At 67.2% G+C, this 115343-nt stretch carries 102 protein-coding genes and 1 pseudogene (2 of these 103 running past the window's edge); 46 read left to right on the plus strand and 57 right to left on the minus strand.

Annotated features, from left to right (window positions below):
* Window positions 1–249, plus strand: the 3' portion of a protein-coding gene (locus VZC37_RS11455) for an NAD(P)/FAD-dependent oxidoreductase (RefSeq protein ID WP_330432628.1). The gene continues 1134 nt to the left of window position 1, outside the view; 249 of the gene's 1383 nt are visible here — the last part of the coding sequence; the start codon falls outside the window, past its left edge; the stop codon is at window positions 247–249.
* Window positions 250–309: 60 nt separating this feature from the next.
* Here VZC37_RS11455 and VZC37_RS11460 read toward each other — a convergent pair whose 3' ends face one another.
* From VZC37_RS11460 to VZC37_RS11485, 6 genes are all read right to left on the minus strand, one after another.
* Complete coding sequence (locus VZC37_RS11460) at window positions 310–1458, minus strand: LacI family DNA-binding transcriptional regulator (RefSeq protein ID WP_330432629.1); 1149 nt, start codon at window positions 1456–1458, stop codon at window positions 310–312.
* Window positions 1459–1601: 143 nt separating this feature from the next.
* Window positions 1602–2414, minus strand: coding sequence for an ATP-binding cassette domain-containing protein (locus VZC37_RS11465; RefSeq protein WP_330432630.1), 813 nt, complete (start codon window positions 2412–2414; stop codon window positions 1602–1604).
* A gap of 8 nt (window positions 2415–2422) precedes the next feature.
* On the minus strand, window positions 2423–3481 hold the full coding sequence (locus tag VZC37_RS11470) for an ABC transporter permease (protein WP_330432631.1): 1059 nt from the start codon (window positions 3479–3481) through the stop codon (window positions 2423–2425).
* 28 nt (window positions 3482–3509) lie between these two features.
* Window positions 3510–4535 carry a substrate-binding domain-containing protein gene (locus VZC37_RS11475; protein WP_330432632.1) on the minus strand — a complete coding sequence of 342 codons (1026 nt, stop codon included), beginning with the start codon at window positions 4533–4535 and terminating at the stop codon, window positions 3510–3512.
* 120 nt (window positions 4536–4655) lie between these two features.
* Window positions 4656–6086: an MFS transporter gene (locus VZC37_RS11480; protein WP_431309404.1), complete on the minus strand. Its 1431-nt coding sequence runs from the start codon at window positions 6084–6086 to the stop codon at window positions 4656–4658.
* Window positions 6086–7309 (minus strand): Gfo/Idh/MocA family protein, encoded by a 1224-nt coding sequence (locus VZC37_RS11485; RefSeq protein ID WP_330432634.1) that lies wholly within the window; start codon window positions 7307–7309, stop codon window positions 6086–6088. The genes VZC37_RS11480 and VZC37_RS11485 overlap by 1 nt, the downstream gene beginning before the upstream one ends.
* Window positions 7310–7501: 192 nt before the next feature.
* On the opposite strand from VZC37_RS11485, the gene iolC reads away from it, so the two are divergent.
* The 6 genes from iolC (at window position 7502) to VZC37_RS11515 (ending at window position 15185) form a co-directional block, all read left to right on the plus strand.
* Complete coding sequence (iolC, locus tag VZC37_RS11490; RefSeq protein ID WP_330432635.1) at window positions 7502–8488, plus strand: 5-dehydro-2-deoxygluconokinase; 987 nt, start codon at window positions 7502–7504, stop codon at window positions 8486–8488.
* Window positions 8481–9431, plus strand: coding sequence for a Cgl0159 family (beta/alpha)8-fold protein (locus VZC37_RS11495; RefSeq protein WP_330432636.1), 951 nt, complete (start codon window positions 8481–8483; stop codon window positions 9429–9431). The genes iolC and VZC37_RS11495 overlap by 8 nt, the downstream gene beginning before the upstream one ends.
* Before the next feature lie 12 nt (window positions 9432–9443).
* Complete coding sequence (gene iolB / locus VZC37_RS11500; protein WP_330432637.1) at window positions 9444–10316, plus strand: 5-deoxy-glucuronate isomerase; 873 nt, start codon at window positions 9444–9446, stop codon at window positions 10314–10316.
* A 27-nt stretch (window positions 10317–10343) separates the two neighbouring features.
* Window positions 10344–12365 carry a 3D-(3,5/4)-trihydroxycyclohexane-1,2-dione acylhydrolase (decyclizing) gene (iolD, locus tag VZC37_RS11505; RefSeq protein ID WP_330432638.1) on the plus strand — a complete coding sequence of 674 codons (2022 nt, stop codon included), beginning with the start codon at window positions 10344–10346 and terminating at the stop codon, window positions 12363–12365.
* Complete coding sequence (locus tag VZC37_RS11510; protein ID WP_330432639.1) at window positions 12362–13423, plus strand: Gfo/Idh/MocA family protein; 1062 nt, start codon at window positions 12362–12364, stop codon at window positions 13421–13423. The genes iolD and VZC37_RS11510 overlap by 4 nt, the downstream gene beginning before the upstream one ends.
* A 256-nt stretch (window positions 13424–13679) precedes the next feature.
* Window positions 13680–15185: a CoA-acylating methylmalonate-semialdehyde dehydrogenase gene (locus VZC37_RS11515; RefSeq protein WP_330432640.1), complete on the plus strand. Its 1506-nt coding sequence runs from the start codon at window positions 13680–13682 to the stop codon at window positions 15183–15185.
* Window positions 15186–15304: 119 nt separating this feature from the next.
* On the opposite strand, the gene VZC37_RS11520 is transcribed toward VZC37_RS11515, so the two are convergent.
* Window positions 15305–16321, minus strand: a complete 1017-nt coding sequence (locus VZC37_RS11520) for a Gfo/Idh/MocA family oxidoreductase (protein WP_330432641.1) — start codon at window positions 16319–16321, stop codon at window positions 15305–15307.
* A 187-nt stretch (window positions 16322–16508) separates the two neighbouring features.
* Between VZC37_RS11520 and VZC37_RS11525 the strand changes: the two genes are divergently transcribed.
* Window positions 16509–17981, plus strand: a complete 1473-nt coding sequence (locus VZC37_RS11525; protein ID WP_330432642.1) for a sugar porter family MFS transporter — start codon at window positions 16509–16511, stop codon at window positions 17979–17981.
* Between the two features lie 229 nt (window positions 17982–18210).
* On the opposite strand, the gene VZC37_RS11530 is transcribed toward VZC37_RS11525, so the two are convergent.
* The 10 genes from VZC37_RS11530 to hpf all read right to left on the minus strand — a co-directional run bounded on the left by VZC37_RS11530 (window position 18211) and on the right by hpf (window position 31741).
* Entirely contained in the window at window positions 18211–19458 is a 1248-nt protein-coding gene (locus VZC37_RS11530) for an HNH endonuclease (RefSeq protein ID WP_330432643.1), read from the minus strand.
* Window positions 19459–19857: 399 nt separating this feature from the next.
* Complete coding sequence (locus VZC37_RS11535) at window positions 19858–21057, minus strand: fatty acid desaturase family protein (protein WP_330432644.1); 1200 nt, start codon at window positions 21055–21057, stop codon at window positions 19858–19860.
* 68 nt (window positions 21058–21125) lie between these two features.
* Window positions 21126–22451: a fatty acid desaturase family protein gene (locus VZC37_RS11540; protein WP_330432645.1), complete on the minus strand. Its 1326-nt coding sequence runs from the start codon at window positions 22449–22451 to the stop codon at window positions 21126–21128.
* Window positions 22452–22631: 180 nt separating this feature from the next.
* Complete coding sequence (locus VZC37_RS11545; protein WP_330432646.1) at window positions 22632–23729, minus strand: GNAT family N-acetyltransferase; 1098 nt, start codon at window positions 23727–23729, stop codon at window positions 22632–22634.
* Between the two features lie 97 nt (window positions 23730–23826).
* A complete protein-coding gene (locus tag VZC37_RS11550) occupies window positions 23827–24951 on the minus strand; it encodes a ferredoxin reductase (RefSeq protein ID WP_330432647.1) in 1125 nt (374 codons plus the stop codon).
* A gap of 106 nt (window positions 24952–25057) precedes the next feature.
* A complete protein-coding gene (locus VZC37_RS11555; protein ID WP_330432648.1) occupies window positions 25058–25624 on the minus strand; it encodes a DUF6912 family protein in 567 nt (188 codons plus the stop codon).
* A gap of 73 nt (window positions 25625–25697) precedes the next feature.
* A complete protein-coding gene (locus VZC37_RS11560; protein ID WP_330432649.1) occupies window positions 25698–27176 on the minus strand; it encodes a wax ester/triacylglycerol synthase domain-containing protein in 1479 nt (492 codons plus the stop codon).
* 115 nt (window positions 27177–27291) lie between these two features.
* The gene (locus VZC37_RS11565; RefSeq protein WP_330432650.1) at window positions 27292–27891 is read right to left on the minus strand and encodes an Rv3235 family protein; all 600 of its coding nucleotides are present in this window, start codon (window positions 27889–27891) and stop codon (window positions 27292–27294) included.
* A gap of 73 nt (window positions 27892–27964) precedes the next feature.
* On the minus strand, window positions 27965–30826 hold the full coding sequence (gene secA / locus VZC37_RS11570; protein WP_330432651.1) for a preprotein translocase subunit SecA: 2862 nt from the start codon (window positions 30824–30826) through the stop codon (window positions 27965–27967).
* 111 nt (window positions 30827–30937) lie between these two features.
* Entirely contained in the window at window positions 30938–31741 is an 804-nt protein-coding gene (gene hpf, locus VZC37_RS11575) for a ribosome hibernation-promoting factor, HPF/YfiA family (RefSeq protein ID WP_330432652.1), read from the minus strand.
* A 526-nt stretch (window positions 31742–32267) separates the two neighbouring features.
* Between hpf and VZC37_RS11580 the strand changes: the two genes are divergently transcribed.
* Window positions 32268–32906, plus strand: a complete 639-nt coding sequence (locus VZC37_RS11580) for a ComF family protein (protein WP_330433129.1) — start codon at window positions 32268–32270, stop codon at window positions 32904–32906.
* An 18-nt stretch (window positions 32907–32924) separates the two neighbouring features.
* On the opposite strand, the gene lpqB is transcribed toward VZC37_RS11580, so the two are convergent.
* From lpqB to mtrA, 3 genes are read right to left on the minus strand one after another with little or no spacing between them, the layout of a single operon-like run.
* Window positions 32925–34670, minus strand: a complete 1746-nt coding sequence (gene lpqB / locus VZC37_RS11585; RefSeq protein ID WP_330432653.1) for an MtrAB system accessory lipoprotein LpqB — start codon at window positions 34668–34670, stop codon at window positions 32925–32927.
* Window positions 34671–34707: 37 nt separating this feature from the next.
* Window positions 34708–36447, minus strand: a complete 1740-nt coding sequence (mtrB, locus tag VZC37_RS11590) for an MtrAB system histidine kinase MtrB (protein ID WP_330432654.1) — start codon at window positions 36445–36447, stop codon at window positions 34708–34710.
* The gene (gene mtrA, locus VZC37_RS11595; RefSeq protein WP_004023513.1) at window positions 36444–37121 is read right to left on the minus strand and encodes an MtrAB system response regulator MtrA; all 678 of its coding nucleotides are present in this window, start codon (window positions 37119–37121) and stop codon (window positions 36444–36446) included. The genes mtrB and mtrA overlap by 4 nt, the downstream gene beginning before the upstream one ends.
* 118 nt (window positions 37122–37239) lie before the next feature.
* On the opposite strand from mtrA, the gene VZC37_RS11600 reads away from it, so the two are divergent.
* Entirely contained in the window at window positions 37240–37875 is a 636-nt protein-coding gene (locus VZC37_RS11600) for a dTMP kinase (protein ID WP_330432655.1), read from the plus strand.
* Window positions 37876–37943: 68 nt separating this feature from the next.
* Window positions 37944–38651 (plus strand): Rv0361 family membrane protein, encoded by a 708-nt coding sequence (locus VZC37_RS11605; protein ID WP_330432656.1) that lies wholly within the window; start codon window positions 37944–37946, stop codon window positions 38649–38651.
* Window positions 38652–38825: 174 nt separating this feature from the next.
* On the opposite strand, the gene ahcY is transcribed toward VZC37_RS11605, so the two are convergent.
* The 12 genes from ahcY to VZC37_RS11665 all read right to left on the minus strand — a co-directional run bounded on the left by ahcY (window position 38826) and on the right by VZC37_RS11665 (window position 47899).
* Complete coding sequence (ahcY, locus tag VZC37_RS11610) at window positions 38826–40298, minus strand: adenosylhomocysteinase (RefSeq protein ID WP_330432657.1); 1473 nt, start codon at window positions 40296–40298, stop codon at window positions 38826–38828.
* Between the two features lie 58 nt (window positions 40299–40356).
* Window positions 40357–40539 (minus strand): methionine/alanine import family NSS transporter small subunit, encoded by a 183-nt coding sequence (locus VZC37_RS11615; protein WP_330432658.1) that lies wholly within the window; start codon window positions 40537–40539, stop codon window positions 40357–40359.
* Complete coding sequence (locus VZC37_RS11620) at window positions 40536–42095, minus strand: sodium-dependent transporter (RefSeq protein ID WP_330432659.1); 1560 nt, start codon at window positions 42093–42095, stop codon at window positions 40536–40538. Before VZC37_RS11620 ends, VZC37_RS11615 begins: the two co-directional genes overlap by 4 nt.
* 192 nt (window positions 42096–42287) lie before the next feature.
* Entirely contained in the window at window positions 42288–42587 is a 300-nt protein-coding gene (locus tag VZC37_RS11625; RefSeq protein ID WP_330432660.1) for a WXG100 family type VII secretion target, read from the minus strand.
* A gap of 52 nt (window positions 42588–42639) precedes the next feature.
* Entirely contained in the window at window positions 42640–42963 is a 324-nt protein-coding gene (locus VZC37_RS11630; protein WP_330432661.1) for a WXG100 family type VII secretion target, read from the minus strand.
* 123 nt (window positions 42964–43086) lie between these two features.
* Window positions 43087–43917: an ESX secretion-associated protein EspG gene (locus tag VZC37_RS11635; RefSeq protein ID WP_330432662.1), complete on the minus strand. Its 831-nt coding sequence runs from the start codon at window positions 43915–43917 to the stop codon at window positions 43087–43089.
* A 1-nt stretch (window position 43918) separates the two neighbouring features.
* Entirely contained in the window at window positions 43919–44974 is a 1056-nt protein-coding gene (locus VZC37_RS11640; protein WP_330432663.1) for a PPE domain-containing protein, read from the minus strand.
* A 59-nt stretch (window positions 44975–45033) separates the two neighbouring features.
* Window positions 45034–45339, minus strand: a complete 306-nt coding sequence (locus tag VZC37_RS11645; RefSeq protein WP_330432664.1) for a PE family protein — start codon at window positions 45337–45339, stop codon at window positions 45034–45036.
* 62 nt (window positions 45340–45401) lie between these two features.
* Window positions 45402–46757, minus strand: coding sequence for a hypothetical protein (locus VZC37_RS11650; RefSeq protein ID WP_330432665.1), 1356 nt, complete (start codon window positions 46755–46757; stop codon window positions 45402–45404).
* Window positions 46758–46780: 23 nt separating this feature from the next.
* Window positions 46781–47089, minus strand: coding sequence for a type VII secretion target (locus VZC37_RS11655; RefSeq protein WP_330432666.1), 309 nt, complete (start codon window positions 47087–47089; stop codon window positions 46781–46783).
* A gap of 161 nt (window positions 47090–47250) precedes the next feature.
* A complete protein-coding gene (locus tag VZC37_RS11660; RefSeq protein ID WP_330432667.1) occupies window positions 47251–47577 on the minus strand; it encodes a YbaB/EbfC family nucleoid-associated protein in 327 nt (108 codons plus the stop codon).
* A gap of 10 nt (window positions 47578–47587) precedes the next feature.
* Window positions 47588–47899: a hypothetical protein gene (locus VZC37_RS11665; RefSeq protein WP_330432668.1), complete on the minus strand. Its 312-nt coding sequence runs from the start codon at window positions 47897–47899 to the stop codon at window positions 47588–47590.
* Between the two features lie 460 nt (window positions 47900–48359).
* Between VZC37_RS11665 and VZC37_RS11670 the strand changes: the two genes are divergently transcribed.
* Both VZC37_RS11670 and VZC37_RS11675 read left to right on the plus strand, forming a co-directional pair.
* The gene (locus VZC37_RS11670) at window positions 48360–49580 is read left to right on the plus strand and encodes a CaiB/BaiF CoA transferase family protein (protein WP_330433130.1); all 1221 of its coding nucleotides are present in this window, start codon (window positions 48360–48362) and stop codon (window positions 49578–49580) included.
* Between the two features lie 144 nt (window positions 49581–49724).
* The gene (locus VZC37_RS11675; protein WP_330432669.1) at window positions 49725–51368 is read left to right on the plus strand and encodes an AAA family ATPase; all 1644 of its coding nucleotides are present in this window, start codon (window positions 49725–49727) and stop codon (window positions 51366–51368) included.
* On the opposite strand, the gene VZC37_RS11680 is transcribed toward VZC37_RS11675, so the two are convergent.
* Window positions 51365–51991, minus strand: coding sequence for a DedA family protein (locus VZC37_RS11680; protein WP_330432670.1), 627 nt, complete (start codon window positions 51989–51991; stop codon window positions 51365–51367). The two genes, VZC37_RS11675 and VZC37_RS11680, sit on opposite strands and share 4 nt — an antisense overlap.
* Before the next feature lie 241 nt (window positions 51992–52232).
* On the opposite strand from VZC37_RS11680, the gene VZC37_RS11685 reads away from it, so the two are divergent.
* Window positions 52233–53333 carry an alpha/beta fold hydrolase gene (locus tag VZC37_RS11685; RefSeq protein WP_431309389.1) on the plus strand — a complete coding sequence of 367 codons (1101 nt, stop codon included), beginning with the start codon at window positions 52233–52235 and terminating at the stop codon, window positions 53331–53333.
* Window positions 53334–53357: 24 nt separating this feature from the next.
* On the opposite strand, the gene VZC37_RS11690 is transcribed toward VZC37_RS11685, so the two are convergent.
* Window positions 53358–55382, minus strand: coding sequence for a sugar phosphate isomerase/epimerase and 4-hydroxyphenylpyruvate domain-containing protein (locus VZC37_RS11690; protein ID WP_330432671.1), 2025 nt, complete (start codon window positions 55380–55382; stop codon window positions 53358–53360).
* A gap of 75 nt (window positions 55383–55457) precedes the next feature.
* A pseudogene (locus tag VZC37_RS11695) lies at window positions 55458–55721 on the minus strand (tRNA pseudouridine(38-40) synthase TruA); the annotation flags it as partial.
* 96 nt (window positions 55722–55817) lie between these two features.
* Here VZC37_RS11695 and VZC37_RS11700 point away from each other — a divergent pair.
* Window positions 55818–56660 carry a hypothetical protein gene (locus tag VZC37_RS11700; RefSeq protein ID WP_330432672.1) on the plus strand — a complete coding sequence of 281 codons (843 nt, stop codon included), beginning with the start codon at window positions 55818–55820 and terminating at the stop codon, window positions 56658–56660.
* Window positions 56661–56744: 84 nt separating this feature from the next.
* Here the strand turns inward: VZC37_RS11700 and truA are convergent, their stop codons facing one another.
* The 8 genes from truA to infA all read right to left on the minus strand — a co-directional run bounded on the left by truA (window position 56745) and on the right by infA (window position 61490).
* Complete coding sequence (truA, locus tag VZC37_RS11705) at window positions 56745–57620, minus strand: tRNA pseudouridine(38-40) synthase TruA (RefSeq protein WP_330432673.1); 876 nt, start codon at window positions 57618–57620, stop codon at window positions 56745–56747.
* An 18-nt stretch (window positions 57621–57638) separates the two neighbouring features.
* Window positions 57639–58274: a 50S ribosomal protein L17 gene (rplQ, locus tag VZC37_RS11710; protein ID WP_330432674.1), complete on the minus strand. Its 636-nt coding sequence runs from the start codon at window positions 58272–58274 to the stop codon at window positions 57639–57641.
* A 57-nt stretch (window positions 58275–58331) separates the two neighbouring features.
* The gene (locus VZC37_RS11715) at window positions 58332–59384 is read right to left on the minus strand and encodes a DNA-directed RNA polymerase subunit alpha (protein ID WP_330432675.1); all 1053 of its coding nucleotides are present in this window, start codon (window positions 59382–59384) and stop codon (window positions 58332–58334) included.
* Window positions 59385–59472: 88 nt separating this feature from the next.
* Window positions 59473–60078 (minus strand): 30S ribosomal protein S4, encoded by a 606-nt coding sequence (gene rpsD / locus VZC37_RS11720; protein WP_330432676.1) that lies wholly within the window; start codon window positions 60076–60078, stop codon window positions 59473–59475.
* Between the two features lie 25 nt (window positions 60079–60103).
* Window positions 60104–60511, minus strand: a complete 408-nt coding sequence (gene rpsK, locus VZC37_RS11725) for a 30S ribosomal protein S11 (protein ID WP_330432677.1) — start codon at window positions 60509–60511, stop codon at window positions 60104–60106.
* Entirely contained in the window at window positions 60511–60879 is a 369-nt protein-coding gene (gene rpsM / locus VZC37_RS11730; RefSeq protein WP_330432678.1) for a 30S ribosomal protein S13, read from the minus strand. Before rpsM ends, rpsK begins: the two co-directional genes overlap by 1 nt.
* A 200-nt stretch (window positions 60880–61079) precedes the next feature.
* The gene (rpmJ, locus tag VZC37_RS11735) at window positions 61080–61193 is read right to left on the minus strand and encodes a 50S ribosomal protein L36 (protein WP_040515091.1); all 114 of its coding nucleotides are present in this window, start codon (window positions 61191–61193) and stop codon (window positions 61080–61082) included.
* A gap of 75 nt (window positions 61194–61268) precedes the next feature.
* Window positions 61269–61490: a translation initiation factor IF-1 gene (gene infA / locus VZC37_RS11740; RefSeq protein WP_005170487.1), complete on the minus strand. Its 222-nt coding sequence runs from the start codon at window positions 61488–61490 to the stop codon at window positions 61269–61271.
* A gap of 478 nt (window positions 61491–61968) precedes the next feature.
* Here infA and VZC37_RS11745 point away from each other — a divergent pair, with 478 nt between their 5' ends.
* From VZC37_RS11745 to VZC37_RS11815, 15 genes are all read left to right on the plus strand, one after another.
* On the plus strand, window positions 61969–62826 hold the full coding sequence (locus tag VZC37_RS11745) for an MlaE family ABC transporter permease (protein WP_330432679.1): 858 nt from the start codon (window positions 61969–61971) through the stop codon (window positions 62824–62826).
* 4 nt (window positions 62827–62830) lie between these two features.
* On the plus strand, window positions 62831–63886 hold the full coding sequence (locus tag VZC37_RS11750; RefSeq protein ID WP_330432680.1) for an MlaD family protein: 1056 nt from the start codon (window positions 62831–62833) through the stop codon (window positions 63884–63886).
* Window positions 63883–64911, plus strand: a complete 1029-nt coding sequence (locus VZC37_RS11755; RefSeq protein ID WP_330432681.1) for an MlaD family protein — start codon at window positions 63883–63885, stop codon at window positions 64909–64911. The genes VZC37_RS11750 and VZC37_RS11755 overlap by 4 nt, the downstream gene beginning before the upstream one ends.
* Complete coding sequence (locus VZC37_RS11760; protein ID WP_330432682.1) at window positions 64899–66014, plus strand: MCE family protein; 1116 nt, start codon at window positions 64899–64901, stop codon at window positions 66012–66014. The genes VZC37_RS11755 and VZC37_RS11760 overlap by 13 nt, the downstream gene beginning before the upstream one ends.
* Complete coding sequence (locus tag VZC37_RS11765; protein WP_330432683.1) at window positions 66014–67129, plus strand: MlaD family protein; 1116 nt, start codon at window positions 66014–66016, stop codon at window positions 67127–67129. The genes VZC37_RS11760 and VZC37_RS11765 overlap by 1 nt, the downstream gene beginning before the upstream one ends.
* Window positions 67126–68175, plus strand: a complete 1050-nt coding sequence (locus tag VZC37_RS11770) for an MlaD family protein (protein WP_330432684.1) — start codon at window positions 67126–67128, stop codon at window positions 68173–68175. Before VZC37_RS11765 ends, VZC37_RS11770 begins: the two co-directional genes overlap by 4 nt.
* Window positions 68172–69140, plus strand: a complete 969-nt coding sequence (locus VZC37_RS11775) for an MlaD family protein (RefSeq protein WP_330432685.1) — start codon at window positions 68172–68174, stop codon at window positions 69138–69140. The genes VZC37_RS11770 and VZC37_RS11775 overlap by 4 nt, the downstream gene beginning before the upstream one ends.
* Before the next feature lie 38 nt (window positions 69141–69178).
* Window positions 69179–70066, plus strand: a complete 888-nt coding sequence (locus VZC37_RS11780; protein WP_330432686.1) for a hypothetical protein — start codon at window positions 69179–69181, stop codon at window positions 70064–70066.
* 3 nt (window positions 70067–70069) lie between these two features.
* Window positions 70070–70906: an MlaE family ABC transporter permease gene (locus VZC37_RS11785; RefSeq protein ID WP_330432687.1), complete on the plus strand. Its 837-nt coding sequence runs from the start codon at window positions 70070–70072 to the stop codon at window positions 70904–70906.
* A 36-nt stretch (window positions 70907–70942) separates the two neighbouring features.
* Window positions 70943–71329, plus strand: a complete 387-nt coding sequence (locus tag VZC37_RS11790) for a phage holin family protein (protein WP_330432688.1) — start codon at window positions 70943–70945, stop codon at window positions 71327–71329.
* A complete protein-coding gene (locus VZC37_RS11795; RefSeq protein WP_330432689.1) occupies window positions 71326–72042 on the plus strand; it encodes an SIMPL domain-containing protein in 717 nt (238 codons plus the stop codon). Before VZC37_RS11790 ends, VZC37_RS11795 begins: the two co-directional genes overlap by 4 nt.
* Window positions 72043–72065: 23 nt before the next feature.
* Window positions 72066–72536 carry a nuclear transport factor 2 family protein gene (locus VZC37_RS11800; RefSeq protein WP_330432690.1) on the plus strand — a complete coding sequence of 157 codons (471 nt, stop codon included), beginning with the start codon at window positions 72066–72068 and terminating at the stop codon, window positions 72534–72536.
* 119 nt (window positions 72537–72655) lie between these two features.
* On the plus strand, window positions 72656–73105 hold the full coding sequence (dtd, locus tag VZC37_RS11805) for a D-aminoacyl-tRNA deacylase (RefSeq protein ID WP_330432691.1): 450 nt from the start codon (window positions 72656–72658) through the stop codon (window positions 73103–73105).
* Between the two features lie 71 nt (window positions 73106–73176).
* Window positions 73177–74043 carry a formate dehydrogenase accessory sulfurtransferase FdhD gene (gene fdhD, locus VZC37_RS11810; protein WP_330432692.1) on the plus strand — a complete coding sequence of 289 codons (867 nt, stop codon included), beginning with the start codon at window positions 73177–73179 and terminating at the stop codon, window positions 74041–74043.
* A 4-nt stretch (window positions 74044–74047) separates the two neighbouring features.
* Window positions 74048–74767, plus strand: a complete 720-nt coding sequence (locus VZC37_RS11815) for a TIGR00266 family protein (RefSeq protein WP_330432693.1) — start codon at window positions 74048–74050, stop codon at window positions 74765–74767.
* A gap of 57 nt (window positions 74768–74824) precedes the next feature.
* Here VZC37_RS11815 and map read toward each other — a convergent pair whose 3' ends face one another.
* The 10 genes from map to VZC37_RS11865 all read right to left on the minus strand — a co-directional run bounded on the left by map (window position 74825) and on the right by VZC37_RS11865 (window position 81547).
* The gene (gene map / locus VZC37_RS11820) at window positions 74825–75619 is read right to left on the minus strand and encodes a type I methionyl aminopeptidase (protein ID WP_330432694.1); all 795 of its coding nucleotides are present in this window, start codon (window positions 75617–75619) and stop codon (window positions 74825–74827) included.
* Between the two features lie 31 nt (window positions 75620–75650).
* Entirely contained in the window at window positions 75651–76205 is a 555-nt protein-coding gene (locus tag VZC37_RS11825; protein ID WP_330432695.1) for an adenylate kinase, read from the minus strand.
* Entirely contained in the window at window positions 76202–77527 is a 1326-nt protein-coding gene (gene secY / locus VZC37_RS11830; protein ID WP_330432696.1) for a preprotein translocase subunit SecY, read from the minus strand. Before secY ends, VZC37_RS11825 begins: the two co-directional genes overlap by 4 nt.
* Before the next feature lie 252 nt (window positions 77528–77779).
* Complete coding sequence (rplO, locus tag VZC37_RS11835; RefSeq protein ID WP_330432697.1) at window positions 77780–78220, minus strand: 50S ribosomal protein L15; 441 nt, start codon at window positions 78218–78220, stop codon at window positions 77780–77782.
* Window positions 78220–78402 (minus strand): 50S ribosomal protein L30, encoded by a 183-nt coding sequence (rpmD, locus tag VZC37_RS11840; protein ID WP_330432698.1) that lies wholly within the window; start codon window positions 78400–78402, stop codon window positions 78220–78222. Before rpmD ends, rplO begins: the two co-directional genes overlap by 1 nt.
* Window positions 78403–78407: 5 nt before the next feature.
* Window positions 78408–79055: a 30S ribosomal protein S5 gene (rpsE, locus tag VZC37_RS11845; RefSeq protein WP_330432699.1), complete on the minus strand. Its 648-nt coding sequence runs from the start codon at window positions 79053–79055 to the stop codon at window positions 78408–78410.
* Window positions 79056–79101: 46 nt separating this feature from the next.
* Window positions 79102–79506 carry a 50S ribosomal protein L18 gene (rplR, locus tag VZC37_RS11850; protein ID WP_330432700.1) on the minus strand — a complete coding sequence of 135 codons (405 nt, stop codon included), beginning with the start codon at window positions 79504–79506 and terminating at the stop codon, window positions 79102–79104.
* Window positions 79507–79509: 3 nt separating this feature from the next.
* Window positions 79510–80046: a 50S ribosomal protein L6 gene (gene rplF, locus VZC37_RS11855; RefSeq protein WP_330432701.1), complete on the minus strand. Its 537-nt coding sequence runs from the start codon at window positions 80044–80046 to the stop codon at window positions 79510–79512.
* A gap of 11 nt (window positions 80047–80057) precedes the next feature.
* Window positions 80058–80456, minus strand: a complete 399-nt coding sequence (rpsH, locus tag VZC37_RS11860; protein WP_330432702.1) for a 30S ribosomal protein S8 — start codon at window positions 80454–80456, stop codon at window positions 80058–80060.
* A gap of 413 nt (window positions 80457–80869) precedes the next feature.
* The gene (locus VZC37_RS11865) at window positions 80870–81547 is read right to left on the minus strand and encodes a hypothetical protein (protein WP_330432703.1); all 678 of its coding nucleotides are present in this window, start codon (window positions 81545–81547) and stop codon (window positions 80870–80872) included.
* A gap of 159 nt (window positions 81548–81706) precedes the next feature.
* On the opposite strand from VZC37_RS11865, the gene VZC37_RS11870 reads away from it, so the two are divergent.
* The 12 genes from VZC37_RS11870 to VZC37_RS11925 all read left to right on the plus strand — a co-directional run bounded on the left by VZC37_RS11870 (window position 81707) and on the right by VZC37_RS11925 (window position 97942).
* Window positions 81707–82810 carry a PQQ-dependent sugar dehydrogenase gene (locus VZC37_RS11870; RefSeq protein ID WP_330433132.1) on the plus strand — a complete coding sequence of 368 codons (1104 nt, stop codon included), beginning with the start codon at window positions 81707–81709 and terminating at the stop codon, window positions 82808–82810.
* Window positions 82811–82886: 76 nt separating this feature from the next.
* Window positions 82887–83216, plus strand: coding sequence for a cupin domain-containing protein (locus VZC37_RS11875; protein ID WP_330432704.1), 330 nt, complete (start codon window positions 82887–82889; stop codon window positions 83214–83216).
* Between the two features lie 114 nt (window positions 83217–83330).
* Complete coding sequence (locus tag VZC37_RS11880) at window positions 83331–87056, plus strand: nitrate reductase subunit alpha (protein ID WP_330432705.1); 3726 nt, start codon at window positions 83331–83333, stop codon at window positions 87054–87056.
* Window positions 87056–88720, plus strand: coding sequence for a nitrate reductase subunit beta (narH, locus tag VZC37_RS11885; protein ID WP_330432706.1), 1665 nt, complete (start codon window positions 87056–87058; stop codon window positions 88718–88720). The genes VZC37_RS11880 and narH overlap by 1 nt, the downstream gene beginning before the upstream one ends.
* Entirely contained in the window at window positions 88717–89397 is a 681-nt protein-coding gene (gene narJ / locus VZC37_RS11890) for a nitrate reductase molybdenum cofactor assembly chaperone (RefSeq protein ID WP_330432707.1), read from the plus strand. Before narH ends, narJ begins: the two co-directional genes overlap by 4 nt.
* A gap of 5 nt (window positions 89398–89402) precedes the next feature.
* On the plus strand, window positions 89403–90146 hold the full coding sequence (gene narI, locus VZC37_RS11895) for a respiratory nitrate reductase subunit gamma (RefSeq protein ID WP_330432708.1): 744 nt from the start codon (window positions 89403–89405) through the stop codon (window positions 90144–90146).
* Between the two features lie 27 nt (window positions 90147–90173).
* Window positions 90174–91394, plus strand: coding sequence for a nitrate/nitrite transporter (locus tag VZC37_RS11900; RefSeq protein WP_330432709.1), 1221 nt, complete (start codon window positions 90174–90176; stop codon window positions 91392–91394).
* A 110-nt stretch (window positions 91395–91504) separates the two neighbouring features.
* Window positions 91505–92617, plus strand: a complete 1113-nt coding sequence (locus VZC37_RS11905) for an endonuclease domain-containing protein (protein ID WP_330432710.1) — start codon at window positions 91505–91507, stop codon at window positions 92615–92617.
* Entirely contained in the window at window positions 92614–93276 is a 663-nt protein-coding gene (locus tag VZC37_RS11910; protein WP_330432711.1) for a MarR family transcriptional regulator, read from the plus strand. The genes VZC37_RS11905 and VZC37_RS11910 overlap by 4 nt, the downstream gene beginning before the upstream one ends.
* Window positions 93276–96521: a helicase HerA domain-containing protein gene (locus VZC37_RS11915; RefSeq protein WP_330432712.1), complete on the plus strand. Its 3246-nt coding sequence runs from the start codon at window positions 93276–93278 to the stop codon at window positions 96519–96521. The genes VZC37_RS11910 and VZC37_RS11915 overlap by 1 nt, the downstream gene beginning before the upstream one ends.
* A gap of 105 nt (window positions 96522–96626) precedes the next feature.
* Window positions 96627–97229 carry a DUF4262 domain-containing protein gene (locus VZC37_RS11920; protein WP_330432713.1) on the plus strand — a complete coding sequence of 201 codons (603 nt, stop codon included), beginning with the start codon at window positions 96627–96629 and terminating at the stop codon, window positions 97227–97229.
* A 257-nt stretch (window positions 97230–97486) separates the two neighbouring features.
* Window positions 97487–97942 carry an SRPBCC family protein gene (locus VZC37_RS11925; RefSeq protein WP_330432714.1) on the plus strand — a complete coding sequence of 152 codons (456 nt, stop codon included), beginning with the start codon at window positions 97487–97489 and terminating at the stop codon, window positions 97940–97942.
* A 137-nt stretch (window positions 97943–98079) separates the two neighbouring features.
* On the opposite strand, the gene VZC37_RS11930 is transcribed toward VZC37_RS11925, so the two are convergent.
* From VZC37_RS11930 to rplN, 4 genes are read right to left on the minus strand one after another with little or no spacing between them, the layout of a single operon-like run.
* The gene (locus tag VZC37_RS11930) at window positions 98080–98265 is read right to left on the minus strand and encodes a type Z 30S ribosomal protein S14 (RefSeq protein WP_160900647.1); all 186 of its coding nucleotides are present in this window, start codon (window positions 98263–98265) and stop codon (window positions 98080–98082) included.
* Window positions 98265–98846, minus strand: coding sequence for a 50S ribosomal protein L5 (gene rplE, locus VZC37_RS11935; RefSeq protein ID WP_330432715.1), 582 nt, complete (start codon window positions 98844–98846; stop codon window positions 98265–98267). The genes VZC37_RS11930 and rplE overlap by 1 nt, the downstream gene beginning before the upstream one ends.
* Before the next feature lie 2 nt (window positions 98847–98848).
* The gene (rplX, locus tag VZC37_RS11940; protein ID WP_235724966.1) at window positions 98849–99166 is read right to left on the minus strand and encodes a 50S ribosomal protein L24; all 318 of its coding nucleotides are present in this window, start codon (window positions 99164–99166) and stop codon (window positions 98849–98851) included.
* Between the two features lies 1 nt (window position 99167).
* Window positions 99168–99536, minus strand: coding sequence for a 50S ribosomal protein L14 (gene rplN / locus VZC37_RS11945; RefSeq protein ID WP_330432716.1), 369 nt, complete (start codon window positions 99534–99536; stop codon window positions 99168–99170).
* Window positions 99537–99957: 421 nt separating this feature from the next.
* On the opposite strand from rplN, the gene VZC37_RS11950 reads away from it, so the two are divergent.
* The 4 genes in view from VZC37_RS11950 to VZC37_RS11965 are tightly spaced (at most 56 nt apart) and all read left to right on the plus strand, a layout consistent with a single transcriptional unit that may run on beyond the window.
* Window positions 99958–113775 carry a non-ribosomal peptide synthetase gene (locus tag VZC37_RS11950; RefSeq protein ID WP_330432717.1) on the plus strand — a complete coding sequence of 4606 codons (13818 nt, stop codon included), beginning with the start codon at window positions 99958–99960 and terminating at the stop codon, window positions 113773–113775.
* 56 nt (window positions 113776–113831) lie between these two features.
* Window positions 113832–114074, plus strand: a complete 243-nt coding sequence (locus VZC37_RS11955; protein WP_330432718.1) for an MbtH family protein — start codon at window positions 113832–113834, stop codon at window positions 114072–114074.
* Window positions 114052–115146 carry an ABC transporter ATP-binding protein gene (locus tag VZC37_RS11960; RefSeq protein ID WP_330432719.1) on the plus strand — a complete coding sequence of 365 codons (1095 nt, stop codon included), beginning with the start codon at window positions 114052–114054 and terminating at the stop codon, window positions 115144–115146. The genes VZC37_RS11955 and VZC37_RS11960 overlap by 23 nt, the downstream gene beginning before the upstream one ends.
* A protein-coding gene (locus tag VZC37_RS11965) for an ABC transporter permease (RefSeq protein ID WP_330432720.1) crosses the window boundary here: on the plus strand, window positions 115146–115343 show its 5' portion. Its footprint extends 582 nt past the window's final position; the window shows 198 of its 780 coding nt (coding positions 1–198); the start codon lies at window positions 115146–115148; its stop codon lies beyond the right edge, outside the window. Before VZC37_RS11960 ends, VZC37_RS11965 begins: the two co-directional genes overlap by 1 nt.

Consider the following 115343-nt stretch of genomic DNA (forward strand, 5'->3'; position numbering starts at 1 on the left):
GCCAAGATCCCCGTCCCGGGCACATCACGCCACATCGAGCTCGCGGGTTTCCTGGCCTGGATCGGATGGCTGGTGCTGCACCTGGTCTACCTCGTGGGCTTCCGCAACCGGTTCACCACACTCGTCGACTGGTTCTTCGCGTTCACCAGCCGCAGCCGCACACAGTTGGCGGTCACCGAACAGCAGGTGTTCGCGCGCAACGCGATCGAGGAGCTCGAGGAACGCACCCGGCTCGACGACGCCGCCTGAACGGCTCCCGGGCGCGTCGCACGGTTCTTCCCCCGGGTTTCGTTTCCTGGGGAGGAACCCTCAGCGGGAGTCGCGTGCCCGGACCAGCTTGCCGGCCTCACGAGCCTTGATCGTCCACGTGTCGCACTGGTCGCCGGGCAGCGCGATGAAGATGGCGTCGATCTCGGGATCGTCGATGAGGTCTTCGTAGATGCCGTAGCTGACCATGATGCCGAGCCGGTCGGCGATCTCCCACGCCACCGAGGTCGAGGCACTGGCCACCACTTCGATGGGTCCCGACAGCACACCGGGCGTGCCGAGTTCGTGCACCAGGTGATCGTCGCATTCGTCGGCGAGCAGGCCCCACCGCAGGCGGTCGGGTTGTGCCCCGTCGGGTAGCGCGCCGGCGGGCGGCGCAGTCGTTCCGCGCACCATCAATTCGGGGTCCAAGGACAGCGCCCCGTAGAAACCACACCCACCGGTGTCCGGCCCGGCCGGCGCATCGCCGACCACGGCCGAGACTGCGTCGATGGCCGCCGACGCGAGGCCGGGCACGTCCTGGCGGACGGTGGTGAGGTTGAGATGTCCGAGGACCGCGTGCGGTCCGTCGTCATAGCCGACGACCGACATGTCCTGCGGCACCCGGACACCGCTGTGGCGCATGACGTCGATGAATCCGATCGCCATCCGGTCGTTGGCCAGGAACACCGCCGTCGGCAGATTCCCTTCGGCGAGCAGCCGTTCGGCGGCGAGCGCACCCGCTTCCTCGGTGTAGTCACCGACGAGGGTTCGGCATTCGTCGCGGTACCCGGCCGCCGCCATCGCGCCGAGATAACCCCGAAGACGCTCCGAGGCGCACGGATGATCGCCGCCCTCGACATGGGCGATTGCGGTGTGGCCCAGATCGATCAGATGCTGCACGGCCAACTGCGCGCCGCGCCATTCGTCGGTGCCCACGGTGACCGCGGTGAGCGATGGCAAGCGCTCACCCACCACCACGAGCGGAACCTCCGCCTCGAACCGGTCGCCGAACTCGGCCCCCACCACGATCACGGCGTCACAGCCCTGCTCAGCGAGGTCGGCGACGGCGCGCTCGCGAGTCCGCGACGGTGTGTGCAGCCCCAGCGTCAGCCGATATCCGAATCCGTCGGCCGCGGCGTAAAGCCGGTCGACGAGATCGGCTTCGAACGGACTCGACGCACCGAACACCACACCGACCAAGCGCGTCATCGTCGTACCTCTTTCTTGTTGCCCTACAAACTGTGTCACGACGTATCCCTGTGCCACAAAGTAGCCCTGTGTCACAACGTATCCCACGCGTGACCCGCCCGGCGACGAATCGACCGGGCGGGCGTCGCGGCGGATTCAGCGGCTCAGCGCCGTAGCTCGTGGCTCAGCGTGTCGAGTTCGTCGCCGCCGGCCATCTGCTGGGTCAGTTCCTCGAGGGTGATCTCGTCGTAGGAGCAGTCCAGCTTCTGGCGTCCGCGGTTCAGCAGGACGAAGTGGTCGCCCACCATGTGTGCGTGGTGCGGGTTGTGCGTGATGAACACGACTCCGAAACCCTGGTCCCGGGCCGCGTTGATGTACCGCAGCACGGTCCCCGACTGCTTGACTCCCAGCGCGGCGGTCGGCTCGTCGAGGATCAGCACTCGGGCGCCGAAGTAGATGGCCCGGGAGATCGCGACGCACTGGCGCTGACCACCCGACAACGAGCCGATCGGCGCATCCACATCGGGTAGGTCGATGCCCATCTTGTACAGCTCTTCCTTGGTGGTCGCCCGCATCGCCTGGATGTCCAGCATCCGGAAGGGCCCCTTGCGTAGCTCCTGGCCGAGGAAGAAGTTGCGCCACACCGGCATCAACCCGACCACCGCGAGGTCCTGGTAGACCGTCGCGATGCCCTTGCCGAGCGCATGCTTCGGCGATTCGAGATGGGTTTGCTCACCGTCGATGAGCAGGTCGCCCTCGGTCTGCTGATGCAGCCCGGCCATGATCTTGATCAGGGTGGACTTGCCTGCGCCGTTGTCACCGAGCACACAGGTGACCTCGCCGGCGTGCACGCGCAGGTTGATGCCCTTGAGCGCGATGATCGCACCGTAGGACTTGCCGACCTCGCGGAACTCGATCAGCGGCACCTTGCCGCCGTCCGCGTCGGACTCCGAACGGGTCTCGATTGCTGAACTCATCGTCCTCGTCACCTCTTCGCCGCGTAGTTGCGGAAGCTGTTGTTGGCGATGACCGCGAACAGCAGCATCGCTCCCATGAAGAACTTGAACCAGTCGGGATTCCAACCGGCGTACACGATGCCCTGGTTGACCATGCCGAAGATGAAGGCGCCGATCGCGGCGCCGACCGCCGTGCCGTAGCCGCCGGTCAGCAGACACCCACCGACCACCGCGGCGATGATGTAGAAGAACTCGTTGCCGACGCCCTGACCGGACTGCACCGTGTCGAACGCGAACAGCAGATGCATGCCCACGAACCAGGCGCAGAAGCCGACGAACATGAACATGCCGATCTTGACCCGCGTCACCGGGACACCCACGGCGCGTGCGGAGTCCTGGTTACCGCCGACGGCGAACACCCAGTTCCCCACCCGGGTCCGCATCAGAACCCACGTCGCGACAAGGGTGAACAGAATCCACCAGACGACGGTGATGCGGACCGAGACACCGAAGAGGGTGAACGACGACGCGAACACCTGCTGCGCGGAATCGAAACCCTGCATGTCGGAAATGGACGGCGTCGCCACCTGGCCGGTCACCAATTTCGTGACGGCCAGGTTGATGCCGGTCAGCATGAGGAACGTCGACAACGTGATGAGGAACGACGGGATCTTCGTCTTCATCACGAGGAAACCGTTGAAGAATCCGACGCCCAGCGCCAGGATCAACGCCAGGAACGCACCCAACCACACGTTGAGATGCAGGTTGTAGGCGAGCATCGAGGCGGCCAGCGACGAGAAGGTCACGGCGACGCCCGTCGACAAGTCGAACTCACCGCCGATCATCAAGACCGCGACACCGCACGCCATGATGCCGATCGTCGAGCTCGCGTACAGGACGGTCGCGAGCGCCTCTGGTGTCCGGAACGGCGGCGCGACGATCAGGAAGAAGACGAAGATCGCGATCGCACCGAACAGCGCACCGATCTCCGGCCGGAGCAGTAAGCGCTGCAACGGCTTCTGCCGTTTGAGTCGTTCATCTGTGACGACCTTGTGCGTGGACAGGTCGAGATCCGCTTGTGTACTCATGGTTGTCCTTTTTCGATCGGCCGCGCGGTCAGCGGGTGCCGTTTCGGGCGTACTCGGCCACTGCTTCGATGTTCGACTCGTCGATGAACGCCGGACCCGTCAGCACCGCCTGCCCGCCGCCGATCGTGTTTCCGTTGGTGAGATACAGCCACAGCGAGTCGATGGCCTCGTAGCCCTGCACGTACGGCTGCTGATCGACCGCCCACTTCACCTCGCCGTTCTCGATCAGGTCGACGAGCGCGGCATTGGTGTCGAAGGTGACGATCTCGGCCTGCGAGCCGGCGTTGCCCTTGGACTGCACCGCGGTCTGGGCGATCGGCGCGCCGAGGGTCACCACCGTGTCGATCGACGGATCCTGCTGGAGCTTGGCCGTCATCGTCGCCTCCACCGACGGCATGTCCTTGCTGTTGACGTTGAGGATCTCGAATCCTCCGCCGGTGAAGCCCTGCCGGACACCGGCGCAACGGGATTCGAGCGCCACCTGCCCCTGCTCCTGGATGACGCACAGCACCTTCTTGCGTCCCTCCTCGGTGAGTCGCTCGCCTGCGGTGCGGCCGGCGAGGGTCTCATCCTGTCCGAAGTACTGCTGGACGCCCATCTGCTTCCAGTTGTCGTAACCGGAGTTGAAGGCCACCACCGGAATTCCGGCGTCGAGCGCACGTTGCACGGCCGGCGCCATCGCGTCCGGCTTGGCCAGGGTGAGAGCGATCCCGTCGACGTCGCTGTCGATCGCGGTCTGCACGAGGTTCGCCTGATTCGGTGCCTCCGGGTCCGCCGAGTACTGCAGGTTGACGTTGTCCTTCTGCGCCGCCATCTCTGCACCCTTGCGGATCAGGTCCCAGAACGAGTCACCCGGAACCTCGTGGGTGATCATCGCGATGGTCACCTCCGGCGTACCCGCATTGCCCGCTCCGCCGCCGTCGCCGCCGTCGTCGTCGGGGGCACCGCCGGTGCTGGAGCAACCGGCCACGATCAACACCGCGGAGGACACGGCAGCGGCGATGGCGATCAGCCGGCGTGTCCGTCCCGAGCGGCGACGTTCCGTGGAATGCATCGTTGTCTCTTCCTCTCGGTATGCAGAGTGTTCGAGGGAACACTCTCCTGGCGTTGATGTAATACCCGTCACACCCATGATGTCAAGACTTTGTCCAGACATTCTGATGTTCGGGCTCGATCACCCGGGCCCGACGGCCTGCGCACCTGCGGTCCGCGGGAGTCGCAACGCCCCGAGGACACACGTCGCCATCACCACACCGAGCACGAGATAGGTGGCCGAGTACGCCTCGGCGGGAAGCACGGTGATCGAGGCGAACAGCGACACCGCGACCGCACCGAGCGCGACGCCGAACGCCGAACCCAGTTCCTGAACGGCCGCATGCAACGCATTGGCGTCGCCGAGTTCGGCGGCGTCGACGTCGGCGAATGCCAGCGTGTTGTACGCGGAGAAACCGATCGACCGCAGTGCACCTGAGATCACGAGCACGACCGCGATCACCACACCGGCCGTGTTCGGGCCGAGCATCGCGAGTGCTCCGAACGCCATCACCGACGCGAGGAGATCGACCACCAGCACCGTGCGTATCCCCCATCGGCGCATCAACCCGGTGGTGAGTGGTTTGATCACGACGTTGCCCGCGAACAACGCCGTCACCATGGTTCCCGCAGCCACCGCAGACCACCCGAACTGCAGCTGGAACATCAACGGCAGCAGGAACGGAACGGCACTGATCGCCATCCGGTACACCGTTCCGTAGCCGACGACGGATGCGAAGGACGGCACCCGCAGCACCCCGAGATCGAGCAGCGGCTCCGGCGCCGACAGCAGCCGCCGTACCGCGATCACGCCCAGCACCGCAGCGGCGATCGCACCGCCGATCACCACCGGCCATCGCGGGTCGTCGGCGGCCACCTCCTGCGCGGCGAACATGGCCGCAGCCACCGCACTCGTCGTCCACACCACCCCGGCGACATCGAGCCGTCGACGCCCGACGGAGCTCGGCGCCGGTCGACACCACGCGACGGCCGCCGCCAGTCCGACGATCCCGATCGGGATGTTGATCGCGAAGATCACCCGCCAGTGCGCATGGGTCACGATGAGTCCGCCGATCACCGGCGCCACCACCGGCGCGATCAACGCCGGCCACGTCAGGTACGCGATCGCACGGACGAGCTGGGCCCGCTGCACGGTGCGCAAGACCCCGAGCCGACCGACCGGCACCATCATCGCGCCGCCGGCCGCCTGTATCACCCGCATCACGACGAGGGTCGTCAGGTCGGGCGCGAACGCGCAGCCGGCCGACGCGATCGTGAACACCAGGCCTGCGGTGAGAAACACCCGGCGAACGCCGAATCTGTCTGCCACCCAACCGGACAGCGGGATCAGCACGGCGAGGGTGATCAAGTAGGACGTCACCACCACCGAGGCCGCCAGCGGCGCCACGCCGAGGTCGTCGGCGATGGCGGGCAGGGCTGTCACGACGATCGTGGCGTCGAGGATCTCCATGAACATCGCACCGGCGCCCAGCAACGCCAGCGCGTACGGGAAGTCCGCGCCCTCCGATCGACGTGCGCGACCACCGACCGGGGTGAGGCGGCCGAGTCCGATCACCTCATCGACGCCGGCGCGACCCAGGTGCCCTCACGGACCGAGGTCGTCATCGCGTCGAGGACCTCCGCGCTGCGGACGGCGTCGTCGACGGTGGCACCGGCCCGACTCGGATCGCTGATGGATTCGCAGAAGCGCGCCGCCTCGATCACCTTCAGATCGTCGTAGCTCATCGGGTTGGCCGCACCCGGCTGGAAGTTCACGTAGTCCCCGCTACCCGGTCCCACATACCGCGTCGCCACCGACAGGTCCTGGTATGCATCGCCCGCGCCGATCTCGAGTTCGCCCATGCGCCGGTAATCCCACCGGACCACGCCGGCGGTGCCGTGGATCTCGAAACCGTACGAGTTCTGCGCGCCGACCGATACCCGACTGGCCTCGAGCACGCATCGCGCACCGCCGGCCAGACGCATCTGTGCCGACACATAGTCTTCGTTCTCGACCGGGCCGCGCTCGCCGCCCGAGGCGAGCTGGTGTCCCGCGGTGGCACCGGTGGGTCGCGGTCTGTTGGCGACGAAGATGGCGGTGTCGGCGACCAGACTCTCGATGTCACCCAAGAGGAACCACACCAGGTCCGCACCGTGCGAGGCGAGATCACCGAGCACGCCGTTGCCGCCGCGGTCACGCCGGAATCGCCAGCTCAACGCACCGTCGGGGTGAGCGGCGTAGTCGCTGAACAGGCGAAAGCGGGCATGGGTCACCTCGCCGATCTCACCCGCCGCGATCAGTTCCCGGGCCGCCGCGACGGCAGGCACGTTGCGATAGTTGAAGCCCACCGCGGTCTGCACGCCGGCTTCTCGGGCCGCACGCGCCACCGCACGGGCGTCGTCGGCGGACAGTCCGACCGGTTTCTCAATCCACAGGTGCTTGCCCGCCGCGGCGACGGCGCAACCGATCTCGCGGTGCAAGAAGTTCGGCGCGGTCACGCTGACCGCACCGATGGTCGGATCGGCGACCACTGCGTGCCAGTCGGCAACCGTGGAGGCGATGTCGAACTGGGCGGCCGCCTCGGCTGCGCGGTCGGTCACCTCGTCGGCGATGACGGACAGACGCGGCACCGGGGTGATGTGCGGATAGTGGTGCCGGATGCGGGCGTAGGCCTGCGCGTGCGCCCGGCCCATCCACCCGAACCCGATGATTCCCACCGGCAGGATGGCGGATGTACTACCCACCCGGTCCGTGTCGGCCGTGCTCACGGCCGACGTTGTCGTGTCTACGGTCATTGCCAGAAGTCCTTTCGACGGGGCCCGACGGACCCTGTGATCCCCGACACCCCACTATGCCAGGTAAGAATGTCAGGACAAAGTCTTGACTTTCGCCTGTGAACTGACGCACAGTGGATTCCAACGAAGACGACAGGGTCCACCGTTCGACCGCCGGGCCCACCTGTCCACCACACGAGCAGGGAGCTGTACGTGACCGCACAACCTGAGACGCCGACCTTCGATGTACTCGCCATCGGCCGAAGCGGCGTCGACATCTATCCACAGCAGATCGGTGTCGGTCTCGAAGAGGTGAGCAGCTTCGGCAAGTTCCTCGGCGGCAGCGCGGCGAACGTGAGCGTGGCCGCCGCACGGCTCGGACACAGCAGTGCGCTGATCTCCGGTGTCGGCGACGACCCGTTCGGTCGGTTCGTCAGCGCCGAACTCGCGCGCCTGGGCGTCGACAACCGCTACGTCGGCGTCGACGACGAGTACGCCACCCCGGTCACCTTCTGCGAGATCTTCCCGCCCGACGACTTCCCGCTGTACTTCTACCGCAAGCCGACCGCCCCGGACCTGCAGATCGAGGTCGCCGACATCGACGCCGACGCGGTCCACGATGCCCGGCTGTACTGGTCGACGGTGACCGGCCTGTCCGAGGAGCCCTCGCGCAGCGCACATTTCGCCGCGTGGGAGGCGCGCGGCCGCCAGTCGCTGACCGTTCTCGACCTCGACTACCGGCCGATGTTCTGGTCCACGCCTGCGGCCGCGACCGAGCAGGTGCGACGCGCACTGTCGCACGTGACGGTCGCCGTCGGCAATCGCGAGGAATGCGAGATCGCTGTCGGCGAGACCGACCCGCACGCTGCAGCCGACGCACTGCTCGACCTCGGCGTCGAGCTCGCCATCGTCAAGCAGGGCCCGCGCGGTGTCCTCGGCAAGACCCGATCGGAAACGGTCGAGGTCGCCCCGATTCCCGTCGACGTCGTCAACGGTCTCGGTGCCGGCGACAGCTTCGGCGGCAGCCTCTGCCACGGACTGCTCGAGGGCTGGCCGCTGGAGAAGATCCTGCGCCACGCCAATGCCGCGGGCTCCATCGTGGCCGGCCGCCTCGAATGCTCGACCGCCATGCCCACCGCCGACGAGGTCTCCGCGCTCGCCGAGTCCGCCACCAAAGCACAGGAGAAAGTCAATGTCTGAGGTCGCCACCACGACGGGCCCGCCCTCGCCCGCGACGACCCCGCGAACCAATGGTGTACCCCCGTCGACGTGTTCGACCTATGCCGAGGTGACCGCCATTCGCGCCACCCACCCGCAGGCCATCTCCGAGGCCTGGGCTCGACGCCGCCGGCGCCAGACGGTCAACGGCAGCAACGATCGTCTGATGATCGTCGCCGCCGACCACCCGGCGCGGGGTGCGCTGTCCGTCGGCGCGAATCCGACCGCGATGAACAGCCGTTCCGACCTGCTCGATCGGCTGCGCACGGCACTGGCGAACCCCGGCGTCGACGGCGTGCTCGCCACATCCGACATCCTCGAGGACCTCCTGCTACTCGGCGCACTGGAGGACAAGGTGGTGTTCTCGTCGATGAACCGCGGCGGTCTGGCCGGGGCGTCGTTCGAACTCGACGACCGGATGACCGCGGCGACCGCCACCTGGACCATCGATGCCGGCCTCAACGGCGCCAAGATGCTGTGCCGGGTCGATCTCGGCGATCCGGGCACCCTGAACATGATGACCGCCTGCGCGGCCGCGGTGGATGAACTGGCCGCCGGCCGATCGATCGCGATGCTCGAACCGTTCCTGTCGTCACGGATCGACGGCAAGGTCCGCAACGACCTGACCGCCGACGCGGTGATCAAGTCGATGCACATCATCCAGGGACTCGGGTCCACCTCGGCCTACACCTGGCTCAAGCTGCCGGTGGTCGACGAGATGGAACGCGTCATGGACGCCACCACGCTGCCCACCCTGCTGCTCGGCGGCGATCCGCAAACCGCGCCCGACGAGACCTTCGCGAGTTGGGAACGCGCACTGCGCATCCCGTCGGTCCGCGGCCTGATCGTGGGACGCACCCTGCTGTACCCGGCCGACGACGACGTGGCCACCGCGGTCGACACCGCAGTGAACCTGGTGAGCTGAGAGGAGACGCGCGTGAACTCGAAGTACTACATCCCGGCCGGCACCGGCACTGCGCCGCTGACCGTCGACATCACCCCGGAGTCGGCCGGCTGGACCGAGTCGTCGTTGTTCGTGGTCGAACTCGGTGCCGGTGAGTCGATCACCCGGCGCACCGGCGATGACGAGATCATCGTCGTGCCGCTCGCCGGGTCGGCGAGCGTGTCCTCGGGCGGCGTCACCTTCGACCTCGCCGGACGCGCGAGTGTGTTCGACGGGCCCAGCGACTTCGCCTATGTGGGGCGCGACTCCGAGTTCACCGTGACCAGTGCGGCGGGCGGACGGTTCGCGCTGTGCGGCGCCCGGGCGAAGGGCCGTCTGCCGTTCCGCTACGTACCGGCCGCCGACGTCCCCATCGAGTTGCGCGGCGCCGGCAACTGCAGCCGTCAGGTACACAACTTCGGCACCGCCGGCGTTTTCGAGGCCGAGTCGATCATCGCGTGCGAGGTCATCACACCGGGCGGCAACTGGTCGAGCTATCCGGCGCACAAGCACGACGAGAACTCCGAGAACGAGTCACAACTCGAGGAGATCTACTACTTCGAGATCGATCAGGGCGCCGACGGCTCACCGGGATTCGGCTATCACCGGGTCTACGGCACGCCCGAACGTCCGATCGAGGTGCTCGAGGAGGTCCGCAGCGGCGATGTCGTCCTGGTGCCGCACGGCTACCACGGACCGTCCATCGCGGCACCCGGCTACCACATGTACTACCTCAACGTGATGGCCGGACCGGGTGACGAGCGCGCCTGGAAGATCTGCGACGACCCGGCCCACACGTGGCTGCGCGGCAGCTGGGAACACCAGGATGTCGATCCCCGACTCCCCCTGCACAGCAACAACTCCTGACCACCCACCGACCAGAAAGAAGCCATCGTGGCACCGATCAACTCCGGACGCGCCGGCGGCGTCACCGGCCTCCGCACCCCCCACGGTGAATCAACCGTCCGCCTCACCGTCGCCCAGGCGACCGTGCGATTCCTCGCCAATCAGTACGTCGAGCGCGACGGCGAGCGGAGCAAGTTCTTCGCCGGGTGCTTCGGCATCTTCGGTCACGGCAACGTCGCCGGACTCGGTCAGGCGTTGCTGCAGAACGAGATCGACGACGTGAACAGTGGCCGGGAGCTGTCGCTGAAGTATGTCCTCGGACGCAACGAGCAGGCGATGGTGCACTCCGCCGTCGGCTATGCCCGCATGAAGGACCGACTGCAGGCGTGGGCGGTGACCGCGTCCGTCGGCCCCGGAGCCACCAACATGCTGACCGGCGCGGCACTGGCCACCATCAACCGGTTGCCGGTGCTGCTCTTGCCGGCCGACACCTTCGCGACCCGGGCCACCTCCCCGGTGCTGCAGGAACTCGAACTGCCCTCATCGGGTGACGTGACCGTCAACGACGCATTCAAACCGGTCTCGCGCTACTTCGACCGGGTGTGGCGGCCCGAACAGTTGGCGGGTGCCCTCCTCGGCGCCATGCGGGTGCTCACCGATCCGGTGGAGACCGGCGCCGCCACCGTCGCGATCCCGCAGGACGTCCAGGCCGAGGCCTTCGAGTTCCCGGAATCCCTGTTCGCCGAACGCACCTGGCACGTCGCCCGCCCGCTGCCGGAGCGCCACGTGATCGCCGAGGCCGCCGAGATCATCGCCTCGGCACAGCGCCCACTCATCGTTGCCGGCGGCGGTGTCATCTACAGCCACGCCACCGACGCCCTGGCCCGCTTCTGCGAACGGACCGGCATCCCCGTCGGGCAGAGTCAGGCCGGCAAGGGCTCGCTGCCCTACGATCACGCACAGTCCGTGGGCGCCATCGGCTCCACCGGCACCACCGCGGCCAATGCGCTGGCCGCCGACGCCGACGTGGTGATCGGTATCGGCACCCGCTACAGCGATTTCACCACCGCATCGCGCACCGCGTTCACCGGCGACGGTGTGCGTTTCGTGAACATCAATGTGGCGTCCCTGGATTCGGTCAAGCACAGTGGCTACAGCGTGGTCGCCGACGCCCGCGAATCCATCGAGGCTCTCGACGAGCTACTCTCCGAGTACGCAGTCGATCCCACCTATCGGGAGCGGGTCACGGCACTCGCACAGGAGTGGGACGACATCGTCGAGCAGGCCTACTCCCCGACCTCGGTCGGCACCAACGTCGCCACCGGCGACGAAGCGCTGACCCAGGGTGCCGTCATCGGGCTGGTGAACGAAACCTCCGATCCACGCGATGTCGTCGTCTGCGCGGCGGGCTCCATGCCCGGTGACCTGCACAAGCTCTGGCGCACCCGTGATGCCAAGGGCTACCACGTCGAATACGGGTACTCCTGCATGGGTTACGAGGTCGCCGGCGGCCTCGGCGTCAAGATGGCCTGCCCCGACCGCGACGTGTTCGTCATGGTCGGCGACGGCTCCTACCTGATGATGGCCACCGAGTTGGTGACCGCCGTGCAGGAAAACCTGAAGGTGATCGTGGTGCTCGTCCAGAACCACGGCTTCGCCTCCATCGGCTCCCTGTCGGAGTCGCTGGGCTCGCAACGGTTCGGCACCAACTACCGCTACCGCGGCGACAACGGCCGGCTCGAGGGCGCCACCCTGCCGGTGGACCTCGCCGCCAACGCCGCCTCGCTCGGTGCCGACGTCATCCGGGCCACCTCGGCCGCAGAGTTCACCGACGCGATCAAGGCCGCCAAGGCTGCGGACCGCACCACCGTCATTCATGTGGAGACCGATCCGCTGGTAGGCGCCCCGGACAGCGAATCCTGGTGGGACGTACCCGTGTCGGAGACCTCCACACTCGAGTCCACCCAGCAGGCCTACGACGTGTACGCGCAGTGGAAGGCCGTGCAGCGGCCATATCTGAACCCGACCGATCTGAACTCGACCGACCCGACCACGGGAGGAAATCAATGACCACCGACCTGCGCATCGCTGTCCTCGGCGTCGGCATGATGGGCGCCGACCACGTCGCCCGCATCACCGAGCGCACCAAGGGCGCCACCGTCACGGTGCTCAACGACTATCTCCCGGAGAAGGCCGAGGAACTGGCCGCCACCATCCCGGGCTGCCGAGCGATCAACGATCCGCTCGACGCCATCGCCGATCCGGAGGTCGACGCGGTCATCCTCGCCACTCCCGGTCCGACCCACGAGAAGCAGCTGCTCGCCTGCCTCGAGGCCGGCAAGCCGGTGATGTGTGAGAAGCCGCTCACCACCGATGTCACCACGTCGTTGGAGATCGTGAAGCGCGAAGCCGAGGTGGGCCGCAAGCTCATCCAGGTCGGTTTCATGCGCCGCTTCGATCACGAGTACGAGCAGCTCAAGGGACTCATCGACGACGGCACCTTCGGGCAGCCGCTGCTCGCGCACTTCGTGCACCGCAATCCCGCGGTGCCGCCGAGCTTCGACAGCTCGATGATCGTCAAGGACTCGCTGGTGCACGAGGTCGACGCCACCCGGTACTTCTTCGACGAGGAGATCACCTCGGTGCAGATCATCGCGCCGGGCGCCAACCCGAATGCGCCGGAGGGGCTGAAGGATCCGCAGATCGCGATCTTCACCACCGAGTCGGGCCGGCACGTCGACATCGAGTGCTTCGTCACCACCGGTGTCGCCTATGAGGTACGCACCGAGTTGGTGGGCGAGCTGGGTTCGGCGTTCATCGGCCTCGACCAAGGTCTGATCCGCAAGCAGCGCAACCCCGTTCAGTCCGACACCGGCGACGGCCGCAAGATCGCCGGCATCTCGACCGGCGACATCACCCCGTCGTTCGTCGAACGCTTCGGTGTCGCCTACGACGTCGAGATCCAGCGCTGGGTCAACGCGGTCCGCCGCGGCGACAACGTCGACGGCCCAGGCGCCTGGGACGGGTACGCCGCCGCCGCGGTGTGCGCGGCCGGCGTCAAGGCACTCGAGACCGGTGAGCCCCAGACTGTCGAGATGGTCTCGCGCGCATCCATTCCCGGCGCCTGACCGCGCAGGCACAGAGCCCAGCCCCGGTCCCTGAGAACGAGGCGCTAGCCGACCCCCCGGTCCCTGAGGAACGAGGCGCCAGCCGACCTCCGGCCCCTGAGGAACGAGGCGCTAGCCGAGTGTCACGAAGGGCCCTTCGTGACCCTTCGAGACCCTTCGAGACGCTCGCAAGCTCGCTCCTCAGGGACCACCAAACCGCTCGCAAGCTCGCTCCTCAGGGACCAGCAACGGACCACATCCATCCAGGAGAATCAACATGACCACCACCGTCACCCAGACCATCACCCATTGGGTCAACAACAAGGCCTACCCCGGCACGTCGAGCAACACGGCTCCGGTGACCAACCCCGCGACCGGCGCGGTCACCGGCGAAGTCGCGCTGGCCAATGTCGAGGACGCCCGCGCAGTTATCGACGCCGCCACCGCCGCCTTCCCGGCCTGGCGTGACACCAGCCTGGCCAAGCGCACCGCCATCCTGTTCCGCTTCCGCGAACTGCTCGAGGCCCGCAAACCCGAACTCGCCGCCATCATCACCGCCGAACACGGCAAGGTTCTCTCCGACGCACTCGGTGAGATCAGCCGCGGCCAGGAAGTCGCCGAGTTCGCCTGCGGTATCCCGCATCTACTCAAGGGCGGCTACACCGAGAACGCCTCGACCAAGGTCGACGTGCACTCGGTGCGTCAACCGCTGGGGCCCGTCGGCATCATCTCCCCGTTCAACTTCCCGGCCATGGTGCCGATGTGGTTCTTCCCGGTGGCCATCGCCGCCGGCAACACCGTCGTGCTCAAACCGTCCGAGAAGGACCCCACCGCCGCCATCTGGCTGGCCGAGCTCTGGAAAGAGGCGGGCCTGCCCGACGGCGTGTTCAACGTCCTCCAGGGTGACAAGACCGCGGTCGACGAGCTGCTCACCAACAAGGCCATCAAGTCCATCAGCTTCGTCGGGTCCACCCCGATCGCCGAGTACGTGTACGCCACCGGCACCGCTGCCGGCAAGCGCGTGCAGGCACTCGGCGGGGCCAAGAATCACGCCATCATCCTGCCCGACGCCGACCTCGACCTCGCCGCTGACGCCATGGTCAACGCCGGTTTCGGTTCGGCGGGAGAGCGCTGCATGGCCATCTCGGTCGCCGTGGCCGTCGGCGACGTCGCCGATGACCTCGTCGACAAGATCGCCGAACGCGCCAAGACCATCACCACCGGCGACGGCACGCGCAACGCCGACATGGGCCCGCTGGTCACGAAGGCACACCGCGACAAGGTCGCGTCCTACGTCGACGCCGGCGAGAAGGCCGGAGCCACTGTCGTCCTGGACGGCCGCACCGTTGAGCCTGCAGGCGAGGCCGATGGATTCTGGCTGGGGCCGACCCTGTTCGACAACGTCACCTCCGACATGAGCATCTACACCGACGAGATCTTCGGGCCCGTCCTGTCGGTGGTGCGCGTCGACTCCTACGACGAAGCCCTCGAACTGATCAATTCGAATCCCTACGGCAACGGCACCGCCATCTTCACCAACGACGGCGGCGCCGCCCGACGCTTCCAAAACGAGGTCGAGGTCGGCATGGTCGGCATCAACGTCCCCATCCCGGTTCCCATGGCCTACTACAGCTTCGGCGGCTGGAAGGCCTCGCTGTTCGGCGACACCCACGCCCACGGCACCGAAGGTATCCATTTCTTCACCCGCGCCAAGGCCATCACCACCCGCTGGCTCGACCCGAGCCATGGCGGACTCAACCTCGGCTTCCCCCAGAACGCCTGAGACACACCGGCTGAGGCACAGAACAGCTGCGGCACAGAACAGCTGCGACGACGCCGAGCCGATGTTGCCGTGTGACTCACCCCGGTGAGTCACACGGCAATTGTGCGTTGCACGACCTGTCAGAGACGGACGGTGTCACCCGTTTCGGAGCTGCGACGCGCGGCGTCGAGTACGTCGAGCACGGCTATCGCCTCGGCCGCCGGTACCGGCTGCGGACCCCTGCCCTCAACCGCAGCGGCGAACTGCCGGTAGTACTCGTCGTAACGTCCCTGTGCCGATGGAACAGCCGCCGTCCCCTTCGCCGTGGACAGCACTCCGAGGCGATCCGGCCTTTCGTAGCCCCATGATTCGAGACCGTCGGCAGGCCGGAGGCCTTGCTTGATCTGATCCGTCTGAACATCCGTGCCGTCGCTGATGTAGCTGCCCGCCGAGCCGTAGATGCGCCACTGGCGCGCCGCCACGTGATTGATCTTGCTCGCGCTCACGGTCGAGTGGACACCGTTCGAATGGTTCACCGAGACGACGAATCCGCAGTCGGTGCGGCCCTCTGTCTGATCCACGAAATCCAGATGCCCGTACACCGTGGCCGCCGGACCGAACAACGTCAGCATCTGGTCGACAAGGTGCGCTCCGAGGTCGCGGAGCAGCCCCCCGCTCGGGCCGGCGTCCAGGCTTCCGGGTTCATCGAGATCGAACCGCGACTCACAGCGCCAGACATCCCCCAGACTCGGCAGCATGTCGGCAATTGTGGCGATGTCAGCATCCCAGCGCCGGTTGTGGAAAACGCTCAGCAGTACGCCCGCCGACTCAGCTGCCGCCGCCAGCTCGCGCCCACCTGCGGCGTCTGGCGCGAAGGGTTTGTCCGCGATGACGTGCACTCCCCGGGCCAGCGCCTCGAGGACCAGATCGCGGCGGGTGTCCGGGGGCGTGGTGATGGTGACCGCGTCGACCCCGGCATCGAGCAACGCCGACAGCGAATCGAAGGTCGGAACTCCCGGTAGATCCCCGCGCACCTCGCGACGCCGCTCCGGGCTCCGCGTGACCACGCCGACCAGTTCGATCTCGGGCACGGCCGCGATGTACGGCGCGTGAAAGAGCCGTCCGCCGGCGCCGTAGCCGACCAAACCCAGCTTCATAGGAGTCTCCATAATGTTCGGACAAATTGCCGTGATCACGGTATCCACTTCGCTGTGCGGCAATCAACACCCAGTTCAAACGAAAAACTTTGACATTTTGTTAGGACATAGTTTGTTCTTCGGCTAGTATCGGCTGTGACCGCCATCACGAGCGCTGGTCGAATGTAACGCGATAGAGGAGTATCCGATGTCCACCACCGACAGTTCGGACCTGGTCAACGAACGAAAAGCTCTGCCACCGCTGGGCACCGGCGCCTTCCGCCGACGGCTGCACGCGGTGGCATTGATCGCGACCCTCGGTGGTCTGCTGTTCGGTTACGACACCGGTGTCATCAACGGTGCACTCGAGCCGATGAAGGAGGACCTCGGACTCACCGCCTTCACCGAGGGAGTCGTGACGAGTTCACTGCTCTTCGCGGCTGCGTTCGGGGCCATGATCGGTGGCCGCCTCTCGGATGCCTGGGGCCGCCGCAAGTCGATCATGCTGCTCGCGGTCTTGTTCCTGGTCGGCGCGCTCACCTGCGTCATCGCCCCGGGTTTCGGAGTGATGGTCTTCGGCCGTATCGTCCTGGGCCTCGCCGTCGGCGCAGCATCGACGGTGGTTCCGGTCTATCTCGCCGAACTCGCCCCCTACGAGATCCGCGGATCCCTGGCCGGCCGCAACGAGGTTATGATCGTCGTCGGTCAGCTCGCTGCATTCGTCGTGAATGCGATCATCGGCAACATCTGGGGTGAGCACGATGGTGTCTGGCGGATCATGCTCGCCGTCGCCGCATTACCCGCGATCTGCCTGATGGTCGGCATGACTCGAGTCCCGGAATCACCGCGCTGGCTCATCGCGCAGAATCGAAGCGACGAGGCGCTCGAAGTTCTCTCGACCATCCGGACGCAACAGCGGGCGCAGGCCGAGGTGGACATGATCACCGAGATCCACGACATGGAGAGGGACCGGGTCCGAGGCAGCTGGTCGTCCATCCGCGACAGCCGCTGGGTCCGCCGGATCATCCTGGTGGGCATCGGACTCGGTGTCGCACAGCAACTCACCGGCATCAACTCGATCATGTACTACGGCCAGTCGGTTCTGAAGGAAGCCGGCTTCGAGTCCAACGCGGCTCTCATCGCCAACATCGCGCCCGGGGTGATCGCGGTGATCGGCTCCATCACCGCGCTGTGGCTGGCCCAGCACATGAATCGCCGCACAACCTTGCTGATCGGCTACAGCCTCACGACGGTGTGCCACTTCCTCATCGGCATCGCCTCCATCGCTCTGCCGGTGGGCAATCCGCTGCGCCCCTATGTCATCTTGATTCTGGTCGTGTTGTTCGTCGGCTCGATGCAGACGTTCCTCAACGTGGCCACCTGGGTGCTGCTGTCGGAGATCTTTCCCTTGCAGATCCGAGGTCTCGCCATCGGCATATCGGTGTTCTGCCTGTGGATGGCCAACGCGTTCCTGGGCCTGTTCTTCCCGACCCTGGTAGAGGCCATCGGCATCACCGGAACGTTCTTCATGTTCGGCGTCGTCGGCATCTTCGCCATCCTCTTCGTCTACACCCAGGCGCCGGAAACCCGTGGGCGCACATTGGAAGAGGTGGAAGACGACGTCACCACCGGCGCAATCTACACCCACCACCTGCGGGCCAAGTCCACTCCGCAGCGCTGAGCCGAGCGAGCGTAGAACACCTGCACGCTGCCGGCGCACGGTGTCGCGTACCGCGCACCACAAGGCTTGAGGTTCAACCGTTGTGGCCGTCGGGTACGCGACACCGTTGTGATGGCGTCATTCACATCTATGGAGTTCTCAAGGGACTGATGCGATCCCGACCCGGAGGGTCGGGTGCGTGGGAAGTCTTGGCTGCGTGCCTATGCCGACTGAAAGTCGACCGAGGATCTCAAGCGGCAGACGGAAGGTCGTCCAGGTTCATCGTGCGTCTGTTGTAGGCAGGCAGCGGTCGACGTTTCGGGTCGACCGATACCGGCGGGATGAGCCAGGGATGTCGGTCGAGGCCCATGATGACATCCCATCCGTTGTGGTGGATGTCGGCGTGACAGGACGGGCACAACAGACATCCGTTGTCCAACACAGTGATTCCGCCATCTGCCCAGTGAATGATGTGATGCCCCTGGCAGCGGGTCGCACTCACTCCGCATTTGATGCAGCACTCGTCACGCTTGTGCAGCGCCTTCCGCAGATGCGCTGGGAACAGCCGCTTCTCGCGGCTGATCTCCATCGGCACCCGCTCTCCGTCCACGATCGTGGTGGTCACACCGGCGTCGCAGGTGAGGGTGCGTAACATTGCTTCGGAGAGCGACCCCATGAAGGGCAGGTCGGCCAAGTCGGGAGTGTCGGCCGGAACCGACACGAGTACCTGGGTTCGCGGCGCGGCCGCCACATCCCCACTGCGTGCAGCGATGTCCAACAACGCTTCGAGGGCGTCGGCATGACGACGCGCCGCGCTTCGTGCGTCCGGCGATCCGTCGGGTTCGGGCCGAGGCGCGGCGAGGTCCTCGATTGCCGCACTGAACTTCTCGCCGACCTCGGTGTTGAGGTCTGCACGCACCTGTAGGCGTCCGTCACCATCGATGATGTGGGTAAGTGCATTGAGGTTGCGGTCCTCGGCCGCGGGCACCCCACCGGTGTCATCGGCCTGTTGATTGCCCAGTCTGCGGGCATGTTTGCCGATCTCGGCAGGGGTGGCACCGGAGAAGAACTGGGCGAGAAGATCAGTCACGATATTTAGACGCGCCGCGTCGTCGATCGGTTCCGCCGACCTGCCGGCAACCTGGTCGACACCTTTACCCACTGCATCAGCGTGCTCAGCCGAGATCGCCCCATCGGCGGCATGCGCCGCCAGGGTCGGTAGCTTCTCGCGTGCGGCAGAAATGCGGATCAAACGTGAGGCGACTGTGGGCGCCAACCCCATCACGATCAGCAGTTCACTGAGTTTGCGACCGTGATCGCGGGCCACGCCGAGTCGGTCGAGATGACCGACCACAGTCGCGGCGTGATGCTCGATCAGATTTCGCAGCGTGACCAGTGTGGTCATCGCATCGAACGCGCCCCGCCCCGATATGTCGTCGGCAAAGCGCAGTTCACGAACTGAATCAGTGATGGTGGTGAGATCCCCCGAAGCTCCCATGAGTCCAGTATGTTCGAACATCAGTTCGAAGTCAAGGAGATTCTTGAGAACAGTGCAGAGAATTTTCGGGGCTCGTGCGGACGTCGACTTCGGTGCTCGGGATCGGCCCTGGCGCATGCGCAGCGGCGGGAGAGCTTGCGAGGGTGAGGGTTTGGTGATCGGGTTGCGGGGTTTCGATACGGTCTCGGCTAGCGCCTCGACCTACTCAACCAGCGACAAACGGCGGCGCCGCCGCCTCGACCTACTCAACCAGCGACAAACGGTGCCGGCGCCCCCGACCTACTCAACCCGCGACAAACGGTGCCATCAAACGTCGCCACCGGCCCGACCCACTCAACCAGCGATAGAACGGGGTCGCTGCGCCTCGACCTACTCAACCAGCGAGGTGCGCCATCGAGATCACTTCCGCGACAGCTTGTTCCGCTTCAGCTCGATGATGGCGGACTTGAGTCCGCGGGTGCTCGGCATACCGGCGAAGCGCCGTTCGGACGCCGTCTCCGGTGCGTCGTCGGCGGTGTCTCGCAGGAAGCGGTCCGGCAGAGCCAGCTTGTTGATGGTGCGCAGCGTCTTCATGTACTGCACGAACAGTGATCCGGTGGTGTACGGCAGGTCGTACTTGTCGCAGAGTGCGCGCACGCGCTCGGCGATCTCGGCGTAGCGGTTGCTCGGCAGGTCCGGATACAGGTGGTGCTCGATCTGATAGCAGAGGTTGCCGCTCATGAACGCCATCGCCGGCCCGGCGTTGAAGTTCGCGGTGCCGAGCATCTGACGCAGGTACCACTGCCCCGACGTCTCGTCCGTCAACGAGTCGGTGGTGAATTTCTCTGCACCATCAGGGAAGTGGCCGCAGAAGATGACCACATACGCCCACAGGTTGCGGATCACATTGGCCGTCAGGTTCGCGGTCAGCGTGTGCCGGTAGTTCGGCCCGGTCAACGCCGGGAACAGGACATAGTCCTTGGCCACCTGTCGACCGACCTTCCGGCCGAACTCCTTGATCTGCGGAATCGCCTCTTCCTTGGACTTCTTGCCCTGGGCGACGTCTTTCAGCGCGAGGTCGTGCAGCCCGATGCCCCATTCGAAGGTGAGCGCGAGCAGAACGTTGAACAGCGGCTGGAGGGCTCGCCGCGGTTCCCACGGTTCGTCGCGGGTCACCCGGAGGATCTTGTAGCCCACGTCGTCGTCCATCCCGACGACGTTCGTGAACTTGTGATGGATGTAGTTGTGCGAGTGCTTCCAATGCGGCGACGCGCACACCATGTCCCACTCCCAGGTGGTGGAGTGCACCTCGGGATCATTCATCCAATCCCATTGGCCGTGCATCACATTGTGGCCGAGCTCCATGTTCTCGATGATCTTCGAGGCGGCCAGCGAGCCGGTGCCGAGCCACCACAGCCCCCGTTTGTGACTACCCAGGAGCGCCAGTCGGCCGACGACCTCGAGCGCGCGGTGCGCGACGATCGTGCGTCGGAGGTAGCGGACATCGCGGAGCCCCCGATCGGCTTCGATCTCACGTCGAAGTGCGTCGAGTTCCGCGCCGAGCGCCTCCACATCTGCATCGGTCAGATGGGCGTACTCGTTGATGTCGGTGATGGCCATTGCGGTTCATTATGCCCGTGGGCGGCCACGGCCTGCAGCCGTGGCCCCACGCGGTCGGGCGGGTTGTCTCAGGCGGCCCGCCGCTGCGGCGCGTTCGTCGTCGCCGATCCGGACGCAGCCCGAGCTCCACGGCGAGCGCGCTTACCCAGACCCGCGATGGCCGTGCGCAGACCGCTGCGGCGCCCGGTGGCCGGGTCGAGGGTGCCCTGCAGCCGCGCTCCGTCGACGAGCTCCGCCTTGAACCGCCGCTCGGAGGCTGTCTCCGGCGCGTCGTCGGCCGTCGCCTTCAGGTATTTGTTCGGCAACGACAGCTTGGCGATCGTGCGCCACACCTTCGCGTACTGCACCGGCAACGAGCCGGTGGTGTAGGGCAGGTCGTACTTCTCGCACAGCGCCTGCACCCGCACCGAGATCTCCGGCAGCCGATTGCTGGGCAGGTCCGGGAAGATGTGGTGCTCGATCTGGTAGGACAGGTTGCCGCTCATGAAGCCCATCACCGGCCCCGCGCGGAAGTTCGCACTGCCCAGCATCTGGCGCAGATACCACTCCGGCTGGGTCTCGCTGTCGACGTCCTGCTTGGTGAACTTCTCCGCGCCGTCCGGGAAGTGACCGCAGAAGATCACGGCATTGGTCCAGAGGTTGCGGATCACGTTGGCCATCAGGTTGGCGGTGGCGGCCTTGCCGAATGCGCGGCCGTATCCGACGCGGCGGCCGGCGACGGCACTCACCAGCGTCGGGTGGATGACGTAGTCCTTGGCGACCTGCTTGCCGACCTTCTTGCCGACGTCGGCGAGATCGCGGCGGAACTGTTCCTTGGCCTCCGGGGTGCGGCGCTTTTTGCCCAGCTCCAGATGCTGAACGGCGACGCCCCATTCGAAGAGGAGTGCGAGCACCGTGTTGTAGGCGAGATTGCCGAGGTAGAACGGCCGCCACCGTTGGTCGCGGGTCACCCGCAGCAGGCCGTAGCCCACGTCGTCGTCCATGCCGAGCACGTTCGTGTACTTGTGATGGATGTAGTTGTGGGTGTGCTTCCAGTGCGCCGACGGGTCGGTGTTGTCCCACTCCCAGGTGGTCGAATGCACCTCGGGATCGTTCATCCAATCCCACTGCCCGTGCATCACGTTGTGGCCGAGCTCCATGTTCTCCACGATCTTCGCCACGCCCAGCGCACCGGCGCCGGCCCACCACATCGACCGCTTGGTCGAGCCGGCGATCAACGTGCGCCCAGCGAGTTCCATGCCGCGCTGGAATCGGATCGTGTTCCGGATGTAGCGCGCGTCCCGCTCGCCGCGGTCGGCCTCGATGTCGGCGCGGATCGCGTCGAGCTCCGCGCCGAGTGCCTCGAGATCGGCATCGGTCAGGTGCGCGTACTCGGGGATGTCGGTGATCGCCATACAGTCCTCCCGGGTGTCAGTCGGCTGGTGCGACGGTCAGGTCGGGCGCCGATCGGCGCGCCTACCTACCATTCCGTAACCTACGCAAGCGTAGGTTGCCGGGGGCGGCCATGTCCAGCGTTCGATGATCCGGGCTCATGAATGTGACCGAGCCCACTACGGGGCCGGCACGTGATCGGGTCAGGCGTCTTCGCGGAGGAGCTCGTATCCGACCAGGTCCTCGAGCACACCGCCCGAGCTGGCCGCCAGCGGTTGGGTCCCGAACTCGTGCATCCCGGCCCGCCGGGCCAGGGCCTTGCTGCCCTCGTTGGAGTCGGCGGCGAACATCGTCAGGCGGCGGATGTCGAGAGTCTCGAAGCAATGCCGGACCGCGGCCGGGAACGTCTCGCCGAGGACGCCACGTCCGCGCGCTTCCGGATGGGTGTAGAAACCGATCTCCGCGCCGACGACGGGGTCGATCTCGAAGATCGAGATGTCACCGAGGTACTCGTCGGTCTCCTTGTCCGCCACCGCCCAGGTGCAGGTCTCCCCTCGAGCCGCGGTCCACCATTTGCGGGTGCGTTCGGCTGCTGCGTGTTCGACCGTCAGCGGATCCGGGCGCCCGAACAGGTACTTGCGCGAGACCGGGTCGTCGAGGGTTTCCCGGATACGTTCGTCGTCGCCCTCCGCGAGCGGACGCAGGCGGAATCGATCGGTTTCGAATGTGGTTGCGCGCCAGGTCGTCTTGGGCTCGAAGTCGTCACCCGCGCGCCATTTCGCACACCAGGCGTCGACGACCTTGCTGTTCATCTCCAGCCAGTCGGGCATCTTGGCCAGCAAGGTGAAGCCGGCCGCATGGGCGGTACGCAGACTGACCAGGTTGCCCTCCTCGGCCTCCCACCGCACCACCTCGACGTTGCGATGCTCGACCGCGTACTCGATCGCGAGGACGATGGCACGGCGCGCCGTTCCGGCACCGCGCGCATCCGGGTGCAGGACGAATCCGATCTCGACCGCACGACCCGACCCTTTGAGTTCGACGCTGCCGACGAAACGATCGTCACGCTCGATCGCCCAGGTCATCGACTCACCCGTCACCCACCCGGCGTGGGCACCGGTGATGTACCGCTCGGCATCGTTGCGGCCGTACGGCGACGGCATCTTGGCCCAGCGCATCGTCAATGGGTCGGTTGCGTACTCCACGACGCGTTCCACGTCGGCGGGCGTGTGGGCCCGCAACGTCACGACCCCGTCGGACAGGACAGGAATTTCCAGTGTTTCGGGCAATTCAGCGCGCACGCGGATCACCTCCGTGGTCGACTACCGGCCGTTGGATTCGAGCCTAACGCGATCGTGCCCACTCGCGAACGGAACAGCGCAGCCGTGGTGCGGTGGATCACACGCCGAGGGTGCAGTCCCCGGCCGCGACGCTGATGCAGGTCTGAATCCGCTCGCCCTCGACGTGCTCGACGCCCGACCGGAGGTCGCGGACGCAGCCCTGCTCCAACATGACGACGCAGCTCTGGCAGATCCCCATCCGGCAGCCGAACGGCATCAGCACGCCGGCCGACTCGCCGGCCTCCAACAGGGTTGTCGCGCCGTCGACCTCCGCGGACTGCCCAGACCGTTGGAACGACACGGTGCCGCCTCGTGCACCGACGGCGCCCCGCTCGAGCGCGAAGCGTTCGATGTGCAGCGAGTCGCCGACACCCGACTCCGTGAACATGGCTTGCAGGGAGTCGAGAAAACCCGCCGGACCACATGCCCACGTCTGGCGGAGGCGCCAATCGGGCACGAGTTCTTCCAGTCGCCGCGGAGTGAGCTGCCCGTCGGGACGCGTGGTCTGGACGTGCAGGTCGATGAGCCCGTCGTCGGCCATCGAGCCCAATTCCTCGGCGAACAGCAGATCGGCCGCCAACGGTACGGAATGCACCACCCGGATGTCGGTGCGCTGTCCGCGGTGCCGAATCGTCCGCAGCATCGAGATGATCGGCGTGATGCCGCTACCCGCGGTGGCGAACAGGACCTTGGCCGGCAATGGCTCGGGTAGGACGAACTCGCCGCGCGGCGCCGCGAGTCGGACCACTGTACCGGGCTGCAGTCCGGTGACCAGATGCGAGGACAGAAATCCCTCCGGCATGGCCTTGACGGTGATCGAGATCGTTCGGTCGTGTCCGTCGTCGACAGCCGACACCGGCACGGACGTCAGCGAATACGACCGCCATGTCCAGCGGCCCTGCATCAGCACGCCGATGCCGACGTATTGCCCGGCCGCATAGTCGAAGGAGAATCCCCATCCGGGACGGATGCGGATGGTGGCGGAGTCCTCGGTTTCGGCGGTCACCGACACGACTTTTCCGCGCAGTTCCCTCGCCGACCACAGCGGATTCGCCAGGTGCAGGTAATCATCCGGCAGTAGTGGGGTCGTGATCCGGGCAACCGCCGCACGCGCCCATCGTGAACCCCGATTCCGGGTCGCGATCCCGGCCACCGGCTCCTCGAACCGCTCGAGCCACCCCACTTCAGCACCACCTCACCGTGACCACGGGGTCACCTCGAACGGCATCGCCGACCATCAACCTACGGTCCCGTAGGTTACGCGACGGTGGTGGCGGTGCAAAGCCCTGTCAGAGCAGTTCGAGCAGGAACGGGAGCTCCTGGGTCGCATACCAGGCGAGGTCGAAATCCTCGACGTCGCCCACGGCGAGTTCGGCGTCCTGATCGCCGAGATCTGCGGCATCGACCACCACGACGGCGGCGCGCACCTTGTCCTCCGCTTCGGCGACGTCGACGTGCACCGACGCGATGTCACGCAGGGGCACCGGACCGTGGATCTTCACCACCGCGTCGTCGAGTTCGGGGTGCAGGGTCACCTCGGCGACGTCGGCGGCGACCACCACGCGACGCGGCGGCAACCGTGGCGTGTCCCCCGGCTTGGTGGACCGCTCGTCGTCGGCGAGATCCGCGTCCGCGTCGGTGTCACCGGACTCCGGCGCCTCGCCGGCCAGTAGGCGAAGGGAGGCGCGCGCGGCCTCCCGCATCGCGACCTCGGCCAGTTCTTCGTCGTCGCCGGAGACGAATGCCTCCCGCAGTGTCGGGGTGAGCGCGAAACCGGTACCACCGATCGCCCGGAACTCACCGACCTCGTTGAGCTGCATCAGCATTGCCAGTGTTGCCGGCAGATACACCCTCATCGCACTCTTCCCCTCACCGATCGACCTGCATCGACAAACAGCCCAATCCTAGTGTCCCGCACCGGAGCCCGGGTCACTTGGTGGCCACGAGTTCGTCGTACGCCTCGGTCACGTACTCGGTCATGGCGGGTAGGTCGTTCATGACCCCGCGGTCGGCGAGGAACGCGAACTGCAGGTTGTCGCGATAGTCGGTGATGCTGATGGCCAGCGCGCGCTGCGCCATCAGGGTCGGGATCGCGTACATCGCGGTGACCGGGCAACCGTCGACGAAGCGGTTCGCGACGGGCGAGGTCCCCATCCCGACCGGGACGTTGTACGCGCGGCGGTTGAGGCTACGGAACGCCCGCGAACTGAGCTCCGGAAATGGCACCACGCCCAACTCGGGCAGGATCGGCTGAGGGCCGAGCGACAGCCGACGCGAGGACTGCGCGTACCTGTTGGCCAGCCCCGCGACCTGGGCCAGCCGGACAGCCGGATTGTCCTCGCCCACCGGAAGATCGGTGACGAAACTGGGTTTGCCGACGGCGATCCACCGACCGTCGGTGTCGACCCGCCGTTCCACGGACGGATCGCGCGCCGACAGCGGCAGGACCACACGGACGGTGTCGGCCGCGTGGACCGACTCGTCGAAGGACAACATCCATCGGCGCATCACGCCGGAGATGATCGCCAGCTCGACGTCGTTGACGGTGCAGTCATAGCGGTCGGCGATCTTGGCGCACCCGCGTCGCGGCACCGACGCGACGGCGAAGATCCTGGTCGAGGTCGTCGAGCTGTTGAGCGGGCTCGCCGGGGCCGAGTCGGTGAGCTGCTGCACGATGCTGCCGACCCGGCGCACCACGTCCTCGGTGGTCGAGCGCATCTCCGCGACGATCGAATTACCGTGCACCAGCGAGTCGACCAGGTCGCCCGGCCGGGAGATCGCCTCGGCCACCGCCCCCACCGCCAGCGAGACGCTGCTCGGCGGCGACCCCGGCATCCACAGATCTTCGGTGAGCCGCTCGACGGATGTCTGCTCGTCGCAGATCGCCTCGCTGATCTCGAGGGCGGCGTCGTCGTCGACCAGACAGCGATGGGTTTTGGTGAGGATCGCCTGCCTGCCGTCCGGCAACCCCTCGATCAGGTACATCTCCCACAGTGGACGGGTCCGATCGAGCGGGCGCGACATCACCCGGGCGATGAGATCCTGCAGCTGCGCGGTGTCACCGGGACGTGGCAACCCGGAGCGTCGGATGTGGAAGTTGATGTCGAAGTCGGGGTCATCGACCCACACCGGTCGGGCGAGTCCGAGGGTCACCTCCCGGACGACCTGACGATATCGGGGAATCGTCTGGAGTCGGTTCTCCACCAGCGCGACCAGCCCCGGGTAGTCGAGGGCCCGCGGGCCGCGCGCGGCCGACGAGTCGGGACTCGAGGGCGCCTCGGCGTCCGGCCCGGTCGGTTCGTCGGGTCCTGAGGGGTCGACGATGAGCAGCGCCCCCAGGTGCGTCGTGGTCCCGGACTCGTCGAGGAAGTAGAACATCGCTTCGCGCGGGGACAGACGGTTCACCACGATTGCGATCCTAGTGGCCGCGGGCCGGTACCTCCGGGACGATGCACGTTCCACTCCGGCGCCCGACGCCGAAGCGGGCACCGATCAGGTCTGGCGGCCACGCGCCGGCACGTCGTCAGACCAGCGTGAAGGCGACGAGTTGCCAGCGATACTCGACGTTGCGGGTGAGTCCGGGCCGCGGCGTCCCCGGCGCTGGACGCACCCGGCGGGGCAGCTGTTCGATTCGTCCCGCGAAGGCACGCACGCGTTGCCCACGCCGATAGCTCCCGAAGACCTCCGCGGCGCCGGGGCCGAGCATCTGCACATGCAGCCGGCGCAGGCCCGCCGCGTCTCCCCCACCTACGCCGGACGCAGCGGTGCCCGTGGCGCAGGCACGGACCAGCGCCTCCACGTGATCGATGAGCGGGACGGGCGCGACAGGGTCGAGCTGAGCAAGACTACGACGGCGATCGACCACTTCGAGCACCAGCGTGATCGCACGGATCGCGAACCGCCTCGCGTCGGTGCTCGCCCTCGACACGGCGGCCGTCGGCGGTGTACCCCTCTGCGTTGCACCCCTCTGTGGTGCACCCTTCTGGCGGGTTGCGGGCTCCCGTGTGGCGGCTGCGTCGGTATCCGCGGACACGGCGACGACCACGTCACCACGGTGGTCGGCCGGCCGCGGTGGCGGTTCGTAGGGCGCGGCGGGCCGGATCAGGACTCGAGGGGTCTCCATGAGTATCGGACGCACCAGCTCGACGACCGGTTCCGTTCGACCACGAGAATTCTCGGACGACGGCGACGTCCGATCAGCGGCGCCGCTTCTTCGACTTCGGCGGCTTCTGCCGCGTGCCGCCCTTGGCGCTCTGTCGTGCCGCGGCCCGGCGTTCGCGCCGCGTCGCCGACACCAGCGCAGGATCGTCGAGTTCCTCTTCCTCCGAATGGATCTCGGTTCCGCCGCCTTCGGACGGCCCGGAGAACGTCATCGGCACATCGGGTTGCTCGACACCGACCGCGCGCAGCGCCGGCGGCGCCTGCTGCTCGGGAGCCTCCTGCTCGGGAGTCTGCCCATCCTGGTTGGCGTTGCCGTTCGCGGCGAAGTCGGCGACCTCGGGAGACGAGAGGGTCGCCTGCGCCCCGGGCGCCGGGACCGGTGCGGGGGCCTGCTCGGTCTGGACCTGAACGTTGTAGAGCAGGCCGAGCGACTCCTCCTTGAGGGCGTCGAGCATGCCGTTGAACATGTCGAAGCCCTCGCGCTGGTACTCCACGACCGGATCGCGCTGCGCCATCGACCGCAGGTGGATGCCCTCGCGCAGATAGTCCATCTCGTAGAGGTGGTCCTGCCACTTGCGATCCAGCACGGTCAGCAGGATGGTGCGCTCGAGCTGGCGCATCGCGCCCTCACCCGCGATCGCCTCGATGTCCTTCTCGCGCGCCTCATACGCGCTGCGCGCGTCGCCCACGAGGATCTCGCGCAGGTCCTCGGCACTGATGTCGTCGCGCTCGCCGTATTCGTTCTCGCCGACGACCTCTTTCGGATCCAGGTCGATCGGGTACAGCGTCCGCACCGCCGACCACAGCTCGTCGAGATCCCAGTCCTCGGCGTATCCCTCGGCGGTGGCGCCCTCGACGTAGGCACCGACGACATCGTCGATCATGGTCTGCACCTGTTCGCCGGGGTCCTCGCCCTCGAGGATGCGGCGGCGCTCGCTGTAGATGACCTTGCGCTGCTCGTTCATGACCTCGTCGTACTTGAGGACGTTCTTGCGGACCTCGAAGTTCTGCTGCTCGACCTGGGTCTGGGCGCTGCGGATGGCCTTGGTGACCATCTTGGCCTCGATCGGCACATCGTCGGGCAGGTTGACGCGGTTCATGATCGACTCGAGCGCTGCACCGTTGAAGCGGCGCATGAGCTCGTCGCCGAGCGACAGGTAGAAGCGCGACTCGCCGGGATCGCCCTGACGTCCGGAGCGACCGCGCAGCTGGTTGTCGATGCGGCGCGACTCGTGGCGCTCGGTGCCCAGAACGTAGAGACCGCCGGCCTCCTTGACCGCTTCGGCCTCCTCGGCAGCCGCTGCGCGGGCGACCTCGATCGCCTCGGGCCACGCGGCCTCGTACTCGTCGGGGGTGTTGACCGGGTCGAGTCCGGCCTTGCGCAGCCGGGTGTCGGCGATGATGTCCGGGTTGCCGCCGAGCACGACGTCGGTACCACGACCGGCCATGTTGGTGGCCACCGTGACGGCGCCGGTGCGGCCCGCCTCGGCGATGATCTGGGCTTCCTGCTCGTGGAACTTCGCGTTGAGCACACTGTGCGGAACGTTCCGCTTGGCCAACTGCCGCGACAGGTACTCCGAGCGCTCCACGCTGGTGGTGCCGATCAGCACCGGCTGCCCCTTCTCGTGGCGTTCGGTGATGTCGTCGACGACCGCGTCGAACTTCGCCTCTTCGGTCTTGTAGATGAGGTCGACCTGGTCCTTGCGGACCATCGGCTTGTTCGTCGGGATGGGCAGCACACCGAGCTTGTAGATCTGGTCGAACTCGGCGGCCTCGGTTTCCGCGGTGCCGGTCATCCCGGCCAGTTTGTCGTAGAGACGGAAGTAGTTCTGCAGGGTGATCGTGGCGAGCGTCTGGTTCTCGGCCTTGATCTCCACCCGCTCCTTGGCCTCGATGGCCTGGTGCAGACCTTCGTTGAAGCGTCGGCCGTCGAGCACACGGCCGGTAAATTCGTCGACGATCACGACGTCACCGTTGCGGACGATGTAGTCCTTGTCGCGGTGGAAGAGTTCTTTGACCTTGATGGCGTTGTTCAGGTAGCTGACCAGCGGCGAGTTCGCGGCCTCGTACAGGTTGTCGATACCGAGTTGGTCCTCGACGAACTCGACCCCCGCCTCGTGGACGCCGACGGTCTTCTTCTTGATGTCGACCTCGTAGTGCACGTCCTTCTCGAGCAGCGGTGCGATCCGGGCGAACTCCGTGTACCACTTGCTCGACCCCTCGGCCGGGCCCGAGATGATCAGCGGCGTGCGGGCCTCGTCGATCAGGATCGAGTCGACCTCGTCGACGATGGCGTAGTTGTGACCGCGCTGGACCAGGTCCGGCAGCGAGTGCGCCATGTTGTCACGCAGATAGTCGAAGCCGAACTCGTTGTTGGTGCCGTAGGTGATGTCGGCGGCGTACGCCTCGCGTCGCTGGGCGGAGCTCATCCCGGTCAGGATGACCGCGGTGTCGAGACCCAGGAACCGGTGCACGCGGCCCATCCACTCGGCGTCGCGCTTGGCGAGGTAGTCGTTGACGGTGACCACGTGCACGCCGTCGCCGGCCAGCGCGTTGAGGTAGGCGGGCAGCACGCAGGTGAGGGTCTTGCCCTCACCGGTCTTCATCTCGGCGATGTTGCCGTAGTGCAGGGCCGCGCCGCCCATGATCTGGACGTGGAAGTGCTTCTGCTCCAGCACACGCCACGCGGCCTCACGGGCAACGGCGAACGCCTCGGGGAGGAGTTCGTCGAGCGACGCACCGTCTTCGATGCGCTCCTTGAACTCGTCGGTCTTGGACCGCAGTTCCTCGTCCGTCAGCGCCTCGACCTCGTCGGAGAGTGCCTCGACGTGCGACGCGATCGCATCGAGTCGTTTGACCATCCGGCCTTCACCGACGCGCAGCAGCTTGTTCAGCACCGTGGATCGAGTCCCTCACTCATGTCGACAACACACACGAAATCCGGCCTGCAGCACAGTACAGACCGGATTCCATGGTACTCAGGCCGCCTTAGTGCAACCTGATCGGTGTCACGCGAGCCTGATCAACCCGTAGTCGAAGGCGTGACGCCGGTAGACGACCGACGGTTTGTCGCTCTCCTTGTCATGGAACAGGAAGAAGTCGTGACCGACCAGTTCCATCTCGTACAGGGCGTCATCCACCGACATCGGCACGGCCTCGTGCTCCTTGACGCGCACGACCTGCCCGGGTTCGTGCAGTTCGACGCCGTCGTCCCAGGTCTGATCGGGCCCGTCGCCCTCCGAGTCGGGCTGCGCGGTGAGCTGGCCGTCTCGCAGCGGCGGGGCCCCGATCTCGGTGGCCTCGGCAACGGAGATCGGTCGGCGGTTGCCGTAGGACACCCGTCGCCGGTCCTTGACGCGACGCAGCCGCGATTCCAGCTTGTCCAGCGCGTTCTCCAGCGCGGCATAGAAGTTCTCGCCACATGCCTGGGCGCGGGCCTTCGGGCCCTTCCCGACGGCGGTGATCTCGACCTGTTGACAGACCTTGGATTGCCTGCGGTTGCGTTCGTGGTTCAGTTCGACGTCGAATCGGAAAATGGAAGGGTCGAAACGCTCCAGCCGGGCGAGCTTGTCGCCGACGTAGATGCGGTAGTGATCGGGGATCTCGACGTTGCGTCCACTGATGTCGACCTTGGCATTGGGTTCGGCGGGTTCGTCGGCGGCGACGGTGCCGGCAGGTCGGACGAAGGCGAAGCTGGGATCGAAGGCCTCGTCGGGGGACGAGGAGTTCTTCTTGCTCTCACGAGTCGGTTCGGGGGCACGATCACCGACCTTCGACTCGCGGTGGCCTTTGCGGTGGATGACTGTTGACATATACAACTACCTCCTTGTGATGGTTCCCGGCGCGCGACTCCGGCGCCACGGCGCGACGTGTCCCGATCCATCGGTAGAGGCGGCATGGTGCCGCTGATGGGAGTAGGCCGAAGGTCCGCCGACCCCGCTGCACCTGCTGCGACCTGACTCGTACGAGCGATCGCACCCGGGCGCGGCGACACCAGACCTCTTGTCGCGCTGACACCTTCGTCATCGGTAGGGAATCGAATCCATGCCAGCCGACGGCTGACACTCAGGGGCAGGGGCCTCACCTCCTCGCGAAAAGCGGCGGCTACCTGTTGTGCCTACGACCGTAGCCCGAAGTTCGCCTACTGGCCACGTTTCGGCGCAACCGCGTCGTGTCGCGCTGTGCACATCCGAGCCGGGAATCCACAGATCGCGCGACGACCGGACCGGCCCACCTCGGCGGGGCTCGGCGGCCCGGCATTCTGACGGGGTGCCACGAGCGCGCCGAACCGGGCCGGCCGCCCACGCCGCCGAGATACTCCGTTCGGGGGCAGATCTGATGGTCCCGACACAGTGCGGCGGTTGCGGCGAACCCGGCACCGACTGGTGTGGCGACTGCGCGAGGACACTGACCGACAGTCCGGTGCGGCTCGAACCGCGAGTGGAGATCGGCGTCGCCGCATGGGCGCTGGGGCGCTACCGCGGGACGTACCGGTCGACACTGATCGCCATGAAGGAACACGGCCGCCGTGACCTGATCGGCCCGCTCGGCGGCGCGCTGGCGCGGGGGATCGTGACCCTGTCGCAGTGGGGTGAGATTCCGGACGGCGACACCCTGACCCTGGTTCCCGCACCGACGCGTGCGTCGGCGGCCCGGCGCCGGGGCGGGGACCCGGTCGCAGCGATCGCACGAGCGTCGGCCGACCGGCTCGGTCGGCGCGTGGCCGTCGCCGACGCGCTCGCCACGTCGGCCCGGGCGCGGGATTCTGCCGGTCTCGACGCCCGCGCCCGCGTGGCCAATCTCTCCGATGCCGTCTACGTGCGTCGCCGATTCGTGCCCTCTTCCCGCATCGTCGCCGGACCGGTGTTGCTCGTCGACGACATCCTGACCACGGGCGCGACCGCGGCCCAGTCGTGCCGGGTGCTGGCCGCGCACGACCTGCATGTGAGCACGGTGGTCGTCATCGCGGGAGCCTGATGTCGGGTGCGCACCGCGTCACGGCAGCACGGGGATGACATCGGGGGCCATCGCCGGCTCGACCTCGGTCCAGTACTGATCGGGCTGACCGTTCGAACTCCCGAGTCGCAGCACTCCGCGGGTGTCTCCGACGTACACCGTCGACTGGTCGGCGACAACCGCTCGCACCGGAGGTGAGAGGTTGCCGGACAGCAGGCCGACGGCGGGGGTGCCGTTGATCGACAGCTGCACGACGGGGGATTCGAGCGCGTCCCGAGCGACCATCACCGTCGTCGGCGACGCCCAGTCCAACGACAGTGCCCGGTTCCCGATGTTGTAGGCCGCGATCCGCGGGCTGGCCAGTGACACAGCACCTTCGGCGTTGGTGGCCACGACCGCGAACACCACCTGCCCGCCGACGATCAGCGCGACGCGGACGCCGTCGGGCGCCACCTGCAGTTCGGTGATCGGCCCGCGGGCCACGGTGGCGATCGCCTCGGCGTCCACCGGCGCGAGGCGCTCGCTGTCGCCGGATTCGTCGCGCACCCATTGCACCGGCTGACCGTCCACGACGGCCCAGACGGTGTTGGCGTCCTGGCCGAACGACGGTCGGGTGATCGACTCGCCGGAGGTAACCACCGAGGGGGTGCCACCGTAGGGCCCGATCCCGAGTTCCAGCCGTGGCCCGCCACCGCTACGGGCACGCACCGAGGCCGTTCGCTGCCCGTCCGCGGAGATCACTGCCGACCGTACCGCCGTGCTGGTGCCCAGCGGACCGTCCACCGGGACCGTTCCCGAATCGGTCACCTTGAGCATCGCACCCAGTCGGATGATGTTGAGGCCGACGTCGGTGGCCGGCACCGCCGTGGGGTCGAACGATTGCACGTCGGCCGTCTGCCAGCCGGGCGCGCGTTCGGGGATGAGCGGCCCGCCGTCGGCGTTGATCACATACGGGCCGCCGATGTCGGCCGCGTCCAACGTCCAGATGATCTGGGCGGCCAGCGCCGTTCGGTCGCGGGTGGAACTGGAGCCGATACCGGTCAACTCCACCCGCACACCGCCGTCGGTCAGCGACGTGACGGGCCCGCGCAGAGCCGCGCCGTTGGGGAAGCCACTGTCCACGGCACCGTTGAGGTCGGATGCGGGCCCCGCGATCAAACGGGTGAGCAGTGCGGTCGGGTCGGAACCCGTGCCCGAGTAGAACCATCGAGGATCCGCGACCAGATTTTCGAGGCTGCGGTCCGTGTAATACAGCGTCGCGGCCCGGTACGCCGCGTCGAACTGGTTGCGATCGATCATCGTGCCGTTCGGCAGCGGCCCGTCGATGCGCCACTGGTCCCCGGCGCGCGTCAGCGACAGACTCGTCTCCACCCGGCCCGTGGCCGGCAGCAGCTCCCCGGCGGTCGTCAACGTCCCGACGTTGTCGCCGATCAGGCGTAGTCGCACGGCGTCTTCGCTGCGCTGGTCGACGAAGATGTTGATCTCGTCGACGATCAGCATGTCCCCGCGGTCGTCCCACTGCTCGGACGCCGCGGTGGTGAGGAACTTTCGCGCGGCCTCATGGCCCGAGTCGGGATCGGCCGTCGCCTGCAGGAACGCCCGGACGAGAGACTCCGGGTCCATGTCCGCCTGCGGTTCGGGGACGTCGTTCGTCGGACCCTGCCGCTCGAACGCGGTGATCGGTTGGGGAGACGAACTCGTCGGGATGGATCCGCAACCACTGAGGACACAGAGCATCGCGAGCAGCATCGCGACGACGATCCCGGTCGCTCCCCCGGGTCGCATCCTCGGTGACCGGGACCCGAGCTGCGGTGTCACGGGCTCAGCCGGAGACACTGCCACCTCCCCCGCTGTTCTCCGGGACATTCGACTGCGCGCCGGCGGATTCGGCGGACTCGTCCGGCCGGGCGTCGGGCCTGGGCGCGATGGCGCGCTGGGGCGTGGACCGAACAGGCCCGCCGACCGCCTTCAACGGCAATGGACTGCCGAGCACCTTGTGACCCCGCAGCAGCGGCAGGGTCAGCCGGAAGCATGCACCCTTTCCGGGTTCGCCCCACGCCTCCAATCGGCCCTGGTGGAGCCGGGCGTCCTCGATGCTGATCGCCAGCCCCAGACCGGTGCCTCCGGAACGGCGGAACCGCGACGGGTCCGAGCGCCAGAAGCGGTTGAAGACGAGCTTCTCCTCCCCGGGACGAAGACCGATTCCGTTGTCGCGGACCGTGATCGCCACCGCATCACCGTCGGACCGCATCGTGAGGACGACCGGCTTGCGCTCGCCGTGGTCGATGGCGTTCGCCAGCAGGTTACGCAGGATGCGCTCCACGCGGCGGGGGTCGATCTCGGCGATCACCGGTTCGGTCGGCAGGTCGAGGACCAACTCGGTACCGGTTTCCTCGGCGAGGTGGCTGACAGTCGCCAGAGCACCGTCGATCGGGATCGCCATGTCCATCCGTTCGGCGGCGAGTTCGGCCATACCCGCGTCGTGGCGGGAGATCTCGAGCAATTCGTTGAGCAGCGTCTCGAACCGGTCGAGCTCCTTGTCGAGCAGTTCCACCGACCGCTTGCGGACCGGGTCGAGTTCGTCGCGGCCCTCGTAGAGCACGTCGCTCGCCATCCGCACCGTGGTCAGCGGCGTCCGCAGCTCGTGACTGACGTCGGAGGTGAACTGCCGCTGCAGGCCGCCGAACTCCTCGAGATGGGTGATCTGCTTGGACAGACTCTCGGCCATGTCGTTGAAGGACATGGCCAGCCTCGCCATGTCGTCCTCGCCCCGCACCGGCATGCGTTCCTTGAGCCTGCCGTCGGCGAACCGGACGGCGATCCGCGAGGCCGAACGCACCGGCAGGACCACCTGCCGGGAGACGAGCCACGCGATCGCGGCGAGCAATCCCAGGAGAACCACGCCGCCGGTCACGAGGGTGCCGCGGACCAGGTCGATGGTGTTCTGCTCGCTGGTCAGCGGGAACACGAGGTAGAGCTCGAGACCCGGGACCGACGCGTTGGTGGGTGTGCCGACGATCAACGCCGGCTCGGAACCGCCGGACGTGTTCGGAATCGACGTGTATTGGTAGGCGACCTGTCCGCCCTCGACCATGTCGCGCAGATTCTCCGGGATCTCCGAGATCGGTCCGACGCCGCTGTCGCCGCCGTCCTCCCCGGTTCCCCGGACCACCAGCACGGTGTCGAAGGTGCCGACCGTGCCCGAACTCTCGCTGGTGTCCACGTCCCGGTCGGTGAGCAGCGAGCGCGTCTGCCGGAGACGGTTCTGCACCGACATGTTGCCGTCACTGCTGGTCAGATCACGTTCGACCGCAACCCTGGCCCGTTCGACCTCCTCGGTCGCCGCGGCGAGCTGCACATCGAGGAGCCGGTCGGTGATCTGACTGATCAGCACGAACACGAGGATCAGGATCACCACAAACGACAGCACCAGCGTCGACACCACGACCCGAAGCTGCAGGGATCGACGCCAGACCTTGCCGAAGGCACGGCCGATACTGCTCGCGACGCGGGTGATGCGTCCGAAGGTGCTGTTGACGCGGCGGCGGGGTCGGCCGATCACGGTGGGCCGGCCTTGTAGCCGACCCCCCTCACCGTCAGCACAACCTCAGGGTTCTCCGGGTCGGTCTCGACCTTGGCTCGCAGACGCTGGACATGCACGTTCACAAGTCTAGTGTCCGCCGGATGGCGGTAACCCCACACCTGTTCGAGCAGCACATCGCGCGTGAAGACCTGCCGCGGTTTCCGCGCGAGCGCCACGAGCAGGTCGAACTCCAGCGGCGTGAGCGAGATCGGCACGCCGTCACGGGTGACCTTGTGGGCAGGGACGTCGATCTCGACGGGCCCGATCGACAGCAGTTCGGCCGGCTCCTCGTCGGTGCGGCGCAGCCGAGCCCGCACACGGGCCACGAGTTCCTTCGGCTTGAACGGCTTGACCATGTAGTCGTCGGCGCCCGACTCCAGCCCCAGGACGACGTCCACGGTGTCCGACTTGGCCGTGAGCATCACGATCGGCACACCCGAGTCGGCCCGCAGCACGCGACACACATCGATGCCGTTCATTCCCGGGAGCATCAGATCGAGCAGCACCAGATCGGGGCGGATCTCCCGAACAGCGGTCAGTGCCTGCGTCCCGTCGCCCACCACGAACGGTTCGAAACCCTCGCCACGCAGCACGATGGTGAGCATCTCGGCGAGTGCGGCGTCGTCGTCGACGACGAGGATGCGAGGCTTCATACTCTCAATGGTGACACTTTCGTGACCCAACTGCGGAGATGACGCGCCGTACCGGGTCGCGCGACCCACCGTGTCGCCTCGCCCGATGAGGGGGCCCGGTGCCGTTACCATCGCGCACGTGGGTCAACTCATTGCCGTCGAGGGACTCGACGGCGCCGGCAAGAACACCCTCGTCACAGGGCTCGTCGACCGATGGCGCCAGGACGGACTGCGGGTGTGGACACTGACCTTTCCGCGGTACGGGGAATCGGTGACCGCCGACCTGGCAGCCGAGGCCCTACACGGACAGCACGGAGACCTCAGCGACAGCGTGTACGCGATGGCCCTGATGTTCGCGCTCGATCGCGCCGGCGCCGCCGCCGAGATCCGCGGTGCCGTCGCCGATCACGACATCGTGGTGCTCGACCGGTATGTCGCCTCCAACGCCGCCTACAACGCCGCACGACTCGGGCAGGGCGCCGACGGCGAGATGGTGTCCTGGGTGCGCGACATCGAGTTCCGACGTTTCGGCCTACCGGTGCCCGACCATCACGTCCTCCTCGGTGTGGCTCCACAGGTTGCCATGGACCGCGCCGCCCACCGCGAGTCGATCGACTCGAGCCGCCGCCGGGACCTCTACGAGCGCAACACCGACCTTCAACTGCGCGTGGATGCCGTGTATCGCGAACTGGCGGAAGCGAATTGGATGTCGCCGTGGCAGTCGACCGCGGACGAGGACGTCGCCGAGCTGGCGGTACGTCTGCTGGACGAATGACCGTCCGTGACCGGCAATCGGCACTTCGATAGCCTGAAAGTTCAAGCCCCCCGACGGAAGGAGGCCGCGTGACCCATCAGCAACCGCCAGGGGGTCAGCCGCCCTTCGGCCCCGGACCCGGTCAGGGCGGGCATCCACCTCTCCATCCCGGCGGGCCCCCGATGCACGGCGGCCCCGCCCACCCCTACCCGCAGAGCCACCCTTACGCGCAGGGTCAGCCTCCGGGTTGGCCACCGCCGGTCGGATACGGACCGCCCTATCCGCCGCCGCGACCACCTCGGCGCACCGGCATGATCGTGGGCACCGTGCTCGGCCTGATCACCATCGTCGCCGTCATCGCCTCGGCGGTGTTCCTCACCGTCGCCGACGACGGCGCAGGGTCGTCGGCGGATTCCGCCGCCCGTGACGAGCTGGTCCGGACACCCGGGCCGCCCGAGGGCGGCGCCACCGCGAGCACCGCCGACGAGAGCGGAATCCGCACGGCGATGCAGGCCTTCGTCGACGCGGTGAACTCCCGCAATGTCACCCGTATCCAGTCATCGGTGTGCAGTGCGATGCGCCCGCAGGTGACCACACCGCTGGACATCACCGGCTACGTCGTCCTGGAGGACCTCACCGAGATCACCGTCACCGGCGACTCGGCGGCGTCGACGGTGACGACCCACCTCGAACTGGGCAACCAGCGCTCGTCACCGAAGCAGAACGAGGAGAGCTTCGCCCGCGAGGACGGCACCTGGTACGTGTGCCCGGGGACTGAGTTGGACATCGGGACGTAGGCTTCTCACGTCGACAGAACCCACTTTCACGTCGACAGAACCCCGAAAAACGCCGAGAGAACCCACGGTCGGTGACCGTGCCGCGACTGTCGATCGCGGTGGGTTCTCTCGGCGTTTTTCGGGGTTCTGTCGACCTCCGTGCTGGGCACGTTGGTGAGGTGACCCGGCGGTTGCTCAGTAGCGGTAGTGCTCGGGCTTGTAGGGGCCCTCGACGTCGACGTTGATGTACTCGGCCTGCTCCTTGGTCAGCTTGGTCATGGTGCCGCCGAGGGCCTCGACGTGGATGCGTGCCACCTTCTCGTCGAGGTGCTTGGGCAGCCGGTAGACCTCGTTGTCGTACTCGTCGTTCTTGGTCCACAGCTCGATCTGCGCGATGACCTGGTTGGAGAAGCTGTTGCTCATCACGAACGACGGGTGACCGGTGGCATTACCGAGATTGAGCAGGCGCCCTTCGGACAGGACGATGATCGACTTACCGCTCTCGAAGATCCACTGATCGACCTGCGGCTTGACGGTGATGCGCTTGGCGCCGGAGTTCTCCAGACCGGCCATGTCGATCTCGTTGTCGAAGTGACCGATGTTGCCGAGGATCGCCTGATTCTTCATCTGCTGCATGTGGGCGAGCGTGATGATGCCCAGGTTGCCGGTCGACGTGATGACGATGTCCGCATTCGCGATGGCATCCTCGACGGTGACCACGTCGTAGCCGTCCATCAGCGCCTGCAAGGCGTTGATCGGGTCGATCTCCGTGACCTGGACTCGGGCACCCTGTCCCGCAAGGGATTCCGCACAGCCCTTGCCGACGTCGCCGTAGCCGCAGATGAGCACCTTCTTGCCGCCGATGAGCACGTCGGTTCCGCGATTGATGCCGTCGATCAGGGAGTGGCGGGTGCCGTACTTGTTGTCGAACTTGCTCTTGGTGACGGAGTCGTTGACGTTGATCGCCGGGAAGCTCAGTTCGCCGGCGGCGGCGAACTGGTACAGCCGCAGGACGCCGGTGGTGGTCTCCTCGGTGACTCCCTGGACGGAATCGGCGATCGTGGTCCATTTGGTCTTGTCGGTCTCGAACCGCGACCGCAGCAGTTCCAGGAAGACCTTGTACTCGGCCGGGTGGTCGTCCTCCGCGGGCGGGACCACCCCTGCCTTCTCGAACTCGGCGCCACGCAGCACCAGCATCGTGGCGTCGCCACCGTCGTCGAGGATCATGTTCGCCGGCTGCTCCGGCCAGGTCAGCATCTGCTCGGCCGCCCACCAGTACTCGGCGAGAGTCTCACCCTTCCAGGCGAAGACGGGCACACCCTTCGGCTCGTCGGGAGTGCCGTGGGGACCCACGACGATGGCCGCCGCGGCATGGTCCTGGGTGGAGAAGATGTTGCACGACGCCCACCGCACCTCGGCACCGAGCGCCACGAGCGTCTCGATCAGCACCGCGGTCTGGACGGTCATGTGCAGCGAACCCGAGATCCGAGCACCCTTGAGGGGCAGCACATCCGCGTACTCGTGTCGCAGTGACATCAGCCCCGGCATCTCGTGCTCGGCCAGTTCGATCTCTTTGCGGCCGAAATCCGCGAGTGACAGGTCGGCCACCTTGAAGTCGATCCCGTTGCGACTGTCTGCCTGAAGTGCGGAGTCCGCCACCGTGGTCATCTCGTCCCCTTCGTCGTCTGCCTTGTCTGAGCCAAGGCTATCCGACCGGAACCAGGGGCTAGGTGTCGCGGGTGGGATGCGGCATCTGGCTGCGAGCTGTGTCGTCGGCGACCAGATCTGGGTCCTCGAACGGGCTGTCCGTCTTCTCGGGCCGCATCCGGAGATACACGATGCTGGCCACGAGCCCACCCCACACGATCACCATGGCGATGATCATCATGACGATGGCGCCTGCACTCATCGAACCGCCTCCTTCTTCGGTTGGTCGTCGAGTGGCGGCCACGGTTGGAACCCAGGATAGTCGCGGCCCTTCCACGACGGGAGGGTGAAGACGACCGCCACGACGATCAGCAGGGCGATCGTTCCCCAGCCGAACACCCCGAGGTACCACGTCGGATAGCCTTCGTAGCCCTCGTCGATGATCGAGATGATCTTCTGCACCAGCATGATCGTGAGGAAGACCGGTCCGACGACGCCGATGAGGGCGATCCACCACTTACCGAGCGGGAACGTCGAGACGGCATTGAGATGTCTGCGGAGGATGTCGGCGTCGCGTGCCAGCCACACGGTGAACACCGTCATGATGATCGCCGACGACACCACGCCGATGTTGTTGGCGAACTGGTCGACCGTGTCGAGTGCGATCAACCCCGAGGTGGTGGAGAACAGGCCGATCGAGATGACGCCGCTGACACCCGCGGTGACGGCCGCGGCGACCACTCGGCTCAGACCGAACTTCTCCTGCAGGGAACTCTGCACACCGACCAACAGCGAGATCAGCGATGTGAACCCGGCGACCACGAGCGAGCCGAAGAACAGCGCACCCCAGAAGCTGGCACCCGGCATCTCCGAGATGACGGCCGGGAACGTCACGAACGACAGGATCGGCCCGGTCAGCCCTTCGAGCTCCGAGATCGCGGCCTGCTGCTGATAGGCGAGGAAGCCCAGCGCACTGAACACACCGATGCCGGCGAGGATCTCGAACGACGAGTTCGCGAATGCCACGACCAGACCGGAACTGGTCATGTTGGCCTTGCGTCGCTGGAACGACGAGTAGGCGATCATGATGCCGAACGCGATCGACAGTGAGAAGAAGATCTGGCTGTACGCCGCGATCCATACGTCGAGGTCCGACAGTGCCGACCAGTCCGGGGTGAACAGTGCGTTGAGGCCGTCGGCGGCGCCGTCGAGGGTGACCGCGCGGATGACGAGACCGGTGAATCCGACGAAGAGCAGCGGGATGAAGACCATGTTGATCTTCTCAACGCCTCGTGCGACGCCCAGGCACAGCACCGCCAGGATGGCCAGCCAGACGATGACCAGCGGGATGGCGACGTTGCCGACGACTGTCGTCGACACCTCGGGATCACCGACCTGCAGATAGTCCTCGAGGAAGAACGTCGTCGTATCCGAACCCCATCGGAGATCGAACGAGTACACGAAATAGCTCAGCGCCCACGCGATGACCGCGGCGTAGTAGACACCGATGACGAACAGCAGGCCGGTCTGGAACCAGCCGATGGCTTCCGCCTTCTGCCGGATACGGCGGAACGCGAGCGGGGCGACGCCCCGGTAACGATGGCCGATCGCGTAGTCCAGGAACAGGATCGGGATGCCGGCGGTCAGCAGTGCGGCGAGATACGGGACGATGAACGCGCCGCCGCCGCTCTCATAGGCGACGCCGGGGAATCTCCAGATGTTGCCGAGGCCGACCGCAGATCCGATGGCGGCCAGGATGAAACCCGAGTTCCTGGTCCATGTCTCACGGGGCGCGCCGGCGGCGTCAGGGTTGGCCACAGTACCTCCTCGACGGTCTCGCCCGACGCTATCGCACCGATGCCGGTTCTGCGCGCAGAACCGCGCCACCTATGTCCCCGGGCGGACGACGAGTCCGCATCTGATGTTGGGCCCGTGACAGTGGCCACCTTCTACCCAGACGACAATGGGGCCACCGAGGAGATCGGTGGCCCCACTGCGGCGCAAGCGGTCTCAGACCATGCCCTGAAAGCCCTTGCCGATCGCGCGGTCGGCGTTCATCATCGTGTCCGACGCGTTCTGAACGCCCCGTCCGAGGCCGCTCAGCTGCTCGCGGGCCTGCATGAACAACGCGTCCCAACGCGCCTGCGCATCGTCGTACTGAGGCTTGGAGCCTGACTGCCAGTTGTCGGCGAGCGCATTCACCTGGGTCTTGAGGCTGGTGGCGAGCTCTTCCAGCCGGCCGAACTGTGCGTGGATGTTGCCTGACAGGTCGCCGAGGCTTGCGGGGTTGTAACCGATCTTGCCGGACATTGCTGTCTCCTTCTGATGGTCGTGGTGGGTGAGTCCGGGGTGTGCGGACGGGTCAGATCTTGACGTGGACCTGGTTCTGGAACGGCTGCGCCGCGCTGCTGTCGATGTCCTCGTACTCGGTGAACCCCGACATCAGGGCGTTCTCGATCTCCTGCAGAACGGCCTGCAGCTTGGTCGCCGACGTGTGCCAATCCGCATTGGTCGTGCCGAATGCCTCGCTGGCCCGACCGAACCAGGTCTCCTGGCCGGCCGCCGTCTGCTTCTGGATGGTTCCCAGAATCGCCTGCATCTCGTTGACGATGCCGCTGATCGATTTGACCGACGCCTGTGCGCCGGCTGTATCGAGATTGAGGCCGCCCCCGGTTGGGTCACTCATGGTGTTCTCCTTCTGTGTTGCGGCACCGCATGGCGATGCCTCGGTGGTATCCGCGGTGTGTGGCCCGCTCGCGATGCTCCCGGCGCCGGCGACACAGATACCCTGTCCTTTCCCCCGCCCGGGTCATGGCATCCACCGTCCTTCGGGCAGGGTCTCGATCAGCAGACCGGTGGCCTGCGTGATCCGATTGACACTGCCCGGGGACAGAGTGGTCCACACCCGCCCGTCCGGAGACTTGCTGGGACTGGCGACGATCCGACCCCTGTCGGTGTCGAAAACCGCCAGTGCACCAGAAGATTGTGTGCTGAAACCGCCCGACCAGGAGACCGCGACGATCTCCGACCGGCTGCGACAATTGGTCAACCCCGACGCGATGGCGGTCGCGTCCGGACCTGGCGCACCGAGGGCACGAAGTGCATCGGCGACATCGCCGGAGCTGGTGCAGTGCGTCAGACGAGTGGCGAGTTCTTCGGTGGGTGCGCTCAGCCCGGTGAACACCGCCGGTTCCAGCGAAGGGAACTCACGGGCGAGGATCGCCCCGATCTCGGCCTCCGAGTTGACGTCCACGACCGCGAGGTCGACCTCGGATCCGTTGCGACGAGCGATCACATGATCGTGTCCCCGGCGCGCGACACACGTCCGACGCGGATCGCCTGCGTTGGGCTCGGTGCCGGTGTCCGCCGAGAACGTACGGATCTCGAGTTGACGTTCGGGAGCCGCCAGGATGTGCAGTGCGGTGGCCAACCACGCCACGGGCTCACCGTCGACGAGCAATCGCCGCTCCCAGATCTGCTGGTCGGCCACGGCACGGCGCTCAGCGAGTTCGTCGCCGTCGACTGCGGTGTGCCACAGGTCGAGTACGACCGGCCAGGTCTGAACCCCCGCCAGTTCGCCGACGCGACAGAGCACGTCGACATCGAGTACCGCTGCCGATTCCGCGGTCAGGCCCCACATGTCAGAGCCCCTTCCGATGATCCAGCACGAGAGTCTCGTGGACGTAACGCGGGTCGAGCGATCGATCCGAGGAATCATCCGAGACATGCTGTACCGCAGGCTTTTCTGCGATCGCGACCTCGGCCCACGTCGAGGGCGGATCGACCGCGGCCTCGGCGGCGCCCAGTTCGTCGGCGGGTTCCGGTGCCGATGGAGCGCGCGTCACCACGCGTTCGGCCGCGGCCGCCCCGTGGGGCGCCACCGGCGGGGCCATCGGTCCGTGGTGGGGTGACTGCGCCGCGTGCGCAGGCGCAGTCGGGCCTGCGGTCGCCGTGCCGGCCGGCGCCCCGCCGGCCAGGGTGGTCGGCACATAGTTCGTCTTCTCCACCGGCGCCACGGCGAAACCTGCCATTGCCGCCATCGGCATCCCGGCCAACGCAGCGGGCGTCGTGGAGGACGACTTCGGCGGGGTGTGCGCGGCTGCGCGCGCGGCTGTCTCGCGTGCTGCGCGCTCTGCGGCGAGTGGTTGTGCCGAAACGAGGTTCGGCGCCGGCGGAGCGCCCTTCCACGGCTTGGCGGCCGTTTCGGAGGCGGACTCGTAGGTCTGCATCACCCGAGCCGCACGCATACGTTGGTCGTGCACCGCCCGTTCCGCCTGCGCGGCAGCTCCCACCAATGCAGGTGCGATCGCGCTGACCGCGGTCGCGGTACGCATGGCCTCCTCGGCGAGGTCGACCTCCACCAGGTTCGGCATCGTCAGCCGCGCCACCGTTACCGCGGCGGCCTGGGCCTCGGCCCGCCCCGCGTTCTGTCCGGCCTCTGCCGCGGCTTCGGCGAACCACGGGGCGAGGCGGCTCAACTTCTCGAAGGACTCAATCGTGTGTCCCGACTCCCAGTGCACCGCCATGGCCGCGAGGATCGTGCCGTATTCGGCGGCGGCAGAGGCCATCTCGGATGCCACCCGCCCCCAGGCCAGCCCGGCCTCCGCGAGCGGGCCGGGTCCGGCGCCGTCGCCGAGATCGGAGGCGAGCTGCTCGGTGGTTCGGGCGTCCCAGATGACGCCGGTGTATCCGGTCACTCACTTCTCCTTTCTCGTCGACAGGTCGGGTCGGGATCGTCGGGTGTCGAGATCTACGGTCAGACGCGGAACTCTGCCGCCGCGTCGTCCTCGCCGCGCGCATAGACCTGCGCCTGCGACCGCAGCAGCGCGGCGATCTTGCGCAATTCCTCGACGCCGCGCGCGGAATCGGTGGAGAAGGCCTCGGCCACTGAATTGAAGCTCGTCGCCGAGGTCTGCGAGACCTCGTCGCGGCCGGCCGCCGGCACTGTCAAGGCCGGGGTGAGCGCACCCAGCGAGTTCTCCAGACGCTCGGCGAGACGGTCGAGTCGGCCTGCCGCCGCGACGAGTTCGGCGGGGTCGACGTTCAACGGTGCTTCGGTCATGACTTCCTCGTTCCGGGATGTGTTCGGACGGTCGATGTTTCGCAGTGACGCTGTGGTGACGGCTACGTGTCGGTGGTCGGGGGCGTTCCGCCCGGCGGCGGGCCGAGTCGGAGCTCGATATCCGGCGACTCCGGGGCCGCCTGCGCCTGATCCTCCTGGCCGATGACAGCGGGGACGACGTCGGGCAACTCCCCCACGACCGCTTGCCCGTTGTCCTCGGTGACGAGGTAATCCGGCACCTGGTGTTCCTCATTGGACGCGCCTGCGCCGCGCGCCGCGCCGGCCCCGGCCATCGGGGCCATCGACGCGGGCATGGCACCCGTGGATGCGACGCCGCCGCGGGCCATCTGCGCCGGACCCGATGCGGCCGGCTCGGTCATGCCCACCGTTGGTGTCATGAAAGGTCGCGGCGCCAGTGGGGAGGCACCGCCGCCGACGCCTCCCACGCCGCCACCGCCACCGGCGCGACTCATTCCGCCTGCGCCGCCGGCACCTCCGCCACCGCCGGGTCCACCCGGCCGGCCCGCGGCCGAACCGGTCGCGGCGCCCGATCCCGGGTACGGATCGGCCCGCGCCGCGGAAAGCATCCCCGACACCGGCGACGCGATCATCGACGGCAACTCGGAGGCCGACGACACCGCCGGCGCGACGCCGTCGAGCACCGCGCTGGCGACCGCGAACGGCGATTGGGCCCCACCGGCCGCGGTCGGCGCACCGGTCACCGCGACCGGGGCACCGTTTGCCGTCATCTTGGCGGTCGGGCCGAGGAGCTGCGCCCGCGTCACCGCGACCTGGGCGGTCGCCTCGGCCAGTCCCTCGGATGCGAATGCGACCGCCAGGCCCTGCCCGGGCGGAGTCATGATGAGCGGGATCGTGCCGGCGATCTTGGTGATGGTGGCAGCGATGATCGCCTGTACCGCAGCCAATCCGGCGCCGACGATGCCGGCGGCGGCCTGGATGTCGATCGACATCCCGGTACCCTGCGTCGAGACGTTCGCCGTGTCCGCGCTCGCCGCTGCCGACTTGCCCACCGCCGCGGTCGACGCGGTCCCGGACCACAGCTTGTCGAGCGCCTTCACCGCGCCGGAGCTCATCGACATGCTCGTCTGCAACACCTGGGACAGACCCTCGAAGATCGCCGACGGATCGAAGTCGGCACCCGAGAGGTTTCCGGTGCCGAAACCGCCCAGGAGATCGGTCAGAGGTTTGACGAGCAGACTCAGATCGATCGGCGGCAAGGGCGGAAGACCCGGCAGCGGCGCCCCCGGCGGCGGTAGAGCAGGCAGCGCCGGTAAGCCGTGGCCGGACAACACATCTGCGACAGAGGTGTCCAGGATGGGTCCGAGCGGAGTGGCCTCGATCATCTCCTGCACCGTCATGTTCATCATGGCGGGAACATCGGGGATCGATACCGGCATCGGGCCGGGTGTCGGAACGCCGGTCACAGGACCGATCGGATCTCGGCGCCGGAGTTCGCGTCCTCGGCCTGGAACTGGGCGAGTCCGGCGAACGTGGATGCCGCGCTGCCCGCATGAACCGCTGCGAGGCTGCCGACCGACATCAGGTGGTTGGCCTGCGCCACGATGAACGACGCGAGGAACTCCTGCCCGATGAGCCCGAATACCGGAACCATCACCGCGGTGTTGGCCGCCGCGTTGATGGACCCGGCAGCGCCGACCGCGGTCGCCATCGCCGCGCTCGTCGCCCCGAAGGCTTCGACCGCCTCTGGCACGACTGTCACATCATTCATCGCTGTCCCTCCCACTCACTGCTGTCGATCCTTCAAGGCTGTCGATCCTTCAAGGCCGTCGATCCACTCAAATGCTCTAGCTCTTGCTGGTGTCCGCCCCTGTCCGATTGTTGGACGCAGCGGGACTCGATTCGGTTCCACCACCGAGGAAACTTCTCGGATCACTCGGTCCGCGGACGCGCGTTGACGAGTTCGGCGAAGGACTCGTTGAACTCCTCGGTGATCGCTGCGCGCTTGGCGAAAGCCCGCTGCGCCGCCAGCGCGGCCGTCGCGACGATCTGCTCACCGAGCCGCGCACCACCGAGCTCATTGGCGCCATGTGCCAGCCACAGACCGGTCAGCGCACCCACCCCGTCGACCTCCACGGTCACCAGGTCGTCCGCCGAGGTCTCCCGCACCGAGATCGCCGCATACTTCTCGTTGAGTTCGTAGAGACTGTTCAGCTGCGCGTTCGCGCGCGCCTCGAGCTCATCCATCGCCCAGCTCATGCCATGCCCCTCAGACCGACCGCAGCCACGACGACGGCGCGTCGAGGTGATGGTCGTCGAGTTGTTCGGCACGGGCGAGATCGTCGGCACGAGGAAGCTTCATCGCGTCCACCACATCGCGTTGCACACCCGAAGCGAGAAGCTGTTCACGCAGCCGAATTCCCGCCACCATCGCCGATTGCCGGCACAGGCGGAGGATCTCGTCGGCGAGCGCCGAAGGTTCCTTGCTCAACGCGGAGTTGTCGATGCGAACCGACACGGGCAGCCCCTGCGGGGTGGTGACCACCGCGAGCGCACCCGAACGCGACCGCGCAGTGGACATAGCGTGCGCAGCGTCCACCCCGTGACCGTCCTCGTTCCCGTCCCGGGCACGATCCGGATCTGCGCCGTACTGTTCTGCGCCGTACTGTTCTGTGCCAGGCCGATCTGCGCTGTGACGCCCTTGGCGGTGACCTGGTGAGGTCATGCCGGTTCCCCCCTCCGAACTCGATCCTGTGACTCTTGGACGCAGCCCGGTCGCAATCGGTTCCCCACGATCCACAGAAGTTCGGATCTGGTCCCCCGACCGACCGTGCGCACGCCTCAGGCGGTCCACATCGATCCGACCGGCGAACCATGGCCACCGGTCGTCGTGGCCGATCCTGCCATACCAGCCCGACTCCAACCACACAACACCCGGGTTTGGGACCGTTCGGATGACCATCGTCGGGGCGGTCCGGCTGGGCGCAATCTACAGCCGCCCCGCTCGCCGGGCACTGAGCACGATCGGCGATGCTGACTGTGTGACGCACACCGATGTAGCCGCACCCGGCGCCCTCGACGGCCTGCGGGTGCTGGAACTGGGCACGCTGATCGCCGGGCCGTTCGCCGGTCGCCTTCTCGCCGACATGGGTGCCGACGTCGTGAAGATCGAACCGCCGGGTTCCCCGGACCCGATCCGAACGTGGGGTCAGGCCGAAGAGGACGGCGAGCGTGTGTATTGGACCGTCCACGCCCGCAACAAGAAGGCGATCACGCTCGACCTGCGCTCCCCGGCCGGCCGAGACATCTTTCTCCGGCTCGTCGACCACGCCGACATCGTCGTCGAGAACTTCCGCCCGGGAACACTCGAACGATGGGACCTCGGCTACGACGTCCTCGCCGACCGCAACCCCGGCATCATCCTGGTCCGCGTGTCCGGATACGGCCAGACCGGTCCGGCATCGGCGCGCGCCGGGTACGCCTCCGTCGCCGAGGCGGAGAGCGGGCTGCGGTACCTCAACGGCTACCCGGGTGAGGCGCCGCCTCGTCTCGCACTCTCCCTCGGGGACACCCTGGCCGGGATGTTCGCCGCCCAGGGCGCCCTGGCGGCGGTCTACCGTCGGACCGTCACCGGCCGCGGGCAGGTCGTCGACACCGCGCTCACCGAGGCCTGCCTGGCCGTGCAGGAATCGACGATCGCCGACTACGACCTCGCGGGTGTCGTTCGCGGCCCCTCGGGTACCCGGCTCGACGGCATCGCGCCGTCCAATCTGTACCTCGCCGCCGACGGCCTTCGGGTGGTCATCGCCGCCAACCAGGACACGGTGTTCCGGCGCCTCTGCTCGGCGATGGAATGTCCGGAGCTCGCCGACGACCCCCGCTTCGTCGATCACCGCGCCCGCGGCGACCACCAGGACGAACTCGACGGGATCATCGCGGAGTGGGCCATCGGGCACACGAGCGACGAACTCATCGAGATCCTCGGCGCGGCCGGTGTCGTGGTGGGGCCGGTCAACACCGTCGCCGAGGTCGTCGCCGATCCCCAGATGCAGGCCCGCGACATGCTGATTCCCCACCATGACGAGCGAATCGGGCGCGACATCCTGGGCCCGGGTATCGTCCCGAAGCTGTCCGAGTCCCCGGGAAGTGTCCGGTCCGCGGGACCGCCGCGTCCCGGGACGCACAACGACGAGATCTATCGCGACCTGCTGGGCCTCGACGACGAGGCGATCACCGCCCTGCGTGGCGAAGGGGTCATCTGAACGTTCTCCCCAGGGGGCAATGAGGCTGGTCAGCGGGGCTCTGCGGCCGTCGCAGCATTCGGCGGCACCGTAAGTGTTCGTTAGACTCTGAACTCGCGACGGAATGCACGCCGTCGGACCACCTACAGGGGGATCTTTTCTCACATGACGTACGACGACTCCGGGAGTTTCGACAATTCCGGTGTGCCGGCGCCCCCACCATGGCTTCAGTTCGCCGAGCCGGAGCCTGCGGAGGCGCCACCACCGGCTCCGCCGTCCCACCGCCCACCGGACCGGGAGCAGGCCGCGCAACCCGACGACGGACGTCCAGGCGCTCCGGTAGCGCCGGGGTCGCAGGTTCCTCCGGTACCGCCGGGACCACCCAACGGCCCGTTCGGGCACGGCCCCGTCCCGCCCGGGAGGCCGATGCCGCCGGGCCCGCCTGGCCCCCCACCGGGCCATATGCCCCCACACATGCCCCCGGGCCGGCCACCCGGACCGCCGCCGTCGACGCCTCCCGGGCGCGGGCCTGCCTCCGGAGAGACCGGCGTGCCGCCCGGCCCGCGCGTCGACGACGCCGGATGGTCGGAGCCGTCCGGATCACCGGGCACCGGCCCGGATCAGGCCCCCTCCGGCAGCTGGGGTCCGCCACCGTGGGCCGATTCGCCTGGTCCGCAGGCCCCACCGCCGGAACACCCGCAGGCTCGGGCGCCCGAGTCGCCGCCGAGCCCGTACGGCCCGCCGCAGAGTCCGACACAACATGGTCCGACACCCCAGGGTCCGGCACCGATGGGTCCGGCACCGATGGGTCCGGGAACCCCGTACGACGGTTATCCGATGGGACCGCCGGGATACGGCGACCCGCAGTCGGGACCGGCGCTCGACGAGGTCGCGCTGATCCGCAAGGCACGCAGGCCACCGAGCCGCGGGTGGCGTCGGGCGGTGCACACGATCTCCGCGGGCGCCATCAATCCGGGTGAGTCGTCGGCCGACCTCGAGTACAAGCGGCTGCTCGAACGCGTCAACCGACCGGTTCGCGGCGACTACCGCATCGCGGTGCTGTCGCTGAAGGGCGGAGTCGGCAAGACCACCACGACCGTCGGGTTGGGCTCCACGTTCGCCTCGCTGCGCGGAGATCGCGTCATCGCGGTGGACGCCAACCCAGACCTCGGAACACTCGCTCAGCGCGTGCCGCAGCAAACCCGGTCGACGGTTCGCGACCTGCTCGCCGACACCAACGTCTACCGCTACTCCGACGTGCGAGCGCACACCTCGCAATCACCGAGCCGCCTCGAAGTACTTGCCTCCGAACGTGATCCGGCGATGGCCGAGGCGTTCAGCGAGGAGGAGTACCGCGGCGTGATGCGCATCCTCCAGCGCTTCTACAACATCATCATCACCGACTGCGGCACCGGCCTGAGCCATTCGGCGATGGGCGGTGTCCTCGACCTCGCCAACGCGATCATCCTGGTGAGCTCACCGGCGATGGACGGGGCACGCAGCGCCGGTGCGACTCTCGATTGGCTGGCCGCCCACGGATACGGTCACCTCGTCTCACGCGCCGTCGTGGTGTTGAGCTCGTCGCGGCCCGGAGCCTCGACGATCGACACCGATCAACTGGGCCAGCACTTCCTGACCCGTTGCCGCGCGGTGCACAAGGTCCCGTTCGACGACCACCTCTCGGAGGGCGCCGACGTCGACCTCGATCTGGTCAGCAAACAGACCCGGCGTGCCTTCGTCGAGTTGGCGGCGACCATCGCCGACGACTTCGCCTCGGTCGGCGACGAACGGGACCAACCCTTGTACTAGCCTCGCGCGCCGGGCACCTGACGCCTGTTGCGAACCCGGCGGTGGACGAGGGTGATGGCGGTCGGGACCACGACGGTGACCACCGAGGCGATGATGAACACCTCGATGTGGTCGCGGATGATCGGCACCTGGCCGAGGAAGTAGCCGAGCACGATGATGCCCGCTGCCCAGGTGAAACTGCCGAGGACGCTGAAGATCGTGAACACCCGGTGGGACATGCCGGTGAACCCCGCCACCAGGGGCGTCAGGGTACGCACGATCCCGATGAAGCGGGCGAAGAACACCGTAAGCGCGCCGAACCGCTCGAAGTAGCGGTGGGTCTTCTCCAACGGCTCCGGCCCGATCCAGCGCACGATCCGCCCCTCGACCGCGCCGGTTCCGAGACGCCGACCGATGAAGTAGCCGACCTGGTCGCCGACGATGGCCGCCATCGGGACCGCGACGCACAGCAGCCACAGGGGCGCGAACGGATCCGGTTGCGCGGCAAACACCCCCGCAGTGAACAACACCGAGTCGCCCGGGAACACGAACCCGATCAACAGACCGGTCTCGATGAAGATGAGGATGCACAGCCCGATCAGGCCACCGGTCGCCAGGAAGTTGTCGACGTCGAACGGATTCATCACCTCGCCTAACGACGTAGGCGTTCCTCCGGCGGATTCCGGAGCCACGACCGAGCGTCTGACACCAGAGTCGGGGTGCGAGGTTAACTCGATGCAACATCTTGGGCGAAATGTGCCAAACTGCGGTTTACTCGTGAGTAAGCAACATCAGGAGACCGCGCACCGGCGGAGGCGGACGACCGCCTCGTCAGCCGGAACGTCGCACCACAGCCATCACACCGACGTGACATGAGGAGCCACCGTGTCCGGAACCACACACCCTCCGACCAGGGGTTCCCGGAGCCGTCCCCGCGCGCAGAACGGCAAGAGCCCTGCGCTGCGCCCGGTGACCGACACCGAGATGCGCATCGAGTACCACACGATCCACGGCTACCGGCGTGCCTACCGGATCGCGGGCAGCGGACCCGCGCTTCTGCTGATCCACGGCATCGGCGACAACTCCTCGACCTGGGATTCGATCATCCCGACACTGGCCCAGCACTACACGGTGATCGCGCCGGATCTCCTCGGCCACGGACGGTCGGAGAAACCCCGCGCCGACTACTCGGTGCCCGCGTTCGCGAACGGCATGCGCGACCTGCTGGTGGTGCTCGGCATCAGCAAGGTGACCGTCGTCGGACACTCGCTCGGCGGCGGGGTCGCCATGCAGTTCTGCTATCAGTTCCCGCGCTTCGTCGAACGCCTCGTCCTCGTGGCAGCGGGCGGCGTCACCCGCGACGTCAACCCGGCCCTGCGGCTCGTGTCGATGCCGGTCGCTCACGAGATCCTGACGCTGCTACGCGTACCCGGCGTCATGCCGACGCTGCGACTCGCGGCGCGAACCCTGGCAGCCGCGCCACATGTCCCCGGGGTGCCCGCGGCCGCATCCCCGAGACGGCTCCTCAACGATCACGAGGACCTCGTGCGGGTACTCGGCGATCTCGCCGACGCGACGGCCTCGTCGGCCTTCCTGCGCACCCTGCGGGCCGTCGTCGACTGGCGTGGGCAGGTCGTCACCATGCTCGATCGGTGTTACCTCACCGAACGGCTCCCCGTCTTGCTGATCTGGGGCGACGAGGACACCGTGATCCCCTACCACCACGCCCAGCTCGCACACTCGGCGATCCCCCACTCGGAGTTCGAGACCTTCTCGGGCTGCGGACATTTCCCGTTCCACGCCGACCCCGACCGGTTCGCCAAGACCATCATCGACTTCATCGACCGCAACGAGGCGGTGGTCTTCGATCCCGCGAACTGGCGCCATCTGATGAGCGAAGGGCAACGACCCGGGGATTTCACCGGCGACGAGCAGACCGTCGAAGCGGTGCTCGAGGCGATCGAGGACGAACGCAGCGCCACCTGACCCCGGAATCACCAGCGAGGCATCTCACCGATCGTGCAGATCCGCCGCCACATCGCCGAGGGACTGCGGACCTCGACCGGCTTCCGCTGCGCGCCGATGGAGTTCGGCCGCGACCCGGACCGGCGAGTTCACCTCGCCGTAGCCTCGATATCCATTGCGGCGGCACACGATCTCGAAGAACAGGTCCTCCCCGACCGTCTCGGTGAAGAAGTGGAGGAACTCGCCACCGCGCTCATCGGCGTCGAACAGGATGCCGAGTGGCCGCAACCGCTCGACGAAGTCGTCGGACAGGTCATATCGCGCCTGCAGGTCGGCGTAGTAGTTGTCCGGGATGTGCAGGGGACGCAATCCACGCGACCGGCATTCCGCGGCGACGGCGTAGATGTCGTCGCAGGAGAACGCCACGTGCGTGAGGCCTCCCGGTCTCTTCAACAAGCCATGGGTGTCGAGTTGGGTCGGCACCATCGATGCGACGACCCGCAGTTCCGACCCCGAGTCGACAGGCATCGTGAGCGCCTGGGTACGCATCGTGCCGACCGCGTCGGGCACGTCGAGCCCGTCGTCGACGCGCATGTCGAAGACCGACCGCAGCAGCAGCATCGCTCCTTCCCAGTCGGCCGTCGCGATGCCGATGCCGACGTGGTCGACCCCTGTGTAGAGGTGCGGCGTCGGATCCGCATGTCGCGGGACGAGGTCGAAACGCTCCCGCCACTGCGCCGCGGACACCGCTGCCCGCAGGTCGATGGCCAGGGTGTCGGTGACCTCCAGTCGCACCACGTCGTCGGCGGTGCGCGCACCCACCGACCCGGGGGCCCGCACCGGGGCCACCGGCACGTCGAAGGCGGCCGCACGGCGTTCCCAGGCGGGCGGGTCATCACTGCGCAAACCGATCTGGGCGATGGTGGGCATGTCCGGAGGTATCCCGGGAGCGCTCCACACCGTCCCTGCGGTCGGATCGACGACGACGGCGATCTCGCTGTCGCGGTAGAGACGCAACCCCGTCTCGCTGTCGACTCCTTGGAGTCCGAATCCGATGTGTGACAACGTTTCCGCGACCCGTGGCGCCATCACCGGACCGGCCGCGACCCGGACGGACACCACGTCGCCCGCCGACGCCCGGGGCGAGCGTCCCGCCACCACCGGCGTCGCCGTCGGCATCGCCGCCTCGGACTCGGCTCCCGGTTCGGCGGTCAGTTCCGCCAGATATCGCAACGAACGATGGGCGTCGAGCGCTGTTCTGGTGGGGTCGGCGTGCCGGAGGATGTCACTGAAGACCTCGAGGGACCACGGACCGCGATAGTCGGCCGCCTTCACCGCCCGGATGAAGCTCCGCAGGTCGAAGTTCCCCTGCCCGGGAAGGCACCGATGGTGACGGCTCCATTGCAGCACGTCCATCTGCATCGCGGGAGCGTCGGCGAGCTGCAGGAAGAAGATCGACCCCGGCTCCAGGTCTGCGATGCCCGCCGGATCGTGGCCACGCGACAGCACATGGAAACTGTCCAGACAGTTCCCCAGACGGGGATGACCGACCGCCGCGACGAGCCGCGCCGCATGCCGGTAGTCATTGACATGGCGCCCCCATGCCAGGGCCTCGTAGGCCAGCCGCTTCCCGCGCCGCTCGGCGAGCACGGCCGCCCGCTCGAGTTGTTCGCACAGACGGTCATCGTCTCCGACGGCGGCGGCCAGCGGAGACGAACACACGAGGAGCAGATCGCATCCCAGTTCGTCCATCACGTCGAACTTGCGCTCGAGGCGAACCAGGTTACGCTCGAATCGCTCCTCGTCGCTGCTGTCGAGATCCCGGAAGGGCTGGTACAACTCGACGCGGAGTCCGCGCTGTGCCGCGGCCCGCGCGACGTCGCGCGGTGCTGCCGGCGACGCGACGAGATCCGGCTCGAACACCTCGACACCGTCGAACCCGGCAGCAGCGGCGGCGTCGAGTTTCTGCTCCAGGGTGCCGGCCAGACAGACGGTTGCGATGGATGTCCGGGGCAGCCCGGCGGGTTCGGGACTCGCTGCGCTACGGGTGGAGCTGACCTCGACACTCATCGCCGACCTCCTCGTGGTGACGCGAAACACACCCACAATGTACCAAATAGTACATTAGTGCGTCCACGACCGCCGGTCGACGTCGCGGCGTCCGTCACCGACGCTGGCCACCGCACCCACCAGGGAGCGCACCATCGACCAACAGAACGCGTCGGCGCTCACCTGTCCGACGAACACTCCGTCGGCATCGACCGTCCACTCGAAGCGCTGCAGGTCACGGATCGTGGTCGCACCTTCGCGGCGGCGACAGAAGGCGGCGAAGTCGTTGAGCCCGAGCAAGGTCCGGGCCGCGGCATTCATCGCGTCGACGTCGAGCGGCCGACGCCGGGGACTCGTCGTCGAGCACCCGTCTGTCCTTCAAATACCGCCTGCGCGTTGTCCCGCAGGAGTAGGCTCCGAAAAGGCAGTTGAGCCAATTCTCTCCTTGGAGTCCCGATGGAATGGCCGAAAAGTATACGTGCTCTACCGATCGTTGCCATTCTCGTAGCCTCAGCCGCTGCGGCATTGAGCAATCCGGCTCAGACGACGGCGGCCGAGATCAGTCGGCCGTCGACGGTCGGCGTCGAGCCCGGATCGGCCGCCGGCCTCGAGCCTCGACAGGCAGCTGGGCCTCCGCCCGGTGCAATCCTGTTGGGGATAGCCAAGAATCAATGGTCGTACTGCGTGCTCCTCTGCCCGCCGATGATCGAGTTCGCGTTCAACGTGACGACAGCGACCTTGAACGCTCCCGAAGTGTACGACCGGGCACTTGCCGAGACCGGATCCGAGAGCCGGGCCAGGGGCATCGCGCTGACCACAGTGACCGGTCCGGCGAGCGACGGGATCGACAAGATGTTCAGCCTCGATATCGCGCTGGTGGTGCCGAAGGTGAAGAACGTCATGGGGGTGACAGCCGTCGAGATGATGACCGTTGCCGACCTTGCCCTATCGGGTGACACACCTGATGAAGTCGGCGCGGCTTACGACACGGGGCGCACCCGGATTCTCGAAGCAGTCGAGACGCCGATGATGTACAACCCACCAGACCTCAGACAACCAGATACCCGGTTGCAGTACGCCGCCGTCAACGCCGTCGATATCGGATGGACGGCGGGTTATGTGGTGCCGGAAATGATGATGATCGGCGGTGCCGCCTCGGTCGACAAGGCTGCGGACGCCCTGGCCGCCACGGGCGACCCGGCCCAGGCACGGGACGCGGGACTCGCAAGCCTCAACCAGGTCATCCACGAGGCTGGGCTTGTCCTCCGCGACTCGATCACCAATCGTCGTCAGCCGTAGACGGCGCGCGACCGGCGGAATCATGCCGCGGGGCGCGGTGAGGTCGAACTTTTTCACCCCCTCCTCCCCACGAGCTGATCGCGTTCAGGCGCCGCAGCATCCACCGGGGGACCGGACGTCCTTGGTGATCTCGTTGCGGGCTGCCAATTCGTCGGCGGCGGGATAGTCGACGCCCACCAGACACAGGCCGCGCGCCTCGGCGACCGGAACCCGGCTGCTGCGAGTCCTCTCGGCCAGCAGGCCTCGGCACCAGTCGACGTCGCGGCGTCCGTCACCGACGCTGGCCACCGCACCCACCAGGGAGCGCACCATCGACCAACAGAACGCGTCGGCGCTCACCTGTCCGACGAACACTCCGTCGGCATCGACCGTCCACTCGAAGCGCTGCAGGTCACGGATCGTGGTCGCACCTTCGCGGCGGCGACAGAAGGCGGCGAAGTCGTTGAGCCCGAGCAAGGTCCGGGCCGCGGCATTCATCGCGTCGACGTCGAGCGGCCGACGCCAGGACGCGGTGGTACGCGCCGCGACGGGCTCTGCTCCCCAGACCGCATCGGTGAGTCGGTACACGTAGTGCCGCCGCAGCGCCGAGAAGCGTGCGTCGAACTCGGGGCTGACCCGCTCGATCCGCCGAACCCGCACGTCGTCGGGAAGCATCTTCGCGAGCCGGCCCACCAACCTCGACGGGTCGCCGCCGATCGATCGCGTGTCCAGCGCCGACTCATCGACGTCGGCATGCGCGACCTGACCGGTGGCGTGCACCCCCGCGTCCGTACGGCCGGCGACAGTGAGCCGGACGGGTACCCGCAGCACCGTGCCCAGGGTGTCCTGGAGAACACCGCAGACGGTCCGCTGGCCCACCTGGGTCGCCCATCCGGCGAAATCGGTTCCGTCGTAGGAGATGTCGAGTCGCAGACGACAGAACCCGCCATCACCTGGTGTGGTGACGGCGGGTTCCGGCAACTCTGTTGAGCTCAGCGACTACTTCTTGTCGCCATCGACGTCCGCACCCGCTGCCTCGGCATCGGGGGCGGTCGCCGCGGAGGACTCGTCGTCGACGGCCTCGGCCACGGCCTCGGCGTTCTCGACGGCCGAATCGTCGGCGTCGGCCTCGACGGCCTCCACCGGGTTCTCCGGGGTGTCGGCGTCGGCCACGTCGTCCTCGGTCGCGACGACCTCTTCGGTGTCGGTGAGCTTCTCCTCGGCGGCCTTCTTGGACGCGGCGACGCGGGTCGCGCGGCTGGCCTCGCTCGACGCGGTCGACTCACGCACCAGCTCGATCACGGCCATGGGGGCGTTGTCGCCCTTGCGCGGCAGCGTCTTGATGATGCGGGTGTAACCGCCCGGACGATCCGCGAAGAACGGACCGATCTCGGCGAACAGGGTGTGCACGACATCCTTGTCGCGGATGTCCTTCATCACCTCACGCCGGTTGGCCAGCGAGCCGGCCTTGGCGTGGGTGATCAGCTTCTCGGCGTACGGACGCAGCCGTTTCGCCTTCGCTTCGGTGGTGGTGATACGGCCGTGCTCGAAGAGCGAGGTGGCGAGGTTCGCCAGCATCGCCTTCTGGTGGCTGGCCGACCCGCCGAGGCGGGCACCCTTGGTGGGCTTGGGCATTTCTCTTCTCCTAGAAGAAACTCACGATCTCTCGACCGGAAGGGTTGGGCGAGCGGCTTACAGCTGCTCGGTCTCAGCGAAATCCTCACCGGAGTCGGCGTCGAACGACGCGTCATCCGACCACGTACCGGTCGCCGGGTCGTATCCGGCCACCTGCGACGGGTCGAAGCTGGCCGGGCTGTCCTTGAGCGACAGACCCAGCGCGTGCAGCTTGACCTTGACCTCGTCGATCGACTTCTGGCCGAAGTTGCGGATGTCGAGCAGATCCGACTCGGTCCGGGCAACCAGCTCGCCGACGGTGTGCACACCTTCGCGCTTGAGGCAGTTGTAGGAACGGACGGTCAGCTCCAGATCCTCGATCGGCAGGCTGAACGACGCGATGTGGTCGGCCTCGGCCGGCGACGGCCCGATCTCGATGCCCTCCGCCTCGACGTTGAGCTCCCGGGCGAGCCCGAACAGCTCGACCAGGGTCTTGCCCGCCGAAGCGAGCGCGTCCCGAGCGGTGATCGAGTTCTTGGTCTCCACGTCGAGCACGAGCCGATCGAAGTCGGTGCGCTGCTCGACACGGGTGGCCTCGACCTTGTAGGTCACCTTGAGCACCGGCGAGTAGATCGAGTCGACCGGAATGCGGCCGATCTCGGCACCCGACGCCTTGTTCTGCACGGCCGGCACATAGCCGCGGCCCCGCTCGACGACGAGCTCGATCTCGAGCTTGCCCTTGTCGTTCAGGGTCGCGATGTGCAGGTCGGGGTTGTGCACGGTGACACCGGCCGGGGGCACGATGTCGGCGCCGGTGACGGTGCCCGGACCCTGCTTGCGCACGTACATGGTGACCGGCTCGTCCTCTTCGGAGCTCACCACGAGGCCCTTGAGGTTCAGGATGATGTCGGTGACGTCTTCCTTCACACCCGGGACGGTGGTGAACTCGTGCAGGACACCGTCGATGCGGATGCTGGTGATCGCAGCTCCGGGGATCGACGAGAGCAGGGTACGACGCAGCGAATTGCCGAGGGTGTAGCCGAAGCCCGGCTCGAGCGGCTCGATGACGAACTTCGAGCGGTTCTCGGCGATGATCTCCTCGGTCAGAGTGGGTCGCTGTGAGATGAGCATTTCTGTGAATCTCCTTGTGGCCGACCGCTATTTGACGGCCTAGAAGTGGACCGAACAGCTGTTGCTGTCTGGCTGGACTACTCGAGGTCTACTTGGAGTAGAACTCGACGATGAGCTGTTCCTGCAGCGGAACGTCGATCTGGGCGCGCTCGGGCACGTTGTGCACGAGGATGCGCAGCGTCGACGGAACCACCTGCAGCCAGCCCGGGACCGGACGGTCGCCCTGGATCTCCTTGGCGATCTGGAACGGGACGGTCTGCAGCGACTTCGGCTTGACGTCGATGATGTCGTACTGGCTGACGCGGTAGCTGGGCACGTCCACGTTCACACCGTTGACGGTGAGGTGTCCGTGGGTGACCATCTGGCGGGCCTGACGACGGGTCCGGGCCAGTCCGGCGCGGTACACGACGTTGTCGAGACGGGTCTCGAGCAGCTTCAGCAGCTCGTCACCGGTCTTGCCGGTGCGACGGTTGGCTTCTTCGTAGTAGCGACGGAACTGCTTCTCCATCACTCCGTAGGTGAAGCGCGCCTTCTGCTTCTCCTGCAGCTGGAGCAGGTACTCGCTCTCCTTGATCCGCGAACGGCCGTGCTGGCCGGGCGGGTAGGGGCGACGCTCGAACGCCTGGTCTCCGCCGATGAGATCGACGCGCAGACGACGGGACTTCTTGGTTGCGGGGCCGGTATAACGAGCCATTTTCTTCTACCTCTTCCTTTCCCGCTTAGACCCGACGCCGCTTGGGCGGACGGCAACCGTTGTGCGGCTGCGGGGTGACATCGGAAATGGTGCCGACCTCCAGGCCGGCAGCCTGCAGGGAGCGGATAGCGGTCTCGCGACCCGAACCCGGTCCCTTGACGAACACGTCGACCTTCTTGACGCCGTGCTCCTGGGCCTTGCGCGCAGCGTTCTCGGCCGCGAGCTGAGCCGCGAACGGAGTGCTCTTGCGCGAGCCCTTGAAGCCGACGTGACCCGACGACGCCCAGCTGATGACGGCGCCGCTCGGATCGGTGATCGACACAATGGTGTTGTTGAACGTCGACTTGATGTGTGCGTTGCCGTGCGGGACGTTCTTCTTATCGCGACGGCGGGTGCCCTTCTTGGGGCCTGCGCTACGTGACTTGGGTGGCATTACTTCTTCTTCCCGGCGATGGTCTTCTTCGGGCCCTTACGAGTACGGGCATTGGTCTTGGTGCGCTGTCCACGGACGGGCAGGCCACGACGGTGGCGGAAGCCCTGGTAGCAGCCGATCTCGATCTTGCGACGGATGTCGGCCTGCACCTCGCGACGCAGGTCACCTTCGACCTTCACCGAGTTCTCGATGTACTCACGCAGCTTGGCGACATCGGCGTCGGTGAGATCCTTCGCACGGAGGTCGGCAGAGAGCCCGGTCCCCTCGAGGATCTCCTTGGAGGTGGTACGACCAACTCCGTAGATGTAGGTCAGTGCGATCTCCAGCCGCTTCTCGCGGGGGAGATCCACACCAGCAACACGTGCCATGTGGCGTTTCCTTCACTTCTCAGAGGTCTGCTCCCAGTCCGTCCCGAAACTCTTGTCGGGCTCCGGCCTCTGAACCGAAGGTGGGCGACGACCCGTATGTCGCCGCTGGTGCTGGGAGGGCTTCACAAAGAATGTTCAGCTCTCGATTGCGTATTCAGTTGTGGTCTAAAACTTCAAGCGACCCCGAGGGGTGCCGATGATCAGCCCTGACGCTGCTTGTGACGCAGGTTGTCGCAGATCACCATGACCCGACCGTTGCGGCGGATCACCTTGCACTTCTCGCAGATCGGCTTGACGCTCGGCTGAACCTTCACGTCCGCTTCTCCTTGACTGGTCCGGGCACGACGCAGCCGCGCCCGATCTGTCCTCGCCCCTGGCTGGGGGAAGTCCTACTTGTACCGATAAACGATGCGCCCACGACCGAGGTCGTAGGGCGAGAGTTCCACGACGACCCGGTCCTCGGGCAGGATGCGGATGTAGTGCTGCCGCATCTTGCCACTGATGTGGGCGAGCACCTTGTGACCGTTCTCCAGCTCAATACGAAACATCGCATTGGGCAGGGGTTCGATCACTCGACCCTCGACCTCGATGGCCCCGTCTTTTTTCGCCATGTCCTCCGCGATCCTTGGCTCCTCGCCGGAAATCGCGAAGCGATCCCCAGGACACGAAGCCCGGTTGAATCCGTGCTTATCCGTTACTGTGATGGCACCGATCGCTGGCGAACGGCCCACCGGAGGCGACTCCCACCGGATCGCGGAATCCGCTCATGAACGGATGACACGCAGAATCCGGCGTGCGACGCACACCGACGTTCAATGTTACGCGAACTGGCACAACAGTCCAAACCGCGACCGCCGGCACCGTCGTGACACGGCGCGAGTACCCACATCCGGCCGGCCACTGCAGATCGGAATCCTGAATCAGACGTGCCCTCACCCATGGGGTGTGATGTGGAACACTTGACCACATATATGATACATATGACACGAGCTGTTGCGATGGAGTCGTGGTTGCAGCCCAGACTCATTGCACCCAGCAGGTCTCGCGACGCCGAGAATGGTTGGGCACGAAGGATTTCGGGGGGATTCCATGGACGCGCCATCGACTTACTCGCCGGTAGGTACCAAACCGCTGCGCGCGGTGATCGGCGGTGTGGACACGTCATTGGCCTATCTCGGCCAGTTCGTGTCCTTCGTCTACTACACGATCCGGTACATCCCGACGACCCTCGTCCACTATCCGCGCCAGACGGTCCGCGCGGTGACCGATCTCGCCTGGGGCCGGGGGGCCGTCGTCGTGGGCGGCGGCACCGCACTCGTGATGGCGGCACTGGGGATCGCCGCAGGTGCGACCGTGGCGGTGATCGCCCACAGCACCCTCGACCTGGTCGGGTTGGGTGCCGTGTCAGGTGCCGCATCGTCGTTCGCCATCACCCGTGAGTTCGCCCCGATCCTCGCCGCCGTCGCGTTCGCGATCCAGGCCGGCTGCCGGATCACCGCCGAGGTCGGCTCGATGCGCATCAGCGAGGAGATCGACGCCCTCGAGGTGATCGGCGTCCACGCCATGGCCTTCGTGGTGACGACCCGAGTCATCGCGGGCGTGATCACCACCATCCCGACCTTCCTCGTCGCGCTGGTCGCCAGCTACCTGAGCAGCTCGTTGGTGGTGGGCTTCCGCGACGAGTCCGTCGGCGCCTACGAGCACTACTTCGACCAGTTCCTCAACTTCGGTGACCTGGTGTTCGCAACCATCAAGTGCGTCGTTTTCGTCGTGGCCATCACGCTGATCCACTCCTACAAGGGCTTCTTCGCGCGCGGCGGCCCCGAGGGCGTCGGAGTCGCGTCGGGGCGTGCCATCCGTGCCAGCCTGGTGGCGATCATGGTCCTCGATCTGATCCTGACCATCGCCTTCTGGGGAATCAACTCCCCGTTCAGTTTCCGGGGCTGATCAGATGGCGGAGTTTCGTATTCCCGGAATGTCGGCGGAGCCGGCGACGTATCGGCGGCGCGCCCTCGCGTTCCTCGCCGGCCTCGCGCTGCTCGTCGGCACGATCGTCGTCGTCGACCGCGTTGTTCCCGACGACTCGATGCAGGTCACGATGTCGACGTCCACAGTCGCCGGTGGCATCCAGGCCGGCGCATCGGTGGTTCTCAACGGTTCGCAGGTCGGACGTGTCACCCAGGTCTCGGTGCCGGTACCCGACGTCTACGAGGTCACCCTCGAACTCGACCCGGAAAGGCTCGGGGACTCCACCGACGTCCTCACCGACACCGCCATGGTCAGCTACGCACCCGAGAACCTGTTCGGCATCGCCGCGGTCGTGCTCTACGGCCAGCCGGGTGGCGACCCGCTGCGCGACGGTTCCACGTTCTCGCCGCCCGAGCCGCAGGACGCCACTCTGACCACGTTGCTGCACAACCTGAGTGACCTGCAGAACGAGGCGTTCGACCCGTACGTCGGCGACGTCCTCGACATCGCCAATCAGGCGACCCTGGGACTACTGCCGCTGTTCGGTGCCATCGGCCAGATCGCCAGTGACGTGGCCGACACCCAGGTGGTGACGCCGCGCGAGACCCTCCCCCAGTACACCCAACTGATCGCACAGGTCCGGGGCACCGTCGACGACCTGCTGCCCGGGATCAAACAGATCATGGACTGGCAGGCGCCACGCGAACCCGGCTACCTCGAGCGATCCCAGAAAGGCCTGGAAGCCACCGCGGGACCGTTCATCGACGACCTGACCCGACTGCTCGCCGACGACGCACTGGGCCAGACGGCACCGTTGATGCCGGTGATCACCGAGGTGCTGCAGCGGGTGCAGGACACCTTCCCGGACGCCCGGCGCAACGGCATCCAGATCGCCACGCTGATCGAGCGCCTTCGCCGTTCGCTGCCCGACGCCCCCGGCGGGCCGGTCCTCAATGTCGACGTGGTCCTGAAGTCGGCACCCGGCGTGGCCGCAGCGCTCGGCCTGCCGGCCGCGCGAACGGGAGGTGGGCAGCGATGACCAATTTCCGTCGAGCTCTGGTGTACCTGGTGATCTTCGCGGTGGTGACCGTCCTGGGCGGTCTGTTCATCACCAACGCGATCATCCGCCCGGTCACCGACGTCAACCGTGTCTACACCGCGGACTTCGTCAACGCCGCCGGCCTGAAGGTCGGCAACGACGTCCGCGCCCGCGGCGCCCGTATCGGCAAGGTCACCTCCATCGCGGTGCACCGCGACGATGCCAACCCCGCCAGCGTCGCACGGGTCGAGTTCGAGCTCGCCGGCGACGCGCAGGTGCACGAGAACAGCAACCTCGCCATCCGGTACCTGAACCTGACGGGTATCCGGTACGTCGACCTCCAGGAGCCCGAACAGCCGGGCGCCCCGGTGCCCGATGACGAGCTCATCACGACCGAATCGACGACGCCGTCCTTCGACGTCACGCGGGTCTTCCGCGGACTGGCCCCGGTGTTCTCGGCGATGAGCACCGAGGACATCAACCACTTCACCGAGAGTCTGCTGGCCGTGGTGGAAGGCGACGGCTCCAGCTTTCCGCAGTTCGTGAGCTCGCTGACGACGATGATGGAACTGGTCGACGACCGCTCGCAGGTGATCAACACGCTCGTCGACAACCTCGCCGAACTCGCCGGGGCCGTCGACGGCCGCCAGGAGTACATCGATCCCATCATCGGATACATCTCCCGCTTCGGCACCGTGCTCGCCGAGTGGACGCCCGATCTGGAGAACCTCGCCAATGACACCGGCAACCTCCTCATCCAGGCCGACTACCTGCTCGCGGCACTCGGCCTCGAGCCCAACCGGACGCCCGACGCCGACTTCTTCGTCAACCAGATCGAACCGATCAACGAAGCGGTCATCGGCCTGCTCTCGCTGACGCCCGGCATTCTCGAATCGATCAACTCCGTTGTCCCCGCGCCGGATGCGCAACAGGTCGACCGCACGTGCTCCAACGGCACGGCCGACCTGCCCGCCGAGGTGAAGCTGTTCCTGCGGGGAAGTCAGGTGACGTTGTGCAAACGCTGAACTACGACAATCTGCGCGAGAACCGCACGAGCATCCCTGTGTTGTCGAGCGTCGGAGCCATCATCCGTTCGCTCTGGGCCTTCGGGATCGACCTGGTCAACCGCATGACCGACCACAAGCCGAAGTCCAATCGCGGGCGTCGGCGCTCCGAACTCCGTTGGGGCGTCGCCGGTGTGGTGGTCAGCCTGGTCGCTGGCCTGATCGCGGTCGGGGTCTACTGGTTCGCTCCCGGCCACTACCGCGTGGTGGCGCAGTTCGAGGAGGCCGGCCAGATGAAGGTGGGCAACAGTGTCCGCGTGGCCGGCGTGCCGGTGGGCACCGTCAAGAGCATCGATCTGCAGTCCGACCACGTCGACGTCGAGATGGCGGTCCGGTGGGGCACGTACCTCGGCGACCGGACCCGGGCGGACGTCAAGATGCTCACCATCGTCGGCGGTTCCTTCGTGGACCTCACCCCGGACGGCGACGCTTCGATCGGCGACGAGCCGATCCCGACCGACCGCACGTCGGTTCCCTACAGCCTCATGGAGACCTTTCAGACCATCCAGCCGAAGCTGACGGAGATCGACGCCGACCCGCTGCGCAAGACGATGTCCGACTTCAACGAGGCACTCACCGCCAATCCCGGTGCGCTGCGCAAGAACATCACGCTGATCCACTCGATGCTCGACAACCTGCAACAGCGCCAGGACGAGTTCGGTTCGATGCTGCGGCTCGCCGCCGACTATGCCGAACAGATCAACGCCAACGGCGACGTGATCACCCAGATGGCGCGCAACCTCTCGAGTTTCATCTCGGAGTACGCGGTGTTCGCTCCCCGACTGAACCTGGTGCTGCACCGGACCGGTGTGCTGCTCGAACGACTGCGCGGTGTCGTGCTGCTCTACAACGACGACATCCAGCCGCTGATCGACCAGCTCGATGCGATCGGACGTGACTTCGGGCCCGCGCTGCAGCGGTACACCCCGTTGATCGAGCAGGGCCGCGACCTCATCAATCGACTGGAGGGCATGGTGGCCCCCGACGGTTCCATCGTCATCGACCAGAGCAATGTGGTGCTTTCGTCGGTCTACTGCATCCCCATGGTGGGGGTGAAGTGCTGATGCTGGCGAAGATCCTCGGCTCGAAGTGGCTGATATCCGGCACCGCCATCGCGGTGGTCGTCGCGTCCATGGCCGGCCTGTACGTCGTCGGCAGTGGACTCACCGGGCAGAAGGAGTACTGCGCGGAGTTCGACGACGCGATCGGTTTGTTCCCCGGCAACCACGTCACCCGGCGCGGGGTCACGATCGGCACGATCACCGATGTCGAGCCCGGCCAGGGTGCGGCGATCGTCCGGTTCACCGCCGACGGCGCACAGCAGTTCCCGGCCGAGGTCAAGGCGGCCACCGTGGCTCCGTCGGTCATCGCCGTGCGTCAACTCGCGCTCATCGGCGACGACACCGGGGGCGAGTCGCTGGCGTCCGACGAGTGCATCCCGAAGACGGCCACCAACACACCGGTGTCGATCTCCGAGTCGCTCGAGAGCATCTCGACGGTCGCCAAACAGCTCACCACCGCCGGTGGCCCCGACGAGCTCCAGAACGTCCTGCAGTTCGTCGGCAACCTGGACAAGGAGCTCGACGGCACCGGACCGGAACTGAACTCGCTGATCAACGATCTGGCCGAGCCGGCCAACAGTCCGATGGCCGGCGCCCTGGTCGACACGGCCCGGGTCGTCGACAGCGTCAGCGCGATGTCGACCGGACTCGCCGGGAACTGGGACTTCCTCGAGGATTTCATCACCGAGATCACCGGCGTCATCGAACCGTTGGTGTTGCCGACCATCGACGACGTCGTCCGGATCATCGGCGCCGTGCCCGAGACCATCCAGCTGCTGACCAAGGTCGTCGCCCACTACGGGCACTTCGTCTGGCCGGCTCTCGACGTGGTCGTACCGATCGCCCGGCTGATCGGCAACGGCATGCGCAACTTCGGCGACATCCTGGGCATCGTGCCCGTGCTCATCCGGGCCTTCGACATCTCCTTCGATCAGCAATCCCTGGGCCTACGAATTCGCTACACCCCGCCGACCACCCGCATACCCGCCCAGAATCCGGAGCTGACCTGCGCGAACATCAACCGTCTCGTGCCCGGCCAATGCACCGTTACCGATCCCGACGGCATGGAGATCGACGCGATCACCATGGCCCTGATGCTGACGGGAGCCAAGCCATGACGGCGGGTCGGCCGGCCGGCCGGCGGTCCGTGACGATCCGGGTGATCGCCCTGCTGATGGCCGGATGGTGGCTCACCGGGTGCTCCGCGTACGCGTACTTCAGCCCGGAGGAACTGCCCACACCGCAGTCCGTGCGCACCGGATGGATGCTGAACGTCGAGGTACCCACAGCGGTGAACCTTCCACTGGCCTCGCGCGTCACGGTCAACGGCATCGAGTCCGGCGTCGTGTCCGAGATCGTGCCCGCCACCGGCCACACGGTGATCCGGCTCCTTCTCGACGACGCCCAGCCCGTCTCCGCGGAGGCGACGCTGGAGCTCAAACAGGACACCCTGCTGGGTGACACCTACGTCGCGATCACCAATCCGCCCAACCCTTCTCGGACGGCCCTACCGACCGGCGGCACCCTGCCCGAGTCCCAGGTGGAGCGTCCGGTCCAGATCGAGCAGTTGATGGTCAGCCTCTCCAACTTCCTCGGCAGCGGTGACCTGATGCAGTTGGGCAACACGTTCTCCACCGTGAACAACCAGTTCCCCCAGGATCCCGCGGAGGTACGCAAGATCCAGGCCATCCTGACCGACACGGTGAACACCTGGGCGGACAGCACCGGCGACATCACGTCGATCCTGCGCAACGTCACCGCGCTCACCGAGAAGCTCAAGTCGATGAAGGGCACCTTGGAGTTCACCCTCAGCCAGGGCGGGGTCGATCAGTTCCGGGCGATGAGCGACACCACCTACCTCGTCGTGGTGCTCGCCCGCCTGCAGCGCGCGCTCGGCCCGGCGATGCCGTTGGTCCCGGTGCTCACGAGTCTGACGCAGCTCGTCAACAATGTGGCCAAACCCATGCTCATCCCCGGCTGGCCGGACAACGACGTGTCCAACGCCGAACTGTTCGTCGACGTCCTCCACGACAAGTTGGTCCCGTACTTCAAGAACGCGCCCGGCCTGAACATCCGCTCGCTCGCCATCGAACACAACGTCTCCGACCGCGAGATCGCGGGACAGCTGGCGAATGTCTTCCGCATGTTGGGAATGACCCGATGAACCCGCAGACCTACCGGGAGCTGGCACTCAACGTCGCCGCCTTCGTCGCCGTCATCGTCCTCTGCGGCGGGTACCTGGCGACCCAGGCCTACGACTGGGATCCGTTCGAGGAACCCAAGACCGCGGAGATGGGTGTGACGAACACCGGCCTCATCCTGTCGGGCACGGGCGTCTTCGTCAGCGGTGTCCGCATCGGCGAGGTCCGCGAGGTACAGATCGAGCGTGAGGGCGCCAATCTCGTGCTCGAATACGAGAGCGCGCAACAGATCCCCGCCGACTCGACCGTGGAGATCGGATTGCAGTCGGCTCTGGGCGAGCCCTACATCAACTTCAGCGGAGGCAGTTTCAGCGGTCCCGCGCTCCCCGACGGCGCGGTCATCGACGCCGAACAGATCGCCGAACCGGAGTCGATTCCCGGTATCTTCGAAGAGATCTCGACGATGTCGTCGGCGATCGCGGCGGGTCCGATGGCCGGGGTGCTGAAAACCGTGTCACAGGCACTCGACGGCACCGAACCGGCCTTGGGCCGGATCAGCGATGGCACGCGACTCGTTGCGGCACTGCTGTTGTCGCGGTCGGAGCAACTGCGGACGATGTTCAGCAACACGCAGGTCTACACCAGCGACCTCGGGTGGATCGTGAACACCCTGCCCGAGTTCTCCCGGGGCCTAGACCGGGTGATCACCGACTTCCAGGGCGCACTGCACACGACCGCCAACCTGGTCAACACCGTAGATCCGTACACTGCGATCACCGAAACCCTGCATCCGTTCTTCGAACGGTTCAACCCGTACCTGGAGAAGACGATCCCGCCGGTGATGGATGCGGTCGGACCCCTGATGCCGATTGTGACCGCACTCAATCAGACCCTGCCCCAGATCAACATGAGTGAGCTGCTGGCGCGTGCACTCGAATTGTTCGGCGCCGGCGACGGCATGCGGCTGGTCATCACCCAGCCGAACTGATGCCGGACACCATGCACACGAAGAACGGAGAAACGGCTGTGGCCGAAGACAAGACACCGTCCGCACCGGACGAGAACGAGAACACGGGCACCGACGACAGCACGGACCTCGACGGCTCGACGGATCCCGATACCCACGTGACCGAGAGTCGCGCCACGGACCGAGAGTCGACCGATGGGGACACACCGAAGCGCGAGGACAAGGACGAGCCCGCCGGGAACCGGTCCGGCCCGGTTGCGGACGACAAGCCGGCGGCTGAGGACAAGCCGGCGGTGGTCTCGAGATCAAATCGGGCCTCGAGATCCTCACGGCAACTGTCCATCTCGGTCGGCACCCTTGCGATCTCGGTGCTGGTGATCGCGCTCGTCGCCGCACTGGTGACATTCGCCTACCGCGACTTCTCGGCGCGCGACGAGTTGAACGCCCTCACCTCCGAGGCCGCCGACTCGGCAGCCGCCGAAGAGGTCGCCGGACGCTACGCGGTCTCCGCGGCCACGCTGGACTACGAGGACCTGACCCCGTGGATCGCCGCGATGAAGGACGGGGTCAGCCCGGAACTGCAGAAGAAGTACGACGTCATCGGCCAGGCGATGGAACAGATCATCACACCGCTGCGAATGCAGACGACAGCCGAGCTCGTTCTCGCCAAGACGACGGAGTCCAACGGCGACATGTTCCAGGTCGACGCCGTCGTCAACGTCAACACGACGAGCGTGCAGACCCCCGACGGCGGCAGCGCCGTGGCCGTCTACACCGTCACGCTCGATCGGTCGCAGGACTGGCTCATCACCGAGGTGGGCGACCCCACCGGAGCGATTCCCGGCAGCCTGGAAGGCGCTGCGCCCGAGGCCGCCCCGCAGGAGTCCGCCCCGCAAGAGTCCGCCCCACCACCGCCGCCGGCTCCGGCACCGGCACCAGGGGGCTGATCGATGACCCAACGAGTATCGCGTAGCCCGGCCTACGAGGCGTTCGCCGAGAACTTCTCGGAGAACGCCCTGGGCCCGGTCCGGACCCTGGGTCGCACCTTCCGCCTGTCCATCGTCTCGATGCTGCAACTCGCGCTCGACATCCTGCGCGGACAGTTGAAGTTCCGCGAGGCGGTTGTCATGGCCTGGTACCTCGTGAGCGTCACCGCGCTGCCGGCATTCCTGATGGCGATTCCGTTCGGCGTCATCGTCACCATCCAGATCGGCAACATCATCAATCAGCTCGGCGCACAGTCGTTGCTGGGTGCCGCATCCGGGTTCGCCGTCATCCAGCAGGCGGCGCCCCTCGCGGCCGGGATCCTGCTCGGCGGCGCCGGGGCATCGGCGATCGCGGCCGACCTCGGCGCACGCACCGTCCGGGAAGAGATCGACGCCATGCGCACCATGGGCGTCGACCCGATCCAGCGGCTGGTGGTGCCTCGGGTCATCGCAGCGGCCTTCGTCGCCCCGCTGCTCGCGGTGTTCATCATCGTGGTCGGTGTCGTCGCCGCGTTCTACCTGGCGGTCACCATGCAGGGTGTCGGACCCGGCAGTTATTGGCTGTCCTTCGGCGCCTTCGCATCACCGCGCGACCTGGCGCTGGCCCTGATCAAGGCGGCGATCTTCGGTGTGATCATCGCGGTCATCGGGTGTCAGCGGGGGCTGGAGGCCAAGGGCGGTCCGCGCGGTGTCGCCGACGGGGTCAACGCGACCGTGGTGGTGTCGACGGTCGCGATCATCGGCGTGAACTTCGTGATCACCCTGATCTACACGGTCTTCTTCCCGCTGCAGATCGGCTGACGTCCGGGCAGCTGCAGATCTGGCACACTGACCCCCATGTCCGCCTTCCTGATTCGTTCCGCGTTCACCGGGTTCGCCCTGTGGATCGCGACGTTGATCGTGCCGGGGCTCGACTTCGTCGGCGGGTCCACGGGGTGGGAGCAGTTCGGCATCGTCGTGGTGGTCGCCCTGATCTTCGGGGTGGTCAACGCGATCATCAAGCCGGTCGTGCAGATCTTGTCGATCCCGCTGTACATCCTCACTCTCGGCCTGATCCACGTCGTCATCAACGCGTTCATGCTCGAGATCACGGCATGGATCACCCGGAACACCACCCACTGGGGCCTCGAGGTCGACAGCTTCTTCTGGTCGGCCATCCTCGGCGCGATCGTCATCTCGATCGTCGGCTGGATGCTGGGTCTGCTGATGCGGGAGCCGGTGTGAGTCGGCGGACGGCCCGGGTCGCGGCGATCGTCGCGAGTGTGGCGGCGGTGCTGTTCGTGTCCGCTTGCGGGAGCGGCGGCGGAGACGACCCGCGCACCGTGACCGTCGTGGGCAACGGCGAGGTCACCGGCGCCCCCGACACGTTACGCGCCGTCATCGGCGTCGAGGCCACCGCCGATGACGTCTCGAGTGCGCTGAACGAGTCGAGCACGCAGGTGAGTGCGGTGACCGACGCAGTCGTCGAGGCGGGCGTCGCGCGCGAGGACATCCAGACGCAGCAGGTGGACCTGAGTCCGCAGTACGCCAATCCGGCACCCGGTTCGACCCGCGAGATCTCCGGGTATCAGGCCACGAACACGATCCGGGTGACCATCCGTGACATCGCAACCGCCTCGGACGTACTCGCCGCGGCCGCGACGGCGGGCGGCGACAACACCCGGATCAGCAACGTCGCGTTCGCCATCGACGACGATTCGGACTTGATGAAGCAGGCCCGCGAGGCCGCGTTCACCGACGCCCGTGGTCGCGCGGACCAGTACGCGTCGCTCAGCGGGGATTCCCTCGGTGATGTGCAGACCATCAACGAGCAGACCAGCGGGCAAGAACAACCGACGACAATGCAGCGCGACTCGGTGGCCGCCGCCCCCGTGCCGATCGAACCGGGTCAGCAGACACTCACCTTCTCGGTCACGGTGACCTTCGAGCTGACGTAACCCGACAGGCGTACCGTTGAGTCGTGGCGGAATCGGCCGAATGGTCACCTGCGCTGGACGAACTGATCCAGCGCAACGACGCCGCCGCCAAGGCCTACATCAACGGTGAGATCGACCGTTTCCTCGACCTGGTGAATCCTGCCGACGACTACACCCTGTTCACTCCTTTCGGTGGCGAGGCGGTCTCCGACATGGATCGCAGCGAGGACGCCAAGCGCGCCACCGCCGAGTTCTTCCAGGGCGGTGAGGCTGCGCTCGAGGTCGCCGCGGCGCACATGTCCGGCGATCTCGCCGTGCTGATCGCCATCGAACGACAACACGGCCGCGTCGGCGGTCGTGACCTGCCGGACTGTTCCCTGCGCGTGACGCTCGTCTTCCGGCACGACGACGCCGGGTGGCGACTCCTGCACCGGCACGCCGATCCCCTGGTCCATCCGATCGACTTCGACGCACTCGTCGGACTGCTCGGTGGCGCCGAGCAGTCCGACGACTGATCGTCTCCACACGCGCACCGTCCAACCACATGCGCGGGTTGCTACCTGAGCGTGTAAGTGGAGCCTGAGCGTTTCGGCCGATGCCAGTCACAGTCACGCCGCATGGCACCCTGTTGGCCATGCGTGCAGTCATCCAACGCGTGACCGAGGCGTCCGTGGTCGTCGACGGCGAGACCGTCGGTGCACTCGACCTGGCGGACGGCCGTACCGGTCTCGTCGCACTCGTCGGCGTCACCCACGATGACACCGAGGAACTCGCGGCGAAGCTCGCCGACAAGATCTGGCGACTCCGCATCCTCGACGGCGACGACGGCCGCGAGTGCTCGGCATCCGACGTCGGCGCACCGATCCTGGTGATCAGCCAGTTCACGCTGTATGCGAACACCGCCAAGGGCCGGCGTCCCTCGTGGAATGCCGCAGCGCCCGGACCGGTCGCCGAGCCGCTGGTCTCGGCTGTGAGCGATGCCCTCCGCGCCGCCGGTGCGACGGTCGCCACCGGACGGTTCGGCGCGGACATGAAGGTCAGGCTCGTCAACGACGGCCCCGTCACCCTCGTCCTCGAGGTTTAGTCTGGTGCCGACCGCGTGGTGCCGACCGCGCGCTCAACCCCTCGGCTCCGCGCATCGGTAGTGTCGTCGATGTGGGACGCATAACCGCCCGGCGACGGGTCACCAGGATTCGGCGAGACCAGCCGACAGCGGTTCGCGCTGATGTCCTGGCCGTCGAGGAACCCCTCGAGATCAGGCTCGACGGCGCGCGTTTCGTCGTCACCATGCGCACTCCGGGCAACGACGTCGAACTCGCGATCGGCTACCTCGTGTCCGAGGGAATCGTCGCCGCCGGCTCCGACGTCGACACGGCCCGGTACTGTGCCGGCACGGATGCCGACGGGATGAACACGTACAACGTGCTCGACGTGACCCTGGCGCCGGGCGTCCCCGGCCCCGACCCGACGGCGGCGCGACAGGTCACCATGACCAGCGCCTGCGGCGTCTGCGGCAAGGACAGCATCGACGCGGTGACGACCCGGTCCAGATTCGATCCGGCCGTCGACCCTCTTATCGTGAATCCGGATGTGCTGCTGGAACTTCCGGACCGCCTACGCGCCGGGCAGTCGGTCTTCGACAAGACCGGCGGGCTTCACGCCGCCGCACTCGTCGACGGACGATCCGGCGAGATCATCGCACTGCGCGAAGATGTCGGCCGACACAACGCCGTCGACAAGATCATCGGGTGGGCCGCCGCCGCGAACCTCCTCCCGCTGCGTGAACACATCCTGCAGGTGTCGGGCCGGGCCAGCTTCGAGCTCGTTCAGAAGGCGGCGATGGCCGGCATCCCGGTTCTCTCCGCCGTGTCGGCGCCGTCGTCGTTGGCCGCCGAGCTCGCCGAGGAACGCGGGATCACCCTCGCCGGTTTCGTCCGCGGGGATTCGATGGTCCTCTACAGTCGTCCGGACCGGGTGAGCCACACTTCCGACACCGTGCGGGGATCGTCCGCACTAGGCTGACGTCATGCAACCCCGCATCAACGGCACCACGATGCCGGTCCTGGAGCTGACTCTGGATGCCGGCGAACACATCATCGCCGAAGGTGGCGACGTCGCCTGGCTGACACCAGGATTCGACATGGAGACCTCCACCGCGTTCGGTTCCGGCGGCAGAGGCGGCTTCATGAGCGGCCTCAAGCGCATGCTCGGTGGCGGCCAACTGTTCCTGACCAGGTACACGGCGCCGCCGCAGGGCGGGTTCGTCGCGTTCGCCGCGAGCATGCCCGGCCAGATCCGTGAGCTGCAGATCGACGCAGCCGATGAGTTCATGGTGCAGTCGGGTTCGTTCATGGCCAGCACCGACGACGTCGAGATCTCGGTGGGCCTGCAGAAGAAGCTCGGCGTCGGCGTCTTCGGTGGTGCCGGCGTGGTCTTCCAGAAACTCGCGGGCACCGGCTCGGCGTGGGTTCAGCTGTCCGGCGAGATCGTCGAGTACGACCTCGCAGCCGGGCAGTCGATGCTGGTGCATCCAGGCCATCTGGCGCTGTTCCGCGCACAGATGCCCCTGGAGTTCGCGAAGGTCAAGGGCGTCAAGAACAAGTTCTTCGGAGACTCGCTGTTCCTCGCCGAGATCCACGGTCCAGGCCACATCTGGCTGCAGTCGATGACTCCGGACAAGCTCGCCGCGGCGTTGGAACCGTATCTACCCAAGGACAGTTCGCCGGGATCCGGCGGAGACAACTGAGGTACGGCCGAGACGACGCCATTCGGCGGCAACCAACGGCGGCAACGACGTCGCCGCTCAGCTGGAGCGGGGTGTGAGGATACGTGGGCCGTCGCCGGTGACGACGACGGTGTGCTCCCAATGCGCTGCCCGGGAACCGTCGTCGGTGACCACGGTCCAGTCGTCGTCGAGCACCGATGTCTCCGTGGTGCCCAGCGTCAGCATCGGTTCGATCGCAAGGGTCGATCCGATGACCAGACGTGGCCCCCGGTTCGGCTTTCCCTCGTTCGCCAGGAACGGTTCCATGTGCATCTCGCGGCCGATGCCGTGACCGCCGTAACCGGCGACGATGCCGAACGAACGCCCGAACTTCTGTTCCGCCGCACGGGTGCCCAGCTCGATGGCGTGCGAGATGTCGGTGAGCCGGGCGCCGTCGACCATCGCGGCTATCCCCGCCTCCATCGACAGACGCGTGGCCTCGGACAGTTCGGTGTCCTCCGCAGAGAGTTCGCCCACGCCGAAGGTCCACGCCGAGTCGCCGTGCCAGCCGTCGAGGATGGCACCACAGTCGATCGACACCAGGTCACCCTCGGCCAGAACCACGTCCGACGACGGGATTCCGTGCACCACAACATCATTGACCGAGCTGCAGATCGAGCCGGGAAAGCCGTGGTAGCCCTTGAACGACGGGACGGCCCCGGCAGCCCGGATCACGGATTCGGCCACCTCGTCGAGTTCGAGCGTGGACACACCCGGGGCGGCTGCGTTGCGGACCGCGACGAGCGCCGCGCCCACCACAGCTCCGGCGGCAGCCATGGCGTCGACTTCGGCGGCGGTCCGGAACGGCACCGGCCGGGGTTTACGAAAAGCCATGGATACGACCGCTATTCGGTGTGGACGCGGATCAGGACACGCCCGCGCCGAGCGCGCTCAGCACACGCTGGTGGACGTCCTGCACATCACCCACGGCATCGATGGTCTTGACCTCGTCGCCGTAGTACTCGAGCAACGGCGCGGTTTCCTTGGTGTAGACCGACATCCGGTTGCGGATGACCTCTTCGGTGTCGTCGGCGCGGCCGCGGGCCATCATGCGTTCGACCACGACCTCGGTGTCCACCACGAACGACAGCACGGCGTCGAGGCCGGTGTCGAGCTTGGCGAGGATGTCCTTGAGAGCGTCGGCCTGCTCGGTCGAGCGGGGAAACCCGTCGAGGATGAAACCCTTTGCGGCGTCAGGCTCGGCGACTCGTGCGCGCACCATGTCGACCGTGATCTCCGACGGCACCAGATCGCCCGCGTCGAGGTACCGCTTGGCCTCGATCCCGACCGCCGTGCCCTGGGAGATATTGGCACGGAAGAGGTCTCCGGTGGAGATGTGCGGGATGCCGATCGCTTCGGAGAGAAGCTCCGCCTGAGTGCCCTTGCCGGCGCCGGGGGGGCCGAGAATCACGAGTCTCACTTGAGGAATCCTTCGTACTTACGTTGCATCAGTTGACTGTTGACTTGCTTCATCGTGTCCAGACCCACACCGACCATGATCAGCACGGCCGTGCCCCCAAATGGCAGGTTCTGCACACCACCGCTGTTACCGATCTCGAGGAACAGGTTGGGCAGTACCGCGATGATACCCAGGTAGATCGAGCCCGGCAGTGTGATGCGGCTCAACACATACCCGAGGTAATCGGCCGTCGGCCGGCCGGGACGGATACCCGGGATGAAGCCACCGTACTTCTTCATGTCGTCGGCGCGCTCCTCCGGATTGAAGGTGACCGCGACGTAGAAGTAGGTGAAGAAGATGATCATCAGGAAGTACACGAGAATGTAGACCCAGCTGCCGGGGTCGGTCAGGTACTCGCTGATGTAGCGCTGCCAGGACGACTGCTCGCCGGCCGGGTCCTGCGTCAGCTGCAGGATCAGCTGCGGGAGGTAGAGCAGCGACGAGGCGAAGATCACCGGGATGACGCCGGCCTGGTTGACCTTGAGCGGCAGATAGGTCGAGGAACCGCCGTACATCTTTCGGCCCACCATGCGCTTGGCGTACTGCACGGGGATGCGGCGCTGGCCCTGCTCGATGAACACGACGCCGGCCACGATCAGCAGCGCGGCGACACACACCAGGCTGAAGACCAGCGGACCGCGGGTGTCGAGGATGTTGCGGCCTTCCGCGGGAATGCGCGCGGCGATACCGGCGAAGATCAGCAGGGACATGCCGTTGCCGACGCCACGCTCGGTGATGAGCTCGCCGAACCACATGACGACACAGGCGCCGGCGGTCATCACGAGCACGATGATCGCGAGTCCGAAGATGGATTGGTCGTTGATGATCTGATCACCGACCGAACAGTCCGCGAGCAACTGCCCTCGGTCGGCGAGGGCCACGATGCCGGTCGACTGCAGCAACGCCAACGCCACCGTGAGGTAGCGGGTGTACTGCGTCATCTTGGCCTGGCCGGACTGGCCTTCCTTGCGCAGCTGCTCGAAGCGCGGAATCACCACGGTGAGCAACTGCACGATGATGCTGGCCGTGATGTAGGGCATGATGCCGATCGCGAACACCGACAGCTGCAGCAGTGCGCCGCCGGAGAACAGGCTGATCAGCGAATAGATGTTCGCCGAGTCGCCCTGCGACACCTCGTCGAGACATGCCCGCACGGTCTGGTAGTCGACGCCGGGCGAAGGAATGGTCGCACCCAGTCGATACAGCACGATGATGCCGATGACGAAGAGGATCTTCTTCCTCAGATCGGGCGTCCTAAAGGCCGCGACGAGGGGGGAAAACACTAACTCCTCCTAGGAACGACCACGCAGCAAGGACTCGCATCCCCCACGTGCTCGGCAATCGACGTTGATCGAAGCGTCCGGACAACGCTTGAACTCTAACAGTCACGCCATCGGCCCTCGTCAGCGCGACGGCCGTTGTCCCACTTGTCCGAGTGGCGACCCGCAACGGTGCAATGGTCGGCCCCGAACAGCGAGACCGCCGGAGGTCGGCAGCGTGTGAGCACTGCCGACCGCCGACGGAATCAAGGCGATTCAGAGTTCGGTGACGCTGCCACCGGCAGCGGCGATCTTCTCCTTGGCCGAAGCCGTGAACTTGTTGGCGGTGACGTCGACCTTGACGCCGAGTTCCCCGTCGCCGAGGACCTTGACGAGCTGGTTCTTACGAACCGCACCGGCCGCGACGAGCTCGTCGACGCCGATGGTGCCGCCCTGCGGGAACAGCTTGGCGATGTCGCCGACGTTGACGACCTGGTACTCGACCCGGTTGTTGTTCTTGAAGCCCTTGAGCTTCGGCAGACGCATGTGAATCGGCATCTGGCCACCCTCGAAGGCAGCGGGGACGTTCTTGCGTGCCTTGGTGCCCTTGGTGCCGCGGCCCGCGGTCTTGCCCTTCGAGCCCTCACCGCGACCCACACGGGTCTTGTCGGTCTTCGCGCCCTCCGCGGGGCGAAGATGATGGAGCTTGATTGTCATTACTTGACCTCTTCGACTGTCACGAGGTGCCGCACGGCATTGATCAGGCCGCGGTTGATCGGCGTGTCCTCACGGGTGACGGTCTGGCGGACGCCCTTGAGTCCGAGGGTCCGCAGGCTGTCACGCTGGTTGCTCTTGGTCCCGATGGTGCTTTTCACCTGGGTGATCTTGAGTTCTGCCATGGTGATCAGACTCCCTGTCCGGCGCGGGCGCGGAGCATGCCGGCCGGCGCGACGTCTTCGATCGGCAGACCACGACGTGCGGCGACCTCTTCGGGACGCTGCAGCATCTTCAGCGCGGCAACGGTCGCGTGAACGACGTTGATCGCGTTGTCGCTGCCGAGGCTCTTGGCGAGCACGTCGTGCACGCCCGCGCACTCGAGCACGGCACGCACCGCGCCACCGGCGATCACACCGGTACCGGGGCTGGCCGGGCGGAGCATCACGACACCGGCGGCGGCCTCACCCTGGACGGGGTGGGTCACGGTGCCGGCGATCAGCGGCACGCGGAAGAAGTTCTTGCGAGCCTCTTCGACGCCCTTCTGGATCGCGGCCGGGACTTCCTTGGCCTTGCCATAGCCGACACCGACCATGCCCTGGCCGTCGCCGACCACCACGAGAGCGGTGAAGGAGAAGCGACGGCCACCCTTCACCACCTTGGAGACACGGTTGATGGTGACCACGCGCTCGAGCTGGTTGCGCTCCTCGCGGTCACGTCCGCCACGGTCGTCGCGACGGCCGCGTCCGCGGCGCTGGTCGCGCTGATCGTTGCCGGCGGCGGTGTTGTTGTCGTTTCCGGCGGGTCCGTTTCCGCCGTCACGCTGACGTCCGGGCATCAGAGGTTCCCTCCGGTCATGTTGGTCGTGCTGGTGTAGATGGTCATCAGAAGGTCAGGCCTCCCTCGCGGGCGGCGTCGGCGAGCGCGGCGATCCGTCCGTGGTAGTCCTTGCCGCCACGGTCGAACACGACGGTCTCGACCCCGGCTGCCTTGGCGCGGGCGGCGATCAGCTCGCCGACCTTGCGGGCCTGGGCGGTCTTGTCGCCGTCGACCGAACGCACGTCGGCCTCGATGGACGACGCGGCGGCCAGCGTCTTGCCGGCCAGGTCGTCGATCAGCTGCACGTGGATGTGACGCGAGCTGCGCTTGACCGAGAGGCGCGGACGCTGCGGCGTGCCGTCGACCTTCTTGCGGAGCCGGAAGTGCCGGTTCGCGGTCGCCTTGCGACGGCGGGTCGACACGTCCTTGCCGAGGGGCTTGCGAACGGTTTTGGTTGCGGTGTCACTCATGGCTTACTTACCCGTCTTTCCGACCTTGCGACGGATCTGCTCACCCTCGTAACGAATGCCCTTGCCCTTGTAGGGGTCCGGACGACGCAGGCGGCGGATGTTCGCCGAGATCTGGCCGACTTGCTGCTTGTCGATACCCGAGATCGAGAACTTCGTGGGCGATTCCACGGCGAAGGAGATGCCTTCGGGCGCCTCGATCGGCACCGGGTGGCTGTAGCCGAGGGCGAACTCGAGGTCACTGCCCTTGGCCTGCACGCGGTAGCCGACACCGAAGATCTCCATCTTCGTGGTGTAGCCCTGCGTGACGCCGATGACGAGGTTGTTCACCAGCGTGCGGCTGAGGCCGTGCAGGGAACGGTTGCGACGCTCGTCGTTCGGCCGGCTGACAACGATCTCGTTGTCTTCCTTGGCGACGGTGATCGGCTCCGCGACGGTGACGCTCAGTTCACCCTTGGGGCCCTTCACCTTGACGTCCTGGCCGTCGATCGTGACGTCGACGCCAGTGGGGATCTGGATGGGATGCTTTCCGATACGCGACATGTGAGGCTCCCTTACCAGACGTAAGCGAGGACTTCGCCGCCCACGCCCTGGTTGGCTGCCTGGCGGTCGGTGAGCAGACCCGACGACGTGGAGATGATGGCCACGCCGAGGCCGCCCAGCACCTTGGGCAGGTTGGTGGACTTTGCATACACCCGCAGACCCGGCTTCGACACGCGACGCAGACCAGCGATGCTGCGCTCACGGCTCGGGCCGTACTTCAGGGAGACGACGAGGTTCTTGCCGATCTCCGCATCTTCGGTGCGGTAGTCGGTGATGTAGCCCTCGCGCTTGAGGATCTCGGCGATGTTCACCTTGATCTTCGACGACGGCAGGGTCACCTCGTCGTGGAACGCCGAGTTGGCGTTACGCAGACGTGTCAAGAAGTCTGCGATCGGGTCAGTCATGGTCATGGTTGACCGTCAACCTTTCTCGTAGCGGTTCCCATACAGCGCCGGACGCGGGAAAATGATCCCTGACCTGCGGTGGGCCTTCCACGAAGTGGATAGTTGTGCATAAGGTTCTCGCCGCCGATGCCCTTGGCTCTTCACCGGCACCGGCGACTATTCTGTTGTGATGGCGAGCCCGCAGAGCGCAGGCAACCGTTCAAGTGTAGAGAATTGGCTGGCCAGACCCAAATCGATGCGGAATGGTCCTCGCGGGGGGCGTTGGCGGGTTCGGGTCACCGGGTTTCGATACGCGCCGGCTCGCAAGCTCGCGCGGCGCTACTCAACCAGCAGAGGTACCCCACCCCCACACCGGTGATCGGCCACCCCCACTCGCTGATCGAGTAGCCGGCGAGCGGCAGCGAGTCGGTGTATCGAGATCAACCGGCGGAGAAATCGAAGTCGTAGCGCGACGTCGGCACCACGTCGAGGTTACGGTCGGCCCCGAACCGCACGACGCTCTCCAGCATCCGCGTCATCCGTCGCTCCAGTTCCGCCTGGTCTCCCCCGCTGCCGTAGAACGCGTGCATGTCGGCGACTGCGGCCATCGGGAACAGTTCCTCCACGATCGCGTCGACGAGCGGGGCATCCGGGGTCAGCGGCTCGTCGACGACGTTCTGGACGTACCCGAACGTCGCCTGGGTCTCGATGGCGACCTGGGTGTGTTCCTCCAACCAGATCCGCAACCACTCGGCCCGGGCCAGGTCACCCGGCCGGCGCAGGAACGCGACGTTCGCCAGGGCGTCGACCCGACTACCGTCACCCGCAGTCGCGTACGTCAGGGGCACGCGTTCTGTCACCGACCAGGCGGCCGGCGCGACGCAGCACTGCCGCAGCGCATCGAGGACAGGCTCCGGGTCCGCTCCCCAGACGCTCACAACCGCATCGATCGGCGGGTCGAGCTCGCTGATCCGCATCGCGCCGTCGACGTCGACGTCGTCGACGTTGATCTGCAATCTGCGTGCCCCCGAGGCTCGACACACCGCGATCAGTTCGGGGTCGAGCAGTCGCGGCCGGTCCTCGAGGCCACGCAACGCAATCATCGTCTTGTCCGGCATCCGCGAACCGTAGCGCCGTGTGCCGCAGCGGGCCCCGCTTTCACCGATCTCGCGCGCCGTTCGATCGTCCGCGCGCGTGGCTTCACGCGCGGACGATCGGTGGGCGCGCGAGGTCTGACGTTCCTGCACGAGTCGGGCGATTCGGGCACCATCGATGACGTGGATCGCCGACAGTTCCTGACCGCGGGCGCGCTGGCCGGTCTCTCCGTGTGGGTGGCCTCGTGCGCGGACGCCGAGCAAACCGCGTCACCGTCCACCCCCGCATCTTCGCCCGATCCCGGGACACCGGCCGCACAGGCAACCGAACCCACGGTGTCCGGCATCGTCGCCGAGGGCCTGAACGTGCCGTGGGCGATCGCGTTTCTGCGGGACGGCTCCGCGCTGGTGACCCAGCGCGACGACGCCACGATCGTGCGGGTCTCCCCGAACGGCGACGTCGCCACCGTCGGCGACGTGTCGGACGCCGCACCGCGCGGTGAGGGTGGCCTGCAGGGTATTGCACTGACCCCGAACGAGGACGCGGTCGTCGTCTATTACACGACCGAGAACGACAACCGACTCGTCCGGATGGACTTCGACGGCAACCGGGTCTCGAATCCACGCCCGCTGATCACCGGTCTCGACATGGCGTTCAATCACCACGGCGGCCCGATCGTCCGGGGACCGGACGGCTACCTCTACGTCGCCGTCGGCGATGCGGCCGACCCTGATGTCGCCCAAGATGTCAACGCGCTGAACGGCAAGATTCTCCGGGTCGACGACGACGGCCGGCCGGCGCCGGAGAACCCGTTCGACAACGAGGTCTGGTCGATGGGCCACCGAAACAACGAGGGGCTGGCCTTCGACGCCTCGGGTCGGTTGTGGGCCAGCGAGTTCGGACAGGACCGACGCGACGAACTGAACCTGATCGAACGGGGCGGCAACTACGGCTGGCCCGAGTTCGAAGGGGAGTCCGACGATCCCCGCTTCATCTCCCCGGCCGCCACCTGGACGACGGATGAGGCCTCACCTGCAGGACTCGCGATCATCGGGGACACCGCCTACATGGCCGCGCTGCGGGGGCGGCGGCTGTGGACGATCCCGCTCGGGGACGGGTCGTCGAGTGCTGTCGGACAACCACGGAGTCTGTTCACCGACACCTACGGACGTCTGCGTGCCGTCGCCGCGGCGCCCGACGGGTCGTTGTGGGTGAGCACCAGCAACACCGATGGTCGTGGTCGACCGGAGGACGGGGACGATCGGATTCTGCGGGTCACGGTCTGAGCCGGGCCGCGAACCACACGTATCACTTCGCCCGGAAACCGCGCTCGCGGCCGATCACGGTGCCAGAGTTGACGGCATGGATGCCACACACCTGCCCGAACTCGTCGACCAGCTCCTCACCTCCGCACATTCGGCTCGCAGCGGTCGCGCCGCGCAGACGCTCTACGGCAGCGCCGACCACCACCTGCGTCAGACTGTCATCGCTCTTGTTGCGGGGCACCGGCTCACCGACCACGAAAGTCCCGGGGAGGCAAGCCTTCAGGTCCTGCGCGGCCATGTCACGCTGACCACTGCGAACGGCAGCTGGGAAGGTGTCGACGGGGACCTGGTCGTGATTCCGCCCGAACGTCACGGACTTGCCGCGCAACAGGATTCGGTCGTGTTGTTGACCGTGGTGACGAGCTGACCTCGGACCGCGACAAACCTCACACGCAGTCAGGGACGATGTGAGGTCATCACGTTCATGCACTGAATTCCCGCATTTCACGAAACGGCGACCGAACAATCGTATCGTCGGGACATGGCCCGATCATCGGGGGTGGACGGTGAAGCGGCGAAGGCTCTGCTGGACGTAGGCAGATTCTTCACCCGGTGGGACGAGACGGACGACGGCCGTGCGGTGTTCCGTCGCGGCGGACGCGCCGGTGACGTGTTCTATCGCGACCGGTGGAGTCACGACAAGGTGGTCCGATCAACCCACGGAGTCAATTGCACCGGATCCTGTTCCTGGAAGGTCTATGTCAAGGACGGGATCATCACCTGGGAGACCCAGGAGACCGACTACCCGTCCGTCGGCCCGGATCGTCCCGAGTACGAGCCGCGGGGATGCCCACGAGGCGCGGCCTTTTCGTGGTACACCTACTCGCCCACCCGCGTCCGGTACCCATACGCCCGCGGCGTCCTGGTCGAGATGTTCCGGGAGGCCAAGGGGCGCCTGGGGGATCCGGTCCTGGCGTGGGCCGACGTCGTCGGCGACCCGCTGCGGCGGCGGTCGTACCAGCAGGCGCGCGGTAAAGGCGGTCTCGTACGGGTCTCCTGGGATGAGGCCATCGAGATCGCGGCCGCCGCACATGTGCACACCATCAAGACCTACGGTCCCGACCGATGCACGGGCTTCTCCCCCATCCCGGCGATGTCGATGGTGTCGCACTGCGTGGGCACCCGGTTCATCCAGTTGATCGGCGGCGTGATGACGTCGTTCTACGACTGGTACGCCGACCTCCCGGTGGCCAGCCCACAGGTCTTCGGCGACCAGACCGACGTCCCGGAATCGGGTGACTGGTGGGACGCGACATACCTGATGATGTGGGGTTCCAACGTCCCGGTCACCCGCACGCCGGACGCGCACTGGATGGCCGAGGTGCGCTATCGCGGGACCAAGGTAGTGACCGTGAGCCCCGACTACGCGGACAACACCAAGTTCGCCGACGAGTGGTTGCCCGCGCAGGCCGGAACCGATGCGGCGCTGGCCATGGCGATGGGGCACGTGATCCTCACCGAGTACTTCGTCGCGCAGCGCACGCCGTTCTTCGACGACTACGTCCGCAAGTACACCGACCTGCCGTTCCTGATCCACCTCGACGAGCACACCGTCGACGACGCCGGTGAGAGCGTCGGCGCGACACACGTTCCCGGAAAGTTCGTGACCGCCGACGAGGTGACCGACAGCGTCGCGGACGAGGACGTCTGGAAGACCGTGCTGCTGGACGAGCGCACCGGTGAGCCGGTGGTTCCCAACGGGTCCATGGGTTTCCGGTACGCCGAGTCCGGCGTCGGGCGCTGGAATCTCGATCTCGAAGGCGTGACACCCACTCTCAGCCTGTACGGCGACGACGCCGAGACGGTGGAGGTGTCATTCCCCGCCTTCGACTCCCCCGACGGCAGCGGCACGGTGCTCCGCCGCGGCGTCCCCGCCCGACGCATCCGGGGCCACCTGGTCACCACGGTGTTCGACCTCATGCTCGCGCAGTACGGGGTGGCCCGCGACGGTCTGCCCGGCGAGTGGCCCAGTGGCTACGACGACGCCACCACGCCGTATACCCCTGCCTGGCAGGCCGAGATCACCAGCGTGCCGGCCGAGGCCGCAATCCGGGTCGCACGGGAGTTCGCCACCAACGCCGACGAATCCGACGGCCGCTCGATGATCATCATGGGTGCCGGTATCTGCCAGTGGTTCCACGGGGACGCAACCTATCGGGCGATCTTGTCGCTGCTCATCCTCACCGGATGCATGGGCCGTAACGGCGGCGGGTGGGCGCACTATGTCGGCCAGGAGAAGTGCCGGCCCATCACCGGCTGGATCTCCCTGGCCAACGCCTTGGACTGGACCCGCCCGCCGCGAACCATGACCGGGACGTCGTACTGGTACATGCACACCGACCAGTGGCGCAACGACGGCTACTCCACCGGGTCGCTGACCTCTCCGCTCGCCCGCGGCGTACTCGGTGAGCAGCACACCGCCGACGCCATCGCACAGGCTGCACGTCTGGGGTGGATGCCGTTCTACCCCCAGTTCTCCGCCAACCCGCTCGACGTCGCCGCGGCGGCCGACGCCGCCGTCGGGGACGGCAGCGCCGAGAACGTGGGAAGCTATGTGGCGCAACAGCTCACCTCAGGTGGCTTGACGCCGTCGATCTCCGACATCGACGCCCCGGAGAACTGGCCTCGCACGCTGGTGCTCTGGCGCTCCAATCTGATGGGATCGTCGGCCAAGGGCAACGAGTACTTCCTCCGCCATCTGCTGGGCACTCACCACAACGTGCTCGGCGACGAGAATCCCAACACCCCGCGCCCCCGCGACGTCACCTGGCACGACGAGGCACCTGAGGGCAAACTCGACCTGCTGATGTCGGCGGACTTCCGGATGACCTCGACCACGCTGCTGTCCGACGTGGTGTTCCCCGCCGCCACCTGGTACGAGAAGCACGATCTGTCCTCGACCGACATGCATCCGTTCGTGCACGCCTTCTCACCGGCGATCGACCCGCCGTGGGAGGCCAAGACCGACTTCGAGATGTTCCACCTGCTCGCGCAGAAGTTGTCCGACCTGGCGCGCACCCATCTCGGCGTGCGCCGCGACCTGGTCAGCGTCCCGCTGCAACACGACACCCCCGGCGAGACCGCCCAACCGCACGGCCGGGTGATGGATTGGTGGCACGGCGATACGCCGGCGCGCCCCGGCCGCAACATGCCGGTCTTCAGCGTCGTCGAGCGCGACTACACGGCGATCGCCGACAAACTCGCCGCGATCGGCCCGCTGGCCGACTCGTTGGGTTTCACCGTCAAGAACATCACGTACGACCTGCCCGAGCAGACGGCGAAACTCGCCGACTCCAACGGGGTCATGCTCGGCGGTGCCGCCGACGGCCGTCCGGCGATCGACACCGACGAGAAACTCGCCGAGGCCATCCTGACGCTGTCCGGGACCACCAACGGCGAACTGGCCGTCAACGGATTCCGCAAACTCCAGCAGCGCGTGGGCTTCCTGCTCGACGACCTGGCCCGGGGGTCCGAGGAGAAGCGGGTCCGGTTCGCCGACACGCAGCAGGCACCCGTGCCGGTGATCACCTCCCCCGAGTGGTCCGGATCGGAGACCGGCGGACGCCGCTACGCTCCGTTCACGGTGAACATCGAGCGCCTCAAGCCCTTTCACACGCTGACCGGCCGGATGCACTTCTACCTCGATCACGACTGGATGATCGACATCGGCGAGTCGCTGCCCATCTATCGCCCACCGCTGGACATGCATCGCCTCTTCGGCGAACCGAAGTTGGGACCGGATGGGAGCAAGCAGATCACGGTCCGCTACCTGACCCCGCATTCCAAATGGTCGATCCACTCCGAGTATCAGGACAACCTCTTCATGCTGTCGCTGTCGCGCGGCGGGCCCACCGCCTGGCTCAGCCCCGATGACGCCGCCTCGATCGACGTGTCCGACAACGACTGGATCGAATGCGTCAACGCCAACGGCGTCATCGTGTGCCGAGCGATCGTCAGTCACCGGATGCCGGCCGGCGTGTGTTACGTCCACCATGCCCAGGAACGCACGATCGACGTCCCGAAGTCGGAGGCGACCGGACGTCGCGGCGGCATCCACAACTCGGTCACCCGACTGCTGGTCAAGCCCAGCCACATGATCGGCGGCTACGCCCAGTTGTCCTACGCCTTCAACTATCTGGGCCCGGCCGGCAACCAGCGCGACATGGTCTCGACGATACGCAAGCGGAGCCAGGAGGTGACCTACTGATGCGCGTGATGGCCCAGATGGGCATGGTGATGAACCTGGACAAGTGCATCGGATGCCACACCTGTTCGGTCACCTGCAAGCAGGCCTGGACCAATCGGGCAGGCACCGAGTACGTCTGGTTCAACAATGTGGAAACCCGCCCGGGGCAGGGCTATCCGCGACGATACGAGGATCAGGAGCAGTGGCGCGGCGGCTGGACGCTGAACAAACGCGGCCGGCTGCGGCTGCGCACCGGTGGTCGTCTGCAGAAGTTGTTGACGCTGTTCGCCAGCCCCGTCCAACCGACCCTCGACGACTACTACGAGCCGTGGACCTACGACTACCAGACGCTCGTGGACGCACCACTCGGCGACGACTTCCCCGTCGCCCGCCCGAAGTCGCTGATCACCGGCGAGGACACCAAGGTCACCTGGTCGGCCAACTGGGACGACAACCTCGGCGGCGCACCGGAGATGGGCGCGCTGGACCCGATCGTGGCGAAGCTGCGCCGCGAGTCCGAGGATGCGATCAAGTTCAGCTTCGAACAGACCTTCATGTTCTACCTGCCGCGGATCTGCGAACACTGCCTCAACCCGTCCTGCATGGCGTCGTGTCCCTCCGGTGCGATCTACAAGCGATCCGAGGACGGCATCGTGCTGGTCGACCAGGACCGGTGCCGCGGTTGGCGACAGTGCATCACCGGCTGTCCCTACAAGAAGATCTACTTCAACCACAAGTCCGGCAAGGCCGAGAAGTGCACCTTCTGTTATCCGCGGGTGGAGGTCGGGCTACCCACCGTGTGCTCGGAGACCTGCGTCGGGCGGCTGCGCTACCTGGGTCTGTTCCTCTACGACGCCGACGCCGTCACCGACGCGGCATCGACCCCCGACGAACAGGACCTCTACCAAGCCCAGCTCGACCTCATGCTCGATCCGGAAGATCCCGAGGTCATCAAGGCGGCACGCGCACAAGGCATCCCGGACGACTGGCTGGACGCGGCACGTCGGTCACCGGTGTACGCGCTCGCCAAGAAATACCGCGTCGCACTGCCCCTGCATCCGGAGTACCGCACCATGCCGATGGTCTGGTACGTGCCACCGCTCTCACCCATCGTCGATCTGCTCACCGAACAGGGCCACGACGGCGAGAGTCACCGAAACCTGTTCGGCGCCATCGACAGTCTGCGCATCCCGGTCGACTACCTCGCCGAGCTGTTCACCGCGGGCGACACCGCGGTCATCGAGAACGTGCTGCGCAAACTCGCGGCCATGCGCGCCTACATGCGCGATGTCACGCTGGGCCGCGAGCTCGACGCGTCGATCCCCGCAGCGGTCGGGATGAGCGAGGAGCAGATCTACCGCATGTACCGGTTGATGGCGATCGCCAAGTACGAGGAGCGGTACGTGATCCCCACGGCTCATCTCGAGCAGGCACACGATCTCGAGGAGATGGGCTGCTCACTGGACTACGACGACGGACCGGGAATGTTCGAGTCGTCGGCGTTCGGGGAGGCCAGCGGCCGCCCGGCACCGGTGTCCGTGGAGACATTCCACGCTCTGAAACAACGCCAGACCACCGACACCGCAGCGGGTTCCGAGACATTGGCCGGACGCACCAATCTGCTGAACTGGGACGGCAACGGTGCACCCGACGGCCTGTTCCCGCGGCGATCGGAACGCACATGAGGCTGCGGCGATCTCGCGGCTCCGACCGGGCCGTGATCCTCCAGGCGGCATCGGTGTGCCTGAGCTATCCCGACGACGACGTACTCGCGATGATGCCGCTGCTCGATGCCGCGCTCACCGAGCAACCCGACGGTGACGCCGCTTCGTGTCAGCTCCGCGAGTTCGTCGCGTACGTCCGCGAGACCGATCCGATGCCGTTGCGGCAGCAGTACATCGACACATTCGACCTGTCGCGCAAGCACACCCTCTATCTCACGTACTGGTCGGCAGGCGACACCCGCCGTCGCGGCGCGATGCTCGGCGAGTTCAAACAGCGATACCGCGACGGCGGGTTCCTCGTCGACCTGCGCGGCGAACTGCCCGACCATCTGCCGATCGTGTTGGAGTTCGCCGCACGCGTCGACCCGCGTGCCGGCACCGACCTCCTCACCGAACACCGGCAGGCGCTCGAACTGTTACGCCTCTCGCTCATCGAACAACAGAGCCGGTACGCCCAGGTCGTCGGCGCCGTCTGCACCACGCTGCCCGGGGTCTCGCCGACCGACCGGCAGGCGGTGATGGCGATGCGTGACGCGCCCACGCCGATCGAGACCGTGGGGCTCGAGCCATTCGACCCCCGCCTACTGCCGATCACTCCCAGCCCCGTCGCACCCGAGTCGATGTCACGAGCGAGGTGATCTGAATGGACGTGCTGCTGTGGGGGGTGCTGCCATACGTCACACTGCTGTTGCTGATCGGCGGCACCATCTGGCGCTACCGCTACGACAAGTTCGGTTGGACCACACGCTCATCCGAGCTGTACGAGTCCCGCCTGCTGCGCATCGGCTCACCGCTGTTCCATTTCGGCATCCTCGTCGTGATCATCGGGCACGCAATGGGTCTGGTCATCCCGGAAGGGTGGACCGACGCGATCGGTGTGTCCGAGCACATGTACCACATCGTCGCGGCCGGCTTCGGCCTCGTCGCGGGTGTCGCCACCCTCGGCGGGCTGGCCATCCTCATCTATCGCCGCAGACGGACCGGACCGGTGTTCATGGCGACCACCACCAACGACAAGGTGATGTACGTCGTGCTGACCGCCGCCCTGGTGCTCGGCGTCTACATCACCCTCATCGGGACATTGCCCGACGCCGAGGGCGTCAACTACCGCGAGACCGTCTCGCCGTGGTTCCGGTCGATCTTCCTGTTGCAACCCGACATCGACGCGATGAACGCGGCCCCGTTCCGGTTCCACATCCACATCCTCGTCGGGATGCTCGTGTTCGCCATGGTGCCGTTCACCCGGCTCGTCCACGCCTTCACCGCGCCGGTGCACTACCTGTTCCGGCCCTACATCGTCTACCGGAGCCGCGACATCGCCGACGCACCCGGTAGCCGTTCGTCCCGCCCCGGTTGGGCGCCCGTCGGAACGAAGGATCGTCAGTAACCACCCCACGACGAAGGATCGTCAACGATGACCACCGCAACCAGCAGTCCCGCCGCACTCAAATCGGGCCAGAGTGTGAACCTCGCGCTGGCCACGCTGGCGTTCTGCATCAGCTTCTGGGCGTGGAACCTGATCGCTCCCCTCGGCGTCCGTTACGCCGAGATCATGAACCTGTCGTCGACCGAGAAGTCGATCCTGGTCGCGATCCCCATCGTCGTCGGCTCCGTCGGGCGCATCCTCACCGGCGCGCTCACCGACCGCTACGGCGGCCGGCTCATGTTCCCGGTGCTGCTGGTCGCAACCGCACCGTTCGTCGTACTCGTCGCCGTGGCAGGCGAACTCGGGTCCTACCCGATGATGCTCGTCATCGGCTTCTTCCTCGGCATCTCCGGCACCACCTTCGCCGTCGGCATCCCGTTCGTCAACGCATGGTACGAACCGTCCAAACGTGGATTCGCGACCGGCATCTTCGGCGCGGGCATGGGCGGGACCGCGCTGTCGGCGTTCTTCACCCCACGGTTCGTCGACTGGTTCGGCTACGTCACCACACACGTCATCGTCGCGGTGGCGCTGGTCGCGGTGGCGGTCATCGTGTGGATGTTCATGCACGACTCCCCCGTATGGCAACCCAACCGCGCCGCGGTGACACCCAAGTTGGTTGCCGCCGCAAAACTTCCGATCACCTGGCAGATGTCGTTCCTGTACGCGGCGACGTTCGGTGGGTTCGTCGCGTTCTCCACTTATCTGCCGACGTACCTCAAGGACGTCTACGACTTCGATCTGCAGGCCGCCGGCACCCGAACCGCGGGCTTCGCACTCGCCGCGGTGATCGCACGCCCGATCGGCGGCGTCCTCTCGGACCGATTCGGTCCGCGCATGATCACCTTCATCTCGTGTGCCGGCGCGGCCGTACTCGCGATCTGGATGATCACCGAGCCTCCGCTCGAACTCCCCGCCGGTCTCAACTTCGTGCTGATGGCAGCGTGCATGGGCCTCGGCTCGGGCTCGGTGTTCACCTGGGTGGCACAAGCCGCGCCGGCCGAGCGGGTCGGTTCCGTCACCGGCATCGTCGGCGCCGCCGGCGGGCTCGGCGGCTTCTTCCCGCCGATGGTGATGGGTGCGACCTACAACGCCGAGGAACACAGCTACACGATCGGTCTCACTCTGCTCGTGGTGTTCGCGACCGGAGCAGCGTTGTTCACGCTCTTCGGGATCAAACGACGGGTGGTCCGCGAGTCGCCGACGTAGGCGAGAGTCTTCGACGCACCCCGCCGCACCCCGCCGCACCCCGCCGCGGCTCGAGCGTCGGCTACGTGCCGATGAGCCGCTGTCGGCGCGAAGCGATATATTCCTCACCGATGAAGCCTGTTCCCCCGCCACCGACGGTCGAGGACCGGCTATCGGAACACACCGCGCGAGACGGCTGGATCGCCGGTGCCGCACGGACGGGCCGAGTGGTGCGGCTGGTCGACGTGTATCGCGCAGACATCGATGCTCTGATCGCCGATGTCGGACGCGATCTTCCGGTGATCCTGGCCTACTGTGGCCCGCAGTCGCTGTCGGCCCGTGGCGTCGTCGACGAGATCCTCGACGCGATCGAGCAGATCGTGGTGTCCACGGCACCCGCATGGCTGGGCTTCGACGAATCCGCGGGCATCGACGTCGCGGACGCCGAGGACCGGGCCCGCGACCTGGCCGCGATCGGAGCCGACTATCGGCCCTTCGTCGTCGAACTGGCCCGGGCGGCGGCGACCGGATCACCCTGTCGCTCGCATCAATCACCGGAGCTCCGCGCCCGCGGCCTGGTCCGGCTCCTGCGCCACGGATATGGCCGCGACACCGTGATCCTCGCCGTCACCGCTCCACCGGACCTCGACCGGAACACACAGGATGTCGTGGCCGCAGGCGTCGGCTGGGTCGCCGAGCACGGCGACCTCCCGGTTTGGCTACCGGCCGACACCCTCCCCGACGTGACCCGATGCTCGACGGTCCGCGGCCGTTTCCGCTCGTCGCCGGCGGCCGCGCCCGGGCCCGTTTCCGAACCAGCGGAGCCTTCGCCGCAGGTGATGTCCGCCAGCCGACTCGAGGGCATGCCTGCTCCCCACAGCATCGCCGAGCAGACGTTGGAGCGCGCCCTACGGCGCCACCAATGGGCGCACGACCGGCGATGGAACCGCCGCCTCGACGACATCGATCCGATGGCGCCGACGGCGATCGTGGACGTGCACTGGCCACGTGCCCGGGTGGTCGTCGAGGTCGACGGCGACGACCACCGGCAGCCCGGCAAGTACGCCGCCGACCGCGCCCGGGACAACATCCTGCAACGTCACGGGTTCATCGTGCTCCGCTACCCGAATGCGCAGGTCCTCACCGATGTCGGACTCGTGGTCGACGAGATCCGCCAGGTCCTCGCCGACCGTGTTGTGTCGGCACCCGTCCCAGACCCGGTCACCCGTCCGAGGAGACATTGACGTTGGAACACGTGTCGCTCACGCCATCACAGAGTGCGGTCCTGTTCGTCCTCATGTCGCAGGCCCGCGACGTGCCCAATCCGCAACTGCGTGCGCTGGCGCCCGAACTGACGAAGAAGAGCCGGGAGACGTTGAACGAGCTCGGGCTCATCGACTCCGTGAAGGGACCACGCAACAGCTTCGTACACACCCTCACCGACCGCGGATGGGCCTGGTGCGCACGCGAACTCACCGAAGAACCGCCGAAGGGGGCGCAGCCACCGATCCGGGCGCTGTACGCGGTCATGGCCGGTGTCGGACGATACCTCACCGCCGAGGATCTCCGTCTCCACGAGGTGTTCCGGGCTGAGGTGTTCCGGGCTGAGGAGACTCCGCACACCGAGCAGAACGCGGCATCGCCGCTCGAGGAACGGATCCGCACCGGTTACGCGGATCTGGCCGCCCGACCCGGCGCCTGGGTCACGCTGTCGGCACTACGCGCCGGACTCGACGATGTCGACGCGGCCACTCTCGACACCGCGTTGGTGAACCTGCAGCGCGCACCGGGGGTCAGCCTGATCCCGCAGGAGGATCGTGCGCTGCTCACCGACGCCGACCGTGCGGCGGCTGTCATCGTGGGCACCCAGGCGTGCCACCTTTTTGCCATCGAGGAGCTGTGATGGACGAAACCACCCGGCAGGCAATGGAATCGATCCGGCTCGACTGGGCCGCGACACCCGACGACGTGTGGGGACCGCAGGCACCGCTGCACGTGCCGGGCCTGCACGAGCCCATCGTCGGCGACATCATGCGGGCGTTCGCCGATGCTCAACGCAGCAAGGCCGCCAGTCCGCTCGGTGTCGCCGTGCGCGGACCCGCCGGTGCCGGCAAGACGCATCTCCTCGGCCAGGTCCGCGAACGCGTACAGGATGCCGGCGGCTACTTCTTCCTGGTGAAGCTCCTCGACGGCGAGGACTTCTGGCGCTCGGTCCTCGTCGCCATGTTGGAAGACCTCAGCCGGCCCACCCCGACGCACCGCTCCCAGCTCGCGCAGCTGCTCGATCGGCTCGGACACGCCACCGGCGTCGGCCCGGACGACCTCTCGGCGGTGACGGGCGAGGTCGCCGTGACGCCCGAGATCCTCAACCGGTATGTGACCACCGTCTACACCACCCACTCACGGCACCGTCGGCGCTCCCAGCACATCCTGCGTGCGCTGGTGTTGACCGAGGCCGACGACTTCGCCACCAAGGATCTCGGCGAGGCGTTTCTACATCTCGACGTCGACGACGGAGAAGAGCTGGCGGAGTGGGGAATCCGCAACGCGCGGCTGGGCTACCAGGAGATCGTCGAGAACATCTCGCGCATCGTCGCGTTCGACGGTGCGACCGTCCTCGCCATCGATCAGATCGACACCTTGATCGAGGCGGCGAAGTCGGAGAACCGGCACGACGAGAATTCCGTGGAGAAGGTAGCCCACGGACTGATGTCGATCCGCGAGACGATGAGCCGGACTGCGGCGGTGGTCTCGTCGATCACCGCCGCGTGGGAGTACCTGGAAGCCAATGTCATGGCGTCGGCGATGGACCGCTTTCGCCAGCCGCCGCGGCTGCAGCGTCCCGGTTCGGCAGATTTCGGCCGGGCGTTGCTGGCCAAACGTTTCGCCCCGTGCTTCGCCGAGGCCGACTTCACGCCGCCGTATCCGACATGGCCGGTGACCGATGCCGCGCTGACCGCGTCGGTCGACTTCACGCCGCGAGAACTGATGCGGACCGTGGACCGCCACATCGGGGCATGTCTGCGTGCCGACGTCTTCCGCGAGATGGCGTCGTTGACCACCGACGCCCCGGTCGAACAGGTATCCACCGACGACGAGAAACCCGAACTCACACAACTCGATCAGCGCTTCGCGGAGCTGCTCGCGGCGGCCGACCCATCCCTCGCCCTGACACCGGAGTCGGAGGATCAGACCGTTCCGGTGCTGTTGCAGGCCGGATTCGCCTCGTGGATCGAAGCACTCGGCGACACCGGTGATGCCTTCCGCCAGGACCCCAAGCCCAGTCCCAAAGCCGTGCTCCACGGACGGATCACGCGGATTCTCGATCCCGAGACCGATGCCGAGGAATCGTGGAGCTTCCGAGCTGTCTCGGCGACACACCCACGCTCGGTGCAGGCCCGTCTCGCCAATGCGACGACCGCTGCCGGGCTGTCACTCGGCAGCGCCGCACGCACACTGGTCGTCCTCCGCCGCGACCCCTGGCCGTCGGGGGCGAAGACCGCGGAGATGGTCACCGAACTCCACCAGCGGGGCGGACGGGTCGTCGCCTGGACCGACGACGAGATCAAGATCCTCACCGCCCTCGCGCGGATACGTTCGGAGCGTTCGGAATTCCTCAGCGAATGGACCGCCCGCCGAAACCCCGCCGCTCGTGTCGGTTTCATCGCGGAGATCCTCGAGCCCGCCGCGCGCGCCGTGCCGCCCGCCGGGACGGGCGACGACCTCGGCCGGACCGACCAGCCGGCACGACACGAACGTCCGCGGGGCCGTTCCGCCGTCACGCCGGTTCGCAGCGGCGACCGCTACGCGGTGTCCGCGCTCAGCGAGTCGGCGACGAGTGTCGTACTCGGCGCCGCCGCACGCCCCGCCGCGCGGCCGCCTGCGCCGGCAGTCGGTGGCGACGCCGAGGTCGGAACGATCACCGTGGGCGCAGAGGTCGGGTCGCGACGTCCGGTCACCGTCGCACTCGAGGCCCTGCGTAAACACACCGCGATCTTCGCCGGTTCCGGTTCCGGCAAGACCGTCCTGATCCGACGGATCATCGAAGAGTGTGCGCTGCAGGGTGTCTCGTCGATCGTGTTGGATGTGAACAACGACCTGTCGCGGCTCGGCTCGGCATGGCCGGACGACGAGCGCACGTGGGCCGACGACGCGGAACGCGACAAGGCCGCCGACTACATCGCCGGGACCGAGGTCGCCGTGTTCACCCCGGGCCGTTCGTCGGGCCGTCCGTTGAGCTTTCGCCCGCTCCCGGATCTGAGTGAGGTCGCCGACGACGCCGACGAGTTCGAGGCGGCCGTGGAAGCGGCGACTGCCGGACTCATCCCCCGGGCGATGGTCGGCGGCAAGACCGCCAAGGCCACGCAGTCACGAGCCGTGTTGATGGACTCTCTGCGCTATTTCGGTCGACGGCACTCCGGCGGGATCGTCGAGTTCATCGACCTGCTGACCGACCTGCCCGACGACGTCAGCGGGTTGCGGGAGGCACGGCGCTACGCCGCCGAGATGGCCGAGAACCTCAAGGCCGCACGCGCATACGATCCGCTCTTCGGCGGCACCGGGGCTCCCGCGGACCCCGCGGTCCTGCTCACACCGTCTCCCGGTTATCGCGCCCGCGTCTCGGTGATCAACCTCTCCGCACTGGCCAGCGACGACAAGCGGCAGAACTTCGTCAATGAATTGCAGATGGCGCTGTTCGCGTGGATCAAGAAACACCCGGCCGACGGGCGGCCGCTCGGCGGACTCTTCGTGATGGACGAAGCGCAGAACTATGCGCCGTCTGACCGTGGCACCGCCTGCCTGCAGAGCACGTTGGCGCTGGTGTCGCAGGCACGCAAGTACGGACTCGGCCTGGTGTTCGCGACGCAGGCACCCAAGGGCCTCAACGCCAAGATCCCCGGCAATTCCGCCACGCAGTTCTTCGGCATGCTCAATGCGCCTGTGCAGATCGCGACCGCGCAGGAGATCGCCCGCGCGAAGGGCAGTTCGATCGGCGATGTCGGTCGCCTGAGCACGGGCGTGTTCTACGTGGCGCGCGAGGGCGCCGGGTTCACCAAGGTGACGACCCCGCTCTGCTTGAGCCATCACCCGCAGAGTCCGCCCACCGAGGACGAGGTGGTCGGGATCGCGCAGCGATCGGCGGGCTGATCCGCGCTACGCCGATCGCTGGTCTCCTTCGGTTCGCTTCGAGTCTGATGAACCTGTCGGACCCGCCTGGTCTACTGGATCGCACCTTCGAACAAAGGAGCGAACATGTCGGACCACGCCGCCGCGATCCGGGGGTTGCCGCGCTGGCATCCCGAGCCACTCGTGCAGGACACCCTTCACCGCATACGTGCGTACGGGTGGTCTGTCACCTCGGTGTCAGAGCTGTGCGCCGAGTGCGCAGACGACTGTGAACCACCCGAGTGCGCCTTCGCTTACTCGACCGGACTGACTCTGCATTCGATCCCCGAGCTCATCGTCTACGGTCTCGACGCCGCGACCTCGGCGGCGGTGATCAACGAACTCGGGGATGTGCTCCATCGGTGTGACTGGACCGAACTCGTGCAGGCCGGCACGGAGATCTGCGTCGGCGTGCTGGACGTACCGGTCCGCCTCGTCGAGCTCATCGACAAGGACGACATGAGCATCAGCAACGTTCTGTTCCCCGATGCGCCGGCGCTACAGGTGGTGTGGCCCGACGACTGGGGCCGATTCCCGTGGGATGAGGAGTACGCACTCGAGCCGGTGCATCAACCGGTGAAGGGCGTTCTCCCCGATCCGGAGGTCCGAGTCGTCGGCCCACGCATCATCTCGCGCAGTTACGGGCCGAATCGTCGGGAACGTCGGCGCCGCAAACCGACTGCCGGATAAGAGATACGGCGTGTCCGCGATGGTGGCCGCACGGCCGGACCACCATCGCGGGACCGGTCGGTTCGGTACCCGTGTTTCGGTGTGTGAACGAATCCCTTAGTGAGACAAAGGAATCAGCCGCAGCATCCCTGGATCACTCAGTCGTGAAAGCGTACTCTGAGAGTCGCGCTTCGTCACAGCAGAGTCCGTGCCGTCGAGGGCTTCCTGTCCCGGCACGGCAGATCATCAGCAGGCATCGCATACAAGGGAGACCCCTCATGCCTGAGTCCAGCGCCACAGTCACTCTCGCGCACCCGGCGGACGTCGTCTGGGAATACAACAGCACTCCTGAGCACATCGCGATCATCACACCGGGAACCATCGAGGCGAGGTCGCTCAGCGACGGCCCCCTCGCGGTCGGGTCCCAGTGGGAGGGCAAGACCCGCCTACTCGGCCGCACGGTCGAGTGGCACGGGGAGTTCACCCGCGTCGATGCGGGGAAGGCGACGGAATTCCACAGCACCCGATCCCCGTTCGACTTCACGATCTGGACCGACCTCGAGGAGACACCCGACGGATGTGTGTTCACTTACCGGATCGAATCGGAGTCCGGCCTCGGCGGCGTCTTCGGCAAGATGGCCGACGCCATCGTCAACCGAACCTACCAGCGCTCACTCAGCGCGAGCGTCGAGAGTCTGCCCGACCTTATCGACGACTGGGTCGCCAACCGTTGAACGCGCAACGGCCCCACCTCTCGTCGAGAGGTGGGGCCGTTGACGGTACCCGTAGGATTCGTAGCTGTCACCGACGGACGACGCCGGGGAACACTACGAGATCGGGGATGCAGTCCGCCTGATCGAAATCGCTCAGATCACCAGCTGGACTTCTGCACACCCGGCAGCTCGCCGGCGTGTGCCATGTCGCGCAGGCACACACGGCACAGACCGAACTTGCGGAACACCGAGTGCGGACGGCCGCACTTGTTGCACCGGGTGTAGGCCCGCACGGCGAACTTGGGCTTCTTGTTGGCCTTGTTGACCAGAGCCTTCTTTGCCATCAGTTGTCCTTCACGGAGTTGTCTTTGAACGGGAAGCCCAGGTGACGCAGCAGCGCACGGCCTTCCTCGTCGGTGGTCGCCGAGGTCACGACGGTGATGTCCATACCGCGCGGCCGGTCGATCTTGTCGATGTTGATCTCGTGGAACATCGACTGCTCGTTGAGGCCGAACGTGTAGTTGCCGTTGCCGTCGAACTGGCGGTCCGAGAGGCCACGGAAGTCGCGGATACGCGGAAGCGCGATGGACACGAGACGGTCCAGGAACTCCCACATCCGGTCACCGCGCAGCGTCGCACGGGCGCCGATCGGCATGCCCTCACGCAGCTTGAACTGCGCGATGGACTTGCGGGCGCGCCGGATCTCCGGGCGCTGACCGGTGATCAGCGCGAGGTCCTCGACGGCACCGTTGATGAGCTTGGCGTCGCGGGCGGCGTCACCGACACCCATGTTGACGACGACCTTGACCACGCCGGGGATCTGCATGACGTTGGCGTAGTCGAACTCGGTGTTGAGCGCGTCCTTGATCTCCTCGCGGTAGCGAGTCTTCAGGCGCGGCGGGGTCTTGATTTCTGTAGAAGTCATGATCAGATGTCCTTCCCGTTCTTGCGGGAAATACGGACCTTCTTACCGGATTCCTCGTCCACGCGGTAGCCCACGCGGGTCGGGTTTCCGTCGGAGTCCACGACCATCACGTTCGACACGTGGATCGGGGCTTCCTGGGTCACGATGCCGCCGGAGGATGCGCCACGCTCGTTGGCCGAGGCGGCGGTGTGCTTCTTGATGCGGTTGACGCCCTCGACCAGGACTCGCTGCTCCTGCGGGAAGGCCTGGATGACCTTGCCCTTGGCGCCCTTGTCCTTGCCCGAGATGACGATCACGGTGTCACCCTTGTGCACCTTCATGTCAGATCACCTCCGGTGCCAGCGACACGATCTTCATGAACTTCTTCTCACGCAGCTCACGGCCGACCGGGCCGAAGATGCGGGTTCCGCGGGGATCGCTCTCACCGCGGAGGATGACGGCGGCGTTCTCGTCGAAACGGATGTAGCTTCCGTCCGGACGACGGCGCTCCTTGGTGGTGCGCACGATGACCGCCTTGACGACCTCTCCCTTTTTGACGTTGCCGCCCGGGATGGCGTCCTTGACAGTGGCGACGATGACGTCGCCAATGCCGGCGTAGCGCCGCGAGGAACCGCCCAACACGCGGATGCAGAGGATTTCCTTCGCACCGGTGTTGTCGGCGACCCGCAGGCGAGATTCCTGCTGAATCACTCGTCAATCTCCTTGACCTGGATGTTGATGTCCGCCGGATTGCCGACCCGACGCACACGGTCCGCTGCCCACCGGACACGCGCCTGCCTGGGGTTTTCGTCTTCCGACGGCCATCCCAGTGGGTTCGCGAGCCGATTTGCGGCATGTCAATGCCGCAGGCAACCCCACAAGTGTAGGGGAAACCGCAGGTGGGGACCAAATCCGCGATGCTGTCGGCAGGGCCACCCCGATCCCTGAGGTGCGAGGAGCGCAAGCGACGAGCCACGAAGGGTCGCCCTCACGACAACCTACCCGCGCCCCCGGCATCGGGCGGCAATCGGATCGAGACCAATCTGCGACCTGACGACACGCGAAGCACCCACAGACGGCCAACGTGACCGGCCACCCGGCCGACCGAACCGCCGAGACGAGGGAGGACTGCGTGACCACCGACGACGCCATCCGGACCGACGCCCACACCGATCGGCCCGACACGGCCCGGACCGATGCAGCGCTGCCGATGACCGCTGCGCAACGCGGGATCTACTACGCCCAGCAACTCGAGCCCGAGGTTCCGATGGCGGTTGCGGCGTTCGCCGAGTTCCACGACGACGTCGATGCCGACGTGATGGAGCGCGCCGTCGCGGCGACATGCAGCGAGACCGAGTCGGGTCTGTTGCGTCTCGTCCCCACCGACGACGACGAGCCACGAGTGACCGTCGACCGCACCCGCACTGTTGCGCTGGGTCGCCGGGACTTCTCCGATGGCCCGGACCCGCGCGCGGCCGCGATGGACTGGATCGATCACCATCGAGCCCAGAGCACTGATCTGTTCGGCGACCCGCTGCTGGAAACCCATCTGCTTCGGCTCGGCGACCGTCATCACATCTGGTACTGCTGGGGCCACCATCTGGCGTTCGACGGCTATGCGGCGATGTACATGATGGTGCGGGTCGCACAGCACTACACCGCGATGACGGACGGCAGCGACGTGCCGCCGGCCGACATCGCCTCGATGGCCGACATCGCCGAGTTCGATGCCGAGTACCGCTCGTCGGAGGCGTTCGAGAACGACCAGGCCCACTGGTCGGCCACCCTGCTCGACGAGTCGGGCGAGTTCGCCGAGGTCACGTCCTTGTCGTCGCACACCGCTGCGGCGGCGCCGACCGCGACCGTCCGCGCACACACGCTGCCGGCCGAACTCGTCGCCCGGATTCGCGGGCTCGCCTCCGAACACCGCGTCCGCCCCGCATCGGTGATCACCGCGGCGCTGGCCGCCTATCTCGGGCGGTTGAACGACCGCGACGACACGATGCTGAGCCTGCCGATGGCCGCCCGCGACCGCGACATCCTGCGGACCTCGGCCGGACTCACCTCCAACGTCGTACCGGTGCGGGCCAACCTCGCCGACGACGGTGGCGCGGCGGTCACCGTCGCCGACCTGCTCGGGTCGGTGAACCGCGAGATCAAGCAGGCGGTTGCGCACCAGCGGTTCCGGCACGAGGACATCACGGCTCGAGTTCTGGGCTCCCCCAGCGGTCGACGCGGGTTCTTCGGACCGATGGTCAACGTGATGCTGTTCTTCGAGCACATCGACTTCGGCGAACTGCGCGGTGAACTCAATGTGCTGTCCACCGGACCGGTGGAGGACGCGTCGGTCAACGTCTACGACGGATTCACCGGCGGGATGCGCCTGGATCTGGAAGCCAATCCGAACGTCTACTCCCCGTGGGAGATCCGAACACACCACGAGCGGATCGTCGCCTTCCTCGAGCGCTTCGTCACCGCCGACCCGACGACGCCGGTCGCCGACGTCGATGTCATGGACGACGAGGAAGCCGGAACGATCCGACGCGACACGCACGGCGAGGAGGTCGACCCCGGCGCCACCACGCTTCTCGACCTGCTCGCCGATGCCGCCGGCCGCAACGGCGAGCACTTCGCACTCGTCGACGAGAGCCCTGACACCGACCTCGCGCTCACCTACGCCGAGCTCACCGCGCGCGCCGAAGCGGTCGCCGCCGGGTTACGCGCACGCGGCATCGGACCGGAGAGCGTGGTCGGCGTCGCCCTGCCCCGCAGCATCGACCAGGTGATCGGATTGCACGCCGTCATCCGGGCCGGCGCCGCATTCCTGCCGATCGATCCGCACGAGCCGGCCGAACGACTCACGCACATCCTGATGACGGCACAGCCCGCGCTGATGATCGCCGACGATGCGTTCGTTCCCCCGGTCTCCGCCACGGACACCGAGGTCGTGGGACTCGACGAGTTGTCGACGTCGGGGTCGGCGCTGCGTGAGACCCGCGCGAGTCGCCGGCGGGTGCGCGAGTCGGTGCGCGGCGATCACCCCGCCTACGTCCTGTTCACGTCCGGATCCACCGGGAAGCCCAAGGGCGTCATGATCTCTCACCGGTCGATCGTCAACCGGCTGCTGTGGATGCAGTCACGCTACCCGCTGACCGCAGACGACCGGGTCCTCCAGAAGACACCCGCCACGTTCGACGTGTCGGTGTGGGAGTTCTTCTGGCCGTTGATCTCCGGTGCCACGCTGGTGGTTCCGCGCGCCGACGGACACCGCGATCCCTGGTACCTGCGCGACGCGATCTCCACCCACCGGATCACGACGGTGCATTTCGTGCCGTCCCTGCTGTCGACGTTTGCCGCCGCACACTCCGACGACCAGGGACCGGCACGTTCGGACCTGGCCTCGGTGCGACGGATCTTCACCAGCGGTGAGGCGCTCACCGCGGAGACGGTCGCAGCCGCCGGGACACTGTTCGACGCCCCGATCCACAATCTGTACGGCCCCACCGAAGCGGCGATCGATGTGACGTTCCACGACCGATGCGGCACCGACGCCGTCAACGTTCCGATCGGGTCCCCGGTGTGGAACACCAGCACCCATGTCCTCGATCGCCGCCTGCGGCCGCAACCGGTCGGCGCGATCGGCGAGCTCTATCTCGGCGGTGTGCAACTCGCCCGAGGCTACGTCGATCGGACGGATCTGACCGCCGCGCGTTTCGTCGCGGCCCCGGATGGTGTCGGCAAAAGACTATACCGCACAGGCGATCTCGTCCGCCGTCGCCCCGACGGCGAGCTGGACTATCTCGGTCGCAGCGACTCCCAGGTCAAGATTCGTGGTCAGCGTGTCGAGCTCGGCGAGATCGAGGCCGCGCTCAGCACGTTGCGGGGTGTTCGCGCTGCCGCCGCGCTCGTCCGCGACGACCTCCTCGCCGACTCCGACGCGATCGCCGGCTATGTGATCGGCAACGACGACCTCCACGACCGCAACCTACGCACCGAACTCGCCGACCGGCTACCCGAGCACATGGTCCCGACGGCCGTGATGGTGCTCGACGACCTGCCCACCACCGCCAACGGCAAACTCGATCGTCGCGCCTTGCCGGCGCCGCAACGGCCGGTCGGCACCGACCGCGTCCCACCGGAGACGCCGTTGCAGGAGTTGGTGGCCGACACCGTCGCCAACGTCGTCGGTGCCACCGACATCTCGATGTCGGACAGCTTCTTCGACCTCGGCGGCAACTCGCTGTCGGCGACGCGGGTGTCCGCGCGCCTGTCCCGGGCGACCGGTCGACGGGTGGGCATCCGAACCATCTTCGACGCCGCCGACATCGCCGACATCGCCACCGCGCTGCGCGATCTGGGTGTGTCCGACACCGTCGACCGGACCACCCGCGCCGATGAGGCCGAGGCGTCCACCGCAGCGGCGCCGACGGGACCGGTACCGCTGTCACCCGCGGCCACGCGGCTGTGGCTGACCAACCGGATGGACACCACCGATGCGGCCACCTACAACATCCCGTTCACGGTGCGCCTGGTGGGACGGCTCGACACCGACGCACTCACCGCGGCGCTGCGCGACGTCGTCACGCGTCACGAACCGCTGCGGACCCGTGTCGTCGAGGTGGCCGGCAGCCCGTACGCCGACGTGATCGACCCCGCCGACGTCGATCTGCAGATCCCCGTCCTGACCGCCGACGACGCGGGGCCGGTCGGCGACTTCGCTTCGGCCCCATTCGATCTGGTCCGGGACATGCCGATCCGGGCACGCATCGTCACCACCGGCGACGACGATCACCACCTCACCGTCGTGATCCATCACATCGCCGCCGACGGCTGGTCGCTGGCACCGCTGGCCGGCGATCTGGCGCACGCCTACCGCGCCCGCCGCGACGGCACCGCCGGGGATCTCGAACCGCTACCGCTGACCTACTCGCAGGTCAGCGCGCGCCGCCACGCGGAACTCGAGAGAACCGCCGACGACGATCTCGCGTTCTGGACCGACGAACTCGCCGGTCTTCCCGGCGAGACGGAGCTGCCGTTCGACCGGCCGCGCCCCCGCGTATCAGATGCGGCCGGCGGTACCGTGCACACCGGTGTCGACGCGGCCACTCACCGCCGGATCCGCGACATCGCCGACGACCACGACTCGACGGTCTTCATGGCGTCGCACGCCCTGGTCGCCGCCCTGTTGCGCACCATGGGCCGCAGCTCCGACATCGCGGTCGGCACACCGGTGTCCGGGCGTGGCGATCCGGAGGCCGATGCGATGGTCGGCATGTTCGTCAACACCGTCGTGCTGCGCACCGACGTCTCCAAAGACGGCTCGTTCACCGACCTTCTGGCACACGTCCGCGACCGTGATCTCGCCGCGTTCGACCATGCCGACCTACCCTTCGACCGACTGGTCACCGAACTCAACCCGCAGCGCGGGAACACCCATCCGTTGTTCCAGGTGTCGGTCGCCGTCGAGGACAGCACCGCGATCGACCTCGAGTTCGCCGACCTCTCGGCCACGGCATCCCGGATCGACACCGGACACACCAAGTTCGATCTGCAGTTCACGTTCACCGAACATCACTCCGCCGACGGCGGCCCGGGTGGAATCGCGATCGAGATTGGCTATGCCGCAGCACTGTTCGACCGGTCGACGGTCACCGCGGTCGCGGCGCGGCTGCGTCGGCTGATCCGCGCGGTCGCCGACGACCCGTACGTCGTGATCGGCGACGTGTCCCTGCTCGAGCCGGTCGAGCGTCTCGACCTCGTGCCCGCGGTCGGCGCCGGAGGGCGCCCGGTGGCACACCTGACGCGGATTCTGGCGGCTGCCGCGAACGCGGAGCCGCAGCGCTCGGCCGTCACCGACGGCACCCGCACGCTGACCTACCGTTCGCTCGACGAAACGGCCAACCGGCTGGCACGCCTGCTGATCGCGCACGGGGCCGGTCCGGAACGCTTCGTCGCCGTATCGATGCCGAGAGGCGTCGACTGGATCGTGACGCTGTGGGCCGTCGCCCGGACCGGGGCCGCATGGGTGCCGGTCGATCCGGAATACCCGTCGGAGCGCATCGACTTCATGATGACCGACTCCGGCGCGGATCTGGTGATCACCGACCGCGTCAGCGATCCGGGCGTGCAGACCGCCACGACACTCCGGCTCGACGACGACGCCGTCGTCGCCGAACTGGACCGACTCTCGCCCACCCCGCTCGCCGACGACGAGCGCCTCGGACCGCTCGACGTCGACCATCCCGCCTACCTGATCTACACATCGGGGACCACGGGCCGACCGAAGGGGGTCGTGGTCAACCATCGCGGCATCGCCGACTTCGCCGCCGAAGAGGTACGCGCCTTCGGCCTCGGTCCCGACAGCCGCACCCTGCAATTGGCGTCCCCCAGCTTCGACGCGTCGGTGCTCGAACTGCTGATGGCGGTGTCGGCAGCGGCGACGATGCATATCGCGCCGCCCGGTGTCGTCGGCGGAAACGAGCTGGCCGAGTTCCTCCGGGTGCGGCGCATCACCCACGCGTTCCTCACACCGTCGCTACTGACCACAATGGAGCCCGATCAGCTGCCCGAGCTGCGCACGCTGGTCATCGGTGGTGAACATCCCAATCCCGAGGTCGTCCGCCGGTGGTCGGCGGGTCGTGCGCTGTTCAACGCGTACGGCCCGACGGAGACAACCGTCGTCGCGACGATGTCGGGCGACATCGACCCCACCGACGAGGTGCTGACCATCGGCCGCCCGATCCGGGGTATCGCCGCGATGGTGCTCGACGAACGTCTGCAGCCGGTCGCACCGGGCGCGGTCGGCGAACTCTACATCGCCGGGCCGCACCTGGCCCGGGGCTACCACGGAGTTCGGCCGCTGACGTCAAAGCGGTTCGTGGCCAACCCCTTCGGCGACCCAGGTGACCGCATGTACCGCACCGGTGACCTGGCGCGGTGGACGGGCGACACAGCGGCCCCCGCCGGTCGCCGGTTGGAGTTCCGCGGCCGCGCCGACCACCAGATCAAGATCCGCGGACACCGCATCGAACTAGGTGAGATCGACGCCGCGCTGGTCACCGACGACGTCGTCGCGGCCGCCGTCACCACCACCCATGGCCCGGCCGCCGAGGCACGCCTGGTCGCGTACGTCACGAGAAGCGACGCCGCCCGCGGCTCCGACGGTGAACTCGTTGCAGCGGTGCGTGATCGACTCGGCGGCCGACTGCCCCGGCACATGATCCCGTCGGCCATCGTCGTGCTCGACGAGATCCCCACGACGCCCATCGGCAAGGTCGACATGCGCGCCCTCCCCGACCCGGGACCCGTGGTCGACGCCGGGACCCGATTCGTGGCGCCGCAGACGGCGGCAGAGCAAGCGGTCGCCGCCCTGTTCGCCGAGCATCTCGACGTCGACGGCACCGATGTCGGGCGCGATCACGACTTCTTCGATCTCGGCGGCAACTCGCTGTCGGCGACGCAGCTCCTCTCCGGGCTCGAGGAGATCGCCGGCCGTCGAATCTCGGTGCGCGACATCTTCGAACATCCGTCCGTGGCGGCACTGGCGCGCCTCGCCGGTGGCACATCGACGGAAACCGTCGGTGCGGCCGAGGCGGTCCGCGGGTTGACACCGTTGCGACACGATCCGGACACCGAGGTGGCCCCCGGGCCGGCCCAGCAGCAGTTGTGGTTCCTGAACCGGCTCGCACACTCCGAGTCCGCCGACGGGGCCGCCGACGGGGCCGCGCAGCCGACGTCCTCGGCGAGCGCGTACAACATCGCGTTCGCGCTCGATCTCCGCGGCGAGCTCGACGTCGACGCGCTGTCGGGGGCCGTACTGCACGCGGTGGCGCGGCATGAGCCGCTGCGCACCGTCTATCCCGACCGCGACGGACTTCCCGAAATGGACGTCCGTCCCGCCGGGGATGTCGTCGCACCCCTCGTCGCGCAGGCAACCGACCTGTCCGGATGGCGCACCGAATCCCGCCGGCTCGCGACGGCCGGGTTCGACCTCACGACCGAGGCGCCGTTGCGGATCGTGTTGCACCGCATCGTCGGCGCGGGGGCCGAGTCCGGCGCCGATGATGCCGGGCCACACCACAAGCTGACCATCGTCGTGCATCACATCGCCGCCGACGGTTGGTCGATGACGCCACTGGCGCGTGACATCGCCGGGGCCTATGCGGACCTGCGCCACGGTCGATCACCAGGCCAGGAACCGCTGTCGGTCGGCTACCGCGACTATCTGCGGTGGCAGGCCGAGAACCTCGGGGTCGACCCCGCACGCGGGCTGTCGATCCAGCCCGGACACGACCACACCGAAGACGGGCCGGACGGCACGCGACAGGCCGAGCTCGCCGCATGGTGGCGACGCGAACTCGACGGGATCGACGCCGCCCCCGCCCTGCTCCCCGACCGACCGGACCCCGCCACAGCCGCCACCACCGGCGTCGTCGAAGTGGAGTTCGGCACCGATCTGCGTGCTCGGCTGCGGGACCTGGCCGACGGCCAGGCAACCGAATTCATGGCTGTGCACGCCGTCTTCGCCGCGCTGCTGCGGCGCCTGCACTCCGATCCCGACGTGCATGTGGGTGGCGACGCCGCCGACATCGTCATCGGCACGCCCGTCGCGGGACGCAACGATCCCCGGTTGTCCGACCTGGTGGGAATGTTCGTCAACTCGGTGGTGCTGCGCACCCCGGTCGACGGGTCGGTGTCCTTCGGCGAGCTGCTCGACACGGTGCGTCGCAGCGACCTCGAAGCCCTGTCACAGTCCGACCTTCCGTTCGAGCAGGTCGTCGCAGCGGTCAATCCTCCTCGCACCGACCGTCATCCGCTGTTCGGCATCGTGCTCGCCTTCGACGCCGACGCCGACGACGGCCCGACGGCCGGTCATCGGATCGGACTCGACGGACTGCAGGTGACCCCGGAAGAGGTCGAGACGGGTTCGGCACGGTTCGACCTCGAGCTGCGCATCCGCGGCGACCGCGCCCGGTTCACCTATGCCGGCGACGTGTTGAGCCGCGCCCGGGTGCAGACCATCGCCGACGCCTTCGTCTCGCTGGCCTGGCAGGTCGTCGCCGATCCCGATCGACGCATCGATGACCACACCGTGGTCACCCGCCGCGCCGCCATCGCCGAGGCCGCCACCCGGCCACGCCATCTCGCCGACATTCTCGAGGCCGCCGCCGATCGGCACCCGGACCGGATCGCCGTCGAGAACGGCCGGGACACCATCACCTACCGTGACCTCGACCGGCGCGCCGACACGTGGGCCCGCCACATGACCGGATTGGGGATCGGCACCGACGACGTCATCGGGGTGGCCCTCGAACGATCGGTCGACTCGGTGACCGCGGTGTGGGCGGTCGCGAAGGCCGGTGCTGCGGCCCTGCCGATCGATCCGGGATATCCTGCCGAACGGGTCGCCCACATGCTCGAGGATTCCGGCGCACTTCTCGGCATCACCGCCGCGGAACGCTTCGGCGAACTGCCCCAACATATCTGGTGGGTGAGCCCGGCGACACTGGACGCCGGCGCCACCCGGTCGACCCGCGACCGTACGCGGCCCGGTCATCTCGACAGCACCGCATACGTCATCTACACCTCCGGATCCACCGGTGCACCCAAGGGTGTCTCGGTCCCCCATCGCGGGCTTGCCGGGTTCGCCGCCGAGCAGACCGCCCGTCACGGTGTCACCGCGGACAGCCGCACCCTGCACTTCGCGTCGCCGAGCTTCGACGCGGCGATGCTCGAGCTGCTGCTCGCCGTCGACGCGGGCGCGACGATGGTCATCGCGCCGCCGACCGTGTACGGCGGCGACGAACTGACCGACCTGCTCGCCGACAAGGCGGTGACCCACGCCTTCATCACGCCCGCCGCGCTGGCCGCCGCCGCACCCCGCGACCTACCGGCCCTGGAGACCGTGGCGGTGGGCGGCGAGGCATCACCGCCGGAGGTCGTCGCGCGGTGGGCACCCGGACGCCGCTACCTGAACTGCTACGGCCCCACCGAGACCACGATCGTCTCCACGATGTCGGACCCGTTGTCGCCGGACGATGAAATCACCATCGGCACCCCCGTCGACGGCATGACCGCATTCGTGCTCGATCACCGCCTCCGCCCGCTGCCCGAACGTGTGCCCGGCGAGCTCTACCTGACCGGACCCGGCGTGGCGCGTGGCTACGTGAACCGCACCGACCTCACCGCGACCCGATTCGTCGCGGCCCCGGCCGGCGGCGGCGCGGTCATGTACCGCACGGGCGACATCGTCAGCCGGCGGCCCGACGGTGCACTGATCTACCACGGCCGCAGCGACAACCAGGTCAAGGTTCGGGGCTTCCGGATCGAGCTGGACGAGGTGTCGTCCGCACTCGGTCGCCATCCCGCCGTCGACTGGTCGACCACCCTGGTCTCCGGCAGCGGCGCCGACGCCGTCCTCGCCGGCTATGTCACGCTGCATGCGGATCTGGCGGCGGCCGACCGACCGGACGGAACCGAGATCGTGAACGCGATCCGCGGCCGTCTGCCCGCGCAGATGGTTCCGGCGTCGGTGACGGTGATCGACGCGATCCCGTTGACTTCGAACGGAAAGCTCGACCGCAAGGCGTTGCCCACGCCGACCATGACGGCCCGACCACGGGCGGGCCGCACACCACACACGCGGGCCGAACACGTTGTCGCACAGGTGTTCGCCGACGTTCTCGGCCATGATGACGTCTCCGCCGACGACGACTTCTTCGCACTCGGCGGCACGTCGCTGCAGGCGACCACCCTCACCAGCCGCCTCAATCACGTGCATCGCGGCGAACCGCTACGGGTACGGGCTGTCTTCGACCATCCCACGGTGGCCGATCTCGCCGGCCGCATCGATCCCGTCGAGCAGACCTCTGGCGATCACGAGACAGCAGTTCCGACGACATCTTCCGGAGTCCGATTCACCGAGCGCCCGTCCGTCGTACCGCTGGCACCGGTACAGCGCCGCCTCTGGTCGCTGACCCGCGCCGTTCCGGATTCCGCGCAGTACACGATCCCGTTCGCCTTGCGGCTCACCGGCGAACTCTCGGTCGAGGCCGTGCACGGCGCCCTGGTGGACGTCGTCTCCCGGCACGCCGCGCTCCGGACCGTGTACCCGGTGCGCGACGGTCAGCCGGTCGGCGTCATCCTCGACGACGCCGAGGACGTGGTCGGTGCACTGCGCGTGCACCGCCACGCGGACCCGGCCGGTGTCGCCGACGAGATCGCCCGTCGCCCGTTCGATCTGACCGAGGACGCGCCGCTGCGCGTGGCCCTCGTCGCAGCAGACCATGACGAGCACGTGCTCGTCATGTCGATCCACCACATCGCCGCCGACGGTGCGTCACTGCCCGTGCTCGTCGGTGACCTGATGACCGCCTATCGCGAACGCCTCGCGGGCCGCACCGAGCCGTGGCAGCCCGCCGAGGTCGACTTCCGCGACTATGCGCACCACATGGCGGCGCAGGAGACGTCACGCGACGACATCGGCTACTGGGTCGAACGGCTCGCCGATGCCCCGGCGGAGACCACGCTCCCGCCGACGATCCCCAACACCGAGACCCACAGCACTGACACCGACGGCACCGACACCGACACAGATCGGGGTGCCTCGATCACGGTGGCGATCGACGACGACATCCGCGACGGACTCGCGCGTTTCGTCGGCGACCACCGCACCACCCCGTTCTCGGCGCTGCACTGCGCGCTGGCGATCCTGTTGCACCGCATGGGGGTGGGCAGTGACGTGGTGTTGGGCACCCCGGTTGCCAACCGTTCGCCCGGCGCGGGCATCGGGGCGGACTACTCGCAGGTGGTCGGGATGTTCGTCAACACCCTCGCGCTGCGCACCCGGATCACCCCGGATCACAGTGTCGCCGACCTGATCGCCGAGGTCCGTGACGACGATCTGGCGGCTCTCGATCACCGCGACCTCCCGTTCGACGACGTGGTGAGCGAACTGAACCCGCCACGCGAGGTGGGCCGGCACCCGCTGTTCCAGGTGGCGTTGTCGGTCCACGACTTCGCCGACGGCATCGACGGCGAGTCCCTGCCCGTCGACGATTCCCTCGTGGCCGAGATGTCGGAGATCGACAACGGCACGGCCAAGTTCGATCTGCAGTTCACCGTCACCGGGATGAGTTCCGACGCGGGCGGAGCCGCGGTCGAGGTCTCCTACGCCGCCGACCGCTACGGCCGTGACGACGTCGAGATGCTGATCACCCGCCTGATGCGGGTGCTGCGGGCGATGATGTGCGATCCACAGCGCACTGTCGGCGACATCCGCGTCACCGATCCGCTCGAGGTCGCACGACTGTGCCCCGGCAACGGGCCCGCGGCAGCGACACCGGTCACCTTCGGTGAGCTGCTCGACGAGGCGGTCCGGCGCAACCCGACCGGTCTGGCCGCCGTCACCGAGCACGCATCGATCACCTACGCCGAGCTCGATGCCCGCGCCAACCGGCTCGCGCGGCTGCTGCTGGGACGCGGAATCGGCTCGCACCCCGACGATGTGGCCGAACCGGTGGTCGCGATGGCCGTTCCGCGATCCATCGACGCGCTGGTGGCCATCTGGGCGATCGTCCGGACCGGAGCGGCATACGTACCGGTCGACCCGACCTATCCGGCGGACCGGATCGCTCACATGCTCGACGACAGCGGGGCGCGACTGCTGATCACGACCGAGGACGCCCGGTCCGCGGTGGACACCGGGACCCCCACCCTCGTTCTCGACGACGCGGCTGTCCGCACACGTCTCGGGCACTCGTCGCCGGCCCCGCTCCGGGCGCATGAGCTGCCCGCGCCGATCCGGACCGACCAGCTCGCCTACATGATCTACACGTCCGGCTCGACCGGACGTCCGAAGGGCGTGCTGGTCCCGCACTCCGGGCTGACCGCGGTGCGTGACGAACTCCGGAATCGTCTCGCGCCCAACATGTCCTCGCGGGTGCTGCACTTCGCTTCCCCCAGCTTCGACGCCTCGGTGCTGGAGTTCCTGATGGCGGCGGCCGGTGCGTCGACACTCGTCGTCGCGCCGACCGATGTGTATGGCGGCGCGCCGCTCGCCGATTTCATCGACCGGCACGGGGTGACGCACGCGTTCATCACCCCGGCGGCGGTGGCGACCATGGATCCCCACGCGGTCCCCACGCTGCAGGCACTCGCCATCGGCGGTGAGGCATTCGGCCCCGAGTTGGTGCGACGCTGGGCACCCGGACGGAGCGTGATCAACGTGTACGGCCCCACCGAGACGACCGTGATCACCACCGGCAGTGCGGAACTGAGCGCCGACACCGAGCTCACCATCGGCACCCCGAACAACGGGGTCGGTGCGATGGTGCTGGACGAGCGGCTGCATCCCGTCCCACCTGGAGTGACCGGAGAGTTGTACCTGGTCGGTGATCAGGTCACTCGCGGCTACCACCGACGACCGCAGCTGACCTCGACCCGGTTCGTTCCGGCCCCGATGGTCGCCGGCCCGGATCGTGCAGGTCGTCGGATGTACCGCACCGGTGACCTGGTCAGCTGGACCGCCGATGGCCGGCTCCGCTACGTCGGCCGAGGCGACAACCAGGTGCAGGTGCGTGGTTTCCGCGTCGAGCTCGGGGAGATCGACGAGGCACTGGCCTCCCGGCCCACCGTCGATTTCGCCGCGACCATCGTCGACGGCGGGAATGCCGACGGGGCCGCCGCCACGATCCGCAGCTATGTCACGGCCGCGGATCGTGCCGACATCGATCCGGAGGCACTGCGGCGGGAACTGTCCGCACTCCTGCCGCGCCACATGATCCCGTCGTCGATCACCGTGCTCGACGAGATCCCGCTGACCCCGGTCGGCAAACTGGATCGGCGGGCCCTGCCGGAACCGGATGTCGCGGCCCGATCGCGCGCACCGAGGTCGGGCGCGGAGTCCACCGTGGCCGCGGTGTTCGCCGACGTGCTCGGCATCGATGTCGCCGCGGTCGGCGCCGAGGACGGGTTCTTCGACCTGGGCGGCAATTCGTTGATGGCGACCACGGTCACCGCGAAGTTGGCGGAGCTGTCGGGCCGCGACATCAGTGCCGGAACCCTTTTCGGCGCACCGACTCCCGCCGAACTCGCCGCCGTCCTCGACGACGAGACCGGCGCTCAGGGAATGGCCGACGTCGACCCGTTCGCCACCCTGCTGCCGTTGCGTCGGCCGTCCGCCCAGACCGATGCGGACACGGACATCCCGCTGTTCGTCATCCACCCGGCCATCGGCCTGTCGTGGAGCTTCACCTCCCTGCTGCCGCACATACAGCCGGGCCGACCGGTCTACGGCCTGCAGAACCCGATGCTGTCGGGCGGTCCGCAACCGCGGTCCGTTCCCGAGCTCGCCGCCCGATACATCGAGCACATCCGGACGGTGGCGCCGTCCGGGCCGTACCGGCTGCTCGGGTGGTCGCTGGGCGGATTGATCGCCCAGGAGATGGCGGTGGCATTGAGCGAGGCCGGGGAGGTCGTCGACGAACTGACATTGCTCGACTCGTTCGTCGTCGCCGACCGCCCTGGTTTCGACGAAACCCCGTCGGTCGCCGAACTGCTGGCCGAGTTCGGTCTGCAGACAGAGGTCGCCGACGGGACCGAACCGAGCATCGACGAGGCATGGGACGCCGTCCGCGGTGCCGGCGGGCCCTTGGCCGGGCTGGGCCGCGACGAGTTCGAAGCCGTGCACCGCACCTTCCTCGCCGCCACCGGGCTGGCCGCCGACTGGCGGCCACGGACCTATGACGGCGACGCGGTGTTCGTGACGGCCGCCGCCGACCCGCCGCCGGGCGGACGGGCGATCGGTGACTGGGCGGGCCGGATCACCGGGACCATCACCGAGGTGACGGCGGACTGCAGTCACGCCCGGATGCTGCTTCCCGAGAACGTGATCGGATATTCCGCCGTTCTCGACCGATCTGCGGGACCCGGCCAGACGAACGACATGTGAGAGACATTCCGACAGAGATGTTCACGGACAGAGATGTTTACCGATAGGGAGGATCGATGACCAACCCGTTCGACAACACCGAAGGTGTGTTCCTGGTGCTCGTCAACGCCGAGAACCAGCACTCGCTGTGGCCCGAGTTCGCCGCCGTGCCCGACGGCTGGTCGGTGGTGTTCGGCCCGGCAGGCCATGACGAGTGCCTGACCTACGTCGAGGAGAACTGGCGGGACATGCGTCCCGCGAGCCTGATCCGGGCGATGGAGGGGAGTGAACACGTCCATGGGACGACACGCGATGCCTGAGCAAACCGCCGACGTCGCGCTCCGCCTCGACGGGGTGTGCAAGACCTTCCGATCGGGGGTGACCGGACGCGGACCACGGGTGAACGCGCTGTCCGGAATCGATCTCACCGTGCGATCCGGGACGGTGCATGCCCTCCTCGGACCGAACGGGGCCGGTAAGACCACCACGGTGCGCGCCGTCGCCACCCTGATGCGACCCGACTCCGGATCCGTCGTCGTCGACGGCGTGGATGCCCTTGCCGAACCCGACCGGGTGCGGGAGATGATCGGGGTGTCCGGGCAATACGCCGCGGTCGACGGAAATCTCACCGGCTTCGAGAACCTGCGGATGGTTGCCCAACTCTACGGCCACCGTCGCCGCGCGGCGGCCAAGCGGGCGCGGGCGATGATCGCCGACCTCCGCCTCACCGACGCCGCCGACCGGCCCATGCGGACCTATTCGGGCGGGATGCGACGTCGACTGGACCTGGCCGGCGCCCTCATCAACGAGCCGTCGCTGGTGATTCTCGACGAACCCACCACGGGACTCGACCCGCGCGGCCGCCGCCAGATGTGGGAGGTCATCACCGAGCAGGTCGCAGCCGGCACCACCGTCTTGCTGACCACCCAATACCTCGAGGAGGCCGATGCGCTGGCCGACGAGATCACCGTGATCGATCGCGGCACGGTCCGCGCCCGAGGCACCGCCGCCGAGCTGAAAGCCACGACAGCACAATCGATCCTGACGATCGAGGTGGCGGGTGACGGCGACGACGCCCGAGTCGGGGCTGCACTGGCCGAGGTCGGACTCGGTGCGCCGCACCGTGTCGACTCCCGGACCTGGTCCGTGGCTGTCACCGACGGCTCCCGCAGCGCCGTCGCGGCGGTGCGGGTGTGCGACGGGCTCGGCATCGACGTGGTCGACGCGACGGTGAGCACACCCACGCTCGACGACGTGTTCCTGGAGATCACCGGACGTGCGGAGTCGAGCACGGCATCCGGGCCCGATGGGAACGGGGACGACGAGAACGGGGACGACGAAGGTCCCACCGCCACCCCCGACCGCGGGACCGAGCGATTGGAGCGCGTCTGATGTTCGCCGACACCGCTGTCATCATCGAACGAAACCTGTTGACCGTCCGCCGTATCCCGACGCTGCTGATCAGCGCGACCATCCAACCGCTGATGTTCGTCTTCCTGTTCGCCTACGTGTTCGGGGCGACGTTCGGCGGCGGCTCCTACCGTGAGTTCCTGATGGCCGGCATCTTCACGCAGACCGTCGTCTTCAAC

The organism is Gordonia sesuvii (genome assembly GCF_036350415.1).
Lineage (GTDB): Bacteria > Actinomycetota > Actinomycetes > Mycobacteriales > Mycobacteriaceae > Gordonia > Gordonia sesuvii.

Excerpts from the sequence above, each read along its gene's own strand:
- VZC37_RS11540 (WP_330432645.1), bottom strand. The coding sequence starts at position 22,451 with ATGGCGATCACCGACATCCCCGAGTACGCGCACCTGACCGATGCCGAT.
- VZC37_RS11660 (WP_330432667.1), bottom strand. The coding sequence starts at position 47,577 with ATGAGCTGGGCGATGGATGAGCTCGAGGCGCGCGCGAACGCGCAGCTG.
- VZC37_RS11470 (WP_330432631.1), bottom strand. The coding sequence starts at position 3,481 with ATGAGTACACAAGCGGATCTCGACCTGTCCACGCACAAGGTCGTCACA.
- ahcY (WP_330432657.1), bottom strand. The coding sequence starts at position 40,298 with ATGACCACGGTGGCGGACTCCGCACTTCAGGCAGACAGTCGCAACGGG.
- VZC37_RS11925 (WP_330432714.1), top strand. The coding sequence starts at position 97,487 with ATGCCTGAGTCCAGCGCCACAGTCACTCTCGCGCACCCGGCGGACGTC.
- rplE (WP_330432715.1), bottom strand. The coding sequence starts at position 98,846 with ATGACTTCTACAGAAATCAAGACCCCGCCGCGCCTGAAGACTCGCTAC.
- VZC37_RS11880 (WP_330432705.1), top strand. The coding sequence starts at position 83,331 with ATGGCCCGATCATCGGGGGTGGACGGTGAAGCGGCGAAGGCTCTGCTG.
- VZC37_RS11650 (WP_330432665.1), bottom strand. The coding sequence starts at position 46,757 with ATGCCGGTATCGATCCCCGATGTTCCCGCCATGATGAACATGACGGTG.
- rplQ (WP_330432674.1), bottom strand. The coding sequence starts at position 58,274 with ATGCCCAAGCCCACCAAGGGTGCCCGCCTCGGCGGGTCGGCCAGCCAC.
- VZC37_RS11485 (WP_330432634.1), bottom strand. The coding sequence starts at position 7,309 with ATGACCGTAGACACGACAACGTCGGCCGTGAGCACGGCCGACACGGAC.
- VZC37_RS11900 (WP_330432709.1), top strand. The coding sequence starts at position 90,174 with ATGACCACCGCAACCAGCAGTCCCGCCGCACTCAAATCGGGCCAGAGT.
- VZC37_RS11565 (WP_330432650.1), bottom strand. The coding sequence starts at position 27,891 with ATGGAGACCCCTCGAGTCCTGATCCGGCCCGCCGCGCCCTACGAACCG.
- narI (WP_330432708.1), top strand. The coding sequence starts at position 89,403 with ATGGACGTGCTGCTGTGGGGGGTGCTGCCATACGTCACACTGCTGTTG.
- dtd (WP_330432691.1), top strand. The coding sequence starts at position 72,656 with ATGCGTGCAGTCATCCAACGCGTGACCGAGGCGTCCGTGGTCGTCGAC.
- VZC37_RS11665 (WP_330432668.1), bottom strand. The coding sequence starts at position 47,899 with ATGTCCACTGCGCGGTCGCGTTCGGGTGCGCTCGCGGTGGTCACCACC.
- rpsH (WP_330432702.1), bottom strand. The coding sequence starts at position 80,456 with ATGACCATGACTGACCCGATCGCAGACTTCTTGACACGTCTGCGTAAC.
- VZC37_RS11920 (WP_330432713.1), top strand. The coding sequence starts at position 96,627 with ATGTCGGACCACGCCGCCGCGATCCGGGGGTTGCCGCGCTGGCATCCC.
- VZC37_RS11495 (WP_330432636.1), top strand. The coding sequence starts at position 8,481 with ATGTCTGAGGTCGCCACCACGACGGGCCCGCCCTCGCCCGCGACGACC.
- VZC37_RS11785 (WP_330432687.1), top strand. The coding sequence starts at position 70,070 with ATGACCCAACGAGTATCGCGTAGCCCGGCCTACGAGGCGTTCGCCGAG.
- rpmD (WP_330432698.1), bottom strand. The coding sequence starts at position 78,402 with ATGGCAGAACTCAAGATCACCCAGGTGAAAAGCACCATCGGGACCAAG.
- VZC37_RS11690 (WP_330432671.1), bottom strand. The coding sequence starts at position 55,382 with ATGAGTGTCGAGGTCAGCTCCACCCGTAGCGCAGCGAGTCCCGAACCC.
- VZC37_RS11680 (WP_330432670.1), bottom strand. The coding sequence starts at position 51,991 with ATGAATCCGTTCGACGTCGACAACTTCCTGGCGACCGGTGGCCTGATC.
- map (WP_330432694.1), bottom strand. The coding sequence starts at position 75,619 with ATGGCTTTTCGTAAACCCCGGCCGGTGCCGTTCCGGACCGCCGCCGAA.
- VZC37_RS11555 (WP_330432648.1), bottom strand. The coding sequence starts at position 25,624 with ATGAGGGTGTATCTGCCGGCAACACTGGCAATGCTGATGCAGCTCAAC.
- mtrA (WP_004023513.1), bottom strand. The coding sequence starts at position 37,121 with ATGAAGCCTCGCATCCTCGTCGTCGACGACGACGCCGCACTCGCCGAG.
- VZC37_RS11915 (WP_330432712.1), top strand. The coding sequence starts at position 93,276 with ATGGACGAAACCACCCGGCAGGCAATGGAATCGATCCGGCTCGACTGG.
- lpqB (WP_330432653.1), bottom strand. The coding sequence starts at position 34,670 with ATGCGACCCGGGGGAGCGACCGGGATCGTCGTCGCGATGCTGCTCGCG.
- rpsM (WP_330432678.1), bottom strand. The coding sequence starts at position 60,879 with ATGGCACGTGTTGCTGGTGTGGATCTCCCCCGCGAGAAGCGGCTGGAG.
- VZC37_RS11700 (WP_330432672.1), top strand. The coding sequence starts at position 55,818 with ATGGAATGGCCGAAAAGTATACGTGCTCTACCGATCGTTGCCATTCTC.
- rpsK (WP_330432677.1), bottom strand. The coding sequence starts at position 60,511 with ATGCCACCCAAGTCACGTAGCGCAGGCCCCAAGAAGGGCACCCGCCGT.
- VZC37_RS11865 (WP_330432703.1), bottom strand. The coding sequence starts at position 81,547 with ATGCCGGACAAGACGATGATTGCGTTGCGTGGCCTCGAGGACCGGCCG.
- rpsD (WP_330432676.1), bottom strand. The coding sequence starts at position 60,078 with ATGGCTCGTTATACCGGCCCCGCAACCAAGAAGTCCCGTCGTCTGCGC.
- VZC37_RS11465 (WP_330432630.1), bottom strand. The coding sequence starts at position 2,414 with ATGAGTTCAGCAATCGAGACCCGTTCGGAGTCCGACGCGGACGGCGGC.
- VZC37_RS11960 (WP_330432719.1), top strand. The coding sequence starts at position 114,052 with ATGGGACGACACGCGATGCCTGAGCAAACCGCCGACGTCGCGCTCCGC.
- hpf (WP_330432652.1), bottom strand. The coding sequence starts at position 31,741 with ATGTCAACAGTCATCCACCGCAAAGGCCACCGCGAGTCGAAGGTCGGT.
- VZC37_RS11525 (WP_330432642.1), top strand. The coding sequence starts at position 16,509 with ATGTCCACCACCGACAGTTCGGACCTGGTCAACGAACGAAAAGCTCTG.
- VZC37_RS11580 (WP_330433129.1), top strand. The coding sequence starts at position 32,268 with ATGGTCCCGACACAGTGCGGCGGTTGCGGCGAACCCGGCACCGACTGG.
- VZC37_RS11530 (WP_330432643.1), bottom strand. The coding sequence starts at position 19,458 with ATGGGAGCTTCGGGGGATCTCACCACCATCACTGATTCAGTTCGTGAA.
- VZC37_RS11955 (WP_330432718.1), top strand. The coding sequence starts at position 113,832 with ATGACCAACCCGTTCGACAACACCGAAGGTGTGTTCCTGGTGCTCGTC.
- VZC37_RS11675 (WP_330432669.1), top strand. The coding sequence starts at position 49,725 with ATGACGTACGACGACTCCGGGAGTTTCGACAATTCCGGTGTGCCGGCG.
- infA (WP_005170487.1), bottom strand. The coding sequence starts at position 61,490 with ATGGCGAAAAAAGACGGGGCCATCGAGGTCGAGGGTCGAGTGATCGAA.
- VZC37_RS11460 (WP_330432629.1), bottom strand. The coding sequence starts at position 1,458 with ATGACGCGCTTGGTCGGTGTGGTGTTCGGTGCGTCGAGTCCGTTCGAA.
- rplO (WP_330432697.1), bottom strand. The coding sequence starts at position 78,220 with ATGACAATCAAGCTCCATCATCTTCGCCCCGCGGAGGGCGCGAAGACC.
- rplF (WP_330432701.1), bottom strand. The coding sequence starts at position 80,046 with ATGTCGCGTATCGGAAAGCATCCCATCCAGATCCCCACTGGCGTCGAC.
- VZC37_RS11520 (WP_330432641.1), bottom strand. The coding sequence starts at position 16,321 with ATGAAGCTGGGTTTGGTCGGCTACGGCGCCGGCGGACGGCTCTTTCAC.
- VZC37_RS11815 (WP_330432693.1), top strand. The coding sequence starts at position 74,048 with ATGCAACCCCGCATCAACGGCACCACGATGCCGGTCCTGGAGCTGACT.
- rpsE (WP_330432699.1), bottom strand. The coding sequence starts at position 79,055 with ATGCCCGGACGTCAGCGTGACGGCGGAAACGGACCCGCCGGAAACGAC.
- VZC37_RS11930 (WP_160900647.1), bottom strand. The coding sequence starts at position 98,265 with ATGGCAAAGAAGGCTCTGGTCAACAAGGCCAACAAGAAGCCCAAGTTC.
- VZC37_RS11715 (WP_330432675.1), bottom strand. The coding sequence starts at position 59,384 with ATGCTCATCTCACAGCGACCCACTCTGACCGAGGAGATCATCGCCGAG.
- VZC37_RS11510 (WP_330432639.1), top strand. The coding sequence starts at position 12,362 with ATGACCACCGACCTGCGCATCGCTGTCCTCGGCGTCGGCATGATGGGC.
- VZC37_RS11615 (WP_330432658.1), bottom strand. The coding sequence starts at position 40,539 with ATGAGTGCAGGCGCCATCGTCATGATGATCATCGCCATGGTGATCGTG.
- VZC37_RS11790 (WP_330432688.1), top strand. The coding sequence starts at position 70,943 with ATGTCCGCCTTCCTGATTCGTTCCGCGTTCACCGGGTTCGCCCTGTGG.
- VZC37_RS11515 (WP_330432640.1), top strand. The coding sequence starts at position 13,680 with ATGACCACCACCGTCACCCAGACCATCACCCATTGGGTCAACAACAAG.
- VZC37_RS11765 (WP_330432683.1), top strand. The coding sequence starts at position 66,014 with ATGCTGGCGAAGATCCTCGGCTCGAAGTGGCTGATATCCGGCACCGCC.
- VZC37_RS11635 (WP_330432662.1), bottom strand. The coding sequence starts at position 43,917 with ATGTGGGGCCTGACCGCGGAATCGGCAGCGGTACTCGATGTCGACGTG.
- VZC37_RS11630 (WP_330432661.1), bottom strand. The coding sequence starts at position 42,963 with ATGAGTGACCCAACCGGGGGCGGCCTCAATCTCGATACAGCCGGCGCA.
- VZC37_RS11655 (WP_330432666.1), bottom strand. The coding sequence starts at position 47,089 with ATGAATGATGTGACAGTCGTGCCAGAGGCGGTCGAAGCCTTCGGGGCG.
- VZC37_RS11750 (WP_330432680.1), top strand. The coding sequence starts at position 62,831 with ATGGCGGAGTTTCGTATTCCCGGAATGTCGGCGGAGCCGGCGACGTAT.
- VZC37_RS11645 (WP_330432664.1), bottom strand. The coding sequence starts at position 45,339 with ATGACCGAAGCACCGTTGAACGTCGACCCCGCCGAACTCGTCGCGGCG.
- rplX (WP_235724966.1), bottom strand. The coding sequence starts at position 99,166 with ATGAAGGTGCACAAGGGTGACACCGTGATCGTCATCTCGGGCAAGGAC.
- VZC37_RS11755 (WP_330432681.1), top strand. The coding sequence starts at position 63,883 with ATGACCAATTTCCGTCGAGCTCTGGTGTACCTGGTGATCTTCGCGGTG.
- narH (WP_330432706.1), top strand. The coding sequence starts at position 87,056 with ATGCGCGTGATGGCCCAGATGGGCATGGTGATGAACCTGGACAAGTGC.
- VZC37_RS11535 (WP_330432644.1), bottom strand. The coding sequence starts at position 21,057 with ATGGCCATCACCGACATCAACGAGTACGCCCATCTGACCGATGCAGAT.
- VZC37_RS11875 (WP_330432704.1), top strand. The coding sequence starts at position 82,887 with ATGGATGCCACACACCTGCCCGAACTCGTCGACCAGCTCCTCACCTCC.
- narJ (WP_330432707.1), top strand. The coding sequence starts at position 88,717 with ATGAGGCTGCGGCGATCTCGCGGCTCCGACCGGGCCGTGATCCTCCAG.
- VZC37_RS11775 (WP_330432685.1), top strand. The coding sequence starts at position 68,172 with ATGAACCCGCAGACCTACCGGGAGCTGGCACTCAACGTCGCCGCCTTC.
- rplR (WP_330432700.1), bottom strand. The coding sequence starts at position 79,506 with ATGAGTGACACCGCAACCAAAACCGTTCGCAAGCCCCTCGGCAAGGAC.
- VZC37_RS11905 (WP_330432710.1), top strand. The coding sequence starts at position 91,505 with ATGAAGCCTGTTCCCCCGCCACCGACGGTCGAGGACCGGCTATCGGAA.
- VZC37_RS11745 (WP_330432679.1), top strand. The coding sequence starts at position 61,969 with ATGGACGCGCCATCGACTTACTCGCCGGTAGGTACCAAACCGCTGCGC.
- VZC37_RS11770 (WP_330432684.1), top strand. The coding sequence starts at position 67,126 with ATGACGGCGGGTCGGCCGGCCGGCCGGCGGTCCGTGACGATCCGGGTG.
- VZC37_RS11475 (WP_330432632.1), bottom strand. The coding sequence starts at position 4,535 with ATGCATTCCACGGAACGTCGCCGCTCGGGACGGACACGCCGGCTGATC.
- VZC37_RS11625 (WP_330432660.1), bottom strand. The coding sequence starts at position 42,587 with ATGTCCGGCAAGATCGGTTACAACCCCGCAAGCCTCGGCGACCTGTCA.